Consider the following 115,343-nt stretch of genomic DNA (forward strand, 5'->3'; position numbering starts at 1 on the left):
GCAATGGAAAGGAAGAAGCCGTTTAAGTAAGCAGGGGCCAGCCAAAATAAGAGCAAAGCTCTATATGGCAGCAGTCAGTTGTTTACAACATAACCCAGATATTCGACATCAATTTAAGCGTTTAGTAGAGAAGGGTAAAAGTAAAGTGCAGGCCCTGTGCGCAGGTATGCGCAAGCTTGTTCAAATTTGTTTTGGTGTTGTAAAGCATCAAAGCGAATATCACCCTCAATCAGCCTAAAAGAGCTGTTGAAGGTGATTTGGAGAGATGGTATCTACGATTACTGCTCTCCCACCGTTCTAGCAAAACAACACAAGCCTCACTTCGTTTGATCTTGGCTCAAATGCAATGCTCTCGGTCCTCTTACCCTTCTAGCTGCTTCGTTCAGCCTTAAGCCTCCAGCTTTCCAGCCCTAAAAACCTAACTTTCCTGTTCTGTATAACCCCAAGTATAATGATGGCTGAGCTATTGGGAAAAACTCAGGATAAATCTCCCTGTGTATAACTAGCTGCTTTATGCACACCCTACCCCCCGCTTCCTACCATGTTGCTGATAGCTAATACCTATGGTTAATCACATTACGCAAGCCCTCTATAATCTAGCTTTAAATGAGTTATCCACAAAATTTATCCACACAATAACAATCACTATATTTATCTTCTTTTAAAATAAGTTAATTGATTATTGTGATTAACTTTCTGGAAAAATCTTCACGTTATACACACCCCTGCTACTTCTCATTTCTCTGGCTAGGTATATACTTGTGTCCCTTTTGCACGAACAGTCATAAATAGAGGTGAAATAGTGGATTATCCAACCCGCTTTGATGTCATTGTGATCGGTGGAGGTCACGCGGGAACAGAGGCCGCTCTGGCTTCGGCACGGATGGGCTGCTCTACCCTGCTACTAACCCATAACATCGAAACTCTGGGACAGATGTCCTGTAACCCAGCCATTGGTGGTATCGGTAAAAGCCATTTGGTGAAGGAGATTGATGCCTTAGGTGGTGCTATGGCATTGGCTACTGACAAAGGTGGTATTCAGTTTCGTACCCTGAATAGCCGTAAAGGCCCGGCTGTTCGTGCCACCCGCGCACAGGCAGATCGTATTCTGTATAAGGCGGCGATTCGCACTATCCTGGAAAACCAGCCTAATCTGACCATCTTTCAGCAATCTGCTGATGATCTGATTATGGATGGCGATAAGGTGGCTGGAGCCGTCACGCAATCAGGGCTGCGTTTCCACTCTGAAACCGTGGTACTGACAGCAGGAACCTTCCTGGGCGGTATTATCCACATAGGCCTGGAGCAGCATTCCGGCGGTCGTGCCGGTGATCCACCATCGATTGCGTTGGCGAATCGTCTGCGTGAGATGCCGTTTCGTGTAGCACGTCTGAAAACCGGTACTCCACCTCGTATTGATGCCAAAACAGTAGACTTCTCAGTGATGACAGAACAGCCCGGTGATACACCGACGCCAGTGATGTCTTTCCTGGGTAAGCAATCCGATCATCCTGAGCAGATCAGCTGCTACATCACCCATACCAATGAGCGTACCCACGATATTATCCGTGCGGGGCTGGATCGCTCACCCATGTATACCGGGGTGATTGAAGGGGTTGGGCCAAGATACTGCCCATCCATCGAAGATAAGATTCACCGCTTTGCCGATAAAGACAGCCATCAGGTGTTTATCGAGCCGGAAGGCTTGACCACCCATGAGTTGTACCCGAACGGGATTTCCACCAGTCTGCCGTTTGATGTTCAGCTGGAGCTGGTGCGTTCTATGCGCGGTATGGAAAACGCTCATATCATGCGTCCGGGTTATGCCATCGAATACGATTTCTTTAATCCACAGGACCTGAAACACACTCTGGAAACCAAATTTGTCCACAACCTGTTTTTTGCCGGTCAGATCAACGGTACGACAGGTTATGAGGAGGCCGGTGCTCAAGGCCTGTTAGCGGGTCTGAATGCGGGTTTGCGTGCTCAGGGCAAAGAGGGCTGGTACCCCCGTCGCGATGAAGCCTATATCGGCGTTATGGTGGATGATCTGATTACGCTGGGAACCAATGAGCCGTACCGTATGTTTACCAGCCGGGCGGAGTATCGTCTGATTCTGCGTGAAGATAACGCCGATCTGCGTCTGACAGAAAAAGGCCGTGAGCTGGGGCTGGTGGATGATTTGCGTTGGGCTGCGTTCAGTGCCAAAAAAGAGGGCATTGAGCAGGAGACAGAGCGTCTGGCCAGCAGCTGGATTCAGCCAAAAACCGAACAAGCGGAAAAGATCCAGGAGAAGACCGGCCAGCCAATGGCACGGGAATACAATCTGTTGGATCTGCTGAAACGTCCCGAACTGGAATACGATGACGTCGCCAATCTGCGCGGCGAAGCGGTTGAAGATCCTCAAGTAGCCGAGCAGGTGCAGATTCAGGTGAAGTACGCCGGTTATATCGCCCGCCAGCAGGAAGAGATCGAAAAACTGCGTCGCCATGAAAATACGCCGTTACCGGCCGATATGGACTACAGCGGTATCGATGGTATGTCCAATGAGATTCGTCAGAAACTGAGTGAAGCCAAACCTCAGACGCTGGCTGCGGCCAGTCGTATTCCGGGGGTGACGCCAGCTGCGGTTTCATTGCTGCTGATTCATTTGAAAAAGCGTTCCATGCTGCAAAAAAGCACCCAGAGCGTAGACGGCACTCAACAGAACAACCAAGTACAGCAGGCAGAGGCATAAACGAGCATGACACTGGAGCAACAACTGGCACAAGGCATCAGCCAAATGGGGCTGGATATCAGTGCAGAACAGCAGAGCAAACTGATGGATTACCTCAATCTGCTGGCCAAGTGGAACAAGGCGTTTAACCTGACCGCTGTGCGTGATCCTGCAGAGATGGTGTCCCGTCATCTGTTGGACAGTTTAAGTATTCTGCCCTATGTCAAAGGCCCACGTTGTATCGATGTGGGTTCTGGCGGCGGCTTACCGGGTATCCCGCTGGCAATTATTCGTCCTGACCTGGATATTACCTTGTTGGACAGTAATGGTAAAAAAAGCCGTTTTCAGTTTCAGGCCGTCACCACGCTGCAACTGAACAATGTTCAGGTAGAAAATAAACGGGTGGAAGCCTTCCAGCCGGAGCAGGGCTACGATCAAATTATCAGTCGGGCTTTCAGCTCGATGGAAGATATGGTCAACTGGACCCTGCATTTTGCCGATGAGAATACACAATGGCTGGCGATGAAGGGGGTTTATCCTCATGATGAGCTGGCGGCATTACCCGATAATATTCTTTGTCAGACTGTACATACCCTGCATGTACCAGGCACCGAGGGGGAGCGGCACCTGGTAGAGCTGAAGCGGGTGTCTTAATCCGTAAGGAAGAAAGTGATGGCCAATATTTTTGCAGTGACCAATCAGAAAGGCGGTGTGGGTAAAACCACTACTTGCGTCAACTTGGCGGCGTCTTTGGTGGCGACCAAGCGTAAGGTGCTGCTGATTGATCTGGATCCCCAGGGAAATGCCACTATGGGCAGTGGCGTGGATAAATACAGCTGTGAAGTATCCGTATGCGACCTCTTGCTGGGCGAAGCCAGCTTTGATGAAGTGGTCCGGAAAACTGATCCGGCGGGCTATGATATTCTGCCCGCTAATGCGGAACTGACCTCTGCGGAGGTGCATCTGCTACAGCAGGGTAACGGTGGCCTGAGTCTGAAAACAGCCCTGTCAGAGAATCAGTCCAAATATGATTTTATTCTGATCGACTGTCCGCCATCGCTGAATATGCTGACGGTGAATGCGCTAACGGCTGCTCGGGGTGTGATTATTCCGGTGCAGTGTGAGTACTATGCGCTGGAGGGACTCTCTTCGCTGATTCAGACCATCGAGCAGATCAGTGAAAGTATCAACCCGGATCTGCAGGTAGAAGGCCTGTTACGTACCATGTTTGATCCTCGCAATAGCCTGACCCGTGATGTGTCAGCTCAGCTGACGGAACACTTTGGTGATAAGGTTTACAACACCGTGATTCCACGCAATGTACGTCTGGCAGAAGCCCCTAGTCATGGTTTACCTGTATTGGCTTACGATGAGAAGTCCAAAGGCAGTCTGGCTTATCTGGCCCTGGCCGGAGAGCTGACCCGCAAAAACAAGAAAAAGAAAGTAACCGCCTGATCGCTGTAATCCCTATGTCATTTTAAAACCCATGTTGAACCGGACAGAGAGATGTCTGGTCAAGATGCGTTGTCATGGATACCAGGAAAGGTCAAATAAGGGCATGTTCAATCGTGTCCTGATGCTTTAACGCTTTAGGTGTTCATCATTTAACGGAGTTTGAAGTAACAATGTCGGCAAAAAAACGTGGTTTAGGACGTGGGCTTGATGCCCTGCTTGGCTCAGGTATGGCAAAGGCTAGTGAGCCCCGTGATGTGCCTGTTACTCCTCCTGTTGCAGAAAAAAATACTCCTGCCCAGGAAACTTCAGAGATTAAAGATGGTCAGATGAGGCACCTGCCGGTAGAGTTTCTGCGTCGTGGCCGTTATCAGCCCCGGCGTGATATGAATCCGGACTCCCTGGAAGATCTGGCGAGCTCTATTCGTGCCCAGGGTATTATGCAGCCTATTGTGGTACGTCCGCTGGCAGGTAAAGACGAGTTTGAAATTATTGCCGGTGAGCGCCGTTGGCGTGCCGCTCAGTTAGCAGAGCTGGATCAGGTGCCTGTTATCGTGCGCTATGTCAGTGACGATGCTGCGGTCGCGATGGCGTTGATTGAGAATATCCAGCGCGAAAATCTAAATCCGGTTGAAGAAGCCTTTGCTTTGCAGCGTCTGCAACAGGAATTTGAGCTAACTCAGCAGCAGGTAGCTGATGCTGTGGGTAAGTCACGCTCAGCCGTCACAAACCTGTTACGACTGTTGGCGTTGCCTGATGATGTGAAAAAGATGCTGGAATATGGTGATCTGGAGATGGGACATGCCCGTGCGCTGCTAGGTCTGGACCAGGAACAGCAGAGTCATGCCGCTCGCCAAGTGGTGGCTAAGGGCATGTCGGTGCGTCAGACCGAAGCGCTGGTGCGCAAGATGCAGCAGCCGCCTGCAGAGAAAGCGAAGCCAATGCATAGTGCTGATGTAGAGCGACTGGAGCGCACACTGGGTGAACGCCTGGGAACAGGGGTTCAAATTCGTCACAATCAGAAGGGTAAAGGCAAGCTGGTGATCAGCTATGGCAGTCTGGATGAGTTGGACGGGATTCTTGGTCACATTAAATAAGTGGCCGCGAATAAGTTATCCACATGGGGAAGAAAACTCATCTATTGGTCTTATTAAACGGTTTTCTGTGGGTAATTATGTTGAATGGCATTGGCAATGCCCCTATAATCCTGTGCCGTCACAATCGGACAGTAGTGTGAATTTCAACTTGCGAAGCATCGGTTAAGCCGGTGTTTTTTAGGAGAGGCGATGGGCGCCAAAAGCGCACAGTTACGACGACCGAAGGTTCTACGTGTTGTCGCTTTACAGGTTGTCGTAACCCTCCTGGTAACACTAGGCAGTTTTCTAGCCAAGGGTTCTGTTGAAGCGTATTCCGCACTGTTAGGTGGTGTCGTCTGTTTTTTACCCAACCTGTATTTTGCCTGGGCAGCTTTCCGCTATCAGGGCGCGCAGGCGGCAAAACAGATCGTCCGCTCGTTTTATAAAGCGGAAGCAGTGAAGTTTGGTTTAACGGCCGTATTATTTGCTTTGGTTTTTGCCTTAGTACGTCCCTTAAACCCAATTTATTTCTTTTTAACTTACGCTGTGGTTCAAGTAGTGCATTGGCTATCTCCTTTGGTGATAAAACGCTGATTCGTTACGGACAACCACCGGAAAATATCGAGGAAGACAATGGCAGGCGCAAATCCGACACCTTCCGAGTACATACAACACCACCTGCAAAACCTGACATATGGTTTGCATCCTGAAAATGGCATGGGCTTTGCTCACGGTGCCAAGGAAGCAGCCGAGATGGGTTTCTGGGCGATTCATGTAGATACTCTGGGATGGTCACTCTTTTTAGGTTTAATCTTTATCACTCTGTTCCGTAAAGCCGCTAAAAATGCCACAACTGGCGTTCCGGGTGGTTTGCAGAACTTTGTTGAAATTCTGGTTGAGTTTGTTGATCAGAGTGTGAAGGACACCTTCCACGGTCGTAGCAGCCTGATTGCTCCGTTAGCACTGACCATCTTCGTCTGGGTATTCCTGATGAACCTGATGGATCTGGTGCCGGTAGACTTCCTGCCATCTCTGTTTATGGTACTGGGCGTTGATTACATGAAAGTGGTACCGACCACTGATGTGAACGCGACTCTGGGTATGTCCCTGTCTGTATTCGCTCTGATTATCTACTACAGCATCAAGGTTAAGGGTGTGAGTGGTTTCGTTGGCGAACTGACTCTGCAGCCTTTTGGTAAGAAGATGATTCCTTTCAACTTGCTGTTGGAAGGTGTTGGACTGATCGCTAAGCCAATCTCTCTGGCACTGCGACTGTTCGGTAACCTGTACGCAGGTGAGCTGATCTTCATTCTGATCGCTATTATGCCGTTCTGGATCCAATGGGCTCTGTCCGTACCTTGGGCAATCTTCCACATCCTGGTAATCGTACTGCAAGCATTCATCTTCATGATGCTGACGATCGTTTACCTGAGCATGGCTTGTGAAGATCACTAAGATTTTGTTTTATCGCTTTAACTTTAACCTTTAACTGAAATTTAATTTCTTAAACTTCAACTTGAGAAAAACTGGGAGAAAAAAATGGAACAAGTACTGGGTTTAACCGCCGTTGCTGTTGCTCTGCTGATCGGTCTGGGTGCACTGGGCACCGCGATTGGTTTTGGTCTGCTGGGTGGTAAATTCCTGGAAGGCGCTGCTCGTCAACCAGAGATGGTTCCTATGCTGCAGGTTAAAATGTTCATCGTTGCGGGTCTGCTGGATGCTGTAACTATGATCGGTGTTGGTATCGCACTGTTCTTCACTTTCGCGAATCCGTTCGTAGCTCAACTTGCTGGTTAATCATTAAGCTGGTTTTTTTAACCCTTAATCGATCAACACTGGAAAGCAAGGGGTGATGGCGTGAATCTGAACTTAACACTGGTAGGCCAAGCCATCTCGTTTGCGATTTTTGTCTGGTTCTGCATGAAGTACGTATGGCCTCCTGTAATGGAAGCCATGCATGCTCGCCAGAAAAAAATTGCAGATGGTTTGGATGCTGCAAGTCGTGCCGCACGTGACCTTGAACTGGCTCAAGAAAAAGCCGGTCAACAGTTACGTGAAGGTAAAGAACAAGCAGCCCTGATTATTGAGCAAGCGAATAAGCGAGCTAACCAAATCGTTGAAGAAGCAAAAGACAATGCACGCTCTGAAGGCGAACGTTTACTGGCTGCCGCTCAAGCTGAGATTGAGCAGGAAGTAAACCGCGCTAAAGAAGAGCTGCGCAAGCAAGTGTCTACACTGGCACTGAAAGGCGCTGAGCAAGTTCTGAACGCTTCTATTGACGAAAAAGCCCACGCTGAGCTTGTCGAGAAACTCGCAGCTGAGCTATAAGCGAGGTGACCGATGGCTGAATTAAGCACTGTTGCCCGGCCATATGCAAAAGCTGCCTTTGAGTATGCTTTGAGCCAGGGCAAATTGGCTGAATGGTCTAATATGCTGGCAGCCGCAGCAAATGCTGTATCTGACCCAGCTGTTCAGAATGTACTGAGCAACCCAGCCGTATCTCACGATCAGAAAGCAGGTGTCATCAATGATATCTGTCCTGACTTGGATGAGAATGGCAGAAACTTTGTACAAACTCTGAGCGAAGTAAGCCGTTTGTCTCTGTTCCCTCAAATTGCTGAGCAATTTGAAACGCTGAAGGCGGAACAGGAAAAAATGGTTGAGGTGGAAATTACTTCTGCCTATGAGCTGACAAATGAACAGCAGACCAAGTTGGCACAAGCTCTGCAAAAACGTTTGAATCGTGAAATTAAAATCCAGACTCAGGTCGACAAGAGCCTCATAGGCGGCGTTTTGATCCATGCTGGCGATACTGTTATTGACGGTTCAGTACGTGGAAAGCTTGCGAAATTGGCCGAGGCAATGAATTCCTGAGTTTGAGGGACATGGCATGCAGCAACTGAATCCATCTGAGATCAGCGAAATTATCAAGAAGCGCATCGAAAATACCGATGTGACTTCTGAAGCCCGTACACAGGGCACAATTGTAAGCGTATCCGACGGTATCGTAACCATTCATGGTCTGGCTGACGTAATGTACGGGGAGATGATTGAATTCCCTGGCGGCGTGTACGGCATGGCGATGAACCTGGAGCGTGACTCTGTTGGTGCTGTAGTGTTAGGTGATTACCTATCACTGCAGGAAGGCATGACTGCTAAATGTACTGGTCGTATTCTGGAAGCTCCAGTTGGTCCAGAACTGAAAGGTCGTGTTGTAGACGCACTGGGTAACCCAATCGATGGTAAAGGCCCGATCGACGCGAAAGAAACTGACGCGGTTGAGAAGGTAGCACCAGGCGTACTGTGGCGTAAGTCGGTAGATCAACCAGTTCAAACTGGTTATAAAGCGGTCGACGCCATGGTACCGGTAGGTCGTGGTCAGCGTGAGCTGATCATTGGCGACCGTCAGATTGGTAAGACTGCGATCGCGATTGACGCAATCATCAACCAGAAAGATTCAGGTATTACCTGTATCTATGTGGCGATTGGTCAGAAGCAGTCTACTATTGCTAACGTAGTACGTAAGCTGGAAGAGCACGGTGCTATGGATCACACCATCGTTGTAAACGCTGGTGCATCCGATCCTGCTTCCATGCAGTTCCTGGCGCCGTACGCCGGTTGCTCCATGGGTGAATACTTCCGTGACCGTGGTGAAGACGCTCTGATCATCTACGATGATCTGACTAAACAAGCATGGGCATATCGTCAGATTTCCCTGCTTCTGCGTCGTCCACCTGGTCGTGAAGCATACCCAGGTGACGTTTTCTACCTCCACTCCCGTCTGCTGGAACGTGCTTCTCGTGTAAGTGAAGAGTACGTTGAGAAGTTCACCAATGGTGAAGTGAAAGGCCAGACTGGTTCTCTGACGGCTCTGCCGATCATTGAAACTCAAGGTGGTGACGTATCTGCATTCGTACCGACCAACGTAATTTCCATTACCGATGGTCAGATCTTCGTAGAAACCAGCATGTTTAACGCGGGTATTCGTCCTGCAATGAACGCCGGTATCTCGGTATCTCGTGTAGGTGGTGCAGCACAGACTAAGCTGATTTCCAAACTGGGCGGTGGTATTCGTCTGGCACTGGCTCAGTATCGTGAACTGGCAGCATTCTCCCAGTTTGCATCTGACCTGGATGAAGCGACTCGTAAGCAGCTGGAGCACGGTCAGCGTGTAACTGAGCTGATGAAGCAGAAACAGTACTCTCCTCTGTCTATCGCAGAAATGGGTGTTGTACTGTACGCCGCTAACGAAGGTTTCCTGGACGATGTTCCAGTAAACAAAATTGGTGATTTTGAAGCCGGCCTGCTGTCTTTCATGAACAGTGAAAAAGCAGACTTTATGGCAGCGACTAACCAATCTGGCGCTTACAACGACGATATCAAAGCTGGCTTTAAAGCTGGTATTGAGCAATTCAAAGCAACTCAAACCTGGTAAGTTGTTTGCCCACAGTGTCTAGCTGTGGGCACCCATTACTGAGTTTAAGTTTGTTTTTTGAATAAGGCGAGATGCTATGGCAGTCGGAAAAGAGATTAAAAACCAGATCGCGAGCATCGGTAACACGCGTAAGATTACAAGCGCGATGGAGATGGTTGCCGCGAGTAAGATGCGCCGTGCACAAGATCGCATGGCCGCCAGCCAGCCTTATGCTAAGCAGATTCGTAAAGTTGTAGGTCATATTGCTAACGCAACACCTGAGTATCGCCACCAGTATATGGAAGAGCGAGATGTAAAACGTGTGGGTTACATCGTTGTTTCTTCTGATCGTGGTCTTTGTGGTGGTCTGAACGTGAATATGTTCAAGGCCATGCTGAAGAACATGAAGGAATGGCATGCTAAGGGCGTAGAACAACAGTTCTGTGCAGTTGGTAATAAAGCCGTAGCTTTCTTCCGCTCCAATGGTGGCAAAGTATTGGCCACTAAAACCGGACTGGGTGACGCTCCGGTTGCGAGCGATCTGATTGGTAGTGTCAAGGTAGTACTTGATGCCTATGATGCAGGTGAACTGGATCGTGTTTATCTGGTGTACAACCAGTTTGTAAACACGATGACCCAGAAGCCGGTTGTAGAGCAGTTACTGCCTTTGCAGGCTGAAGAAGAAACCGCCGCTGATCACTGGGACTACCTGTATGAACCGGATGCTAAAGAGCTTCTGGATAAGGTACTGGTACGTTACGTTGAGTCTCAAACGTATCAGGCAGTGGTCGAGAACAATGCTTGTGAGCAGTCCGCGCGTATGTTGGCGATGAAAAACGCCACCGATAACGCCGGTGACCTGATCAACAGCCTTCAGTTGGTATACAACAAGGCGCGTCAGGCAGCGATTACACAGGAAATTTCCGAAATCGTGGGCGGTGCTGCAGCGGTATAACGCTGAGCCACAAGCAAGCGGGTTTCAATTGCAGGTTTAAGAGGAACCAAAATGAGTAGCGGACGTATCGTTCAGATTATCGGCGCTGTAATCGACGTGGAATTCCCACGCGATTCCGTGCCAAAAGTTTACGACGCGCTGACGGTTAGCAACACCGAAATTACTCTGGAAGTTCAGCAGCAGCTGGGTGACGGTGTTGTACGTACCATTGCGATGGGCTCCACTGAGGGTCTGAAGCGCGGACTGGAAGCAGTTAATACTGACGCTCCGATTTCTGTACCAGTGGGTACTGAAACTCTGGGTCGTATTATGGACGTTCTGGGTCGCCCAATCGACGAAAAAGGTCCGATTGGCGAGAAAGAGCGTATGGCTATTCACCGTACTGCACCGACTTATGCCGATCAGTCCAACAGCACTGAGCTGCTGGAAACCGGTATTAAGGTAATCGACCTGGTATGCCCATTCGCTAAGGGTGGTAAAGTAGGTCTGTTCGGTGGTGCGGGTGTAGGTAAAACTGTAAACATGATGGAGCTGATCCGTAACATCGCGATCGAGCACTCCGGTTATTCCGTGTTTGCAGGCGTGGGTGAGCGTACTCGTGAGGGTAATGACTTCTACCACGAAATGACCGAATCTAACGTACTGGACAAAGTATCTCTGGTATATGGTCAGATGAATGAGCCACCGGGTAACCGTCTGCGTGTTGCTCTGACTGGTCTGACTATGGCTGAGAAGTTCCGTGACGAAGGTCGTGATGTACTGTTCTTCGTAGATAACATCTACCGTTATACACTGGCAGGTACTGAAGTATCAGCACTGCTGGGTCGTATGCCTTCTGCGGTAGGTTATCAGCCTACTCTGGCAGAAGAGATGGGTGTACTTCAGGAGCGTATTACGTCGACTAAGACAGGTTCTATTACGTCCATTCAGGCGGTATACGTACCGGCGGATGACTTGACTGACCCGTCTCCAGCGACAACCTTCTCTCACTTGGATGCGACCGTTGTACTGTCTCGTGACATCGCTGCACTGGGTATTTACCCTGCGGTAGATCCACTGGATTCCACCTCTCGTCAGCTGGATCCTCTGGTAATTGGTCAAGAGCATTACGATGTAGCCCGTGGTGTACAGGGTACGCTTCAGCGCTATAAAGAGCTGAAAGATATCATCGCGATTCTGGGTATGGACGAGCTGTCTGATGAAGACAAGCAAACTGTATCCCGTGCGCGTAAGATTCAGCGCTTCCTGTCTCAGCCATTCTTCGTAGCTGAAATCTTTACCGGTGCACCAGGTAAGTATGTTTCTCTGAAAGACACTATTCGTGGCTTCCAGGGCATTCTGAACGGTGAATACGATGACCTGCCAGAACAGGCGTTCTACATGGTCGGCGGTATCGAAGAAGCTGTAGAAAAAGCTAAGAAGCAATTAGCTTTTTCCCGAAGTAGAGAGGCAAGACCATGGCTATAACCGTCCACTGCGATATCGTAAGTGCCGAGAAGTCTATCTTCTCCGGGCGTGTGGAGCTGGTTGTTGCCGCCGGTATCTTGGGTGATCTGGGTGTAGCCCCAGGTCACGCACCGTTACTGACGGAGCTGCAACCTGGCCCTGTTCGCGTGAAGAAGCAGAATAGTGAAGAAGAAGTCTTCTACGTATCTGGCGGTTTTATCGAGGTTCAACCGAACCTGGTAACTGTCCTTGCAGATTCTGCTGTTCGTGCGAATGAGATTGATGAAGCTGAAGCTGAAAAAGCGAAGGCTGATGCAGAGCGTGCTCTGATCAATCAATCTTCTGAGTTTGAATACTCAAAAGCTGCGGCTGAACTTGCTCAAGCTGCTGCGCGTCTGCGTACAGTACAGCAACTGCGTCGTAAGCTGGGTGCTTAATCAGCACCGCTCGAAAAAAGGCGGCCTTTGGGCCGCCTTTTTTTTTGTCTGAAATTTGCGCTATTTTTGCCCTTTCCGATAAGGCTTTATTGCTACGCTGACAAGGCATTATCGGTAAGGATTTATTAGTATGACACTCTGCATCTGATCAATTGGGTAAAGAAAGTATGATCACTGATATCGTCATTCTGGCTGCGGGCCAGGGCACGCGTATGCGTTCAGCAAAACCTAAGGTACTGCACACCATTGCTGGTAAGCCTATGGTGGAACATGTGATTAATCAGGCGCAGAGCATTCCTGATAGCCGTATCCACCTGGTGGTGGGGCATGGTGCTGAGCAGGTTAAAGCTGCGTTAAGTGATTACTCTGTAAATTTTGTGACTCAATCAGAGCAGTTGGGCACCGGTCATGCGGTAGCCCAGGCCCTACCCTCTTTGACCGAAGGCAGTCGGGTACTGATACTTTACGGTGATGTACCACTGACACCGGCCGATGTAATGACCGCGATGCTCAGTCAGGTCACCGCTAATAGCATGAGTCTGTTAACGGTTGAACTGGCCAATCCTCAGGGTTATGGTCGCATTGTGCGTCAGTCAGGTGCCATTACTGCGATTGTTGAGCATAAGGACGCATCGGATGATCAACGCCAGATCCGTGAAATCAATACTGGCATTATGGCGGTCAGCCAATCGCATCTGGCGAAATGGTTACCGACCCTTTCCAGTGATAATGCCCAGAGTGAATATTATCTGACAGATATTATTGCCATGGCCGCGAGTGAACAGGTTGCTGTGGTGGGTAGCCAACCTGCTTTTGAGCAGTTAGTACAAGGGGTTAATAACCGTCAACAGCAGGCGGAACTGGAGCGTTGGTATCAGCGTCAGTTAGCCGAGCAGCTGATGGCTGAAGGTGCGACGCTGGCTGATCCGGCGCGTATTGATATTCGTGGCGAGCTGAGCACAGGTAGTGATTGTTTTATCGATATTAATACCCTGTTCGAAGGCAAAGTTGAGCTGGGAAACAATGTTACCGTGGGTGCGAACTGCATCCTGAAAAATTGCACTGTTGCTGATGGCTCTGTGATTGAACCTAATAGCATAATTGACCAATCCACGGTGGCAGAAAACTGTACCGTTGGCCCTTATGCCCGACTTCGCCCCGGCACTGAATTAGCCATTGGCGCTAAGATTGGTAACTTTGTGGAGACTAAGAAAAGCCTCATTGGTGAAGGGGCGAAAGTCAACCACCTGACCTATATTGGTGATGCTGAAATTGGTGCCAAAGTGAATGTGGGAGCCGGCACAATTACTTGTAACTATGATGGTGTGAATAAATTTAAAACAGTGGTAGGCTCGGGGGCTTTTATTGGTTCCAACACCTCTCTGGTGGCCCCTGTCTCTGTGGGTGAGAATGCAGTGATTGGAGCCGGTTCGACCATTACTAAGGACGTTGAAGATAATGCATTATCCGTCGCCCGTGGTCGTCAGCTGACAAAATCAAACTGGAAGAAATAATTACAGGAGCATCCCTCGATGTGTGGCATTGTTGGTGCAATTGCAGCCAGGCCGGTAACTGCTATTTTGCTGGAAGGTCTGAGGCGACTTGAATACCGCGGTTATGACTCAGCAGGTTTAGCGGTATTTGATGGTGAAGAGATTCAGCGTTTGCGCCGAACCGGTAAGGTTCAAATGCTGGTGGATGCCGAGCTGCAAGCACCTCTGTCTGGGAGCTTGGGCATTGCCCATACCCGTTGGGCAACTCATGGTAAGCCGACCGAAAACAATGCTCATCCTCATATGTCCGGTGAGCAACTGGCTATTGTGCATAACGGTATTATTGAGAACTTCGAGCCGTTAAAAGAGGAATTGGTTGCTGAGGGGTATCATTTCAGTTCAGAAACGGATACCGAGGTGATTGCCCACCTGATTGATCGTGCCATTCACTCCGGTGCTGATTTGCAGCAGGCATTTTTAAGCACGGTATCTCAGCTGGAGGGCGCTTTTGCCCTGGGCGTTATGCACAAGGCTTTCCCTGATCAGATATTGGCTTCCCGAAAAGGTAGCCCTCTGGTGGTGGGTGTCGGCTTGGGTGAAAACTTTATCGCCTCCGACCAAATGGCTCTGCTACAGGTGACAGATCGCTTTATCTATCTGGAAGAGGGCGATTTTGTTCAGCTGGAAAAAGACAAGATTACTATCTGGGATAAAAATCAACAGCTTGTTGAGCGCCCGATTAAGGTGTTCGAGCATAATTTGTCGGTGGCGGATAAAGGTGAATTCCGTCACTTTATGATGAAAGAGATCTACGAGCAGCCGGAAGTTGTAAAGGCCACATTACAAGGCCGTATTACCGAAGATCGTCTATTGGAGCAGGCCTTTGGCAATGGGGCTTCTGAACTTTTTGATCAGGTAAGACAAGTGCAAATCATTGCATGCGGTACCAGTTATCATGCTGGCCTGGTGGCAAAATATTGGCTGGAAGATATTGCGGGTATGCCTTGTGCCGTGGAAGTGGCCAGTGAGTTCCGTTATCGCAAGACTGTAATTGCAGACAATACCCTGTTCCTGACCATCTCTCAGTCTGGTGAAACTGCGGATACTCTGGCGGCACTGCGCGCGGTCAAAGATCAGGTCTTAGCCAGTTTGACGATCTGTAATGTGCCAGGCAGTTCGCTTGTACGGGAATCGGATCTGTCGCTGATGACTAACGCCGGTCCTGAAATTGGTGTGGCATCAACCAAAGCTTTTACCACTCAGTTGGTTGCCCTGCTGCTGCTGACCATTGCTTTGGGCCGCCGTAATGGCCTGAGTGAGCAACAGGAAGCAGAGATTATAGGACACCTGCATCAGCTTCCGGCTTTACTGTTGGCCAGTGTGCGCCTGGACAAAAATGTTGAGCTGTTGGCTCAGGATTTTGCCGAGAAAAATCACGCACTTTTCCTGGGTCGGGGCGCACTGTATCCAGTGGCGATGGAAGGTGCTCTGAAGCTGAAAGAGATCTCTTATATTCATGCCGAAGCTTACCCCGCTGGAGAACTCAAGCATGGTCCACTGGCTCTGGTTGATAAGGAGATGCCGGTAGTCACTGTTGCTCCTAACAATGCTTTGCTGGATAAGCTAAAAGCCAATCTGCAGGAAGTGAAGGCTCGTGGTGGGGAGTTGTTTGTCTTTGCGGGTATCGACCGAATCCAGTCAGAGGAAGGCTTAAAGGTTGAGCAAATGCCGGATGTGCCGGAGATTCTGGCTCCGATAGTGTATACGATACCTCTACAGCTGCTAAGCTACCATGCGGCTGTACTGAAAGGCACCGATGTAGATCAGCCAAGAAACCTGGCTAAGTCGGTGACCGTCGAATAAGGCCATCACCGGGCGTTGAATCTAGAATTTTTAACCTAGTACTTCAGCGCCCGAAGCCCTACGGTTGTATGATCAGAAAAAAATTAAAAGAAGATAGTCGTCAATGTCCGTCAACATCGTCCTCGTCGTCGAAGCGGTAATCATCGATCTCTTCAACTAACTTTTTCTTTTCAAAATGTTTTTCAATGCCGCGCCGGGCTTCCAGCTGTTTCAGCGCTTCATTTTTCTTACGTTGTTCGTGCTCTTCTACTTCCATCGACATGAAAATATCAAAGATCTGGTTTTTTACTTGGTCCAGACTCTGGTTGTTTCTCATATCAGCATCCTCCTCTATGGTTTGAGAGGTTAGGTCGAGATTAAGGTTGACAACCCATGCACTGTAATATAACGCTTATTAAAAAGTAGTGACAAGTCTGTTATGAATTTACGACAACAATAAAATATGACGGTTCGTAAAAGTTACAGGTAGAATAAGAAGAGTATTCGACTTTGGTAACCAGTGGTAAGCCGGTGAAAGATAACATTCTGGAAAAGATCAAAAATTCACAAACCCAGTTCCGTCGCTCTGAACAGAAAGTGGCGGATTATGTGTTGAGTTATGCCAATGAAGTGATTCATATGCGCATTGTTGACCTGGCCACTGAAGCCAATGTCAGTGAGCCGACGGTGGTGCGCTTCTGTCGTGCATTGGACTGCGATGGCTTCCAGGACTTTAAACTGCGACTGGCTCAGGTCTTAGCCAAAGAGACCCGTTTCGCCCAGTTCTCCATGAAGGAGGATGATTCGGTTGATGATTTTACCAACAGTATTTTTGATACTACGGCCAGTGCTTTGCTGTCGGTAAAAAACCGGATTGATGTGAAGATGGTGCAGAAGGCGATCAGTCTGCTGACGAGCTCCAAACGGGTGGAGTTTTTTGGTTTTGGCGCTTCAGGTGCCGTAGCCACTGATGCGCAACATAAATTCTTCCGTTTGCAGATGTCGACAGCGGCTTACTCGGACCCTCATATGCAGAATATGTCAGCGGTGACACTGACCGATACTGATGTGGTTGTTGCCATCTCTCAGACAGGCCGGACTAAAGCGCTGTTGCAAAGCATTCAACTGGTGCGTGAAGCCGGTGCCAATGTGATTGCACTATGCCCGAGTGGCTCTCCTCTGGCGGAGCTGGCCACGATCCCGCTGTATATTGATGTACCGGAAGATACTGAGATCTATACCCCGATGACTTCCCGTATTGCTCATCTGGTAGTGATTGATGTATTAGCGGTAGGTGTAGCTAAGATGCGTGATCCTAGGCTGGCAGAGCATTTAAAGGCGGTTAAGCGCAGTTTGCATTCATTGCGTATGCAGGAAGGTTAGATTTGTCAGGTTTGAAGCTAGAATGAAAGACAAATACAACAGGCTGCCTTATGGGTAGCCTGTTGTGTTTGAAAACTAAACATCACAACGTTGTCCAGCCTCCAGCCTCCAGCCTCCAGCCTCCAGCCTCCAGCCTCCAGCCTCCAGCCTCCAGCCTCCAGCCTCCAGCATCCAGCATCCAGCCTTAAGCGTTAAAATTCTCCACCAGCTCAAAGAAGGTCTGTGCCGGTACAGGTGGGCTGATATAGAACCCCTGAGCATAGTCGCAGTTCTGACTGGTCAGAAACTCCAGTTGTGCCCTTGTTTCCACCCCTTCGGCAACAATCTTCATATCCAGATTATGGCCCAGGGCGATAATCGCCTTGGTGAGAGTTGCTTGCTGCGGGTCTGAGCTATGGATATCTTTCAGGAAGCTACGATCGACTTTAAGAATATCCAGCGGGAAGCGCTGAAGATAGCTTAGGGAAGAGTAACCGGTACCAAAATCATCAATGGCCAGGGTCACGCCCAGTGCTTTGATCTTTTCCAGCGTTTTTATGGTGTGCTCAGGGTCTTCAATTAACGAACTTTCGGTCAACTCCAGTTCGATCAGCTCCGGTGGGATATTGGCATCCTGAATACTTTGCCGCACAAAGCCAACCAGATCACCATGCAGCAGCTGTTGGGCCGCGAGATTGACCGAAAGCTTTATATGCATGCCTTTATCCAACCATTCACGGATCTGCTGGCAGGATTTGATAAAGACTTGCTCGCCAATGGGGGAGATCAGGCCGGTCTCTTCAGCGATCGGAATAAAAGAACCCGGTGATATCAGACCTGACTCCGGGTGATTCCAGCGCACCAAAGCTTCGGCTTCTGTAATACGGTTTTCTTTCAGGCAGACTTTAGGCTGGTAATAGACACAGAGTTCATCTCTTTGCAGGGCTTTGCGCAGGTCATTTTCCATCTTCAGCCGCTCCAGAGAGCCGGTCTGTAACTCTTCGGTATAAAACTCGATCCCTGAGCCGCCCAGCTGTTTGACCTTATTACGGGCCAGATCCGCCTGATTGACCAGAATATTGAGCCCGCGGGTATGTTTTGGGAACAGGCTAATGCCAATGCTGCTGGAAACGATCAGCTCATGCTCATCGATCATATAAGGGGTATGGACCAGCTCTGAGACCTGCTGTGCCAGTTTTACCACCTCGTCCTGACTGTTATATTGATCCAGAATCAGGGCAAATTCATCGGCACCCAAACGGGCGATAGTATCCACCTGATGCACATGGGTCGTTAAGCGATTGGCGAGCTCTTGCAGCAACTGATCGCCGACATCATGACCCAATGTATTGTTAATTGCCTTAAAGCGGTCGATATCAAGCAGTAGCAGTGCCACCTTGGAACGATTCGGGCGGGCATGATTGATCGCCATATGCAGACGATCTTTAAACAGATTACGGTTGGCCACACCGGTCAGGTCATCATAATTTGCCAGATAACTGAGCTTCTCTTCCGCTTTTTTACGCTGGGTCAGGTCGGAGAACATGCCTACATAGTGGGATTTCTCACCCTGCTGGGAAGTGACCCGGTAAACCTTTAGCCATTCCGGGAAGACATCACCATTTTTCCGTTGTTCAACTAATTCGCCTTCCCAGGCTCCAAGCTGCAACAGCTGCTGTTTAATTCGTTCCGTAAGTGCGGTATCCATCTGCCAGAGCGGGCTGCTATCAAAAGCTTGTCCCTGCAACTCTTTACTGTTGTAGCCTGTGATTTGCTGGAAAGCCTGGTTGATGGTGGTGATCTGGAAGTGCTCATCCAGAATAAAGACGGCTTCGCTGGAGCTTTCAAATGCCTGCCAGGCTAATCTCAGCTTTTCATCGGTTTTAACCTGATCGGTAATGTCCCGTCGAGTACCGATCATCTTCAGGGCTTTACCCGTGCTGTCGCGTTCTATCACCCGGCCACTGTCTTCCAGCCAGCGCCATTCGCCGGACTTATGTTCAATACGGAACTGGGATTTAAATTGTTCGGTCGTGCCCTTTAGATTAGCAATCAGTGCCCGGCGCATGGAGGGGTAATCATCGGGATGTACCAGAGGCTTAAGGTGCCCCATAAAATGCGGGACCTCCCGGTCTGAATAGCCAAACAGTTGCTCAAAGTGGGAGTGAAAGATCTCATCGGTACTCAGATCCCACTCCCATAAGCCCAGTTGGCTGGCTTCTACGGCTTTACTGTAACGTTGGCGGCTTTTCTCCAGTTCGAGACTGGTTTGCCGTTGTTGCTCTATGGCGGATTGGAGCTTCTGATTACTTTGCGACAGCGCCAGGGTACGATCTTCGACTTGTTGCTCCAGCGTCAGCTGTGCCTGTTGCAGTTGATGTTCTGTTTGGCGGCGATACTGAATCTCCTGTTCCAGTTGCTGGTTTAACGCTTCGGTGCGGGCCTGCTCTTTCGCCATCGTTTCCAATAACTGTTGGTTATGTACTTTTGCGGATAAAGAATCTTTTAAAAACAGGTGATTACGCCATGATGCATACAGCAGAAAGGCCAGGAAAATAGTCAGTATATAGGGTGAAATTAAAGGATTTGGGCTGATAAACTCGGTAATAATCAAGGGCAAAAAAGCAGGTAGCACAAAGCCCAGATAGGTCATCAGAATGGCCGAGAAGATGGCACTGGCATAAAGGGCCAAACCCGTCATACAAATGGCTACGGCAGATTGATGAAATAAACTGTCTTCAGGAGTAAGAAAGGTGATCAATATGCCCCAACAGCTGCCCACGAGTACGCCGCCTAAGGTAAAGAGCTTTTTCCAGTGTTGCAGTGACTTAGGAGCATTATCACATTGGCGGTTAAACTTTTTATTCAGCTGAATGCCGCCAAAGGTGAGCAGGGCATAACACACCAACCAGGTGATCAGAATAGGGTGCGCTTGATAACTCCAGAGTAAAGTACAGCAGACCAGAGCGCAGCCCATGCCGAGTTGATAATAGGTATTGGAGTCCCGGTACAGCAGAGACGCTTGCTCTTTCAGCAAGGATGGATTTGCTGCAGATACAGACGAACTCGCCTGCTCCTGAGAAGATCTGGCTTGAGTCATATCGGTTTGGGGTCTTGGTGTTGTTGTTATTTTGAGTACTTCCCTGATGGGCATAACCATAACAGATCCCTCTGATAGGAAGAACTGCTGCATAAAGGTTTTCGGTAACATATTGTGATAGAGTTTGGCTTTATTTCAGCGGCTATCAATACTGGAAAGCAATGGACGTTACACATCTGATCGATGCATTAAATGATGCACAACGGGAAGCGGTGACCGCTCCCAGTCAACCCATGTTAGTACTGGCAGGTGCCGGTAGTGGTAAAACCCGGGTACTGGTTCACCGTATCGGTTGGTTGATCCAGGTGGAACAGATGTCGCCCCATAGCATTATGGCGGTTACCTTTACCAACAAAGCGGCCGCTGAGATGCGCATCCGTTTGGAGGCGCTGTTAGGGCTGAACATGCGTCATTTCTGGGTGGGCACCTTTCACGGTATCGCCCATCGCTTACTGCGCACCCATTGGCAGGATGCCAAGCTGCCGGAGAATTTCCAGATCCTGGACTCCGATGATCAGTTGCGTCTGATCAAGCGTCTGATGAAAGATCATGGTATCGATGATGAGCGCTGGGCACCCCGTCAGGTTCAGGGTTATATCAATGGTCAGAAAGATGATGGCCGCCGTGCGGGTTATTTTATCGATACCGGTGACCATTACTCCCGCACCATGAATCAGGTCTACAGCCTGTATGAAGAGCATTGCCAACGTACCGGTTTGGTGGACTTCGGTGAGCTGCTGCTACGGGCTCATGAGCTGTTAAGGGACAATCCTTTATTACTGAAACATTATCAGGAGCGCTTCCGCCATGTGCTGGTGGATGAATTTCAGGATACCAATACCATTCAATATGCCTGGTTGCGCCTGCTGACCGGTGGCGGTCAGAATATTCTGACCGTGGTGGGTGATGATGATCAGTCGATCTACGGCTGGCGTGGTGCCAAGGTGGAGAATATCCATCAGTTCAGTAAAGATTTTAATGACAGTAAGGTGGTACGTCTGGAGCAGAACTATCGCTCCACGGGTACTATTTTGGAAGCAGCCAATAGTCTGATCGCCAATAACCATGATCGTCTGGGCAAAGAGCTATGGACCGAGGGTAATAAGGGCGATGCCATCTCCCTGTATGCCGGTTTTAATGAGCAGGATGAAGCCCGTTTTATTGTCGATACCATTGATAAATGGCAGCAAGCTGGCGGCACCCGCTCCGAAGCAGCGATCCTGTATCGTTCCAATGCTCAGTCCCGTGTCCTGGAAGAAGCCCTGATTCGTGCCGGTATGCCGTATCGTATCTATGGCGGTCAGCGTTTCTATGAGCGTCTGGAGATTAAAAATGCCTTGGCCTATCTGCGCTTATTACTGAATCGTAACGACGATGCGGCGGTTGAGCGGGTGATCAACACCCCAACCCGGGGCATTGGTGCCAAAACCCTGGATACTCTGCGTGAGCTGGCCCGTAATGAGGGCTGTTCTTTATGGGAAGCGGCGGGTCACTGTATCAGCAATAAACTGCTGCCGGGCCGGGCCATCTCTGCTCTGGCGGGTTTTATGGCCTTGTTAGATGAGCTGGAAGATGAGTGCCAGGAGTTGCCCCTGCACGAACTGGTGGATCATATTATCGCCCGTTCAGGTCTGGTGGAGTTCCACCGCCAGGAGAAAGGTGAAAAAGGCCAGGCACGAGTCGAGAACCTGGAAGAGCTGGTGACTGCCGCCCGTGGTTTTGATCCTGAAGACGACCCTATTGGTGATGATGAAGGCACGGATACCATCACGCTGCTGCAGGCGTTTCTGGCAGAAGCCGCACTGGATGCCGGTGAGCAGCAGGCGGATGAGCATGAAGAAGCGGTACAGTTGATGACGCTGCACTCGGCCAAGGGTCTGGAATTTCCTCTGGTGTTCCTGGCCGGTGTTGAAGAAGGCCTGTTCCCACATAAGATGTCCATGGAAGACCCGGATCGTCTGCAGGAAGAGCGCCGTCTGTGTTACGTCGGTATCACCCGGGCGATGAAGAAACTCTATATCACCTATGCAGAGATGCGCCGCCTTCACGGTCGTGAGACCTATAATAGTCCGTCCCGTTTTGTACGTGAGATTCCAGACCCTCTGATTGAAGAGGTACGGATGCGTGGTCAGGTATCACGCCCGATGAGCAGCAACCGGGATAAACCATCACGCTGGAGCCAGCAGCAAGACCCAATGGATGCCGGTGATGGCCAGGTACTGATGGTGGGTCAAAGAGTCAGTCATGCTGTTTTTGGTGAAGGGGTTGTACTAAATTACGAAGGTCAGGGCCCCAAGGCCCGTATTCAGGTCAATTTCGATAGCGAAGGTGAAAAGTGGCTGATGGCGGGCTTTGCTAAGTTGGAAGCCCTATAGTTTTTTCTTTACTGAGCTGTACCTTTGTCGCTAGGTTTAAAACTTAATTGGCTGTAACTTTTTTCCGAAAAAACAGTCAGTAAAGGGTTAATATAGGATGGATGATACATCCTGTGGTCGTCGGGTTGAGGTAGTGTATCTACTCTGGAAATTCTGGTAATGTCTTGATGGATAGATTATCAAAGCGACTTGCAATCTAATTAAGCTAAAACAATAAATAATAGGAGCTACCAAGCATGAAGCGTCGCGAGTTTGTTACCGCACTGGGTGTGGGCGCAGCGGGTGCTGTTCTGGCAGGTTGTAATACCGGTTCTGAATCAGGCAGCGAGCAGAAAAAAGCGGTTGAGAAAAAAGAAGTTATCAAATGGAAAATGGTAACAACCTGGCCTAAGAACTTCCCAGGTCTGGGTACCGCAGCCAATGCTCTGGCAGAGAAGATCACCAAAATGAGTGGTGGTCGTTTAGAAGTTAAAGTATTCGGTGCCGGTGAGCTGGTGCCAGCGTTTGGTGTATTTGATGCTGTATCCAGTGGTACAGCACAAATGGGTCACAGCGCATCCTACTACTGGAAGGGTAAAGCGGCAGCGGCTCAGTTCTTTGCTGCAGTACCTTTTGGTCTGAATGCACAGGAGATTTCCAGCTGGATCCACTACGGTGGCGGTATGGAACTGTGGAAAGAGGTCTATGAGCCATTCGGTCTGATCCCTGCAGCCGTGGGTAACACGGGTGTTCAGATGGCCGGTTGGTTTAATAAAGAGATCAACTCCGTGCAGGACCTGAAAGGTCTGAAGATGCGTATTCCGGGTCTGGGTGGCGAAGTGATCAACCGCGCTGGTGGTACTGCGGTCAGTCTGCCAGGTTCAGAGCTGTTTACCTCCCTGCAGACCGGTGCCATTGATGCAACGGAATGGGTGGGTCCATACAACGATAAGGCGTTTGGCCTGTATAAAGCGGCCAAGTACTACTACTACCCAGGTTGGCACGAGCCAGGTACCGTGCTGGAAGGCATGATCAACAAGAAAGCCTTCGAAGCTCTGCCAGCTGATCTGCAGGAAATTGTACTGCAGGCGGGTCGTGCGGCGAATCAGGAGATGATGGACGAGCTGACCTACCGTAACTCTCTGGCTCTGAAAGAGCTGGTGAATGATCACGGTACTGAGCTGCGTGAGCTGCCTTCGGATGTCTTTAAAGAGCTGCGTACCCTCTCTGATGAAGTGGTATTTGAGGAAGCGAAGAAAGATGATCTGAGTCGTCGTATCTACGACTCCTTTATGAACTTCCGTAATCTGTCTGAAGAGTATCAGAAGATTTCTGAATACGGTTATCTGCACGGTCGTAACCAGACCAGCAGTTAACCTTGTTTATCTGTCAGGTTGCTGGCTGATGTCGGTAACCTGATCGATAACATTTAAGGTTTATTGTTTTAATCGCACAAAAAAGCCGACGTATCAAGCGTCGGCTTTTTTGTTTCTGGGTTAAGAAAACAGCGTGTTAGCGACATAATTAGTCCCGTCGCTAATTATTTTTGCGAGCTTTTTTATGTCTCCACTATTTCAATTCAAACCCCAGTTATATGAACCCTGCTTTACGCGTCAGGAACGGCACGAATTCGGCCATTTTCATCGATGGCGACCATAACAAATAGGGCTTCAGAGACCTTGTACATCTCCTGCTCATCGTTTTCAAACGGTGGCAAAATCCAGGCTTCTACCCGGATATTCATAGAGCTGTGGCCTACTTCTTCCACCTGAGTATGGATATGTACCGTCGAGCCGATACGGATGGGGCAAAGAAAATCCATTTCGCTGATGGCGACTGTGGCAGTGCGGCCTTTCGCCAATTTACCGGCACAGATCTCTGCTGCCAGATCCATTTGAGACACCAGCCAACCTCCGGCGATATCGCCGTAAATATTGGTATCCTGAGGTGTTGCAGCGATTTTTAACGTGAGGTCACCATTCGGAGATGGGATATCCTCTAATGAATTGCTATCCACGTTGCTCATAGATTTTTTCTTATTAAGTTGGTCTTGTTAAAGTTTGAAACTTGCCTTGCTGCTTATTGTAGGGATATTGGCATCGGATAGGCAGTAAAAAAAGTTTCGTCACACAGCAAAATCGTCACGTTCATATAACTGTAATAAAGCATGCCTATAGTACGTCTCATCACATGACACAAACGGCTTATCGCCAAACTAACAGATGGCCTAAAGGCCACACTCGTTAAGTTTCAGGAGACGACATGAAAATGAAGAAGATGATTGCCGCGATCTCTGTTGTCGCTGCAAGCGCTGTTACCGCCACTGTTGCTAATGCAGCAGCTGAACTGGATCCAAACCTGCCAACTTACCAAAAGGCAAGTGGTGTATCCGGTAACCTGTCTTCCGTAGGTTCCGATACTCTGGCTAACCTAATGACTCTGTGGGCAGAAGAGTATAAGCGTGCTTATCCTAACGTGAATATCCAGATTCAGGCGGCAGGTTCTTCTACTGCGCCTCCTGCTCTGACCGAAGGTACTGCTAACCTGGGTCCGATGAGCCGCAAGATGAAGGACAAAGAGCTGGAAGCTTTTGAAAACAAGCACGGCTATAAGCCTGTTGCTGTTCCTGTAGCGATTGACGCTCTGGCAGTATTTGTACACAAAGATAACCCAATCAAAGGCATGAGCATCCAGGATGTTGATGCTGTGTTCTCTTCCACCCGTAAGTGTGGCGGTGCGCAGGATGCAACTAAGTGGGGTGACCTGGGTCTGACGGGTTCTTGGGAAAACCGTACTATTCAGCTGTTCGGTCGTAACTCAGTATCCGGTACTTACGGTTACTACAAGAAGAAAGCCCTGTGTAAAGGTGACTTCAAGAACAGTGTAAACGAGCAACCAGGTTCTGCATCGGTAGTACAGTCTGTCAGTACTTCTATCAATGCGATCGGTTACTCTGGTATCGGTTACAAAACTTCCAGTGTACGTGCTGTTGCTCTGTCTAAGAAGCCAGGTCAGCCATTCATTGACGCATCTCCTGAGAATGCAGTGACTGGTAAATACCCATTGTCCCGTTTCCTGTACGTATACGTAAACAAGAAGCCTAACCAGCCCCTGCAGCCTCTGGAGCGTGAATTCGTGAAGATGGTGATGTCTAAGACGGGTCAGGAAGTTGTCGTGAAGGATGGTTACATCCCTCTGCCAGCGAGCGTTGTTGCTAAAACTCTGAAAGCTCTGGACATCCAATAATCCGGGCCGGATACGCGAACAGGGATGTTCGGCATGATTTGCTAAAAAGGGTGAGTGGTCAAACCGCTTACCCTTTTTTTCTGCCTCCCTCGTACGCCTGTCTGGTGTCATACAACTGTCATAAAAGTGCAGTACTTTTTTCGCTATGAAAGAGAATAGCCAAGTCCCCGTAATCGATTTTGATACTCCACAGCTGCGTATGCACCGGAAGATCAGATCGTATAAAGATAAAGTTGCCGAAGTCGGTGTGGGTGTCGGCGGAATCAGTGTGATTATCGCGATTCTGTTGATCTTCCTGTACCTGTTGTATGAGGTATTTCCTCTACTGAAGTCGGCGAGTGTTGAACCTGTTGCTGAATACACGGTACCGGCGACCTCAGTTCTGCCTGGCGCAGCCAAGACTCTCCATCTGGCGATGGAAGAGCAGGGCGAAGTTGCTATGCGTCTGACCAGCGTTGGTGAAGCGGTATTCTTTAACGTTGCCGATGGTGAGGTGGTAAAGCGTGTTCAGCTGCCGGTACCACAAGGTGCTGAGCTGACTTCTGTGGCCAATGAAGGTCCTGCGTCTCATTTCTTCGCTCTGGGTTACTCAGACGGTACGGCGCTGGTGATTAAAGAGCGTTACCGTATCACCTATCCAAATGATAAGCGTCTGATCACGCCATTAATCGAATATCCTTTTGGTCAGGAGCCGCTGACTATCGATGATAACGGCAGTGCGTTAACCAATATCACTTTGCACAACGGCGAAGAGAACCTGATGATCTCGGCCATCTCTGCCGACAAAAAGGTTCATCTGAGTAAGTTTGCTAAAGAAGAGTCCATGTTCGGTGATGAGATCTCGCTGGAGCGTACCGCTCACCAACTGCCAGTTGATGGCAGTCGGGTGAAGAAGGTTCTGGTGTCCTCTGATCAACGCTGGGTTTATCTGGCGGGTAACCAGGGCCAGATCGATGTGATCGATATGAGCACCGGTGAACCGGCACTGAACGCACGCTTGAAAGTGACCGAGCAGAACAGCGCGGTGGCTGAAGTGAAAATGCAGCTGGGTGGTCTCTCGCTGTTAATCGCGGATGCAACGGGTCATTTGTCCCAGTGGTTCCTAGTACGAGATGCACAGAATGAGTGGGCGCTGACCAAGATCCGTTCTTTTGAGCATGATGCTACGCCAGTGGCGTTAATGATCCCTGAGCATCGCCGCAAAGGCTTCCTGACCGTTGACGAAAAAGGCCAGCTGAGTATTTATAGCACCACGGCTGAAACCGTTCTGCTGAATGAGCAGATTATGGATCAGAAAGCGATCGCCGGAGCTATCGATCCTCGTGCCAAGACGTTGATGATTGAGCGCGCTGATGGAACGATTCAGACCTTTAAGGTGGAAAATGAACACCCTGAAGTGTCCTGGAGCTCGCTGTGGGGCAAAGTCTGGTACGAAAGTTATCAGGAGCCGGAATACACTTGGCAGTCCTCGGCATCGTCCAATGACTTTGAGCCTAAGTTCAGTTTGATGCCTCTGGCGTTCGGTACTCTGAAGGCCGCGTTCTATGCCATGATTATCGCAACACCACTGGCCATTGCCGGTGCGGTTTACACCGCTTACTTCATGGCTCCGGCGATGCGCCGTAAGGTGAAGCCGGTGATCGAGCTGATGGAAGCACTGCCTACGGTTATTCTGGGTTTCCTGGCGGGTCTGTTCCTGGCACCTTATGTGGAAGCCAATCTGCCGGGTATCTTTGCTCTGCTGATTCTGATGCCACTGGGTATCGTTGGTTTTGCTTTTGCTTGGGCGCAGATGCCAAGCAAAGTACGCCATGCTGTACCTGACGGTTGGGATGCGGCGCTGTTGATCCCCGTAGTGCTGATTGTCGGTTGGTTTGCACTGAGTCTGAGTCAGCCGCTGGAAACGGTACTGTTTGATGGTGATATGCGTACCTGGCTGAGCACGGACCTGGGTATTCCTTTCGATCAGCGTAATGCGTTGGTTGTCGGTCTGGCGATGGGCTTTGCGGTTATTCCAACTATTTTCTCCATCACGGAAGATGCCATCTTTGCGGTACCTAAGCACCTGAGCTATGGCTCTTTGGCGCTGGGTGCGACGCCATGGCAAACCCTGACCCGTGTAGTACTACCAACGGCCAGTCCTGGTATCTTCTCTGCGGTAATGATCGGTATGGGTCGTGCGGTGGGTGAAACCATGATCGTACTGATGGCCACCGGTAATACGCCGATTATGGACGCCAATATCTTTGAGGGTATGCGTACTCTGGCGGCGAATATTGCGGTAGAGGTACCTGAGTCTGAAGTAGGTAGTTCACACTATCGAATCCTGTTCCTGGCGGCCTTTGTGCTCTTTATGTTCACCTTTGTGGTGAATACTGCCGCGGAAATGATTCGTCAGCGTCTGCGTAAGAAATATGGTGCGCTATAACAAGCCGGGAGTTAAAGGAAAGAGTTATGCGTGAATCATTTGGTAGTTGGACCCGCAGTGGTGCCCCTTGGGTATGGCTGAATGCGGGTGCCGTAGCAATTAGTGTAGTGATGGTAATCGGCTTGTTAATGCTGATTGCCTTCCGTGGCCTGGGTCACTTCTGGCCCGCCTCCATCATTGAAGCCGATGTGCGATCCCCGGATGGCAGTCGCTATCACATGGTGGGTGAGAAAGTTGAAGCGATCACGGTGCCCGCTGAACAGATCCGTGCCGCGGGTATCGAGGTGCCGGCAGGTCAGGAAACAGTGGATCGTTACCTGATTAAAATCGGTAACCGTGATGTTTACGGTGCTGACTTCCGTTGGGTGATTGCCGATCACATTGAAGGTATCTCCTACCCGGAAGCACTGATGGCGGTTGAACGTCGTGAGCGGGGTAACTATTACGGTTATCTGCTGGCGATTAAAGAAAACGGTCAAACCGTGGCACAGCAGGGCGTGGGTGAAAACACCATCTGGCCTGAGCTGGAGCAACGTATTGAGCGTGCGCTGAATATTCATGAAGAGATCTACCAGATCGAAAAACATGAAATCGGCCGTATCAACTATGCGATTGAACGTCTGCGTCTGAAGCAGCGCAGCCTGGAACTGAAAGGTAAAGATACCGCGCAGAATCTGTCCGAGATCGATGCCGAGCGTGCCCAGCTGAATGCTGAGTACAAGGCTCTGCAGGCGAAACTGGCGGATCTGTACGTTGAGTCTAACCGTGACAGCTTTGTCGCTCAGGCGATGAATGGTACCAAAACTGAAGTGTCTCTGAGCAAGGTTGTCCGTGCTTATCAGCCAAACATGATGAGTATGGGTGACAAGATCGGTTTCTACGGTTCTAAACTGTGGGAGTTTATGTCAGATGAGCCACGTGAAGCGAATACTGAAGGGGGTATTTTCCCGGCGATCTTCGGTACCGTGATGATGGTTATCCTGATGTCGATCCTGGTTACTCCATTTGGTGTTGTCGCTGCGGTTTATCTGCGTGAATACGCCAAGCAGGGTTTTGTCACCCGTATGATTCGTATCGCGGTGAACAACCTGGCCGGTGTACCGTCTATCGTATACGGCGTCTTTGGTCTGGGCTTCTTTGTTTACTTCCTGGGTGGTCATATTGATGACCTGTTCTTCCCGGAAGCACTGCCTGCACCAACCTTTGGTACGCCTGGTCTGATGTGGGCCTCTCTGACACTGGCTCTGCTGACCGTACCGGTTGTGATTGTAGCAACCGAAGAGGGTCTGGCCCGTATCCCACGTTCCGTACGTGAAGGCTCTCTGGCGCTGGGTGCGACCAAAGCAGAAACCCTGTGGCGTGTGGTACTGCCGATGGCGAGCCCTGCGATGATGACCGGTGTGATTCTGGCGGTAGCCCGTGCGGCGGGTGAGGTTGCGCCTCTGATGCTGGTGGGTGTGGTAAAACTGGCACCAAGTCTGCCGTTGGACGGTAACTACCCGTTCCTGCACCTGGATCAGAAGTTTATGCACCTGGGTTTCCATATCTACGATGTGGGTTTCCAGAGTCCTAATGTTGAAGCGGCCCGTCCGTTGGTTTACGCCACAGCCCTGCTGCTGGTTGTTGTAATTGCCCTCTTGAACCTGAGTGCCATTGCGATTCGTAACCACCTGCGTGAGAAGTATAAGTCTCTGGAAATGTAAGTCTTTGAAAAGACCGGAGCATTCGGCCCGAATGCCTCAATCGTAAAATGGATTGAACGGTGTTTGGGTCGATACGCAGAGTGTAATAAAGCGTAGATAAACTGAATTAAACGAATTTAAGAGAGTATTCCCATGGAAGCTCAAGCAGAAATGAATAATACTGATGCGCAAACTCAAGACGCTAAAACCCATAGCATCGATATAAGCGCAATGAATCGAAATAATGAAGAACTGTCTCTGGACAAAGAGACCACCTGCATGGACGTTAAAAACATGGACCTGTTCTACGGTGAGAAACAGGCTCTGTTTGACGTTAATATGACCATTCCAAAGCAACGTGTGACCGCGTTTATCGGTCCATCCGGTTGTGGTAAGTCTACCTTGTTGCGGAGCTTTAACCGCATGAATGACTTGGTTGATGGTTGCCAGATTAAAGGCGAAATCAACCTGGAAGGTCAGAATATTTATGACAAGAACGTTGATGTAGCTGAGCTGCGTCGTCGTGTGGGCATGGTATTCCAGAAACCCAACCCTTTCCCTAAGTCGATCTATGAAAACGTGGCTTATGGCCTGCGTATTCAGGGCATCAACAACAAGCGCGTATTGGATGAAGCGGTAGAGTGGTCGCTGAAGTCTGCCGCTCTGTGGGATGAGGTAAAAGACCGTCTGCATGAGAGCGCACTGGGTATGTCCGGTGGTCAGCAGCAGCGTCTGGTGATTGCCCGTACCATCGCGGTTAAGCCTGAAGTACTGCTGCTGGACGAACCCGCTTCGGCACTGGACCCTATCTCTACGCTGAAGATTGAAGAGCTGATCTACGAACTGAAAGATCGTTTTACCATCGTGATTGTAACCCACAACATGCAACAGGCGGCCCGTGTATCCGATTACACCGCTTTTATGTATATGGGTAATCTGATCGAGTTTGGTAATACCGATACTCTGTTTACCAATCCGAAGGAGAAGAAAACCGAAGACTATATCACTGGTCGCTACGGTTAATTTGTCCGGTTTACTGAGTTAGGTTTTCTAAATTCGAGAGAGAATACACATGGAAATGACGACAGATATACACAGCCATCATATCTCCCAGCAGTTCAATAATGAGCTGGAAGATCTGAAAACTCACCTACTGGCTATGGGTGGCCTGGTAGAGAAACAGGTTCAGGATGCCATCTATGCCCTGACCGAAGGTGATACGGCGATTGCCGAAGAAGTACGCCTGAATGACCGTTCTATCAACGATATGCAGATCCGCATTGATGAAGAGTGTACGCGCATTCTGGCCCGTCGCCAGCCTGCGGCCAGTGACCTGCGTCTGGTGATGGCGGTCACTCGTGCCACGTCTGATCTGGAGCGTATCGGTGATGAAGCGTCCAAGATTGCCCGTCATGCGATCAAGCTGGCGGAAGAGGGTGAGCCACCGCGCGGCTATATCGAAACCCGCCATATTGGCAATCACGTGCGCAATATGATCAAAGACTCCCTGACCTCTTTTGCCCGTTTCGATACGGATCTTGCACTGCAAGTGGCACAGGAAGATAAGTCGGTGGATCTTGAATACCGTTCCGCGATGCGTGCTCTGGTCACCTTTATGATGGAAGATCCACGCTCCATCAGCCGTGTACTGAACGTTATCTGGGTTCTGCGGTCTCTGGAACGTATCGGAGATCACGCCAATAACATCGCTGAGTACGTGATCTATCTGGTGAAAGGCATGGATGTGCGCCACTCAACTCCAGAAAATATTGAAGAGCGCCTGAATGACATGGAGTGATAGACTCTGTTAGCATAACCGGTGTCAAAAGAGGGGGCGTCTGAAAAGATGCCCCTTTTTTATTGCTGTTTTTTAATGGAGCTTTGGCGGTGAAGTGCCGTAAAATAATTGCCCGATGATTGTATGGGCGGTCATTAAACAGGAAGAGGTTGTACATGAAAGATGCAGTTGCAGGCCCTGGTGCTATGCTGGCGGGGTTACGTTTGATCTTTACCCCCGGACTGAAACGCTTTGTCCTGGTGCCCTTGCTGAGTAATATAGTGCTTTTATTCAGTTTTATCTGGTTTGGCTTTAAACTGTTCGATAGTTGGTTGGGTGGTTTTATTCAGAGTCTGCCGGAATGGCTCAGTTTTATTGAGTGGCTGATCTGGCCTTTAGCTATCATAGGCACCTTAGGTTTTATCGTTTATGGTTTTAATGCCACGACGTCACTGATTGCAGCCCCGTTTAATGGTTTGTTAGCGGAAAAGGTGGAGCAGCATCTGAGACCGGGCATCAGCTTTCCCGATGAAAGTATGTCTGAGATGGTCAAACGTTCATTGATGCGTGAATTGCAAAAGCAATGGTTCTTTTTAAAACGTGTCTTGCTATTGTTGATTATCAGTTTCATTCCGGGGTTAAATCTGATTAGCCCAATACTCTGGTTGCTGTTTTCGGTATGGATGTTATCGGTTCAGTATCTGGATTATCCCATGGATAACCATAAGATTGGCTTTCATGCGATGCAGAGGGAGTTAAAACAACGCTGGTGGCACACCTTTAGCTTTGGTTTTGCCGCTTATGGATGCATGTTTATCCCTCTGATTAACTTGTTATTAATGCCTGCTGCAGTTGCAGGTGCGACCTGGTTGTGGGTGCAGCAATATTCCCATGACTGGAACGATGTAGACAGTAAAAATATTTCAGGTCCTGTATGAGATCGGCACGTTTATTAGTTGTAGATGACGCAAAATTTACCCGCGATCTGATGGTGAAAGCGGTAAAGTCGGAGTACCGCCAGCTTGAAGTGGATGTGGCTCAGGATGGCCGTAAAGCTCAGGCACTGTTAAATCGTTCACGCTATGATCTGGTGCTGTGTGACTGGGAGATGCCGGAGATGTCTGGCATTGAGCTATTGACCTGGCTAAGGGAACAGGAAGACTGCAGGAACCGTGACGTGGCCTTTATTATGGTCACCAGCCTGGGTGATAAAGAATATGTCATTGAAGCTGCTGAACATGGTGTGACCGATTATGTCACTAAACCCTTTAATAACGATCAACTGCTGAATAAAGTAACTAAGCAGTTTATTAAACAGGGGATTGTGAGCCGCGAAGAATTCAATGAGGTGATGAAAAAGCGGGATCGTATGCTCGGCGGTGGCGGGGCGGCTAATGTACTGACCCGTAAGCAGGGGATGAGCTCTGCAGCCGTACCTACGGCGAATAATGGTCCGCGTAAGATTCGTGGTAAAGCGATGTTACTGCATGGAGAACATAAGTTCCCGGTTATGCTGAGGGATTTGAATGCGCAGGAAGCAGTTCTGACCCTGAAAAGTGATCAGCCATTACCAGGCTTATTTGAAAGTGTGAGTGTGGGCCTGATTGGCGGTCATGGTGATAATCAGTTGCGTATGACAGCTAAGGGTAAGGTCTATATGTTGCAGGCTCAGGAAAAGCGTATTGATGCCGAGGTGGTATATCTGGGCGTGCGTTTACTGGAGCAGGATGAGAAGAGCCAGCAGCTGTTATCCAGGATTATTGGTTTACTTCGCAGTTAGTGCCAATCTGTTTTGTCGGCTGAAAATACTCTGGCAGATATGATCAGTATAAAAAAGCTCACGTGTCAGCGTGAGCTTTCCTGTTTTGTAGTAAGAGAAATGAGGCTGAAAGTGAGCGATAGCTGATCAGTACTTCTCTTTTGTGCTGTTCTCATTGGCCAGGTCCGCCAGCGCAGGGCTGGTGTGCTTGGTGTTTTGAGTCTCTTGTTGCTGCCAGACCAGACGGGCAATTGGAAACTGACACATAAAGCGGGAGCCTTGATTCAGTTCACTCTTGATCTCCAGTTTAGCGTTATGGCGGATCAATACGTGTTTTACAATAGCCAGACCCAGACCTGTTCCTCCGGTTTCTGCAGAGCGTCCCTTGTCTACCCGATAGAAACGCTCGGTTAAGCGGGGCAGGTGGCGAGGGTCGATACCTGGACCACTATCTTCCACACACAGTGTCGCACCGTGACTGTTTTCAAACCAGCGGATATGGATTGTTGAACCTTCAGATGTGTACTTCACGGCGTTAAAGACCAGATTGGAAATGGCACTTCTCAGTTCATTTTCTGAGCCGATAATCTGAATATCTGTTTGCAGATCCAGATGAATATGGTGGCCTTTATCACCGCTGAGTAACAGGGCGTCCTGGCGAATACACTGAGTCATCTGTGCAATATCAATATGCTGCTGCTGGCCTTCTATATCTGTCGTTTCCAAACGGGATAACAGCAGCAAGTCATTGATAATGTTCTGCATGCGGCGGGACTGCTGCTGCATCTGCTGGGTGGCACGACTCCAGCGGGGCGGTAACTGGTCACTGAAATCAACAAAGGTTTCCAGATAGCCGTTAATCACCGTCAGAGGCGTACGCAGCTCATGGGAAACATTGGCGACAAAGTCTTTACGCATCTGTTCCAGGCGATACAGACGGGTCACGTTTCGGGCCAGAATCAGGCGTTCATTACGGCCAAAGATGGTGATCTGATACTCCAGCATCAGGTTGTCATCCATGGGGGAGTTCAGCACCAGAGGCTCATGATAATCCTGGGCATCATAGTAAGCGATAAAACGGGGATCACGCAGCAGGTTGGTCAGTCCCTGGCCTTTATCTGCCGGAGAACGGAAGCCCAGCATGGTTTCAGCGGCGTTATTCCACCATTCCAGGTTGCCATGGGAATCGACCATCACAACCGCATCTCTTAGAGCACTACTGGAACGCTGTACTTTATCAATGACTTCCATCAGACGGCGCTGACTGGCTTGTTGACGCTTCTGATGATGGTAGATCTTATCAAACAGATAGCCCCAGATGCCCCAACTTTCCGGTGGAGGCTCATTGGGGTTCGTTTCCAACCAATGATCCAGCTGGCGCAGAAAGCGGTAAGTCAGCCACAGATAAACGGCGAAAGCGGTCACAAGTGCCCAAGCTGCTGAACCGGATAACCATCCAATAATAACAGCCAGAGCCAAAATATAGAGAAATCGGGAGATCTCTTTATTCCATATCGTCACGGTTAAACCTTAGTGGAGAAGCGGTAACCTGTTCCACGAACAGTTTGTACCAGGTGTTCGTGTTTTTCACCAAGGGCTTTACGTAAACGACGGATATGCACGTCTACCGTGCGCTCCTCCACGTAAACATTACCGCCCCAGACCTGGTCCAGTAATTGGTTACGGGTGTAGGCACGTTCCTGGTGCGTCATAAAGAATTGCAGCAAACGGAATTCGGTTGGGCCAATCTCCAGGGGTTCACCGTGAGAAGTCACCCGGTGACTGGCAGGGTCCAGTTGCAGACCATCCACTTCAACAGGGTCTTCAATGCCCTTAGGCGTGGTACGACGCAGGACCGCTTTTAAGCGTGCGACCAGCTCACGGGGGGAGAACGGCTTGGTGATATAATCATCTGCACCGGCTTCCAGACCCTGTACCTTGTTATCTTCTTCGCCTTTGGCCGTTAGCATAATCACCGGCGTTTCAGCGGTCAGAGGGTCACGTTTTAAGCGGCGGGCCAGTTCAACACCGCTGGTGCCTGGCATCATCCAGTCCAGTAGAATCAAGTCCGGGCGTTGGTCAATGACCAGTGCATGGGCCTGCTGGGCATTTTCTGCTTCCAGGCAGGTGTAGTCGGCCATTTCGAGAGCCACAGCAATCATTTCCCGGATTGGAGCCTCATCATCTACAATCAGGACGGTTTTTCCTGTCATTGCGTTATCCCGTCATATCGGTTGTGTCATAAATAATGCATACATTACAGCGAGTAAATATGACAATAAGATGACACAGGGCTTAGGATATCTTGACTTCGCATTAGCCAGACGTGATTAAACCATTCTCTACAGTATAGTGCGCAATGATTCCGATAAGAATAATCAGCCCGGCCCAGTGGTTATTCAGGAAAGCTTTAAAGCAGGCTTCCCGCTCTCTCTGCCAGGTTAAACGGGCCTGATAGATGAATAATCCAACGGCAATAGCCAGCCCGATAAAGAAGAGCAGGCCCAAGGATTTTTTGCCCGCCACGATGATCAGAGCCACTACGGCCAGTGCCTGCAATAATAAAATAATATGCCGATCCAGCTCGCCAAACAGAATGGCAGTGGATTTGACACCGATCTTCAGGTCATCGTTACGATCGACCATGGCGTATTGAGTATCATAAGCCACCGTCCACAGCAGATTGGCACAGAATAGCAGCCAGGCTTCCACAGGCACGGTGTTTGTTTGGGCGGCATAGGCCATAGGAATGGCCCAGGAGAAAGCGGCACCCAGTACCACCTGTGGTAAGTGAGTGTAACGCTTCATAAAGGGGTACATGGCTGCCAGAATCACGCCGCCCACCGAGAGCATAATCGTCAGTGTGTTGGTCATTAACACCAGGCCAAAAGCGACCAGGCAGAGAAACAGAAACAGGTAGATCGCTTCTTTGGCTGAGACATCACCTGTAGCTAACGGTCGGGATTTGGTGCGTTCAACATGACCATCAATTTTGCGATCGGCAAAGTCATTAATCACGCAACCTGCAGCCCGCATGACATAGACACCCAAGACAAAAATCACCAGCACAGGCCAGTCCGGTATACCCTCTGCGGCAACCCAAAGTGCCCACAATGTTGGCCACAGTAACAAATAGGTGCCTATAGGTCGGTCCACCCGCATCAGTTTCAGGTAATGAGGAATCTGTTTTCCGAGTGCAAAGGTGTTCTGGCTCATGGGCATTACTTGGCTAGTGGTTTCAACTGCTGGGATTGGCAAAAATTATCTAAAAACAGCTCAGTTACCAGCAAGGGAGATTGGTGGATTTCAAAAATCGAACGGCGTCCCCAGACAAAGTCGGTAAAAAAACCGTTACCGGGGTCAGCATGACAGATCTCAATAGGGGCGCGTCGAATATGGGGATATTTAAACAGAACACTGCCTAAAGAGCGATTACCCAGTTTGAGTAGATGTCGGTTACCGGCATTCAGAGTGGTGAATGGGACCACTGTACGGGCAAAGATCCAGGGCTGATCACCGCCGTAAAGCAGTACCTGGCGCACAAGAGCATATTGCTGGCTGTGCATTTTCAGCAGAGAGGCTTCATTCAGGGCCGGTTTCACCACCTGTTGGCTCAGTTGCTCTACCCGAAAGCGATTATGACTGGCCTGCTGTAAACGACGTGTCAGGGATGAAGGATTCATCAGCCAATCGTGCCATTGGGTGTCGGGTTGCTGGGTTCCCGGGCTGTTAGGTGAAAACCAGCGTAGCCGGTCCCATGACGTTCGTTGTACCGCTTGCCTGGAAACCAAAGTGTGGCGATTCAAATCCTACCTCTGAAATACTTGAAAAATAAGGCTTAAGATTCTAACACAGAGCTGAAAAAACCTTTGCATCCGTAGGTGCGGGCTGCTTAAATAACCTGCGATTACACGGATCCAAATAAAGAAATAATAAAGAGGAAAGCGCATGCGTAAGCCAGACCTGGCAGCAGCTATCGCGGCAAAAGCGGAGTTGTCCAAAGATAAAGCGAATGATGTACTGAATGCTGTCCTTGATGAGATTACAGGTGCAGTAGCAAAAGGTGATTCTGTTTCTCTGATCGGTTTTGGTACCTTCTCTGTGCGTGAGAGAAGCGCGCGTATGGGTAAAAACCCACAAACCGGCGAGCCGATGGAGATTCCTGCGAGCAAAACGGTTGGTTTTAAAGTGGGTAAAAAACTGAAAGATGCCGTGGATAACTGATCTTGCGGTTTCAATTCTTCAGGGCTAAGGCCTTGATGGATATAAAAAAAGCCGGCTGATCCGGCTTTTTTTATATCTTCACTTTTTATATCTTCACTTTGCGATGCTGTTTTTTTATCCCTGTACCTGTTTTATGTTCTCTGTCGCATTGGCCAGGCTTAACCCTTGCTTGCCTTCTCCAGCATAATCGCCAGGCTACCCAGTTCTTCATTAAAGTCAGAGATATTTTCTACCGCTTCCTGAATTGTTGCGCGATCCAGCCCCAGGCGCTCCAGCAGAGGCTCAGGCAGTTTTCCAACCCTGAGTTCGCCATCCGATTGTACCAACTGGTTGACCATAAACAGCAGGTTGGCGTAGTTGTGATGGAGACCTTCATAAGACGCATTGTGCAGGTGCCTTACCGCACTGCATACTTCTTCCGGTATACCCCAGGAGTGGAACAGGAAGCTGGCGATCTGCTCACGGGTGATGCCAAACAGAAAACGCTCGATATACAGTGCAGGTACATGCGGGTTGGCTTCCTGGTAGCGGCAATAGAGTGAGAAGTAAGGTGGAAATACTTCTGCAATCACCAGATAACCGAAGTTATGCACCAGACCGGACAGATAACACAAACCGGCAAAGGGGCGTTTATCTGCTGGAATCTTCTTAACCAGCTTTTCCATCAGCAGAGCTTTAAGTACCGCTTCGCGCCAGTAGGTGTTATAACCAAACACGCCATCGCTGGGCATTTTCAGGTTTTTACCCAAAGACAGTCCCAATGACAGATTCATGGTCAGGTCAAAACCTAATACCCGGATTACAGCATCTTCGATGGAGCGAATCTGCCCAGGCAGACCGTAGTAAGGGGAGTTAGCCCAGCTAATCACCTGGGAGGCCAGGCTGGGATCAGATTCCACAATATGTGCCAACTCATCGGAATCCGGGTGCTCCTTATTACGCAATTCAATAATGCTATGAGCGCTTAAGGGCAGCGGTGGAATCTCGATATTCTCAGACAGGCGGGTACGAATACGCCTGGAGGTAATGGTTTCAATCGCAGAGCGAATCTCCAACTCATCCTGATCCACTGCCGTCATATTAGGACGGATAGAAACCAGAGGAATACTGAATTGAGCACGGGATACACTGTCCTGTTCGATCAGTTCACTGAACTCCTCTTTACTGAACTCCAGTAGCCACTGAGGGTCGCCGGATTCGGTATAAAGGAAGTCGTTATCAAAGCAGCGTTCATCGACGACCAGATCATAATCCAGAATATCCGGCAAGGCAGGCACCGAACGAATCTTTTTACGTTTTAACAGTGCCTGTTTCGCATCAGGAGAGATAGCACGTTGACCTTCATACTGTTTCATATCCAGCAGACAGTGGGCCGGAAAAGCAAACACACGACGCACTCCATCATTATCTTCCAGGATAGTGGAGCGAACCAGCTGCTTGGCAGTAGCACGGTTGCGGGGCACCAGGCGACTTTTCAGGGGGGGCAGGGAAAGCTTCTGGCTTGACGGCCTGTTGGATGCAATCCGCTAATATGGTGATGATTCCCTGGGTCGACATGGTGATCTCCGAACAAAAAACTACAGCAAAGTATACCTGACTCAGTGTGATTGTTTGACAGCTGGCCGGTTTTTGGAAGATGTATTTTTTAGATTTTTCCTGAAAATGTAAATTTTTTTTGCTATTCAGCTGCTTATCAATGTTTTTTACGAAAAATACTAGCGCAATCTGACTACACCTGAGCGTACTGTTCCGCGCCACTTAACCAGCGTTGTACGATGGGCTCGATATGATCCGGGTGCTGTTGCAGTAGCTGTTTAGCGGCCTGATTAACAGTATCCAGCAGGTACTGATCCCTCGCCAGATCGGCAATCTTCATCTGAGCCAGACCGGTTTGACGTGTTCCCAGCACTTCACCGGGACCGCGCAGCTCCAGATCCTTTTCGGCGATCTTAAAACCGTCCTGAGTGTCGCGCATGACCGCTATTCTGGCTTTACCATTATAGGACAGAGGTGTGTGATACATCAGCACGCAATAGCTTTGCTGGCTACCCCGGCCCACGCGCCCACGCAGCTGGTGCAATTGCGACAGGCCCAGACGCTCCGGGTTTTCGATCACCATCAGGGTGGCGTTGGGTACATCGACACCCACTTCAATGACTGTGGTGGCGACTAACAGTTGCAGCTCATTGGCTTTAAAGCGCGCCATGATCTCGGCTTTTTCCTGAGGTTTCATGCGACCATGGACAAGACCGATATTCAGTCCTTGTAACTGTTCCTGCAGTTCGGCAAAGGTGGTTTCTGCCGCCTGACACTGCAGGGCTTCGGAATCCTCGATCAGGGTACACACCCAGTAGGCCTGTTTACCTTCGCGACAGGCGGCGGCGATACGGGCAACCACCTGCTCACGGCGACTGTCCGCCAGGGCGATGGTTTCAATGGGTGTACGACCGGGCGGCAGTTCATCAATAATTGAGGTATCCAGGTCCGCATAGGCACTCATGGCCAGGGTTCTGGGTATTGGAGTCGCGGTCATGATCAACTGATGGGGATAGGTATCCCCCTGACGGCCTTTTTCCCGTAGGCTCAGGCGCTGATGCACACCAAAGCGGTGTTGTTCATCAACAATAATCAGTCCGAGTTTCTGGAATTGCACCTGTTCCTGGAACAGCGCGTGGGTTCCCACCACCAGAGGAGCGCCTTCGGCAATCTTATCCAGCTGCTGCTGACGGGCTTTGCCCTTCACCTTACCGGCCAGCCAGGCAACCTCCAGCCCCATCGGTTCTAACCACTGTCGGAAGTTATTGAAGTGCTGCTCGGCCAGAATTTCTGTCGGTGCCATGACGGCGACCTGATAACCTGAACCGATCGCTTTCAGGGCGGTCATGGCGGCAACCAGGGTTTTACCGGCACCCACATCGCCCTGAACCAGACGCAGCATAGGGCTGTTTGTGGTCATATCCTGATGGATCTCGTGCACCACCCTGTTTTGTGCTCCGGTGAGCGGGAAAGGCAGTTGAGCAAGCGGTTGTTCACACAGATGCTGGCCGTTATCCATCACGGGTGCCTGATGATGTTTATGCTGCTGGCGCAGTTTTAACAGGCTGAGTTGTTGTGCCAGTAGTTCTTCGATAATCAAGCGGTGCTGACTGGGGTGTTTATATTCCAGCAGCTGTTCTACCTCGGCTTCAGGTGGCGGCTCGTGTAGCAGTTCAAGGGACTGTTTTAACGAGGGCAGATTAGGAAACAGGCTTTGAGGCAGCCAGTCCACAACCTCGGTTCTTTTCAGCTCAGCCAGTGCCAGATTGATTAACTGACGCAGACGGTTCTGTGTCAGGCCCTCTGTGAGCGGGTAGATAGGTGTTAGATGATCATCCAGTTCCGGTGGTTGCTCGGCACTGACCAGTTTGTATTCCGGGTGATACAGCTCCAGACCACTGGCTCCGGGGCGTGCCTCGCCATAGCAGCGCACCAGAGTGCCTTTTTTAAACTGCTTTTGCTGAGCGGCATTAAAGTGAAAAAAGCGTAGTGTGATGCTGCCGGTGCCATCTTGCAGGCGCACAATCAGTGCCCGGCGCTTGCCTTTTACCACGTCGGATAAGGCCACCTGACCGACAAGCACTACTTCATCGCCGCGACGGGCCGCGCCCATAGGGGTGACCCGGGTACGGTCCTGGTAACGTAAAGGCAGATGAAAGAGCAGATCTTCAATGGTAAAGATACGTAATTTGGCCAGTTTTTCGGCCAGTGCTGCGCCGACGCCTTTCAGTTCTGTCACCGGTTTTTGTAAACGATCCGAGGTCAGTGCTGGCATAAAGTATCCGTAGCTTTTGCGTGTCCGTTGTGGTTAATTGATATTCAACATATTGAGGGTGTCAGTCCAATCAACGTGCTGATTCAATTGTGCATTTTTCGATCTGAATAAGTATACAGTGATTTTAGATAATAGAGATTACCGGGGAGAGAGGAAAGATGGAGGCTCAGGAGATTTTAATTGTCGGCTGTGGTGATATCGGCAGCCGAACCGCTCAGGGATTGTTGGCAAAAGGGCATACGGTTTACGGTGCCCGGCGTAATGTGGGTGAGCTCCCTGACGGTATTAAGCCTGTGGTGTTGGATGTGGCTGATGCAGAATCCTGGCAATCATTGACGCTGAAACCGGACTTTATTGTTTACTCTGTCGCTGCCGGTGGTTTTGATGAGGCCGCGTATCAGGCTGCGTACGCCGAAGGCGTGGCCAATATGCTCACCTGGCTGAAAAATACCAAACAGGCACCCAAGCACATTCTGTTTGTGTCCAGCACCAGTGTCTATGGTCAGGGTGAAGGGGAAGAGGTTGACGAAAGTACAGAACCAAAACCCTCGGGTTTTGCCGGTCGTGTCATGCTACAGGCCGAGCAACGCCTGCAAAAAAGCAAGCTGCCAACGACGGCTGTGCGTTTCTCCGGTATCTATGGTCCGGGCCGGGATATGTTGATCCGTCAGGTACGTCAGGGACGTATGGCACCGGAAATTCCGGTGATGTACTCCAATCGTATCCACAGTGACGATTGCGCCGGTGTATTAAATCACCTGATTCAGTATGCTCTGGAGGGGCATATTTTGGACGAGGTGTATCTGGCCACGGATCAGGCATCTGAGCCCATTTATGAAGTGATGAGCTGGATGGCGGATATTCTGCAGGTGGAAGCAACCGAAACGGTTGAGGCCCCTACCCGCCGTCGTGCTTCCAGTAAGCGTTGCGTCAATAAGCGTCTGCTGGATACCGGTTACACCTTTATCTACCCCAGTTATAAAGAGGGTTATATCGAGGCGCTGAAACGGGTGAAACAAGAGATTGCAGAAGAGAGAGCCCGCGCTAAAATCTATGATTAGCCGCAATATCCCCAGCATTTCATGGGGCCTTAATTGAGCACTAAGGGGCAGATGACTAATTTATTGTTGTCTGCCCTTCCCCTTGTGCCCCCCTTCTTTAGGCTATAATCATCCCTCGCTAATCAAGCGACTTGTTGCTGCAGATATTCAGTCCTTTGTTGTGAATAGATAGGTATGGAAGACCTGTTCAAGCAGAAGAGCCGGGTTAGGTTTACTGTTTTATTCTTCTGAAAACTCTTTCCTGTGTATTGATCTGACTTGAGATTGACCTTGTTGATCCACGGCACAAGTGTCCGTTTAACAGACGGCCCCCACCCGATCCGATAAACGAAAAATTATACAACAGGAATACAAGATGCTGTTTCCTAATCAAAAACTTCAGGCAAAAATCAAGGCTCTGAAAGAAGAGCTGGCCGTATTCAGAGAGGTTCAGCAGGATCTTCAGGAAGAGATGCTGTGCTTTTCCCTTGATAAGAGCGGTCAGTTTCTGAGCGCCAATGAGCGCTTTCTGCAATCATCCGGTTATCGTGATCATGAGCTGGTCGGGCGTCGTTTACGGGATTTTGTCGATACTCAGTCTCTGAATAAAGCCCATTGTCAGAAGATGTTTGATGCGATAAAGGCCGGTCGTCACTGGCATGGTGCGCTGCAATTGGTGACCAAGGCCGGTAAAGAGGCCTGGTATCGTATTATTATTCAGCGCATGAAGTCTGTTGAGCAGGAGCATGAGACACTGATGGTCTATTGCGCCGAGTTGACGCGTACGATCACTCAGTCCCGTGAGCAGCAGGATATGATGGCTGCGTTAAATCGCTCCTCTGCTGTCATCGAGTTTAGTCTGGAAGGGGTCATCCTCAATGCCAACGATAACTTCCAGAAAGGCACGGGTTATAGCCTGAGTCAGATTGTTGGGCAGCATCACCGTATGTTCTGTGATCCGCAGGAAGTGCAATCCCAGCAATATCGTGACTTCTGGCAACGTCTGGCGTCTGGTGAATTCGTATCAGGTCGCTTTAAGCGTTTTGATCGCTCAGGAGATGCGATCTGGCTGGAAGCAAGCTATAACCCCATTCATGATGACACGGGTAAGCTATACAAGGTCGTGAAGTTTGCCACCGTGATCACCGAGCAGATGAACCGGGAAGAGGCGATTTCAAACACTTCAGATATCGCGTATGAGATTTCCCAAAAAACCGATGCTGAGGCGACCACTGGGATGCAGGTGCTGGGTTCTACCATTCAGACCATGAATGAACTGTCAGAGCAGATGCAGGCCGCCAGTAAGGGGGTCTTTGCGTTGGATACGCAATCGATGAAGGTTTCTGATCTGGTCGAAAGTATTCGTGGTATTGCTGATCAGACCAATCTGCTGGCATTAAACGCGGCCATTGAAGCGGCCTGGGCCGGTGAGCAGGGGCGGGGATTTGCAGTGGTTGCTGATGAAGTTCGTCTGTTGGCTTCCAGAACCAGTTCGGCTACCGAGCAGATTATCAATGTGGTAGCGGAAAACAAACAGCTGACGGAGAAGGCGGTGCAACTGATCGAGCAGAGTCTGCTAAAGGTCAATAAGGCACTGGAGCTGTCCAATGAAGCAGGCCAGGTGGTGAATGAGATTCAGGATGGTGCACGGCAGGTGGTGGATGCGATCGGTCAGTTTAAACACAGCCTGTAGCCTGCAATAACCGTTATAGGTCTGGCGTAGCCTACCCCAGAAGCCTTTGTGTTGATGTGATGCAAGGGCAATAAAAAAGGCACCTTTAATCGGTGCCTTTTTTGATCCGTTGGACCAGGTGTGAAATGAGAGAGCAGTCTTAAGACAGCACCACCACACCTTCGATCTCAACCAGAGAGCCTTTCGGCAGTTCGCTGATACCCACCGCAGCGCGGGCCGGGTATGGCTGCTGGAAGTAACGGCTCATCACTTCGTTGATGATTGGAAAGTTGGACAGATCTGTCAGGTAGATGTTCAGCTTCACAATATCAGACAGCTCAGCACCTGACGCTTCTACCACTGCAGAGATATTTTTAAACACCTGATCTGCCTGGGCTTCAAAGCCTCCTTCAACCAGTTCCATGGTTTCTGGAATCAGAGGGATCTGGCCAGACAGGTAAACGGTGTTACCGGCTTTAACGGCTTGTGAGTAAGTACCAATTGCAGCGGGTGCTTTATCCGTATGAATAACAGCTTTATTGCTCATGTTGCTCTCCTACCTATTATTGGGGCCATTACAGTGCGCTAAGACGATTATTTTTGCTTTGACGTTAGCGTCGGGCCCGAACAATACGGTTTACATTATTAAGGGTTTTAATCCGGCGCATCACTTTCGCAAGATGCACACGGTTAGTGATGCCCAGCTCGATATTGACCAGGCTGATACGGGCATCTTTCTCTTCTGTCGTGATCTTTTCAATACTGCCGTCGGCCTCGGTAATCAACGCGGCCAGTGACGCAATAAAGCCTTTTTCATGCTCTGCCTCGACACGCAGTACAACGGTGAAATCTCCGGTGACGCTATCTGTCCAGTCCATCGGGATACAGCGGTTACTGTCATCACGGATATTGGCGATATTGCGGCAGTTTTCCATATGGATAACGATACCGCGACCGCTGCTGATATGGCCGACAACCGGATCACCAGGAATGGGGTGACAACAGCGGGCGTAAGAGGTGACCATGCCTTCGGTGCCACTGATCGCCAGTTTGCTGGTGGACGCGCTTTGTTCTGCATGTGCTGCGCTTTCCTCATGGCCGATTAAGGCACGGGCAACACCAAATGCCATGCGGTTACCCAGGCCGATATCTTCCAGCAGATCGTGTTCGCTTTCGTACTGGAACTCTTTCAACAGCTCCCGTATCTGATGCTTATCAATACTGTCAAACTGCTTGTTGAAGGCATCCAGGGCTTTATTCAGCAGGCGTTTACCCAAGGAGACGGACTCTTCACGCTGCTGATTTTTCAAATAGTGGCGGATGGCACTACGGGCTTTTGCCGTGGCAACAAAGCTCATCCAGGCCAGATTGGGCCGGGCGCTGGGCGAGGTAATAATTTCAACGGACTGACCGCTTTCCAGGTGGGCGCTCAGCGGTGACAGGCGGCGGTTGATACGCGCAGCAACACAGGAGTTGCCCACATCGGTATGTACGGCATAAGCAAAGTCGACGGCAGTCGCGCCTGATGGCAGCTCCATGATGTCGCCTTTTGGTGTGAAGACATAGACCTCATCCGGGAACAGGTCCATCTTCACATGTTCGATAAACTCCAGGGAGTTACCGGCTCTTTGCTGCATCTCCAGCAGGCCCTTCACCCACTGACGGGCGCGGGCATGGCTGGCGCCGGTCATTCCCTGAGCGGCTTCTTTCTGTTCGGATTTGTAGACCCAGTGGGCAGCAATACCATTATTGGCCATCGCTTCCATCTCACGGGTACGGATCTGTACCTCGATAGGAATACCGTTCATACCGATCAAAGAGGTATGCAGAGACTGGTAGCCGTTGGCTTTGGGAATCGCAATATAGTCTTTGAAGCGACCGGGAACCGGCTTATACAGGTTATGAATGGCACCTAAGATGCGGTAACAGGTATCGACCTTATCGGTGATAATACGGAAACCGTACACGTCCATAATTTCAGAGAAGGATTTACGGCGCTCCTTCATCTTGCGGTACAGGCTGAGCAGGTGTTTTTCCCGTCCAATTACCTTACCGTGCAGTTCGTCTGTATCGAGACAGTCCTGCAGTGCGGTCTGAATTTCACGAATCACCTGGCGACGGTTGCCTTTAACACTTTGTACAGCACGTTTCAGGCGCTCGTGGCGCATGGGGTGCATGCCTTCAAAACCCAGCTCTTCCAGCTCAGTGCGTATGGTATTCAGACCTAAACGACTGGCAATCGGGGAGTAGATATCCAGGGTTTCACGGGCGATGCGGCGCTTTTTATCCGGGCGCAGGGCACCCAGGGTGCGCATATTGTGCAGGCGGTCGGCCAGCTTCACCAGAATCACACGGATATCCTTCGCCATGGCCAGGGCCATTTTCTGGAAGTTTTCCGCCTGGGCGAGGGCTTTGTCTTCGAAATGAATCTGTGTCAGTTTGGATACACCGTCGACCAGGTCGGCCACGGTTTCACCAAACTGTTTGGCCAGGGCTTCCTTGCTGACCGGAGTATCTTCAATCACATCATGCAACATGGCTGCCATTAAGCTCTCGGCATCCATGTGCATATTCGCCAAAATAGTGGCGACCGCCAGTGGGTGAGTCACATAGTGCTCACCACTGCGGCGGCGTTGGCCGTCGTGGGCCTGCTCGGCGAAATAGTACGCCCGGCGTACCTGCTGAATCTCTTCAGGTTTCAGATAGCCACGCAGGCGATCGACCAGATCTTCAATCGTCGACACGCTTTACTTACTCCTTTCAGCATGGTGAGTGGAATCAGACCATGAGTTAAACAGTGTCGACATAGGCGAATTACTCCTCTTCGTATCCGCCTTGGTTTTCACGACCGATCGCATTCGAGTCTTTCAGCAGTCTACCTGTGATATGGCCTTCAGCGATTTCACGCAGTGCCATAACCGTTGGCTTATCGTTTTCCCAAGCCAGCAGAGGGTCCTTACCACCCGTGCTCAGTTGATGTGCACGCTTACTGGCGACCATCACCAGTTCAAAGCGGTTTTCTACGTTTTCCAGACAATCTTCTACAGTAACGCGAGCCATTTAGTATCCCCAGATAAATTACAAACCAGCAGAGAATCGTGCAGTTTACTGAATTCAGTGATTCTCTGACAAGAGATCAGCCAGAAGTTTTCCATGTCTGGCCTGCTGATTGGCCAGCTTTTGACGCTGTGCGATGATCACCGAGCGCAACTCTATCAGAGCCTGATCAAATTTATCGTTGATAATGACATAATCATACTCATCAAAATGTGACATTTCGCTGACTGCTTCTGCCATACGACCGGCAATAATCTCGGCAGAATCCTGACCGCGATTATCCAGACGTTGCTGCAGGGCTGCACGAGATGGCGGCAGAATAAAGATACCCACGGCTTCCGGCATCAGGTCACGCACCTGACGGGCACCCTGCCAATCAATTTCCAGAATAATATCAATACCTTGTGATAGCTGCTCTTCCAGCCATAGACGAGACGTGCCGTAGAAGTTGCCAAATACCTCGGCGTGCTCCAGAAACGCATCCTGCGCAATCAGCGCTTTAAAATCATCAACAGAGACAAAGTTGTAGTTCACACCGTCTTCTTCACCGGGGCGGGCCGCGCGGGTGGTATGAGATACAGACACCTTGATGGCATCGGTTTTTTCCAGCAGTGCCGACACCAGACTGGATTTACCGGCACCGGACGGTGCAGAAAGAATATATAACGTACCCTGAGACATGGTTCAGATCCTGATCCTGAAATAAGCGGTTAATTGGCTCCAATTTTATCGACAATTATAGCCTGAGGCGAATTTTGCCCAGGATTTAGCGTATAAAAGCACCGATGAACGCTGTGATAGCGCACTTAATCGCAGAATTGGGTAGAGTAAGCGCTTTAAATCGCCCGCATGCACAGGAGTGTCTCATGCTTCAGTCTCAACCTCCCGCTTTATTAGCCGCCTTCTGGATGTTGGGAGCGCTGGTTTCCTTCGCCACCATGGCCGTGGCCGGGCGAGAGCTATCGGCGGAATACACCACCTTTCAGATCCTGTTTTTCCGCAGTGTCATCGGTGTCTTGATTATTGGTGCTCTGGTCAGTCGCAGCGGTTTTGCCCAGCTGAAAACCCAGCGCCTGAAATCCCATCTGGTACGTAACCTGGCCCACTTTGGCGGTCAATATGGTTGGTTTTACGGTTTGGCTTTTATCTCTCTGGCGGAAGTGATCGCCATCGAATTTACCACCCCGGTTTGGACCGCCTTGTTTGCCTTCTTTCTGTTAGGAGAACGATTGACTAAGGCCCGCATTACCGCGCTGGTGCTGGGCATCTTTGGCTTACTGCTGATTCTACGTCCCGGTGCTGGCGTATTAGAACCGGCGGCCTTAGCGGTACTGGCGGGAGCTGTAGGTTACGCCCTGACCTATATCCAAACCAAATCCCTGACCAGCACAGAAACACCCCTGTGTATTTTGTTCTATATGACCCTGATGCAGATGCCGTTAGGTATGGTGCCTGCATTAATGGATTGGAAAAGCCCCAGCCTGGAGATGATGCCGATGATCATTCTGGTGGGTACCACCGCGCTCAGCGCTCATTACTGTATGACCCGCGCCTTTAAACTGGCGGATGCCACCGTGGTCGTTCCTATGGATTTCCTGCGTTTACCGCTGATTATGGTGGTGGGTTATCTGTTCTATCAAGAAAGTGTGGATTGGTTTGTTCTGGCCGGAGCCCTACTCATGTTGAGCGGTAATCTGGTCAATATCCGCGCCGAGCAGAACAAGCTAAAAGCCATACAGAAAGGTGAATAGTTGGGCTCATTATTTGATCATTACAACTCAATAACCCCTATCGTGTTGTAATAACCGTTCCAGATATGTTGTAGCGACTGTAATGGTCGGTAATATTTTATTTGCTCTTACGGCGCTATATTTGAACCATAGCCAACTGAGAGAGCAAGATTATGAGTATTGCATACAGCCAATTTCTGGAAGATCAGAATCTAGTCAGCCGTCGTGAAGCGGTTCCCTTCCTTTCCTACAAAGGCCAGAAGCATCTGATCGAACAAGTGGCCTTTACTGGCAGAGATTACAAGGTGTATGAGCTGGAAACAGCGATTGAACTCAATGGTCAGCAAGAGCAGTACCTTGCGGTTACCGAGAACTTTGAACTGTTCAGCATTGATGTTTATGCCAATGAAAAAGATTTTCTGACAACCAGCCATGGCCAAGCTTGGGTGGTACTGGGTTAAACCAAAACTCTTATTCTGTTCCAGCGCAGTTCAGTTGGCTGCTGTGTTAGGATATTTCGACGAGCATATTAACAAAACACATCGTGTTTATTATCAAGATGATATGATAGCCACCGACTGTTGCTATCATAGATCCTGATTATGTCCCTTGATTATCAAACCCTGGAATATCTGCGTCAGCATAATCCCGCCTGGCGTTTATTAACCAGCCCTCACGCCCCCTTAATGATCAGCTTTTTCCAGAAGGTGTTTATTGCCAAAAACGCCAGGATCTTGCCGCAGTCCGATCTGGTAGAAACCCTGGAAGATGAGCTGTTTCACCTCAGGGATCTGCTTGGTGATGATAAACTCCCCAAAAGTGCCTTAGAGTACCTCAACGACTGGTCGGCCACAGAGAAAGGTTGGCTGCGCAAGTTCTATCGTCAAGGTACGGATGAGCCGCAATTTGACCTCACGCCTGCGACCGAAAAAGCCATTGCCTGGTTGGAAACCCTGAGTCAAAAAAGCTTTGTCGGTACGGAATCCCGCTTATTGATGCTGTTTGATCTGTTACGCCAGCTGAGTGAGGGTAGCGATGAAGATCCAGAAGTGCGCTTGCAGGAACTGAAAAAGCGCCGTGATGCCATTGATGCCGAGATTGCTCAGGTGTCGATGGGCAATGTGACTCTGCTGGATGATACGGCGATTAAGGATCGTTTTATGCAGTTTAATCAACAGGCGCGGGAACTGCTGTTTGATTTTCGTGAGGTGGAGCAAAACTTTCGTCAGCTGGACCGCAGGGTGCGTGAGCGTATTGCCACCTGGGAGGGCAATAAAGGTCAGCTATTAGTGGAAATTATGGGCGAGCGGGATGCTATTGCGGATTCTGATCAGGGGGCGAGTTTTCGTGCGTTTTGGGACTTTCTGATGTCGCCACAACGGCAGGAGGAGTTTGGTGAGCATCTGGCCAAGGTTTTGGAGTTGCCTGCTATTGATGAACTCAGGCCCGATAAGCGTATCCGCAGAATCCATTACGATTGGCTGGAAGCGGGGGAGTATACCCAGCGCACCGTCGCACAGCTGTCGCAACAGTTACGCCGCTTTCTCGATGATCAGGCCTGGCTGGAGAACCGGCGTATCATGGATATTCTGCACGGTATCGAAGGCAAAACCCTGAAACTGCGGGAGTCTCTGTTCAGCAGTGCCGGACAGGATTTTATGTCGCTGGATGATACCTCGGCCAGTATTGAGTTGCCGATGGAAAGGCCACTGTATCAACCGCCTGTTAAGCCTGTGATCGACAATATTAAGCTGGATGACGGTGATGAAAGCCTGGACTCCAGAGCGCTGTTTGCACAGACCATTGTGGATAAAGCCGCTATCGCACAACATATCCGCCAATCCCTGCAGCAGGAATCCCAGGTTTCTTTGCAGGCCCTGTGCTTGTCCCGGCCACTCAGTCAGGGGCTGGCGGAGCTATTGGCCTATTTAGAACTGGGCGAAGAGGGGCAATCCAGTGAGCGTTTTACTATCCTGATCGATGAAGAGATCGAAGATAGCATCACCTGGCAGCTGGACGGCGAACAGCGTCAGGTGCGCATGCCCAGAGTGCTTTATCTGCGCGGACGCTGATTGGCTGATAACCATTTGATAGCAAACCTTTTTAGTGCTAAACCGGTTCGACGAGCCCTGGGCTTGTTCAATCACCGACAGCCTGGAAACACTGAGTAGCACAATACGTTTTGTCTGGTATATGACACAGCATTTATGGATACCGATAGTCCTATGAATACCGATTCTTCAGCTATATCCCCCTCTTCACAGCCGGTGGCTGATACTCAAGCGGAGTTGAGTGCGCTCTTGGTTCCCCTGTTAAAAGGCATTATCTATCAGGATGCAGCCCCGCAACGTTGGGCTGATCTGCTGAAACTGCAAAACCGGGTACGGGATTATGTTGCGGTACTGGGGTTGGAGCTGGTACTGGATGAGGCGGAAGGGTATGCCTTTTTGCACAGCCGCAGGGAAGAGGCGGATGACACAGAGATGGACGCCAGTGCCAGTCAGGAGGTTCCGAGGCTGATTACCCGGCGTCAGCTCTCTTTCCCTGTCAGCCTGTTACTGGCTCTGTTAAGGAAAAAACTGGCGGAGCTTGACGCCAGCGGTGGTGAAACCCGTTTAATGCTCAGCCGGGATGAGATTGTGGATCTGATGCGCTTATTTATGCCCGACAGCAGCAACGAAGCCAAGTTGGTCGATCAAGTGGATCGCCATATCAATAAAGTGGTGGAGCTGGGCTTTTTGCGCAAACTGAAAACCAGCACCGGCAAACAAATGGATTATGAAGTGCGCCGCATTATTAAAGCCTTTGTCGATGCCCAGTGGTTATCTGAACTGGACCAGAAGTTAGAGCAGTATCGTCAGCAATTACAGGAGAAAAAATAGTGTTTAGTAATCCTAAGATTGAGGCATTAGCTCAGTTAGGCGATGAGTTTATCGTTGCATTTAATATACAGCCCTGGCCTGATTATCTGGAACGCTTCCAGTTTGATCAATCTGACCTACCAGCCTTAACTAGCGTCTTTCTGCAGAGGCTGCAGGAAGATAGTGTGACATATGATTTTGATGACGACGATCCGACGATTTGGTTGCCTAACCATATCTGGCGGGTACTGGGCCAGTTAAAATCCCCAAAAGCCATTGCCCCCTTGATTCAGAGCCTGCCTCTGCTTACTGAGAACGATGATGCCTATGACGAAATACAGGAAGTATTCTGCTTGATAGGCACGGAAGCGATTGCGCCATTAGCCGACTACTTACAAAGCCCCGTTGATTTAGAGGATGAATCTTGTCATGTTTTGGCGGCGCAGGCCTTAAGGGCTCTTGCAGAAAAATATCCTGATACCAGGAATCGTATTCTACTGATTTTTAAACAATATATGGGGTCACCCTGCAATGAAGCCTATATGCTGAATGGCAATATTATTGCCTTCTTATTAGACCTGAAAGCAGTTGAATTAATTGATGATATTCGACAATTTTATCAACGGGGATGTGTTGACTGGAATATCTGCGGTGATTTGGAAGGTGTTGAAATAGACTTGGGACTTAGATCCAAGCGCTCAACACCTAAGCCACGTTATAACCAGTTTATAGCTGGTTTTGAAGATTCTGATCAGGATGATGCGACGTTAGATAAGTTGGATATGCTGATGCAATCCATCGCAGAACCACCTGAACCAGAGGTGCCTTTTGTCAGGGAGCTGACTAAGGTTGGACGTAATGATCCCTGTCCTTGTGGTAGCGGTAAAAAATACAAGAAGTGTTGCGGTAAGTAACCCATAAAGTAATTAAGAGAGTATATCTGGTGTCAGCACAACAGGATCTGGTCGAAAATAACGCCTTTGATTTTACCAATGGCAACAGCCTGAGCGGTTTTCGTTTGAAGCGTCTGGAAGTGCTGAACTGGGGCACCTTCAGTGATCAGGTCTGGTCGTTAAATCTGGATGGCCAAAACGGTCTGTTAACCGGTGATATCGGCTCGGGTAAGTCTACACTGGTGGATGCGGTCACGACTCTGCTGGTGCCTGCCAATAAAGTGGCTTATAACAAGGCGGCAGGTGCTGAGCAGAAAGAACGCTCACTGCGCTCCTATGTGTTGGGGTATTACAAATCTGAACGTAACGATACCAGTGGTAAATCCAAGCCGGTGGCGTTGCGTGATCAAAACAGCTATTCGGTGATTCTGGGCGTCTTCTATAACGAAGGTTACGATCAAACCGTTACCCTGGCCCAGGTGTTCTGGATGAAAGATCTACAGGGGCAGCCGGATCGCTTTTTTGTTGGCGCAGAAAAAACGCTCAGCATTAAAGAGGATTTTGCTCAGTTTGGCAGTGATATCGGTAATCTGCGTAAACGACTGAGAAAGTCCGGTTGTGAGGTGATGGAGCATTTCCCCCAATACGGTGCTTGGTTTCGCCGCCGTTTTGGCATTGAAAATGATCAGGCGATGGATCTGTTCCACCAGACCGTATCCATGAAGTCCGTGGGCAATCTGACGGAGTTTGTCCGGGGACATATGCTGGAGCCTTTCCAGGTTCAACCCCGTATACAGGCGTTGATTGCTCATTTTGATGATCTGAACCGCGCCCATGAATCGGTCTTAAAGGCCCGCCAACAGATCGAATACCTGACGCCGTTAATTGCAGATTGTGATCAGCATCAGTTGAATCATCAGCAGGTAGTGGAGTTGCGCCAGTGTCGGGAGGCGCTGGCCAGTTATTTCTCCGAACAGAAACTGGCGCTGCTGGATGAACGTCTGGGCAGGCTGCAACAGGAACTTATCCGTCAGCAGAACCGTGTGCAACGGTTGAGTGAAGAGAGTGAGCAGCAAAGCTTCCAGCAACAGGAGCTAAAACAGCAGATCGCTGATAATGGCGGTGACCGCATCGAACGCCTGCGCCATGAGATCCAACAGTTGCAGGTCGAGCGTGAACGGCGCTTCGATAAAGCGGAACGTTATCAGAAGCTGTTAACGCCTCTGGATATGGTGGCGGTGGATAACCCTGATGATTTTCTTCAGCAGCAACAAGCGGTGCAACAGCTACAACAAGCGCTGGAAGATCAACAGGCGGAGCAGAGTGATCGACTCAGGGAAAGTGAGTTTGATTTCCTGCGCCGTAAAGAGGAGCACCAGGCGTTAGAGCAAACCCTGTCAGAGCTGAAATCCCGGCAGAGTAATATTGAGCAGCCCCAGATCAGAATCCGCCAGCAACTGTGTCAGGCCCTGGAGTTAGACGAAACTGAGCTGCCGTTTATCGGAGAGCTGCTACAGGTGCGCGAAGAGGATAAAGCCTGGGAAGGGGCGATTCAGCGGCTGATGCGTAACTTTGGTCTGTCGTTGCTGGTACCGGATCAGTATTACGCTCAGGTGGCTCAATGGGTGGATCAAACCCAGCTGAAAGGGCGTTTGGTCTATTACCGGGTACGGGAGCTGCGTCAGCAGGAGATGTCTAACTTACACCCGGATTCTCTGGTGCATAAGCTGGCCATTAAGCCCGACTCGGAGTTCTATGCCTGGCTGGAGCAAGAGCTGGCCCGCCGTTTTGATATCGCCTGCTGTGCCGATCAGGAGCAGTTCCGCCGGGAAAAACGCGCCATGACCCGGCAAGGGCAGCTGAAATCCCCCGGTGGGCGTCACGAAAAAGATGACCGCTTTGCTCTTAATGATCGCAGCCGCTTTGTTTTAGGCTGGAGCAACAAAGACAAAATCGATGCTCTCGCCAGTCAGGTGCGTCAGCTGGAAAGTGCCATGGCAGAACTGGCTCTGGCTATTAGCGCCCTGAAAAAGCAGCAGACAACCCTAAACCAAACCCTGAATGCCATCAGCAGGTTGGAAGAGTATCGCGACTTTCAGGAGCTGAACTGGCAACCTCTGGCTCAGGAAGTGAGTAAGCTGCAAGATGAGTTACAGCAGCTGGAATCCGCTTCCGATCTGCTGCAAACCTTAACCGATCGACTGAAACAGTTAGCCCAGGAGCAGAAGGAAACTGCGGACAAGCTGGACAGTGCTAAATCCGAGCAGGCTAAAACGGAACAGAAGATAGAAGACAGCCAATGGCTGGTGCAGGATATCCAAAGTCAGCTAACCGATGACACGTTACAACTGAGTCAGCCACTGTATCCCCGTTTGGCGGAATTGCAGCAACAGGCGCTGCCGGAACTGAAAGTCAGTGTCGAAAGCTGTGATAAGCGCCAGCAGGAGATGCGGCGTTGGTTGCAGGAGCGGATTGACGAAAAAGATCGGAAAAGCAGCCGCCTGCAGGAGCGTATCGTGCGCAATATGACCGACTATAACAACCGCTATCCTCTGGATACCCAGGAAGTGGATGCAGCGGTTGAAGCGGCGGACGATTACCGTCAGATGCTGGATGCTCTGCAAGCGGATGATCTGCCACGCTTTGAGGCCCGTTTTAAAGCGTTGCTGAATGAAAATACCATCCGTGAGGTGGCTAACTTCCAGTCGCAACTGCACCGGGAACGGGAAACCATCAAGGAACGTATCGCTCAGATTAACGAGTCCCTGATTCAGATCGATTACAACCCCGGCCGGTATATCAAGCTGGAGGCGCAACCGAGCCAGGATGCGGATATTCGTGACTTCCAGACTGAGCTAAAAAGTTGTTTAAGTGGGGTCTACGATAGCGATCAGGACGAACAGTACTCAGAAGCTAAATTCCTGCAGGTCAAACAGATTATTGAGCGTTTCCGGGGCCGGGAAGGTTTAACCGAACAGGACAAACGCTGGACCAATAAAGTCACCGACGTGCGCAGTTGGTTTACCTTTGCCGCCTCGGAACGTTGGAGTGAGGATCATAGCGAACATGAACATTACTCCGACTCCGGCGGTAAGTCCGGTGGTCAAAAAGAGAAGCTCGCCTACACCATTCTGGCGGCGAGTCTGGCGTATCAGTTTGGTCTGGAATGGGGTGAGGTGCGTTCGCGCTCGTTCCGTTTTGTGGTGATTGATGAAGCCTTTGGCCGTGGTTCTGATGAATCCGCCCGTTATGGCTTAAAACTGTTTGAACAGCTTAATCTGCAGCTATTGATCGTTACACCGTTGCAGAAGATCCATATTATCGAACCCCATGTGTCCAGCGTGGGCTTTGTCCATAACGAAGCGGGGCGCGCGTCTCGGGTACGCAACTTAACCATAGAAGCCTATCAGCAGGAAAAAGCTGATTTTGCTGACTCAAATATCTAGACACGTATCATTAAGATAAGTCATGGGCAAGAAAACATCACAGGCCTCCCGCTGGGGCGATAAACAAAGCCTACTGATTCAGGTACAGAAGCTTTGGGATAAAGGGTGTTTATTACAGGAAACACTCGCAAGCAGTGAACTGTTTCCCAAACGGCTCATCTTCAAAACCCCAAGCAGTCAGGCATTGGTGGAGGAGTTTGATCTGGTGCGGGATTGGCTGGCTCAGATCAAACAACTGACCGGCTTTCGGGTGGAATATAAAACTATTCAACACCGGGTGATGGGGCAGCATAACCTGCCCTGCGAGGTGTGGCTGGATGATCTCGACACGGCGATTAAGCTGTTAGGCGAGCAGAAAAACCAAGCACGCTTTATCCGTCAGTATCGACAGACTCAAGCACAGTTGCCTGAGCTGGAGCCCTGGCTCTATCAGCATGCTATTAAAGCACTCTCTTACGCTGATGTGTGGCCTCAGCTACTGGATTTTATCCTATGGCGACAGCAGCACCCGGATTCGGCGATCTACCTGCGTCAGGTCAGCTTACCCGGCATCGACACCAAGCTTATCGAACAGCATAAAGGCATACTGACCACACTGTTGGACCTGGTGTTGCCCGAAACTCAGGTGAATACAGCGCTCTCCTCCAGTAAGCGTTTTGCCGAACGTTACGGCTTTCAGAGCAAACCTGAGATGATCCGTTTTCGACTGTTGGATCAGCACAGCTCGATCCTTCCGGGTATTAACGGCGATATCACTTTAACCGCTGCTGACTTTAATGCCCTGCAACATCAGCCCGGCTTTTTCCAACAACTGCAGCATATCTTTATCACGGAAAATGAGATCAATTTTCTGACTTTCCCCGCCTATCCTAACGCCTTAGTGATTTTTGGTGCAGGTTATGGCTTTAGTGCCTTTGATCAGGTGAACTGGTTAGCTCAGATGCAGATTTTTTACTGGGGGGATATCGATGTTGATGGTTTTGCTATTTTAAATCAGCTGCGTCACAAACTGCCCCAGGTGCACAGTCTGATGATGGATGAAGGCACGCTGCTAGCTCATCAGACTTTTTGGGGAACGGATGAAAAGGCTCGACATAAAAGCCAGCCCCAACTATTGGATCGTCTGACAGACCGTGAACAGAGTCTGTATCAGGCTTTATTGGATCAACGCTACCAGGAAGCACTCCGCTTGGAGCAGGAACGCATTCAGTTTGATTATGTTAATCATGTCTTACAACGGCTTGCCGTACCCGAGAGTCCCCTATGAGTGAATATCAGTATTATCGTTTTGTTAGCCTGGATAACCCTCTGTCATCTGCCCAGCAGAATAAGCTAAGGGAGATATCCAGCCGGGCCAGTATCAGCGCAAACGCTTTTCAGGTTTATTACAACTACAGTGACTTAAAAGCCGACCCTGATAAGTTAATGAAGGATTATTTTGATATCGGCTTCTATTACGCCAATTGGGGTGACGTTACTATCTGGCTGAAGTTACCGCCATCCACTCTGCCCAAAGAGTTTCTGGTTATTGATGATGGTTATGAGGCCGTTGTTTGGAATAGCAAAAAATACCAACTGCTGCGTCTGAGTCTGGAAGGTGATGATAATTACCGTGATGACGAGGATGCAGAGGCTTTCTTTATCTATCTGCATACCCTTAGAGAAGAGTTGATCAATGGTGACTACAGATTACTCTATCTGTGCTGGCTGAATCAGCTTGATCAAGAGAGCCAGCCATCCGAGTTACCTCGAATCCGTTTCGATTTTAATCAATTAACTGCAGGGCAGCAGGCTTTTGCCGATCTGTTTTCACTATCAGAGGTGTCAGTTAACGCGTTAATCAAGCTGCTCAATGAAACAGGCTCCCATCAGCCTTCTGGCTCTGGGGCATTATCGGCTCAGCAACAACTTGAGCAGTTATCCACAGAAGATAAAGATCGCCTGTTATACGCTTTGTTTGAACAGGGGCAGTTATCCAGGCATCAGGCTTTGGCTGTGCTCAATCAGACTCAGGCTCAAAAGGAGTGGCGCTACTGGTTAAGTGCCGATGATCTTGCCCCTTATTGTCAGCAGATCAAGGATGAAATGCGACAACAATATTTGGCCGCAGAAGCGAAGCGTAAGGAAGAGGAACGCATTCGCCGGGAGTGGCATCTCACGGCTGTTTATGAGGCACGGGATAGGTATTGGCAAGCTATAGTGGCTGGGGCAGAAAAGCGTAATGCCAGCGGTTATAGTGAGGCTGAAAGAATATTGCAGGATCTTTATGACGCTTATCAGCTGAAAGGTGTTTTGGCTGACTTTGTACCGCCCTTCCAGGATTTCATATCGGCATATAGTAGACGTAGTGCCTTGATGAAGCGATTGGAGCCCCTGAAACAATCCGTGGCAAAAGCTTTGTCTATAGATGAGTGATGGTTTTAAGTGTTGAAAGGAGCACTGATTGTGGATGAAAAATTAATTCAGTGCCTGAATCAGGTATCCGCAGAGCAGCTGGCCGATATCATCAAGACGATTTACGGCATGGACGATAACGTCGACCATAAAATTGAAGCTGCATTATTTCCGGCAGGTTCAGGATATATTGTTGAACAGTTGGAGGCGCGTATTGCGTCAATAGAACAAGACGACGATTTCATTAGCTACCGCGACGTTTCTACTTACAGTATGCAACTGGATTATCTCGTTGACGATATTGCCAGTCTGGTAGATACAAACCCTGAAAAGGCTTTTCATTTGATCAACCGCTTTATCAATACTCATGAGGATACGTTCAATAGATCAGATGATTCTGGTGAGATGGGTGACAGCTATTCAAGAGCGGTTGATATCTGGCTATTGGCAGCCCAAGCTTGGCAAAGTAACGGAAGTTGCTCATTGGTTTGGGCTGAGGAATTAAAACAGCGTCATTACAGTGATGATTATGGGGTATGGTATGGCCGGATTGCGGATAGCAAAGCTCTGTTGGGTGATGTTGTACTGAGAACTTTGGCGAAAGAGTTTGAAGATGATTACTGTCAGCTGTCTAAACAAGAATCTAAGAGCAACCAGTATAGAGCCAGCTGCGCCAGGTACGGAATAGAGCAGGTTGCCAGGGCATTAGGGGATATTGAGTTATACGAGCATGCATTTCTCATTGAACCGTCAGCACTTAATGATGCCCAGAAAGAAAAAATAGTGAGGTTCTGTTTACAACAACAAGATGGGCAAGCGGCGTTGAAATGGCTGACAGGCTCTTGGGATGATGGGTTACGGAGCTACACCAGAAAGGAATTGTTAGAAGAAGCCTACCAGCTGACAGGGCAGACCGAAGAGTTAATCCGGATACGTTCGGAAGCGTATCGGCAAGATCCCTGCTACAGAAATCTGCAGGCCTTACTTGAAGTATTGCCTGAGCAGGATAGAACACCTGTTTTGCAGGGGGCTGCCGAACAGGCCTTAAAAATAAAGTATTTCAGCTCAAGAATAGACACTCTGATAGATCTTGGAGAGATAGAGCAAGCTGTAGAACAGCTACTTCAGTATGGTTTTCAAGAAGGGGTAATCGCCTACGGCAATTTACTGCGCTGGACTGAAGTGTTTGCTAATGCTGAATATTACTTGGCCGAAGTTGCTTGTTACCGTTTGCTTTTGTTGGATATTTTGAATGAAGGTCGGAGTAAGGCTTATGGGTATGCTGCAGATTACTATCAAAACTTAGCGCGCTTGGATACAAGGGTTGATGATTACCAGCCTCTGGCCAGTTGGCAGGAATTCCAGGCTGAGCTCAAAAACAGGCATGGGCGTAAATACTCTTTTTGGAATCGTCTCTAAAAAATACTGAGTCGAAGCCCCCCTTGCCTCGATGGTTAGGGAAAATATGAACGCTGTCGTATGGGTAAGTTATGAAGTCTCAGAAAGAAGTGTTAGATGCGATTCAGCAAGCAGTGGATATGAATCCTAATCTGACACTGGATGAAATCCAAGCGCTGGCACAGCAGAAAATCCAGCAGCATAACCACAGCCCTAATGCTGATTTATGCGGTCTTTCTCCGGCTCAAATGGCCAATTGGCTGTATGACCCTTTTGATGAATTGGCTGGTGTTAAGATCTGTACGCCGGATGACTTATCGGCAAGTCCTGTGATGCGTTATCTAACGTTGATTTTAGATGAGGCGATGCAACAGGGCGGTTCGTTTAAAGCGACCACTAAAGGCAACTTACCCACAAGCTTGGTAAAACAAGCCTGTAATCTATTGCCTGAGTTTGCTGTCTCTCAATATGAGACACATATCAGTATCAGTGAGTTTGCTGGTAGTAATGAAGATAAATGTAATGCATTACATTACACGCGGGTTTTGGCAGAAATGTCGGGTATTATCTACCGCAGAAGCGGGCGTTACCATGTGAAGAAAACGGCACAGAAACAGTACCAACATGATGGTATTAATGCTTTTTTCCTGCCTATGCTGAAAACCGTCATTACAGAATACAATTGGGGATATCTGGATGGTTGGGAGGAGGATATCGATTTACGGACTTTCTGGGTCTTTATGCTTTGGCGACTGCAGCATCATCACTCGATTGATCAATTGATTGAAGAGATGGCGACTGCATTTCCTAAGCTGTTGCATCAGTTTAAACCCAGAGAATACAGCTCACCTATTCAGTCTCTCAGTTCCTTGATTGAGGTTCGTTTTCTGAGCCGCTTTTTGCAGTATTGGGGTTTCATTACACTGGCCCCAGGACGATTTCGGGCTGCTGACGAGCCAGAGAGAAAGGCAGATATCCAGCCACTGCTGGCCCAAACCTTCCGGTTTGAAATCTAGTGGATACAGGATATGCCCGTATTTTGTCTTAGCCCGGTCTATAGTGTAGTAAAGAGGCACTGTGAAATAGTCTGCTGTCAAACGATATGCTTGTAGAATCCGTATGTAGGCAGAAGTAAGGCCTGAAATACACCTTAGGATTCTGGCCTTGCCGGAATAATCACATTATCATTGTGGCCGGTGGGGTTTCCTGTGGGTTGTGAATCTTGCCGGATCCTCTGGCGGGTATTATGCTGCCAGCCTTCCGTTATCATCACACCAGAAATAATCATATCCCGGATATAGAATCACCGAGTTTAGCCCAGATTCTGAACATGAATCTCAAAATGAAATCATTGTCAGCCAAAGTGCAATGATCGCAAGTAATCCAGAATTTCAGAGAGATTAACAGGCGCTATTGAGGGCGAACTGGAATTGCTTAACAGTCTTGAAAAATACCAGCTAGAAGGGTGCTGAAAGTGGACGATATTGTAAAGCAGATCGCAAAGGCTAATCTCTCACCGGATCTGCTCAAAAAAGTGGGTATGTCCGGTTTACTGGAAGCGTTTGCTCAGGAAGATAACCCCGAGTCGCTGCAATCTGACAAGCCAACGACCTCTGGCTGGTGGGGGGCAGATGAGCTTGACGGTCCTCTGGAGACTGCACAGCTACAGTCTCTTTTCACTAAGAAGCTTGACCAGTTAATGGTCATTGCAATCGCTCAATCACAGCTATTAAGCCAACAGCAGCATTCATTACAGCAGCAGCGAACGATTATCCGCAAACAAGTCAGTCAGCTTGAACAGGCCAATGCCTCTGTGGGCCAGCAGCAAAAGGCACTGCATAGCCAGCAGGAAGGGCTACAGCAACTGACTGATCAGCATCAGGCATTAAAAACCTTCACTCAGGACAGTGCTAAGAAGCTGATTGAGACTATCGGCGAGGTGAAGTCGACACGCCAAGCGATGCAGGATGTGATTTTAGAGCATAATCAGGTGACCGCCGATTTACAGGCCTTTCAGGAAGAGGGGCTGGATCTGCTGGAAGATTCTTTGAGTCAACGAATTGATCTCATTGAAGAATCTATGAAATCCTCAATAGAGGATCAGGATCAGATTATTTCTGATCTCCAGTCATATCAGGAAAGTGAGCTGCGGGACTTTCGGGATGCGCTGGACCTGATTAAAAGTGAACTCAGTGATGAGTTGAATGAGACGAAGGATTTTACTGAATCCTGGGTCGAAAAACATTCACAGGATATTCAAGCGCTTGAAGACAAGTTGGAAGCGCTCCAAGGGGATATTCAGCAGGAGATCTCACAGCAGAGTGAGAGGCTGCAAAGCATTAATCAGACCTTGGCAGATGAGCTGGAAAGCCGTGCAGAACAGTTCAAAGCGGATTATGCAGAGCATGAAAAAAGTGCGCTGGAACGGGAAGAGGCTTTAAGCGATAAGATTAATACGCTTCAGCAAGAGAGTCAGGCGTCCACTGAAACCCACAAGCAGAATCTGCAACAGTTAAGCGAGCAACTGGAATCCAAAGCAAGTCAGTTGCGGGATCAGAGTACCAATCAAGGCAAACAGCTCTCAAAACTCGAGCAGGGCTTAAAAAGCTCGGTCTCCAAAATAGGCGATAAACTCAACGCTCATGCCGATTTTTCAAAGCAGCTGAAAGCGGCCCATAGTAAGGAGATCAAATCGCTGCATGGGCTGTCTGTTCAGCATGATCAGCGCTTGTCTGATCTGGAAGAAACCTTCGAGCGTCGCATGAAGCTGATGACCTTACTGGCCTATGGCGGTATGGGCGTTGCGGCAATAGCGATAGCGGGCTTGGTCTGGGTGCTATTAGGTGTGTGATTCACACCTAATAGGCTTTTTGAGGTAGCTGCCTAGACCCTAACAAACTCAATAAGTTATCGAAAAAAAACGGCTCAAAAATGTCTGTTTGCCCATCAAATTTCTCACTACGTGCCTATGTCTTTTACTAAACCTTAGTGGTTGGCAATAGAAAAAACAGTGCCGTTTGTATACTGCTGTTAGGGTCTAGAAATAGCCGTTTTGAGAGGCTTTATCGGACACGATTTCTGCCAGCATAGCTTGGCCATTTTTTCGCTTGTTCTATGGAATAGTTATGAGCCAGCAGAAAATTCGCCTAAGCCAAGATGGGCACCATGGTGTTCATTTTCATAGAAATAAGCTCAATATGGATGCTATGGTATCCAATGTTGATAAGACTGAGTATCGAATATCAGGCATCAAGGTCTACAAATTGTTACCTGTGAAGTCACTTTGTGTAGACCTATAACTGCTGAATTTCGCCGTTCGGTAAAACGCATAGACGAGTACTCAACTCGCATTGCACACTTTTATGCGCATAAAAGTGTTGCGGCGCTCTATGCGAGTATAAAGCAGTCCCTCAATAGCTCTCTTTCTTCTTTGCTAATGCCCGCTTGTTGGGCAAGGCTTTCCCATTGTGAGACGGCTTTTAACAATCTTTGTTGGATGGCATTGGCTTTACTTTCAGTAACGTGAAAATACTCTGCAACGTCAAATGCTAAGTCAATCGAAAGCGCGTTGCTTACGTCATCAATATTAAGGTGTAGACCAGTGGCGTATAACATAGGATTGATATCGTAGGCAGGAGATAGCCGCCAACCAGTCGATTCCAGAATGAATCCATGATTTCTAAGATGATCATCACAATTAGATACCATGATATTAAACAGTATTCTGGTCCAAAGTTGTTCAAGATCTGCCTGAGTATTCGAGCCGTGTTGGATCAGAAACTCAGCCAGCTCTAAGTAACTTGCCCCTTCATCCTGGCCATCAAAGTACTCTAGTTGAGTCATCGCAGAGCTGAAGTGTAGCCGCTTCCCTGTTTCGGTACGGTCGAACCTTTTTGTTAAAAAAATATGATGTCTGCCAATGGCTTCAACTTTTGATTCAGCCATTTCGATGCCAGACTCTATGGCCATTTGATAAACAATGAACTCCCATAAGCTGATATCGTAATCATCGTGACGACTAGGAAACTTAGCTAACCACAAACTATCATCGTGATTTCTTATTGACGCCTTTGGCCCGGCCCCGCCTAGTGATGAACCCGGTGAGATCAACATATTGAGCCATTTCAGATAATCTGGATTATCTAAATCCGGAGTTTCTTCGATTTTGTTGGCGGCATGTTGTAGCTCGGGCAAGCTGGTTATTGCGGGTGCTGCCAGCTCATGGCTGTCGTCTAAAAATGGCTCCGTTGGCGATGTACAAAAGCGCAGTGCCCCCATGCGAAATGAATCGTGAACACCTAATAAGTAATCCGTCTCGTATAGGTTTTTTGCTCGCCGCCTTTCTTGTCTAGCAACCACCGCTTCTCTGCGTTGCATTAATAATCGCCCCCAACGGTCAGGGCATGAGTCGAGAAATGTTTTGAAATTCTTATCGCCCTGCGCATATTGCTCGCCAACGAATAGTTTTAAAGAAGGGTCAATCTGGCGAACATATTCTGACGTTAGCCATGTCTTGTCATAACTAAAACTAAAATGCTCTTTGCCTCTCATTTCTGATGATCGTAATGTGCCAACTAATATAGGGTCGGTTGACTCAGTCCAATCAGCATAAACTTAGATTTCCATAATGCGACACTCTTATTTTTTTTTCAGCAATTGGATATCTTGCAGCTTTCTTCCCAGCTCGTCATCAAAGGCGACTTTGGCTAGGTCTTCCAAGAGACCTAAACAAGCTAATACGTTGACATAGTGACCAAGCGAGACGGAAGGGTCGCCCTTTAGGATTTTTCGTAACGTTGGCTTAGACAGCCCCGTTCTTTCGTGCAGCATTTCCTGGGTAATGCCGCGTCGCTTCATTGCCAGAGTTAAATTCTCGCCTAAGATGCTTAACACCTTTTTGTGCTTTGGAAAAACGACGGCGGTGCGCTTTGCTGTTGATTTGATGGTATTCATAGTGAAACTATATTTTCTTAAATCTTAATATAGTGAAATTATAGTTTTACTTTTTACTTTGAGTAAAGTGATCATTTGATATGGTCAAGTAGATCAAAGTGAAACTATATTTTCAATTTTCAGTATATAGAGAAGTTATAGTTTCACTTTTTTTCTTTGCCTCACACTCCGTGTGTTGTAACAAACCACTTATCCCTTGGGCTTTTGGGGCAGTTTGGGCAAAGCCTTAATTCATGCCGCTTAGCCGCACACTGGCCCTGGCCACAGGGTATTTATCACCTGGGGCATTATGTAAATTCTGGGGCAGCTAGCTACTTGTACCCTCAGAAAGCTGCGCGATCTCGGCATTTATCTGCCTACGGTGTCCGTTTAGTACTGGCAAACTCCTAACTGAACTTAACAGAACAGTGAGGAAGCAAACGATGAACCCAACTACACAATCACCCACAAACACGGTACACCCAGCTCGTCAGCAACGGATTTTGCGCTTGCCCGAGGTAAAAGCCAAAACTGGCTTTGGCCGAAGTACCATTTATGCCTTGATGGCCAACGGAGAATTTCCCCGTTCCATTCGCATTGGTGCACGTGCTGTGGGCTGGTTAGAAAGCGATATCGACCAGTGGATTGAAACCCGCCGTATCGGTGTTGCAAACCACGCACCCGATAGAAGGCTTTATTCAACAAGGAAGTAGCGACAGTTGACGTGCCACGGCCAACGGTTTAGAAGGCACTGCGTTAGCCCATAACGATGCCTTACTGGCGCTCGATGAAATGGGCGAAGTTGACCCCAATGAGGCGGGCGATGTCGCTTATATGCTTGCCAATGGCCAAGTTAAAACCCGTGCAGGCAAATACGGTGAAATGCGCTTACCCGCTCGTTGGCGCTTGGTGTTTTTATCCACTGGCGAAGTCACGCTCGAAAGCCATCTGGCCAGTATCGGCAAGCGTGTAAAAGCAGGGCAGCAAGTGCGCCGAGTCGCCGAAAAATTTGCCTTACTGGCCAGTGCAGGGTTGTTAGCCATTCAAGCCAAAGTACTCGATTGGTCAACCCAAAGAGTCGAAGCAGCTTGTTTAAGCCAGCTTAACCAATGGATACTTGCCCGCGGTGGTGCGTTTAGTTTTGCCTACGATAAAGCGTTTCTAACCTCTGCCTATCGTTTGCAAATAGATCCAATGCTGACGCTTCACTCAGGTGATCTCTATAACGACGAAGCCGATAAAAACTTTCGCGCATTTCTTGATTCATCGCCTGATAGATGGGGGCGTATTTTAATGCAGCGGCGTGCGGCCATTGAAGCACGCAAGGGCATTCGGGCAACAAGTCGATTAAACGAGTTGGATTACCTGCTGGGCGTACATGACTCTTACCGGATGGGGGGGATTCGATTTAAGCGAGCAGACTCGGATGCTTTTTTGGATGACAACTCTGAGTTTGCTGCACCTCCAATGGCTTCTTTGCGAGAGCTAGAGCACGCAGCAATGCAGATTGAAAAAGACGATAACATCGACAGTGACGAGTACTATCGCTGGTTGAAAATGCTGATTTCTCCAGGCTCATCATTAGGTGGCGCAAGGCCTAAGGCTTGTGTGACAGATGAACAAGGCCACTTGTGGATTGCCAGGTTTCCCAACTTAAATGATACCCATGACGTTGGGGCGTGGGAGATGGTCTGTTATGAATTGGCTCTGGCGGCAGGTGTTAACATGTTTCCAAGTGAGATTAGGCAGTTTTCCTCTCGGCATCATACCTTTTTAACAAAACGCTTTGATCGCCACGGCGAAAAGCGGCTTCATTTCTCATCGGCCATGACACAGCTTCGCTATTTTGTAAACGAAAAGTATGATGGTGAACAAAAATCCATTTGATATGAGTTGGTTTTCATCCCTTTGGCAGGTACTATTAAATTTATACAGGCATAAACATGTGGGATTCGCTAGATTTATAAATTTATTAAACATGGGATTGTAATACTATTTGTTCTGAAAAATGGGTGAATAGCTCACTTTTATATGAATGAAGGTCTAAGAGACTGGCTTCTCTAATAGCTATCCTGAAACAGTACAAAAGGGAGTTTATGCAACAGTCAGGTATATATGAGCAACTGATTACTCAGCTGGTGGAAAAGCGTCTGGACCGCGAGCATTTCTATGTTGGCGAGCGCGAATTGACTGCAAATGAAGCAGGCATTTGGCTTTCCCGGTTCTTGAGTCGTATTTTAGAGTTTGCAGTGAACTCTATTTCATCTGGTGATGATCAACTGCAAGAACAAATCCACTTTGCGAATCAGCTATTGCTGTGGCTCAAAGAGCGGCTTCAAGACGATGACTTTATCGAAGAAAACCTCCTTGATAGCCAAGGCAAAATTCTGACAGCTTTGTATGAGCTGGAAAACCCTGTTGCGGCAAATTTAAAACAATATGTGGAAGACATTTTTCCTCTTACCGGACTTACGCAAAGCGAACTGTTTTGTGGCAGCAATGCGGGTTTATCCCTTGAATCCGAATTGAAGCGAGAGATCTTGTCTGCGGATAAGATCTATTGGTTGGTGTCCTTTATCAAGTGGGCGGGGATTCGAATCTTCCGCAAAGAGCTTGAAGAATTCACCGCCAGCGGTCGAGAGCTAAAGATCATTACAACGTCCTACATGGGCGCGACCGATGCCAAAGCGGTGGAATATTTGGCGAGTTTACCCAATACCGAAGTAAAACTGAGCTACAACACCGAGCGCGAACGTCTTCATGCTAAAAGCTATTTGTTTCTTCGTAATACCGGCTATCACACGGGTTACATTGGCTCTTCTAACTTATCCCACTCCGCCCTGACCAATGGCTTGGAATGGAATCTAAAAATAACGTCACAAGAAATCCCCCATATCATCTACAAATCGTTGAGCACATTTGAGACCTATTGGGCTTCCAATGAATTCGAATTATTTAATGGTGATACAAACAGTACAGAAAAGCTCAACCGAGCCTTGCGACAACAGCGTGGTGGCGATGAACAAAGTACTGCTCACTTTTTTGATATCACGCCGTTTGCGCATCAAAGTGAGATTTTGGAGCGGCTGGCCGTAGAGCGAGATATTCATCAGCGCTTTCGCAATCTCGTCGTCGCTGCTACTGGGACAGGTAAAACGCTGATTTCCGCGTTTGATTTTGCGCGCTTTGTGAAACAGAAGCCGAATGCGAGTTTCTTATTTGTGGCGCATCGAGAAGAAATTTTAAAGCAGGCTCGTGCGGCATACCGTGGTGTATTACGCGATGGTGCCTTTGGTGAGCTTTGGGTTGGCGGCCATAAACCAGCGCATTATCGTCAGTTATTTGTTTCGATCCAGGCGCTCAATAACCAATTGGATCAGCTCAAGCTTACGTCAGACTTTTACGATTACATCGTGATTGATGAAGTGCATCATATTAAAGCGAATAGCTATCGTGCTGTGTTGGATTATTTTCAGCCGAGTTTATTGTTGGGCTTAACAGCGACACCGGAGCGTCATGATGGCGGTGATATTTTGGCCGACTTTGGTGGTGTCATTGCTGCTGAGCTACGTTTACCAGAAGCTATTAATCATCGCCATTTATCACCGTTTCAGTATTTTGGTGTTGATGATGATACGGATTTACGGTCGATTTCATGGAACCGTGGCCGTTACGATATTGCACAGCTCACCAATCTCTATACTCACAACCAAGCTCGTTTTGACAAAATACTGCTGAGTTTGCAGGAGATCGTTACCGATATCAGCCAAATGAAGGCATTGGCATTCTGTGTTAGCCGTGAGCATGCAAAGTATATGGCGAGCCAACTTCTGCTTAAAGGTATTAAAGCGGATGTGCTGACCAGTGATAACAGCGATGAGCGTCAACAGAAGCAGCAGGCGATTCGTAGCGGACAAATCAATGTGCTGTGTGTGGTCGATATCTTTAATGAAGGCGTTGATATTCCGGAAGTCGATACCTTGCTGTTTTTACGGCCCACGGAAAGCCTCACGATCTTCTTGCAGCAGCTGGGGCGAGGTCTGCGCTTAGCCGATGGCAAAGAGTGCTGTACGGTGTTGGATTTTGTCGGTAACTCACGTCCAGAGTACGATTTTGCTAATAAATTTAGAGCGTTAGTTGGCAGAAGTCCGAAAGCGATCAGTGATGAAATCAAACAAGGCTTTCCGCATGCGCCGCTAGGCTGTCGAATAGAGCTGACGAAACGCACCCAAGAGATGGTCTTGAGTAACATTCGTCTAGCAACACTTACTAAAAGCCGTCTGGCGGACATGATTCGCCAATTCCCACAGCATTCCACGCAACCTCTGACACTAGCGAATTTTATTGCTCAGCATCCGCACATTGATTTGAATGAGCTGTATAAACGTGGCAGCTGGGCTGAGCTGATAGCGAAATCCAAAGATGAAATTAACGAGGGCTCGCGAATCGGTGAAGCCTTTAAAATAGTGCGTAAAGCAATTCATAACCGCATTCTGACCTGTGACGATCATGGCTATTTAAACTTTCTTGCATTGCTTTGTCAGTCTGACTTCAGCGGCGTCAGTGCTGACGATCGTCGTACGGTGATGTGCCATTATGACTTCTGGCAAAAGCCGGGTTCTGATATAGGCTTTGCATCTTTAGCACAAAGCATCAAACAGCTCAGTCACCTTGGTGTGGCGGAGGAACTTGCCGACGTGATTCACTGGCAGCTGGCACGTATAAAGCATGAATTGGTAGATATGAACGAGCTGCCAGATGTGCCTCTTAAAATACATGCACGCTACGCCAGAGAACAGATCTTAGCGGCATTTGGTGCGACGACGTTTGAACGTCAACCGCCTGCCCGAGAAGGTGTGTTCGTCATTAAAGACGACAACATTGAGCTGTTGTTTGTCACGCTCGATAAAAATGAAAAGCTGTTTTCACCGACTACCATGTACCACGACTACGCCATTAATGAGTCGTTATTCCATTGGCAATCGCAAAATAGTGCACGGCCGGATCGTGGGCGCGGTTTGGAATACATCCAGCATCAAAAAATTGGCAAACGCCTATTCTTGTTTGTGCGTGAGCAAAGCAAAGACGAATACGGCCGCACTATGGGTTTTGTGAATTATGGTGAAGTGGAATATGTGGCACATACGGGTTCACAGCCTATGAGCATTACTTGGCAGTTAAAAGAGCCAATGCCGCATTTTATGTGGCAACAGGCGGCCAAGTTAGCTGTGGGCTAGTCGAGATGACAGTGGCATTGGATGGGCAACGTGGTCGTGATAATGGCTACTTTGAAAAATTTCAGCAAGGTACAGCGCAGTGCTATCACCTGCCGCAAAGCACGTTTTTGCAGAAATTTAAGTAGCATATTGCCGAGGAAATTCGCTATTTAGCGTTGGCATCTACCTCAGGCGTCCAAAGTTCAACCAAGCAAATTGACAAACTTTGGCCAGTTAAACGAGTCACAGTGTTATCACGCTACGCCATTGCCGAAGATCAAGCGGGTAAGAAATCAGGTTCTGCTGACTTGTATTATTTATTTGAGCTCGGCAAACTGCTATCGCTGCAAACGCCAGTGACCAACGTGCTACATCGCCCAATGAAAAACTCGATGAAACTCACAACTGACGTGGTCAAGCAAATACTACCAGTCCAGTTCACGGCGATCTTCAGTGGGTAATTGGAGAGGTGGCAGGACATTCATCGTACTATCCTGATTGCAAAGGATACTCTTCAGGATAGTACAGATATTTCAATGACTATGTTCTAACCATACGGACCACTAGCCCTTAAGCTTTTTTAACCGCATCAACAAACTCTTCAAAATCCCCCAAACGATGCTCTACCACATGCTTTACTATTTCTAAGTTAAGTGTCTGGTAGTCGTGGACTGCGACATTACGAAGGCCAACCATTTTTTGTAGGTTTAATGCGAGTGGGGCGGAGATCAGACCTGCCTTTTTTAGAAGCTCAAAGCTATCGCGGCTACTTTGCGGAATGCCTGTCTGATGTTGTTTGTTAAGGATATTGGCAGCGTCAATGCTGGCTTCACAGGCACGCTGTAGGTTTAGAATGATCGAATCTTGGCTGGTGTAGTCTGTGTCGAAGTTTTCTTTTGCTAAAGCGTAAACGTCTCGAATGCGCTTTAAGCAGCGATCAATAGTCGCTAGCTTGTTGAGAATCGAGTCGTTCATTTCAAATATTCCCGCAAAATATCCGCACGCTCTTCGTTCAAGCGCTGGTACATAGACATGATCTGCATCTCAAATTTCGTCTGTTCGTTTTCACTGCCAAAAAGCAGGCTGCCATGCATAATGACTTGGTTTTGTAAGACTGTTGATGCGGTGAGCAGATCCACGAGATCGACATCTTGATTAAGTTCGATAGCGAGGGTTTGTTCCAAGTCGAAGCGTGCTACGGGATCTAATTTCTTCTCCAATAGCACGGCGATGTCGATATCACTAGAGGGGGTCGAGCTGCCATCTGCCTGTGAACCGAACAAGTAAATCAGCCTAACGTCTGGAGCTAAGTTTTTGACGGTTTGGACTAGCTTGTTTTTATCGAGCATGGCACTACCTTCATATGGTCTTTGACTCAGGCCGTAGAGCGCCCGGCCAGAGATTAGTTGCTACGAATTATACACTGATAACTACCTGATTATGCATTTGTGACCTGGAGCTTATCTTATTTATATCATAAGGTTATAAGTTAATTTCCGTACTTGTCTCTTATTTACCCACCATTTTACCCGCCTTTTGCAATTCATCTACGCTGAAAAGCCACTGGATTGATCCGGGGTATTGCTACCTGAATTACATTTGACTAAAACGTACAAGATCAAAGAGAGTATGATGCAAGCATTGCTAATCGAAAGTGGATCATGTTCCAAAGATGTTTGTAGGTAATTAAGTGGCATATAACTACCAAGCGACCCTCAACCCAGAGAAGGCTCTGATTTGGCGTATTGTTCACAGGGACAATATCCCCTGGGTTCTGGATAATGGTTTGCACTGTGGTAATAGTACGATCCAATGCCCTAATTGGGTGCCGATAGGAAACCCAGAGCTAACTCATAAAAGAGCTACGCATGCCGTGCCTGTTGGTGCTCAAGGCTACTTAAACGATTATGTTCCGTTTTACTTCACGCCTTTTTCACCCATGCTGAAAAATATCCACAGTGGTTGGGGAGGTGTACGCCAGCGGCCAAATGAAGATATCGTTATTTTGGTGTCTAATCTGTATCAGATACAGGCAATGGGCCTGCCTTATGTATTTACTGATAGCCATGCTTATTACGCTTGGAGTAATTTTTATACTGATCTTGAGGATCTGGATAAGATTGATTGGTCGATACTTCAAGCTAGAGATTTCCAGCGTGCGCCTAACGACCCTGCAAAATTTGAGCGCTATCAGGCTGAGGCTTTGGTTTATCAGTCCTGCCCTGTAGAGGCTCTGATAGGCATGGTTTGTTACACTGAAGATGTAAAAGTCATGTTGGATAACTGGCTACATGAACGAAAAATTAATATACCTGTTTATGCTCGAACAGGGTGGTACTTCTGATGATTAAATATACACAAGGCAATTTGTTAGAAGCAGAAGTTGATGCTCTGGTGAATACCGTCAATACAGTGGGAGTGATGGGGAAAGGGATTGCTCTGATGTTTAAGGAGCGGTTTCCTATAAATATGCAGGAGTATGCTAAAGCCTGTAAGGAGCAAAGAGTACAAACGGGTAGAGTGTTTGTCACAGAGACTGGAGACATGATGGGGCCTCGTTGGATTGTTAACTTTCCAACCAAGCAACATTGGCGGGCTAGATCAAAAATGGAGTGGATTGATGAAGGCCTAGTAGATTTGCGTCATTTTATTTTGGCTAACAAGGTTCGTTCCATTGCCATTCCCCCGCTGGGTGCTGGCAACGGTGGACTGAACTGGAAGGATGTAAAGCCCAGAATAGAGGACGTTTTGGGTGATATTGTTGATGTTGAAATAATTATTTATGAACCGACTACGCAATATCAAAATGTGAGCAAAAAAACAGGTGTAAAAAAGCTCACACCTGCACGAGCATTAGTTGCTGAGCTGGTACGACGTTACTGGATTCTAGGTATGGAGTGTAGCCTGCTGGAGATTCAGAAACTGGCCTGGTTCTTACAGCGAACGGTAGAGAGGAAAGGGCTTAATAATGAGCTCAAGTTGAGATTTGAAGCTAACTATTACGGGCCTTATGCAAATAACCTTGACCATCTTTTGAATGCTCTGGACGGTAGTTACCTGAAATCAGATAAGCGCATTCCAGACTGCGATCCGTTGGATGTTATCTGGTTTAACGATAGTGAAAAGGATCGGATAACAACCTACTTATATTCAGAAGGCAAAGAGTATCTCTCCGCACTGGAAGAAGCCAGTGAGCTAATATCAGGTTTCGAATCACCTTTTGGCTTAGAGTTGCTATCCTCTGTGGATTGGTTGTTGGTTCAGGAAGGTTGCGAGCCTAATCTTATATCTATCAAAGAGGGGTTGCAGCGCTGGCCTGCAGAGGACAAATGGGCACAGCGAAAATTATCTTTATTTAATGATAAACACTTACAGTTTGCGATAGATAAATTGGCCGGTTTTGCATATTAATTGAATATATAGGCTCCTGATAAAAGTCGGTCCTATTTTGTTGGATACATTACACAGGCATCATAGATAACAGTGTAGTTGGAGCTCATCAGTAACCCAGCCCTAACTCCTGATCAAGAGCGCTTAATTCCTCAAGGGCACTAAGCCGGTTCTTTTCAAGTGTTTCCTGATACTGGCGTAGATCTGCAAATCGTACCTTGCGACGATTACCGGAACGGTGGAATGAGATCTCTCCATCATCCAGCAATTTAATCAGGGTAGGCCTTGAGACATTTAGCAAGTCGGCAGCTTCCTGTGTGGTCAGTTCTGCATGAATTGGCACCAGCTTAACGGCGTTGCCCTCACCCAGTTCCGTTAGTACATCTACTAACATGCGCAAAGCGCTAACCGGCAGATTTACCGAGTGGGTTTCACCACTTTTATCCTGCATAGAAAGCGTCTGTACCTCTGCCTTAGTTTCTAATATTGCTGCCAGCTCCTGGCTGCAAAGTTTCGCCAGAGCTGCTTCTTCTGCAGAAGGCAGTTGTTCATGTGTTTGCATTGTTTTGCATCTCTCAAATGGTCCTATTCGAATTATTCGCAAAGCTGTATTGTGAAGCAAGCTTTTCGAAATATTCGAAAGCTGTAACATATACTTTTAGCATAAGATCGGTACTTGGGGGCTGGAAATACCATCAAATTAGATAACTTAATGTTTGAAAAGGAATATATTGTCTGACTCTACTCCAGTGATAAACTCATTATTAAATTGAAAATACTGGCCTCAACGAAAAAAGACTCCCCCTGAGCCGCAGGATGCGATTGAGAAATAAAGAATGACACTGATTAAATTAAAAGACCTGGAAGCGCATCTTTGGCATGCAGCCCATATCATCACGGGCCCAATTGATGCGTCTGACTATAAAACATATATCTTTCCCATCCTGTTTTATAAACGTATTTGTGATGTTTACGATGAAGAGCTCAAAGAGGCTTTAGAGCAGGTCGGTGATGAAGAGATTGCTAGGCAGGATATGTTCCACCGTATACAGATTCCTGAGGGTTGTCATTGGGATAAAGTACGCAACAAGCCTAGTGATATTGGTCAGGCCCTGAAAAATGCATTTCGTGGTATTGAGCTTGCTAACCCTAAACTGCATGGCATTTTCGGGGATGCGGGCTGGACCAACAAAGAGCGCCTGCCAGACGAGTTACTCATCACATTGCTTGATCATTTCCATCAGGTAAATCTTGGGGTCGCCAGCGTCCGTGATGATGATATGGGGCGAGCTTATGAATACCTGATTAAACGCTTTGCAGATAAAGCAAATAAAAAAGCAGGTGAGTTCTATACCCCCCGTACCATTGTACGTTTGATGGTCAATATCCTTGATCCTAAAGCAGGCGAGAGTGTCTATGATCCTGCCTGTGGAACTGGTGGTATGCTGTTAGAGACCATCCATCATGTTAAAGAACAGGGTGGTGACCCTCGCTTATTAAAAATCAAAGGTCAGGAAAAAAACCTAACGACAGAAGCGATTGCTAGAATGAACCTATTCCTGCACGGTCAGGAAGACTTCAGCATTCTTCGTGGTGATACGCTGCGTGAGCCTAAATTCTTGCTACAGGATCAGCTGGAAACATTTGATTGTGTTATTGCTAACCCGCCTTTTAGTTTAAAAGAGTGGGGATATGATCAATGGTCTGACGATCCCTATGGTCGCAAGCATTATGGTCTGGCTCCTAAAACGAACGGTGACTTTGCCTGGGTGCAGCATATGTTTGCTTCACTGAATAAGTCAGGCCGAATGGCCGTGGTATTACCTCATGGCGTGTTATTTCGTGGTGGAGCAGAGGGAAAAATTCGGACTAAATTGCTGAAAGAAAATCGTATCGAAGCGATTATCGGCGTCGCTTCAAACCTGTTTTATGGCACAGGTATTCCTGCTTGCATACTGGTATTACGCAAGACCAGACCCGAATCTCATCAAGAACACGTACTTATCGTTAATGCTGAAGAGATTTATACCAAAGGCCGAGCGCAGAATACGCTGAGTAATGATCAATCTGATGACATCTATCATATTTATCAGACCCAGCAAGAAAAGGGTCCTGAAGCAGAAGAAATTGAAGGTATTGCCCGTTGGGTCTCATTGGATGAAATCGAAGAGAATGATTTTAATCTGAATATTGCCCGTTATGTGCAGAAACCATTGGAAGAAGAGACCATCACGGTTGAAGAAGCATTACAGGATTTTCAGCAAAAGCTTGCAGCTTTAGAAAAAGCAGAAGAGGAACTGGAAGCCTTGCTTATAAAGGAAGGTTTTGAAGTATGAAACTAACCCTCGCTTACACTATTGAGCTGGAATATATGGATTACTGCACTTCATGAACAAAATAGATTTAGAAAGTCTTCTCTGGGGCGCAGCAGAATTTCTGCGTGGTCAGATTGATGCTTCAGACTACAAACAATATATCTTTCCGCTGCTGTTTTATAAGCGCCTATCCGATGTTTACCTGGAAGAATATAACGAAGCATTGGGTATTCATGATGGGGATGCTGAATATGCTGTGATGCCGATGTATCACAGGTTTAAAATTCCTGAAGAAGCCCGTTGGGAAAAGATACGTAATACCAGTAAAGAGATTGGCGAGGCGATTCAGAAAGCACTACGCTTGATTGAGTCCAATAATCCACGTTTGCATGGTGTATTTGGTGATGCTCAATGGACCAATAAAGAGCGCCTGCCAGATCACTTATTGGCAGATCTGATTGAACACTTCAGTAAAATTCCATTGGGGATTCAATCGGTTGCCCAGGATGATCTGGGTGAAGCCTATGAATATCTGATTAAAAAGTTTGCTGATGATTCCGGTCATACCGCTGCAGAGTTCTATACCAACCGTACCGTTGTACATTTAATGACCCGAATAATGGGCTTGAAACCGAGTGAGACGGCCTACGATCCTACGTGTGGCACAGGCGGAATGTTACTCAATGCGGTAATGGATCTGCGTGCTCGCGGCGAAGAATGGCGTAGCGTGCATCTTTATGGGCAGGAAGTGAATTTACTGACCTCCGCTATCGCCCGTATGAATATGTTTCTGCACGATATCGAAGAGTTTGATGTACTGCGTGGGGATACATTGGGAGAGCCGAAGTTTATCGAAGGTGATCAGCTTAAACAGTTTGATGTGATTTTTGCTAACCCGCCATACTCCATTAAAAAATGGAATCGGGATAAATTCTCAGCAGACCCTTTTGGCCGTAACCTCTACGGTGTACCGCCTCAGGGCTGTGCGGATTATGCTTTCTACACGCATATTATTCAGAGCCTGAAACCGGATACCGGCCGGGCGGCTATGTTATGGCCCCATGGCGTACTTTTTCGCGACTCAGAGCAATCGATCCGTAAGCAAGTTATTGAGTCGGATATTATCGAAGCGGTGATAGGCTTAGGGCCAAACCTGTTCTATAACTCACCGATGGAATCCTGCGTTGTTGTACTGAACTGCAATAAACCCGCAGAGCGAAAAAATAAGATTCTGTTTATTAACGGCGTCGAACATGTCACCCGTGAACGCGCTCATAGTCGCCTGTCAGATAATGATCTGGATGTGCTGACACAAGCCTATTTTGAGCCAGAAAAGCAGAGTGATATCACCGCATTAGTGGATATCGGCACCATTGCTGAAAACCAGCATAATCTATCGATTCCTCTGTATGTACAGGCTAAAAGTACCGATGAAACCCATGATATTGGCCATGCGATTGAAGCTTGGAAAGTCAGCCGGGTACAGCTAAAAAAACAAACCAAAAAACTGTTTAAAAGCCTTGCCGATCTTGGTTATGAAGTGCCCAAAGCAAAGAAAAATAAAGTGTTTACTGATGAGATGGCTGAAGAAGCCAGAAAAGTGTTACACAAAAAGCTCAATAAAAACGGAGCCGCAGATTAATGACTGACAAGCAAACTGTAAAATTTGGTGATATCTGCCGCGAAGTTAAATTAACGACTAAAGACCCTATTGCCGATGGTTATGAGCGTTATATCGGTCTTGAGCATTTGGACTCCGGTTCACTGAAAATTAAGCGCTGGGGTTTAATTGCAGAAGATAAACCCAGTTTTACCCGTGTCTTTAAAAAAGGACAAATATTATTTGGTAAACGCCGGCCTTACTTGAAAAAGGCCGCGATTGCGGAGTTCGATGGGATTTGTTCTGGCGATATTATCGTGCTTGAACCTAGAGATAGCTTAGTAGTCCCTAAAATTTTACCGTTCATAATTCAGTCTGATGGATTTTGGGAACATGCAGTTAATACTTCCTCGGGGTCACTATCTCCAAGAACAAAGTATAAAGAGCTAGCTAAGCTAGACTTGTGTCTACCTGGCGAGAAGAAACTGAATGTTTTTTCAGATTTATTTATTAAGTGTCAGGAATTATTGGATACTAATGATTCAATGGTTATTTCTCACTCTAGATTAAGGGCTGCCATGACCAATGATTTATTATTTACAAAAAATGGAGGGCCAGGATTTTGGGGGAATATTCCTAAAGGGTTTAGTGAAGTTGGGTTATCTGATATAACATTTGAATCAGCTTTTGGACCTCGCTATCCCTCAGATCTTTATTCTTCGACAGGCAATATAGGAACAATAAGAACTACTGATTTTACAAATGATGGTGAGATAAACTATGAAACAATTCCATTTGCAAACCTTAAAGAAAGTACCTTTAGTAAGCACTTTCTTAAGCCAGGTGATATTTTAATTACTCGATCTGGAACATGTGGGTTGGTTGCTGTTTATGATAAAGATGATTGCGATATAATACCTGGTGCTTTTATTATTAGGTTCAGGCTGAAACCAGGTTTTAATCCTTATTATATAAAATTGTTTCTTATGCTTCCTAGAGTGCAGCATTATATATCTCAAATAGCATCCGGAGGGGTTCAAAAAAATCTGACTAGTAAGAATTTATTAAAGATAAAGATATTATACCCTGATGATGACAGGGTTGTTGATAGATTGTTAGAGAGTGAAAGTGTTTTTTTAGATTTAAAAAGACATTTGAATGATAAAGTAACAGTTGTAAATAAAATAAATAATAGCCTTGTTTCTAAGATGGTTTAATTAATGTTCAACGAAAAAAGTGTCACAGAAGATGGAATTATTGACCGTTTAAAGAGCTTAGACGGGGTAAAGTGGACTTACTGTCACGGTGATAGCCTGCCTAAAAAGTCGCAGGATATTTTCGTTGATGAGTGGCTTAAAGAGGCGCTTTGTTCATTAAACCCTGACCTTAAGAATCAACCGGATTATGCCGATGAGGTGATCTATAAGCTGCGTGGTTTGGTGCTGGAAGCAAAGCATACAGGGTTGGTTAAGGCCAATGAAAATTTTCATGAATGGTTAATGGCTGAAAAGACGTTGCCATTTGGTGAAAACGGCGACCATATCACGATCAATCTGATCGACTTCGATAATATTGAAAACAATCACTTTGTGATATCGCGTCAGGTGCATTACCAGGCGGCAACGGAAGCTTATTTTGATATTGTGCTTTATATCAACGGTATGCCTCTGGTGGTGGGTGAGGTCAAAACGGCGACGCGGCCGAGCGTGACCTGGCAGGATGGTGCTGCGGACTTTATGGGTGGTACTAAGCATTATTGGCAGAATGTGCAGCCGTTTTTTGTACCGAATCTGCTGTGTTTTGCCAGTGAAGGTAAAACCTTTGCTTATGGTGCTGTTAATGCCCGAGTAAAAGATTGGGGGCCGTGGCACCGTACCGAGCAGCGAGGGGATATATTGCCCGGTCTGAATGCTGTGCTGGATAGTGCGGAGGGTTTATTAAATCCTCAGACGCTATTGCAGTTACTGGAATCTTTTGCGCTCTTCTCTTCGCTTAAAACCGGGAAGGATACTCCACCTAAGCGCATTAAGATTTTACCTCGTTATCCTCAGTTTGAAGCCGCGAAGCAAGTTGTTGAGCGTGTTAAACAAGGCTATCCGAAAAAAGGTCTGATCTGGCATTTTCAGGGGTCTGGTAAATCCTTGTTGATGCTGTATGCCGCTAAAATGCTGCGCTCTGATAATGGGCTAAATAACCCTACTGTTCTGATTGTGGTTGATCGTCGGGACCTGGATAGCCAGATCAATGAAACCTTTGGTGGTGCCGATGTTAAAAATCTTGTTCAGGTGAAAAGCTGTAAAAAGCTGGGCGAGTATATAGAGCAGGATAAGCGAGGCATTCTGATCACAACCATCTTTAAGTTTCAGGATATTAAGGTGGATGAAAGCCAGGCCGATGGCCTGAATGCCCGAGAAAATATCGTTGTATTGGTGGATGAAGCACACCGAACTCAAGAAGGTGATCTGGGTGAAAAAATGCGTTGGGCACTGCCGAATGCCCATTTTTATGGTTTAACCGGTACGCCGATTTCAGGCATTGATCGCAACACCTTTAAGTTATTTGGTGCTGATGAAGACCCCGGTCGTTATATGAATCGCTACAGCTATAAACAGTCGATTCGTGATGGCGCAACAAACCCGGTGAAGTTTGAGCCGCGTCTCGCGGAACTCAGAGTGGATCAGGATGCCATTAATGAAGAGTTTGAGCGTATAGCTCAGGAAAATAACTTATCTGAAGACGAAAAAGCGACTCTGTCAAAACGGGCTGGCAAACTGGCCGTTATGCTGAAAGCCCCTAAGCGCATGAAGGCGGTCAGTAAGGATATTGCGAAGCACTTCAAGCAACATGTACTGCCGAAAAAGATGAAAGGCATGGTGGTGGTCTATGACCGTGAAGCCTGCGTCACCATGTATCACCTATTGGGTAAGCGATTGGGGTTTGATGCCGTTGAAGTGGTGATGAATGTGGACCCTGCCCCGAGGATTGATAAAGAAGGTAAGAAAAACAAAGATTGGCTCAAGTGGCATGATGAGCTGGAGCTGGCGATTAAAGCGGAAGACTTTGAACGCTGGCAAACCCTTGATGCTGATGATCAGTTGCAGAAAGATCTGATCGAGCGCTATAAAGATCCGAAACAGCCGCTACAGCTGATTATCGTGACCTCCAAGCTGTTAACGGGTTTTGATGCGCCAATCTGCTACTGCATGTACCTGGACAAGCCTTTGCGGGATCATACGCTGTTGCAAGCGATGTGTAGGACCAACCGCCTGTATGAAACGAATGAAGTGCATAAAGGCATGGGGCTGATTATCGATTATTTGGGGGTATTCGAGAATCTACGTACTGCCCTGGCTTATAACCCGGAAGAGATTGATGGTGTTGTTGAAGGCATTGAAGCCTTTAAAGAACTGTTACCGGCACAGCCAGATAAATGTTTGACCTTTTTTCCTGATGTTGATCGCTCTGTTGAGGGTTTTGAAGGCATTATGGCGGCACAGGACTGCTTGCCCTCGAATGAAAAGCGCGACGAGTTTGCCGCCTGTTTTGGTGTTTTGGCAAAACTCTGGTCGGCCATTAGCCCTGATCCTTTTTTAACGCCTTATCGCCAGGATTATCAGTGGCTGGCTCAGGTGTATGAATCGGTTCGGCCTGTTGGGCAAACCGGGGCATTGGTCTGGGCTGCATTAGGGCCCGAAACTGTCAAAATGATTCACGAACATACGGATATTAAACGTATCCGTAGAGATATTGATGAGCTGGTGATGGATGAGCATGCTCTGTTTACTCTGACTCCTCAGGAGCAGGAACAAAGAGCAAAACGCTTGGAGATTGATCTGATGGGGCGTTTGCGCGGGCATGACGAGCCTAAGTTTGTTGAATTGGGTGAGCGTTTGGAAAAACTGCGCAGGGATTATGAGGCTGGTGTTATTAAGGCGTTGGATTGGTTAAAAGGCCTGTTAGATACCGCGCGAGATGCTGTTCAGGCAGAGCGTGATACGGGTGAACAAGTGGTAACGGAAGAAGATAATAAGCAGGCCCTAACAAAGCTCTTCCTGGAAACACGACCTGATTCAACCCCAAAAGTGATTGGTGATGTTGTAGAAGCTATCGATGATATCGTAATAGCAACCCGGTTTGATGGTTGGCAAGCTTCTGAAAGCGGTCCTCGTTTAGTTCAGCGAGCTTTGATGGTCACTCTGGCAAAGTTTGGGCTAGGAAAAGATAAAGAGTTATTTGATAAAGCATACGCCTATATTGAAAAACACTATTAAGAAAGACTGACTGGTATGAAAATCAACACGCTGCGCTTGCAACACTTTCGCCGTTTTAGCGACTTTACACTTCAATTTCACCCTCAGCTATCGGTATTAGTGGCGCGTAATGGCGCGGGTAAAACGAGTATTCTCGATGGTGTTGCTGTTGCGTTAGGGGCTTTTCTGACGCGTTTACCTGACGTGTCTGGTTTAAGCCCTAAAGCGGCTGACTTTCAGGTCTTCCCGGATGGTCGGAAGCCGCCATTTATGCGTATTCATTGCGAGTCAGCCCATGGTGTAAGCTGGGATCGCACTGAAAAACGGGATCAATCTGAAAAAACCAAAAAACTGATTCCTGATGGAATCGGCATTAAAGCATTGAATCAATATGTTGATCAGTTCATTGATGGCCTGAATGAGCAACAGGCTTTTGAGCTTCCTGTTTTTATCTATTACGGTACTGGACGAGGCGTATTTTCGATTCCTCAGCGCAAACGGAGTTTTCAGAAGGCATTCAGCCGGTTTGATGCGTTTAATGGCTCTCTTGAAAGCCGGACCAACTTTAAAAGCTTTGTTGAGTACTTTTATTATCTGGAATCGAAAGAGAACCGCTTACAGAAAGAGAAGCGCTCTTTTGATGTAGAAATACCTGAGCTTAAAGCCATTCGCAAAGCGATTAATACGATGTTGCCGGAGTTCAGTCATCCGGTAGCCGCTCAACCGGCAGGAATAGAGGTGGACTGGCTGCATGATGGGGTGAAAAAGACACTCAGAATGGAGCAACTGAGTGATGGTTACCGTACAACGCTGGCTATGGTGATGGATATTGCGGCCAGAATGGCGGAAGCTAACCCGGATATGTCAGATCCTTTGCAGACCGAAGGTGTGGTCCTGATTGATGAAGTAGACCTTCATTTACATCCGGGCTGGCAGCAAACCATTCTGCTGGATCTGATGCGCACTTTCCCGAATGTTCAGTTTATTGTCTCGACCCATAGTCCTCAGGTGATCTCTTCCGTTAAACCGGAATGCTTACGTGTGATTGACTGGCAGGATGAGCGGCCAGAGCTGGTCCCGATATCTTTTTCTGAAGGGGCAGAAGCTCAGCAGATGTTACTGGACGTGCTGGGCCTTAAGAGTCCTCGCGTGGAGGCGTTAGAGATTGTACAGAAGCTACATCGGTATCAGGCATTGGTGTCTGGAGATCAATGGGATGGTGATGAAGCGCTGAGATTAAGGGATGAGCTACAACGCTGGGGGGGGGAGTTTGAACCAGAACTGGCTCGTCTGAATATGGATATTCGAATGAAAGAGTGGGAGCGTAACCAATCATGAAAAAGGTTCTAAAGGGACAGGAACCGTCACTATTAGAAAATTATCGCATTTCTGCTCCTGGTAATACCTGGGAGGCATTCAGCAAAAAAACAGGACGGAAAACGCAGGTACAACAGCAGTTAAAAGCTGATCAGAACGGCTTATGCGCGTATTGCGAAATTGACCTTCTTGATGCGGATGAAGATGAAAACGGCGTAGCAGACTTTCGGGTTGAGCATTTTCATCCTAAATCCGCTACTGTTGCGGGAAGCCATAACTGGCATCTGGACTGGCATAATCTATTGGGCTGCTGTCACGGTGGTAGTAGAAATGATGTTATAGATAGCAGTGCACGTTATACCAGCCCGGATCATTCCTGTGATGTGCCAAAAGCTGATCAGAATCTGACGGGCGTTATCCTGAACCCACTGACAGATGTGCCTGCGTTTCCTGGGGTTTTTAAGTGTGACAGAGCAACCGGTATACTTTCAGTTAATACGAATAACTGTAATAAAGCGGGGATTAGCCCGGTTCAGGCTCAGCAGACGATCAATGAGTTACGGCTGAATGCCGATCGATTAAAGCGCTTCCGTAAAACAGTGCTGGATCGTCTGAATTATCAGTTACAAGAGCAGGTAAAGAGAGGTATCGCCGTGCCACAGGCGATGGATCAATTAGCGCAGGCTTATCTATGCAAAAATAATCAACAGCAATGGCCCGCTTTTTTCACCAGTATTCGTGATTATCTGGGCCCTGCTGCAGAGAGGCAGCTTCAGGCTATTGGCTATCAGGGATAGCTGAAAGAGCCAGAGACTGACTGATAACTGAATCCGTATCAGCCAGTGAACCGATAAATCACGTTCGGGTTATTCGATGTTCTGAATCTGCTCGCGCATCTGTTCGATCAGTACCTTCAATTCCACCGCACACTGAGTGGTTTCCGTCACGATAGATTTAGACGCCAGAGTATTCGCTTCCCGGTTCAGTTCCTGCATCAGGAAGTCCAGACGGCGTCCAATGGGGTCTTTTTTCTTTAGGATACGGCGTACTTCGGTCACGTGGGTATCTAAACGATCCAGCTCTTCGGCGACATCGGTTTTGTTGGCCAGAATCACCATCTCCTGCTCGATACGGGCGGGGTCCAGTTCTTCTTTAATGGTTTCCAGTTTTTCCAGTATCTGTTGGCGCTGACGTTCCAGAATACCCGGTAGGGCTGCACGTACCTGTTTGACGATCTCGTCGATGCCATCCAGGCGCTGTACAATCAGGTTGGCCAGCTCTTCACCTTCACGGGCACGGGCTTTGATCAGGTCTTTCAGGCCCTGTTTGTACAGTTCCAGCGCGGCTTTTTTGATCTCGTCCTGATCCACTTCTTCGTTTTGCAGTACACCGGGCCACTGCATCAGTTCCAGAGGGTTGATCTTGGCTGGGTTCTGCAGATGACTGCTGATGCTTTCGGCGGCACCGGCCAGCTGTTTGATCAGGGTCTCATTGATAGAGAATTGGTCGCTGACCTGAGCCGGTTGGAAGCGTAGTACGGACTCTACCTTACCGCGATTGAGTTGTTTACGTTGCAGTTCACGGATAGCCGGTTCCAGCTCACGCAGGGTTTCAGGCAGGCGGAAGTGTGGCTCCAGAAAACGCTGATTCACGGAACGTATCTCCCAACTCAGGCTTCCCCAAGGGTACTGGGCTTCTTGCCGGGTAAAAGCGGTCATGCTGTGAGTCATTTGGAGCTCCTGAGTGAGAATATTACGTGCTGATTTATAGTGGGCTAGTTTAGCGAAATCGTGCTTTAAAGTCTGCCTGCCCGGTCAGGACGTGTATAATTGCGTTATTCCAGTCTTTTTGCGGTCATTGTGTGCTGAGTGTCGCTTTGGTACTGCTGTGCGCTGACCGTCTTACTGTTTTCGATGAAACCATTTCCAGTAAAGGTGTTGTATGACAACTCGTCCAAGTGGACGTGCATCAGACCAGATGCGCGATGTGAAGATTACCCGTAACTATACCTGCCATGCGGAAGGCTCCGTGCTGGTTGAATTTGGCAATACCAAGGTGATCTGTACGGCCTCGGTGGATGCTTCTGTGCCCCGTTTCCTGCGTGGTAAAAACCAAGGTTGGGTGACGGCTGAGTACGGTATGTTGCCGCGTTCGACCGGCAGTCGTATGAACCGTGAAGCGGCCCGTGGTAAGCAATCCGGCCGTACTCAGGAGATTCAGCGTCTGATCGGTCGCGCCCTGCGTGCAGCGGTGGATATGGAGGCGCTGGGTGAGCATACCATTCAGATCGATTGTGATGTGATTCAGGCGGATGGTGGTACCCGTACCGCATCCATTACCGGTGCTTGTGTGGCGTTGGTGGACGCATTGCGTTGGATGCAGCGTGAGAAAATGATCAAGTCTGATCCGCTGAAGCAGATGATTGCGTCGATCTCTGTCGGTGTTTATGAAGGTATGCCGGTACTGGATCTGGATTACCCGGAAGATTCCAGTGCGGAAACCGATATGAATGTGGTGATGACCGATCAGGGTGGTTTTATTGAGGTACAGGGCACGGCAGAAGGTGCGCCTTACTCTCAGGAAGAGCTGCTGGCGATGCTGGAGCTGGCGAAGAAAGGCTGTGGTGAGCTGTTTGAGCTGCAACAGCAGGCACTGGCTGAGTAATGACGCGATCTGTTTCTGCTTAATGCTCTCGTATTAATGCTCTCGTATTAATGCTCTCTATTGATGGAGCGGCAGATGCAAAAAAGGCCTACAAGTGTAGGCCTTTTTCGTGTCTGTCCGGTCAAGTTTTAAGTTCGGGACTTAATGCGACTCTTAAACTCAGCTCCAGGCTGAGCGAAAGCATCTACCGGGCAGTCATCGTAAACGAGAACCAGGATGCTTACAGCTCGAGATCGTACTCGACAACCAGAGGTACGTGCTCTGAGAAGGTCGCTTGGGTATCAAACCAGGCGTTAACGATGTTACGGCGCATATTTGGCCCCGTCACCTGATAATCGATACGCCAGCCATCCTGACGGTTACGGGGCTGATCCAGCTCCGGGTACCAGGAGAACTGGTTTTCTTCACGGTTGACTTCACGGAAGGTATCCAGAAAGCCCATTGGCCCAAACACCTGATCCAGCCAGGCACGTTCAACTGGACGGAAACCCGGTGTGTCCTGATTATTGGACCAGTCTGCCAGATCAATCGTCTTATGAGCGGTATACCAGCTGCCGCAGATAATGTGCTCACGGCGTTTACGGCGCAGTTTCTTCAGATACTCGTTGAACTGCTCCATAAAGGCGTATTTTTCCTGAGGCGAACTGTTATCCGGCATCAGGAAAGAGGCGATACTGACCTTGTCAAAGTCGGCTTGAATGTATCGGCCCTGAAAGTCTGCCTGCTCAAAACCCAGACCGGTCATAATGGCCTTAGGCAGCTTGCGGCAGTAGACACCGACGCCGCTGTAATCGTCCTGGTCGGCGTCAAAAAAGTAACCTTCATAACCCTGTGGGTAAAGGATACTGTCATCCAATTCGTAGGATTTGGCTTGCAGATTCTGTACACAGATCACATCTGCGTCCTGCTGCTGCAGCCACTCCAGAAAGCCGCGTTCTACGGCGCGGCGAATGCCGTTTAAATTAATGTTGATGATCTTCATACATGGTTCCTGCTACGACTAGCGTGTATGATACCCGAGCTTTAGACGTTTTGGTAAGGAGACAGATAAAAAGTCGGGCTTTATGCGACTTTTTTATCATTTTGTCTGCCCATTAACGCTCTAAAGTGGTGATCTTTACCGCAGACAATCGATCGGAGTACTTAAATGAAAGACTATCAGCGCGAATTTATCGAATTTGCCATTGAACAGAATGTTTTACGTTTTGGTGAATTTACCCTGAAGTCCGGCCGTATCAGCCCTTATTTCTTTAATGCCGGTCTGTTCCGTACCGGTCGTGCGCTGGCCAAACTGGGCCGTTTTTATGCCGAGGCGATTGTTGCAGCGAAAGTAGATTATGACGTGATCTTTGGCCCTGCCTACAAGGGGATTCCTCTGGCGGCGGTCACGGCGGTTGCGCTGGCGGATCAGCATGACCTGGATGTGCCTTACGTATTTAACCGCAAGGAAGCCAAGGACCATGGTGAAGGTGGTGTACTGGTGGGTGCAGAGCTGAAGGGTAAAGCCCTGATTGTTGATGATGTGATCACTGCAGGTACCGCGATTCGTGAAGTGATGCAGATTATTGATGCGAACAAGGCTGAAGCCGGTGGTGTAGTCATCGCGCTGGATCGTCAGGAGAAAGGCAAAGGTGAACTGTCTGCCATTCAGGAAGTGGAGCGTGACTTTAATATTCCTGTGGTGAGTATTATTACACTGGAGCAGGTCTTACAGTATCTGGATGAGAAAGGCGGTCTGGAACAGCATGCCGATGCAATCCGTGCCTACCGTGAGCAGTACGGTATTTAATGGCTGGGTTGGCTGTAAGGCGGTTAACTGGAATTTGTGGATAGATGGCGCAAGAGAGCGCTAAGCAAAAGATTAGGATATTAGAGGATATAAACCCAATGAAACGTATTGCTTTGGCTGCTGCGGTAGCCAGCCTGGCGGCAACTGCACACGCTGCAACAATCGATGTAAACCTGAGTAATGATACGATCCGTGCAGAGTATGATGCGCCTCTGCCACAGCAGCGTCTGAATCTGTCGGTGGGTGGTATGTATCATGAAGAAAATGACAATGATGCAACGCTGGTTCACGCGGGTCTGCACACTCAGGAGCATACGGCTCAATACAGCATTGGCATGGGAGCCAAGGCGTACTGGCTGAACTCTGATAATGTTGACGGTATTGCAGTGGGTCTGGGAGGACAGGGCAGTTATACCTTCCCTCAGCTACCGCTGGTGCGCTTTGGTGGTCATCTGTATATTGCACCAAAAGTATCTTCGTTCAGTGATCTGGATGGCCTGATGGACCTGAGCGTGCGTGCGTACTATCAAGCACTGCGCGATGTAGATGTTTATGTTGGCTGGCGTAAGCTGAGTGTTGACGTAAAAGACGGCGGTGACAGCAGTCTTGATAAGGGTGTCAATATTGGTTTTGTTATGAACTTCTAACACCATGAACAAAATCATGAGCTGGCAGCAATTGCTGTCAGCAACCCGTCTTAAAGGACGCTCCCGTCACGCTTTGGACGATGTCGGGCGCTCACCCTTCCATAAAGACCATGATCGTGTGGTTTTTTCCGGCTCTTTTCGCCGTATGGGCCGTAAAACCCAGGTCCATCCCTTTGCTGAAAATGATCATATCCACAGTCGGTTGACCCATAGTCTGGAAGTGGGTTGTGTTGGTCGTAGCCTGGGTATGATGGTGGCTGAGCTGCTGCAGGATGATCTGCCTCTGAGTATTTCGGCTGCTGATCTGGGGGTGATCGTACAGAGTGCCTGCTTAGCCCATGATATTGGTAACCCCCCCTTTGGTCATGCCGGAGAATACGCCATTCGGGATTGGTTTCTGCAGGCGCAGAAACAGGGGCGTTTAACAGGACTGACAGAAGCGCAGAAAGCAGATTTGGTCACCTTTGAGGGTAACGCTCAGGGCTTTCGTATGGTGACTCAGGTGGAGTACAACCAGTTTGCCGGTGGTATGCGTTTGACTTATGCCACCTTGGGCACTTTCCTGAAATATCCCTGGACAGCGGGTCATGCGGATCGAAGTGGTAAGTTCAGCTGTTATCAGACCGAGCTTCCTTTGTTACAGGAAGCGGCTCATGGTTTAGGCCTGATCCAGTTGGAAGATCAACGCTGGTGTCGTCATCCGCTGGTGTATCTGGTGGAGGCTGCCGATGATCTCTGTTATGCGCTGTTAGACCTGGAAGATGGTCTGGAGATGGAGATCCTGCGCTATCACGAGGTTGAGCAGATCTTGTTACAGATTGTTGGTGGTGAGCCCATCGGTTATTCCGCCTTGTCTGGTGCCTCGAATCGACGGCGTATTGCAGCTCTGCGTGGTGCAGCGATGGAGCGTGTCGTTGCAGCAGTATCTGAGCAGTTTGTTCTGCATCAGGAAGAGTTGCTAAGCGGCAGTTTTGATCATGATCTGATCGATGCCTGTGAGCCGGATATTGCCCAGGGTGTGGCAGAGGCGAAACGTTTGGCCGAAGAGAGAATCTTTAATCATCCGCGTAAAGCGAAGTTAGAGATCGGAGCTTACACCACCTTAGGTGTGTTACTGGAATCCTTCTGTGGTGCGGTTGAAGAGCTGGATCAGCTCAGTCATGGCCAATCACTGGAGCAGCTGAGCTTTAAACATAAGCGGGTGTTGTCATTGATTGGTGAGAATATCCCAGGCCCTGAATGGAACCGCTATGAAGCCTACCGCCGGGTGTTGGATTTTATTGGCGGTATGACCGATAACTATGCGGTGGATCTGGCCCAGGAGATGGGTGGGCGGTTAAACGGTTAATCACCTTTTATAAAGCGTATTGGGTTAGACGCCGGGCGGTATGATTGAAATCCTCTGTATGCTAGCCAAGCTATTGTGAACATAGAGTCAGTTTGAACGCTGTTATTTGTGAGTGGCCTGAAGGCATACTGTGACTTCTTTTGATAAATAAGTCATAAATCAGCCTGAGAAGGGCGATAAAACAATAACAACAACGGAGATGGCTCTATGAACGCTTCCCTACCTGAGACCGTGATGACGGTCGAGCAGATCAATGAATTTCTGGATCGGGAGTTTCCCCAACATATTGGCCTGGTCACTAAGCTGGGTAAGAACACGGCACTGATGCGTCTGGATGTGGATGATGATCATCTGCGGCCCGGCGGTACGGTATCTGGCCCTACTATGATGGCGCTGGCAGATGTTTGTCTCTATGTCGCCATTCTGGCCCAAATTGGTCCAGTGGCTTTGGCTGTGACTACGAGTCTTAATATCAACTTTCTACGGAAACCTGAACCTGATAAGGCGATTCTTGCAGAGGCGAAGCTTTTAAAATTGGGCAAGCGTCTGGCGGTGGGGGAGATTACGATCTATTCCGAAGGCGAAGAAGAACCTGTGGCTCATGTCACGGCGACCTATTCGATTCCTCCCCGCTAAATAGGGGAAATGCTCCTGTTATCTGTCAGGTTTAGATTATTAGAAATGATCATACTGATCTGTTTTTGATCAAAAATCTATCAAGTTAGTAGAAGCTTACCGGCAGGATTGGTTGGGAGTTACTGTTGGTAAGCTGTCACTCTGCATGCTGAAGGAGAAGAGGAGGATGTTAGTGTCTGCTTTTCTCTTCTATTATTCGCTCTAAGTTAACGAAAGGTGGAGTGGTTGCTGTTGAGTTTATAGCTGATGCCCAGTAAGGCTAATAAAATCCAGCCCAATGCGGTGATCATACCACCCGCTGGGGTGATCATACCTGTGTTCAGTGCCAGCAGATGCTTACCATAAATCCCACCGCTAAAAGCTATCGTACCCAACAGAAAACATAGGCTGGGTAGCAGGGATAGGTAAGAGCGTTTAGCGCTGGCCAGTATTAAGCCAATAGCCATCACTATGCTGTTGATCTGCTGATAATAGACGGCGGTTTTCAGGCTGGAGAGTTGATCTGGCGTGAGCTGTTGCCCCAGACCATGGCTTAAACCCGCATCCATAAAGACACTGCTGGCCCCCAGTAATCCGACACAGCCCCAGAGTACAGTTTTTAACACGCAAATCTCCCCAATATCACCGCGCAAAATGATCTGAATCAGGTACAATATCCGGCTATTTCCAGGCATTATGCAACCTTTGATGCCCTCCATCATACACTGTTGGGAGCCGAATACGTCATGCAGATTCAATTGAATGGCGAAACCAAGACTGTTGAGGCTGGCAGTAGCCTGCTGCAATTGATTGAGCAGCTGGAGCTGACTGGCAAGCGTATCGCAGTGGAGATCAACGAGGATATTATTCCCCGTAGTGAACACGCAGACACCAGATTACAAGAAGGTGATCGAATCGAGATTGTACACGCGATTGGTGGTGGTTAATTCTCTACTAGGGCAGCGTTGATACACGATTACAGTCACTCTTATCGCAATTATTTAGGGTACTTGAGAGATGAAACAAGATGTTCTGACCATTGCTGGCAAAGACTATCACTCCCGTCTGCTGGTGGGCACAGGTAAATATAAAGATCTGGAAGAAACCGGTCTGGCGATTGAAGCCAGCGGTGCAGAAATTGTTACTGTAGCAGTACGTCGTACTAATATCGGTCAGAATGCCGACGAGCCAAACCTGCTGGATGTGATCTCACCGGACAAGTACACCATTTTGCCAAATACAGCCGGGTGTTACACTGCGGATGATGCGGTACGCACCTGTCGTCTGGCCCGTGAACTGCTGGATGGCCATAATCTGGTCAAGCTGGAAGTGCTGGGTGACCAGAAGACTCTGTACCCGGATATGGAAGAAACCCTGAAAGCCATGGATACCCTGGTAAGAGATGGTTTCGATGTGATGGTGTACTGTAACGATGACCCAATTGCAGCTAAGAAGCTGGAAGATATGGGTGCCTGTGCCATTATGCCACTGGGTTCTCTGATCGGCTCTGGTCTGGGTATTTTGAATCCGCACAATATCCGCATCATTATGGAAAGCGCCAATATCCCTGTACTGGTTGATGCCGGTGTGGGTACGGCGTCTGATGCCGCGATTGCGATGGAAATGGGCTGTGAAGCGGTACTGATGAACACGGCAATTGCTGCAGCCAAAGATCCTATTCTGATGGCGTCGGCGATGAAAAAAGCCATTGAAGCCGGTCGCGAAGCCTATCTGGCCGGTCGTATGCCACGTAAAAAGTATGCCAGCGCCTCTTCTCCGCTGGACGGTCTGATTGATTAATTTTTATACAGGTTAAACACGATAATGTCTGATTCCACCGATGCTCAGAACCTGAATCAGGATGCTGTAGAAGCAACTGAGACAGAAAACAGCCTTCCTGAGCAGGAGCAGAATGTGCCGGAAGAGCACAAACGCCGTATCCGTAGTTTTGTTCTGCGCACCGGACGTATGACTGCCGGTCAGCAGCGCGGTATGGATGAGTTCTGGCCAAAATGGGGCCTGACCCTTGATCAGGGCATGATTAACCCGGTTGAGGTGTTTGAGCGTGAAGCGCCGCTGGTACTGGAGATTGGTTTTGGTATGGGTGATTCTCTGCTGGAGCAGGCGAAAACCATGTCAGATCATAACTTTATCGGTATTGAGGTGCATACACCGGGTGTTGGTAGGCTGATGGCTGAAGCCGGTGATGCCGGTTTAACCAATCTGCGTGCCTATGAAGATGATGCCATTGAGATCCTGAAACAGTGTATCCCGGATGGCTCTCTGGATCTGCTGCAGCTGTTCTTCCCGGACCCCTGGCATAAAAAACGTCACCACAAGCGTCGTATCGTACAGGCTGAGTTTGCTCAGCTGGTGCGTCAGAAGCTGAAAGTGGGTGGGCGCTTCCATATGGCCACGGATTGGGAAAACTATGCCGAGCATATGGTTGAGGTAATGAAACAGGCAGACGGTTATGAAAACACCGCCACCGACGGTGATTACGTGCCACGTCCTGATTCTCGTCCGGTGACCAAGTTTGAGAAACGCGGTGAGCGTCTGGGCCACGGCGTATGGGATATTATCTATCGTCGTACCCACTAGATGATTGAGGCGGGCTTGGTTTAGTTTGCCGGATGTTGTATGAAGCCCTTGTCCATTCAATGGATAAGGGCTTCTTTTTGGGTTGGAGATAATCACTGCTGGATCAGGATTGATGGGTTTGATCCAGAGCCTTAATGCGACCCGGTGCAAAGGCGTAATACATGACCGGAATCACCAGCAGGGTTAACAGGGTTGAAACCGTTAAGCCAAAGATCAGAGCAATTGCCAGGCCGTTAAAGATAGGGTCGTCCAGAATAAACAGGGCGCCTATCATCGCCGCCAGTGCCGTCAGAATAATGGGCTTGGCCCGTACAGCACCGGACTGAATCACCGCCTGTTCAAAGGAGATACCTGCTCTGAGTTGCTGGTTGATAAAGTCCACCAGCAGAATGGAGTTACGCACAATAATCCCAGCCAGTGCGATCATGCCGATCATAGATGTCGCAGTAAACTGAGCGCCCAATAAGGCATGGCCCGGCATTACACCGATCATGGTCAGTGGAATTGGGGTCATAATGATCAGTGGAGCCCGGTAAGAGCGGAATTGCGCCACAACCAGCATATAGATCAGGATCATGCCCACACCGTAGGCGATGCCCATATCACGGAAGGTTTCGTAGGTGACCTGCCATTCACCGTCCCATTTCACTGAGGGAACCAGTGGCCATTGCGGTTGCTGAATAAAGTATTGCTCCAAAGGCAGATGCTCAAACAGCGGTTGCTGACCCAGCTGTCCAATCAGATCAAACATACCGTACAGAGGGCTATCTAAGTCTCCGGCCATATCGGCAGTAACAAAGGTCACCGGCAGCAGGTCTTTATGGTAAATAGTTTTATGCCATTCACTGGATTCCAATGTCACCAGCTCTGCCAAAGCGACCTGTTGACCGTTACGGTTGGCAATCTTCAGCGTCAATAGTTGCTGAAGATTGCTCTTGTCTGCTTCAGTCAGTTCCAGGCGAATCGGCAGGGCATACTTAACGTTGGCATTATGCAGATAGCTGACATCTTCCCCCCCCAGTGCTGTGCTGAGTGCAGACACTACGCTTTGCTGAGACACGCCCAGTTGCGCGGCTTTTTGACGATCAACTTTGAGCAGATAGCGCTGACTGGGGTGCTCCAGCATATCGTCAACATCGACGATACCCTCGGTCTGTTCCAAACGCTGACGTAGCGCTGTGGCGGTTTTAGCCATTAACCGTTCGTCAGCGGCATAGATCTCTGCTACCAGAGGGGCTATTACGGGTGGCCCTGGTGGAACCTCGACGACTTTAATATTGGCCTGATAGCGTTCGCCAATAGCCTGAAGCGGTTGGCGAATGGCCAGAGCGATCTCATGGCTTTTACGCTCCCGCTGACTCTTATCAACAAAGTTGACCTGAATATCACCGGCATGAGGTTCTTCACGCAGATAATACTGACGTACCAGACCGTTAAAATTGATCGGAGCTGCGGTACCCGCATAGGTCTGATAATGGGTAACTTCCGGCACCGTTTGCAGATATTCGCCCAGTTCCAGCAGGACTCGTTGGGTTTGTTCAACCGGTGTGCCTTCCGGCATATCCACTACAATTTGCACTTCGGATTTGTTATCAAACGGCAGCATTTTTAAGACTACCGCCAGGGTGGCTGGCAGTGCCGCAGCTGCCAGTGTTAGACCAATCACCACCAAACCCAGTAAGGCGCGCATTGGGCGACCTTTTTTACCTCTTAGGAAAGGATGCATCAATGCCTGGAAAAAACGCTGCATTGCGGGGCTGCCTGCTTCGTGATGCTCTGCTCCGGCATGACCGCTGTCATCATGGCCTGTGCCACTATGAGCTTGATGCTTCAGCAGCTTAAACGCCAGCCAAGGGGTAACAACAAAGGCAATGACCAACGAGATCAGCATGCCCATACTGGCATTGATGGGAATAGGGCTCATATACGGGCCCATTAGGCCGGTGACAAAGGCCATTGGCATCAGGGCGGCGATTACGGTAAAGGTAGCCAGAATGGTGGGGCCGCCCACTTCTTCAACGGCCAGTGGAATTGCTTCTTTCATGGGCTTGCCACCCATGGCAAGGTGCCGGTGGATATTCTCCACGACTACAATGGCATCATCGACCAGAATACCAATGGAGAAGATCAGGGCAAACAGGGAGACCCGGTTAAGGGTAAAGCCGTAAGCCCAGGAGGCAAACAGGGTGATCATCAGGGTGATAACAATCGCCAGGCCGACAATAATCGCCTGCCGCCAGCCCAGAGTTGCCAGCACCAGCAGCACTACTGAGCCGGTCGCAAACACCAGCTTTGAGATCAGGGTGTTGGATTTATTATTCGCGGTTTGACCGTAATCACGAGTGACTGTGACCTCAACGCCTTCTGGGATGGCGATATTTTTCAACTGTTCCAGACGCTGAGTGATATTACGCGTAATATCAATGGCGTTCTGGCCGGGCTGTTTGGCAATAGCCATGGTGACGGCAGGGTAGATTTCACCCTGTCCAGCTTGCCATTGTTCTCCACTCTGTCCATCTTTCGCAAAGGCGGGGCCTACGCCCATAAAGACACTTTGCTCCGGCGTATCAGCACCCAGACGTACATCGGCCACATCCTGCAGATAAACCGGGGCCCCTTGATTCAGACCCACTACCAGCTGGCGGACTTCCTGGATAGAGGTGAGGAACTCACCGGTTTGAATAGGAATCACCTGATTATGCTGAACGATACGGCTTTCGCTGCTGGCGATATTACTGGCTTGCAGTGCATGTCGCAGGTCATCCAGGCTGATGTTAAAGCCGGATAGACGAGCCGGGTCCAATTGCACGTGCACAACATTATCCGGTCCGCCCAGAGTATAGATATCCCGAGTGCCCTTGATGCGCTTCAGTTCCACTTCCAGATTGTGGGCGACTTTTTTCAGCTCATGGCTGCCCAGCTCAGGATTATCGGACCAGAGTGTCAGGCTCATAATGGGCACATCATCAATACCCATCGGCTTAACCAGTGGCGGTGCCACGCCCAGGTTTTGCGGCAACCAGTCCTGATGGGAGTCCACCTGGTTATACAGGCGGACAATGGCCTCCTGGCGGGTAATACCGACCTCAAACTGAACGGTCAGCACAGACATACCAGGACGGGAGACGGACATCACATGTTCAACGCCCTCTATTTCAGACATCACCTGTTCTGCGGGGGTTGAAACCAGCTGCTCGACCTCTTTTGGGGTGGCACCGGGAAAGGCGATAAAAATATTGGCGAAGGTAGCGTCAATCTGTGGCTCTTCTTCCTTGGGGGTAATCAGGATGGCCAGCAGACCCAGTAACATACCGACAATAGCCAGCAAGGGCGTAATCTCGGTGTTCTGAAATGCCCGTGCGGTTAACCCGGATATTCCCAGTTTTTGATCACGCATCACTTGGACTCCTTGCGGCATTAATCTGTTTCAAAGCCTGATTCGGGTCCAGTGCGATACGATCACCGGCTTGTAATCCAGATAAAATTTCGATCTTACCGGCGGCAGATGCACCTGTGCGTACCTGGCGAAGTTTTGGCTCACCCTGCTCATTCAGCAGATAAACGGCCCTCAGTTCGCTGCGGATAATCAGGGCTTGTTGTGGAATCATCAGGCTTTGCTCGCTGGCAACCGGAACGGAGACCTTTACCATCATGCCGGGATAGAGACCGGCCTGGCTTTTAGGCAGTTCGATGCGTACCTTAAAATTATGAGTTTGGGCGTCGGCGTAAGGGAATACGGTCAGATTCTTGGCTGGAATCACCTGGTTATCTGGCAAGAGGATTTCGGCCAGCTGATGTTGACGGACACCAGCGGCAAAGCGCTGGGGGAGATCCACATTAACCCTCAGATATTCCAGATCGATACCGCTCATCAGTAGTGAGCCTGGTGCCACGACTTCACCCAGCTCAATATGACGTTCAGTAACGACGCCCCCATAGGGGGCGATCACCTTGGTATAAGAGACCTGTTTCTCGGCTTCTTTTAAAGCAGCCATGGCTTGTCCGTAACTGGCTTTGGAGGCATCCAGATGGTTTTTGCTTTGATCATACTGAGATTGTGATGCCAGCTGTTTCTTGTAAATGCCCTGAATGCGTATAAAGCTCTGCTCTGCATCTTTGAGTGTCGCCTGAGCGGCCCGCGCGGCTGCCTGGACCTGTTCAAGTCTGGCTTGCTGTTCGCTATCGCTGATCTGCAGCAGAATAGCGCCTGGCTCGACTCTATCGTCAACGTCGTAATACACTGCACTGACAGTCCCTGCGGTCTGGGCCGCCACGGTGCTGCTGCGAATCGCTTCTACCGTGCCATCCAGAGTGATCGACTGGCTAACCGTTTCGGACTGCAGCGTGATGCTCTCTAGTGCCTGAGCGTTCGGGCTCAGCAGATAAATCAGGCTGATCGATAGCCAGGTTATCGGTTTACGCATAAACATAGCGGGCTCTCCACATCGCCTCTTAGGGCGTTTAAGTCGTGTAAATTTGAAATGCATTTATATTAGGTTATTCTAATTATAAAGACAAACGAATCTGGCTAAAAAGTAAACAGTCGGCTGATGTCGGTATAGGCTTCTGGGGCTTAAAATGTGGGCTAATACCATTCCCGATAAGTTTCTTAATATCAGAGTAGGTTGGATAAGCGAAGCGCCATCCGGCACTGGCTCTGATTATTGTCAGAAGGCGCCTTGCGGCTTTTCCGACCTGCAACAGCTTATCTGTTTTGGTATAAGGTTGGTGCTGGCTTTGAAAGAACCGTTTGATGAGAGGTCCAGGGGCAAAAACCAATAAAGGCTGCATAGAGCAGCCTTTATTGGTTGTGATCCTGAAATCCATTCGATATTCGAATTAGCGGGTTTCCATCATCTTCTTCACCTTATTCATGGCATTCTTTTCCAACTGGCGGATGCGCTCAGCGGAAACACCATAAATATCGGCTAATTCATGCAGTGTGGCTTTGCTATCGGTCAGCCAGCGCTTTTGCAGAATATCCCGGCTGCGATCATCCAGTTCGGCCATAGCGGACTGTAAGCGGGATGATGAATCGGCGGCCCAGTCAGAGTCTTCCAATTCGGTCGCTGGATTATATCTGTGATCTTCCAGATAGTAAGCCGGTGCTTGATAAGCCTGCTCATCATCGTCATCGCTGTAGCCGTCAAAAGCGGCATCGTGAGCACTTAAGCGGCTTTCCATCTGACGTACCGTTTGCGGTTTAACGTCCAGATCCTGTGCAATCGCTTCCACTTCTTCATTGTTTAACCAGCCCAAGCCTTTTTTAGCACTGCGCAGGTTGAAAAACAGTTTTCTCTGGGCCTTGGTGGTAGCCACTTTCACAATACGCCAGTTACGCAGCACGTATTCATGAATCTCCGCTTTGATCCAATGCACGGCAAAAGATACCAGGCGTACACCCACGTTCGGGTCAAAACGCTTAACGGCTTTCATCAAGCCAACGTTGCCTTCCTGAATCAGATCGGCTTGCGGTAAGCCATAACCGGAGTAGCTCTTGGCAATATGTACCACAAAGCGTAAGTGAGACAGTACCAACTCCCTGGCGGCATCTAAATCAGACTTCTCATGCAGGCGATGTGCAAGATCCTGCTCGCGCTCTACGGACAGTACCGGGAAGCTGTTAGCAACTTGAATGTAGGCATTCAAATCCTGACCGGGGGACAGGGAATCAATCGTTTGCAGGCTAGTATTCATATAACCTCTGAAAATCTGCTTATTCTGATCTTATCTGAGCGTGTTATACGCAATAAGTTCACATCAAGAGCAATTAATATAGATATTCCTGACTAATTTGCAAGGGGTTTGACTATAGCGTCATTGCCCACTGTATACAAATTGGGTAACAGGCTATCCTAGCGTGGTTCGATGTCACCCAGATGACGGCTTACCGCTAACCAGGCTCCCAGCCAGCCTAACAGAGTCGAGGTTAAGATAAGGAGAAGAGAATCACCTGCACCTAAACCAATCAGCTCAAAACTACTGGCATCGTAAGCACTGGCTAAGGCATTGACTGGATCTTCCAGCCATAACAGGCTGATATTAATGATCCACCAGGCCAGTAAGCCGCCACCTAAGCCGTACCAGATCCCCGTATAAAGGAAAGGGCGTCGGATAAAGGCATCGCTGCCGCCCACCAGTTTGACGATTACAATCTCATCGCGGCGACTCTCAATAGCCAGACGGATGGTATTTCCCACCACCAGCAATACGGCGATGCCCAATAGGATGGCCAGGGCACTTACGGCTCGTTGGCTAAGCTCCATGATATGGTAAAGGCGTTTGACCCAGTCCATATCCAGCTGTGCCTCTTCCACTTCTGGCATCTTATCTAATTCGGTAAACAAGGCTTCCTGCTGGTTTAGCAGGGTTAGGGTATTGGCAGGGCGTACCACGAGTACACTGGGTAAGGGATTATCATCGAGATAATCCAGCGCTTCACCAAAACCAGAGAACTGCTTAAATTCCTTCATCGCCTGATCTTTGGAAATATAAGCGACGCTGGCGATATCCGTGCGGGTTTCCAGATTCAGGCGCAAGGCCTGAGCCTGGGACTCGCTGACTTCCATCTTTAAAAACAGCGACACCTGTGCAGAGCCATCCCGGTTACTGGTCACCACCTGGGCGTTGCTTAAAAACAGATACAGCCCCGTAGGCAGTGCCAGTGCAATCGCCAGAACAGCCCAGGTCATCAGGCTGGAAAAAGGCGTGCGAATGACCCGCCACAGGCTATCAATGGCCATCATACGGTGATGGCGTAGCCAGCTGCGGGTTTTATTTCGGGTATTAATCTCCGATTGACTGGCCCCTTTGGCTACTGGCTGTTCCGGCTTTTTTTTGACCTGAGGCTGTGGACGGGCTGAAACACTGGCTCCGCGCGGGGTCACGCCACGATTATGGGGCTTGCCTACTTCGCTCATCGGTTTCCGCCCCCATTAATCAGGCTGCCCTCGCGCAGGGTCAGTACGCGTTTACCCATACGGGCGATCAGGTCAAGGTCGTGACTGGCGATCAATACGGTGACTTCACGCTCATTAAACTGTTCAAACAGATGCATAATCTCTGAGGACAGTTTGGGGTCCAGGTTACCGGTAGGCTCGTCCGCCAGAATAATGGGAGGCTTTTTCACTACAGCGCGGGCGATGCCGACACGTTGCTGCTCACCACCGGACAGCATAATCGGGTTTAGCTTCTCTTTTTTTAGCAGGCCTACTTTATCCAGCGCTGCCCGTACCCGGTTACCGATCATTTTGGGGTCAGCACCCTCAATCAGCAGAGGCAAAGCGACATTATCAAATACGCTGCGATCAAACAGCAGCTGGTGATTCTGGAATACCACACCGATATTGCGGCGCAGGGCAGGAATCTTGCTCTTTGACATCTTGGTCAGGTTTTCACCGTTCACGACCACCTGGCCGTTGGTGGCTTTTTCCATACGCATAATCAACTTCAGCAGAGTGCTTTTGCCAGCCCCGGAGTGACCGGTAAGAAAACACATTTCACCCTTGTTGATGGTAAGGTCCAGATGTTTCAGTGCTTCATAACCATTTTCATAGCGTTTGCTGACGTTTGTAAAATGGATCATGGCTTCCTGCGATACATTCATAAAAAAATCGGCTTATGACTCAGATTGATCAAACAGAGCGTTGGTAAACTGGTCGGCATCAAATGGACGCAGGTCATCCACCTGCTCACCGACACCGATAAAGCGGATCGGAATTTCCATCTGTTTAGCCAGCGCAAATACGATACCACCCTTCGCGGTGCCGTCCAGTTTGGTTAGGGTAATACCGGTCAGACCCACGGCTTCATTAAACAGAGAAGCTTGAGACAGTGCATTCTGACCTGTACCCGCATCCACCACCAGCATCACCTCATGGGGCGCCTCGACGTCGAGCTTTTTCATCACACGGGTGACTTTTTTCAGCTCTTCCATCAGGTTGCTCTTGTTCTGTAAGCGACCTGCGGTATCGGCGATCAGAATATCCGCATTACGGGCTTTTGCTGCCTGAATGGCATCAAAGATTACGGAGGCACTGTCAGCGCCGGTATGCTGCGCAATCACGGGCACCTGATTACGTTCACCCCACACCTGTAACTGTTCTACTGCTGCGGCACGGAAGGTATCACCGGCGGCCAGCATGACGCTCTTGCCTTCGCTTTGGAATTTCTTCGCCAGCTTACCAATGGTCGTTGTTTTACCCACGCCGTTAACGCCCACCATCAGAATGACGTATGGCGAGGCTTGGTTCGGAATCTCCAGCGGTTTATTCGCGGGTTCCAGCATGGCGCGCAGCTCTTCTTTCAGGGCCTCGTACAGGGCCTGAGCATCTGCCAGCTGCTTGCGTTGTACGCGTTCGGTCAGGCGTTCGATAATGTCAGAGGTGGCTTCAACACCGATATCCGCTACCAGCAGTTGGGTTTCGATCTCTTCCAGCAGGTCATCATCAATCTGCTTTTTACCCAGAAACAGGCTGGCCAGACCTTCGGTCAGATTCGCACGGGTACGACCCAGACCGGCTTTAATACGGGAGAAGAAACCTTTCTTCTTCGGCTTTTCCTGTACTTCCGGCTGAGGTGCTGCCACCGGAACGGGGGCAGGCGTCGGCTCAGGTTGAGTAGCCTGTGTGGACTCTGCTTTCGGCTCGTCAATAACCGTTGGCTCAGGCGTTACTTGAGTTTCAACGACGGGGTCCCGGACTTCAGGCGCTGTCAATTCAGCTGCTTGAGTTTCAACCGTTGTATTATCAACCGTTTCAGCCATAGGCGTTATTTGTGTGTCAGTGTCTTGGCTGACAGGTGCAGGGCTCTGTTCAGAGCGCTCAACGGCGGTTTCTTCCGCCTGCTCGATAGCCTGGGTCTCAGTGACCTGAGCTTCAGGCTGTTCTGCTTTTTTCTTTTTACGTTTGAATAAGCCAAACATGAGATAGATTCTGTGTCTTTGATGTTAGAAATAGGCGCCTATCCTACCACTTGTCGCCCACGGGGGGTACAATCCTCAGCGCATTGGCCCTCTAAGGGCCAGATTTCCCTGATATAACGCAGTGATCTGCGCTTCAATGTAAGATTTGTAGCATATGGCCAGAGTGAAACGACAGAAAAATAATCCAGCTAAGGCTGCTTCTGCCTCCGGTGGTCGTAACCAGCTTCGTATTATTGCCGGTGAATGGCGTGGGCGTAAACTGCCTTTCCCTGATGGCCAGGGTCTGAGACCGACGGGGGATCGTCTGCGTGAAACCCTATTTAACTGGTTGTCTTTTTCCATTTATGGCTCACGGGTGTTGGATCTGTTTGCCGGTAGTGGTGCTTTGGGCTTAGAAGCGCTGTCCCGTGGAGCTAAACACGCTACGTTTTTGGATACTCACCTCGGTGTGATTCGTCAGATGCAGGAAAATCTGGCTACGTTGCGCTGTGATCAGGCTGAAGTGTTACAGGCGGATGCGCTGCAGTGGTTGCAACATAATCCTGGTAAGGAGTTCGATCTGGTGTTTCTGGATCCACCGTTTGGTCAGGAGATGTTGATCACGGCATGTCAGCAGTTAGAAACAGAAGGTTGGCTGGCAGAGTCTGCTTATATCTATCTTGAAGCGGAAAAGGGGCTGCAACTGACACAGCTACCGGCAAACTGGCAGCTGTGTAAGGAGAAACAGACAGGACAGGTGTCCTGTTGTTTATATCAGCGTCAGGCCGGTTGAAGCTGACTTAGAGTCTGGCGTGTTAGTGTGCGTGTCTCTTCGGATAGATAAGGCATCTCCAGGCTGATCAGTTGTTTCAGCACTTCAAACAGGTGCTCCTGGCGAATATCTTCTTCGGCAATACCCCGGGCGGTGCGCAGATAACTACCCCAGCCGGTCAGTACCAGCCAGATATTCAATGCGAGGGGGGGAATTTCCTCTTCAGAAATTTGCATAATATTTGCGTCACGTAGACGGCGGATAATATTGCTGGCCTGAGCGATGCCCGTTTCGGCAATATTCTGATATCTCTGATGCAATTCCTCATCATTGGCCAACATGCCCACCAGGTCACGATGTAGGAAGCGATAATCCCAGAATACCTGGAGCAGCTTTTCTAGTAGCTGTGCCTGGTCTTGAAGGGTAACGGGCCGGTCTTGCGGTAGTTCAAACAGGACCGCCAAGGCTTGTTCATACTGGTCGAATATCCGAGCAATAATGTCGGATTTATTTCGATAGTGGTAATATAGATTGCCGGGAGAGATTTTGAGGTGGGCGGCAATATGGTTGGTGGTGATTTTGCGCTCGCCATGGGTGTTAAACAGCTCCAGAGCGGCGTGCACAATCCGGTCTTTGGTTTTTACAGTCATAGTCTCGGGTTTCGCACTCAATCGAATTTTCAGAAGACAGCTTTTTTGTTTGTTGTTTTTGTTGTAGTTACTAAAAGCATCACGAATATAGCATTATAATCTGGCCAAATCTGTTACACATTGCAGCTTATTGCCAATACCTTAAAGTAATTACTTTAGATGATAATTATATAGATTGCCTAGTCTAAAATACGCGTGGGAGAAGATTAGGCCAATCGCTATAAGGATATAGCGCATAGAAGTTTGTGCAGTGGGTGCAATTTGTTTACCATTCAGCGTCTTTAAATTCCGCGCATAATCAGGACAATGCGATGACAACGGTTGTTTATCCCGGAACCTTTGATCCGATCACTAATGGGCACACCGATCTGGTGGAGCGTGCCAGCCGGATTTTTGACAAAGTGGTATTGGCCATTGCTGCCAGTCCGCGTAAAAAGCCGCTATTGACTCTGGAGCAACGGGTCGAGCTTGCAGAAGCTGTTGTTGCCCCTTATGGCAATGTAGTGGTGTGTGGTTTTGATAGCCTGCTGACTGACTTTTTGGCAGAGCAGCAGGCTCGTGTGATTATTCGGGGCTTAAGAGCAGTTTCAGACTTTGAGTATGAGCTGCAACTGGCTAACCTGAACCGTGCGATGTCTCCCGACGTAGAAAGCATTTTTCTGACACCAGAAGAGCGGAACTCTTATATCTCATCTACGCTGGTGAGAGAGATTTCCTGCCTGAACGGGGATGTGAGCAAATTTGTTCACCCAATCGTTGCTCAGGCGTTAAAAGAACATTTTAAAAACGATTAGCTTGAATTGATTAGTTTGTAACAGAGGTAGCGTTATGGCTTTGATGATTACCGATGAATGCATCAACTGTGATGTATGTGAACCTGAATGTCCGAACGGTGCAATCAGTCAGGGTGATGAGATCTATGAAATTGATCCAAACCTGTGTACTGAGTGTGTAGGTCACTATGACGAACCTCAGTGTGTGTTGGTATGTCCGGTAGAGTGTATTCCTAAAGATCCGGAACATGCAGAAACCGAAGATGAGCTGATGGAAAAGTACAAGATTATCCAGGAATCTCTGGGTTAATTGTTGCGTCTTCAGTGAAATGCAGCGTTCAGCGATGGGCGCTGCATTTTTTTTGCTTGCTTGATCTGCTTTAACCGCTTTAAAGCTATTGTTGTCTGTTAATTGCAATCATTGCCTGATCGCTTTAAACCTTTCTGCATTTCCTTGTTCAACTTTCCGCTGGCAGCGAATTCCAATGAGCTTAAATCAGAAAATATTTGCCCTGTCCTGGCCAATTATTTTATCCAATATCAGTGTGCCGTTATTGGGGTTGGTGGATACTGCGGTGTTGGGCCATCTGTCTTCTGCGGATTATCTGGCGGCCGTGGCATTAGGGGCCAGCCTGTTCAGTTTTTTGTTCTGGGGTTTTGGTTTTCTGCGAATGGGCACGACCGGTGTGGTGGCTCAGGCCGCGGGGCAGCAGAACTGGGCTCAGGTAGTTCGGCTTCTGCAGCAAGGTATTGTCCTGGCGTTGGCTGTTGCGTCGTTACTGTTGATGGCGCAACCCTGGTTGATTGAATTAGGCTTGGCCCTGTTAACCGATAATCAGGGTTTACAGCAGCTTGCGGGACAGTATGCCCGCGTTAGAATCTGGGCGGCTCCTGCGGTTTTGATCAACTATGTTTTGTTGGGCTGGTTTCTGGCGCAGCAGAACAGTCGTTTCTCCTTTTATATGCTGGTGCTGGGTAACAGCGTCAATATCGTGCTGGATCTGTGGTTTGTATTGGGATTGGGTTGGGATGTAAAAGGTGTCGCACTGGCTTCGCTACTGGCTGACTATTTGGTATTGCTGGTCGGGGGGTATCTGGCCTGGTGCCATATCTTGTGCTTGCAGATTGATTACCCGGATAAGTTACGAGGACAGCTACGTGTTTCTCTGGGGCGTTTCAGTGACTATCAAACCCTGCTTAAGGTCAATCATCAGCTGCTGGTCAGAACCTGGGTGCTGTTGTTTGGTATGGCTTTTTTCACGGCTCAGGGTGCGCGTTTGGGTGCCGATGTATTGGCAGCTAATGCGATTTTGCTACAGATGGTGATGTTTGTTTCTTATGCGCTGGATGGTTTGGCTCATAGCGCGGAAGCACTGGTCGGGCAAAGTACGGGAGCTAAACGTATTGATGAATTAAAAGCGATTGTCAGTCGGAGTTTGCTCTTGAGTCTGCTGGCTGCTGGGTTCTTCAGTGTCTGTTATGGTTTGTTTGGTGTTTCGCTGGCTTCATTAATGACTGATCTGCCTGAGGTATTGTTGTTGGTGGATCAATACCTGCTCTGGGTTGTACTGATTCCTATATTCGCTGCAGCCAGTTATCTGTTTGATGGTGTTTATATCGGGCTTACCCGAGCGGATGTCATGCGTAACACCACCGTGTTAGCCACAGGGTTATATCTGCTTGTCTGGTACCTCAGTCAAGGGCTTGGCAATCAAGGGCTATGGTTTGCCTTTACCCTATTCGCATTGCTGCGTTCATTGGGGTTGTACTGGCATTATCGTTGGCGCTTAAAGTTTGCCGAATAAATACAGCTGCAAACTGTAATTATAGAATGATTAAGCGATGAGTCTATCTACGCAGTAAGGATGCTTCTGTCGTATTTGTCCATTGTGTCAGACATATTTGTCTTATCTGGGGGCAGGATGGTGCGTCAGAAAGTAAATATCTTTTTAAAACATGTGGTTATGTAAGAGTATTGGGGTTGGCATCAGCTTTGCTCTATCTATAACAGAAACCGAATACTGACCGAAACAGGACATCCATATTTCAGGCAGTGAACATTTCGGTAGTGATATGTGATAGAGAAAGGAGCAATACGATGAGCCATGCTGAAGACTTTGAACAAATTGGTGCAGTATCAACTATCTTAATGGCTGCCGCAGCGCTGGTTATTGGCATTTTCCCGCTGTTAACCCAGATTTTTGTCCTGCTATAACGGAAGCGAATCCCGGCCTGCGGATTCCGGGGCTTCCTATCTGTGACTTTAGTCACAATTTACTGTAGAAATAAGCGCACTTGTGGCGCTTTTTCTGTTATTTGTTTGCCGTTTTTCCCTCTCTCCTGTATTACACTCAGCAGATTAAAGTGTTTCCCCTACACCCAAAGGGGAGCTTATTTTTTTATAAAAAAACAACTAATATGTATCTTTGTCCTTTATTGTGCAGGAGTGCAAGTAATGCCCTCTGAGTCATCCGGTGCAGGTATAGGCATCCGGGCCAAACTGGTTGCCTTGTTTCTGGTTATTAAAGTGGTACCCCTGATTCTGCTGGCTTTACTGGCCTGGCAAGGGGTGCTGTATCTGGGGGAAGAGCTGGGTAAAGAAACGGACTTGCTCAATAAAGAAGTGCGGGCGACGGTCGCCGATATGGGGGAAATCTTCAGTCGGGAGGCGGAGCAGGCACTGAATGACAGGGCGCGTGAAGAGCTGGAGCGCCTGACCACTGATACGGCCCGATCGGTCGCTAACTTTCTGTATGACCGTGACCAGGATCTGTTACTGGCGGCCAGCTTGCCAGTGGATGAGCAGAGCTATCGTACTTTTATTCAACAGCGTAGCCGCACTCTCGTATCAGAAGGTCAGTGGCAACTGGCCAGTGATGGCTCTGCTTGGCAGCGCTTAGATACAGAGCAAAACAACCACCAGAAAGTAACCGCATCCAATCCTGAAAACCGGGAAAAATTTAATTATCGTGCCCCAGAGGATGTGCTGCCCAGCGAACGTAAGCCTCTTTTTCACGAGATCACCTTTGTCGGTTTGGATGGTCAGGAAAAGCTGAAAGTACAGACCAGCGATCTGTTACCTCCTGAGCTGAGAGATGTTTCTAAACCTGAGAATACCTGGAGTAAGGCCGAGCACTATTTTGCGGAGCTGCAGAAGCTTAAGCCTGGGGAGATTTATGTCTCTGATGTGATCGGGCCCTATGTGCCTTCCCGTATTATCGGCCCTGTCACTCCGGCCAGTGCACAAAAGCGTAATCTGCCATTTGAACCAGAGAGAGAAGCTTTTGCCGGGAAAGAGAATCCGGTGGGCAAACGCTTTAGAGGCATTGTCCGCTGGGCAACGCCCATTGCCCGTGATGGTAAGGTTATAGGGTATGTGACTCTGGCACTGAACCATGATCATATTATGGCTTTTACCAATAATCTCCTGCCTAATGAACAGCGTTATACCGCTATAGCCGATGCGAGCAACGGCAACTACGCCTTTATGTGGGACTATAAGGACCGCAACATTGTCCACCCGCGTCATCACTCTATCGTAGGCTTCGACCCGGAAACCGGTGAGCGTGAAACACCTTGGTTAGAAGCCAGTCTGCATGACCGTTGGCAGGAAAGTGGTCTGCCACTGCGTATGTTCCTGGAAGATATTCGTGACTTTGATGGCCAAAGCCGCAGTAAGCGCCCTTCTAAGACTTTGATTCAGCAGGGGCTGTTGGGCCTTGAGTGCCGTTACCTGAATTTCGCGCCTCAATGTAAGGGGTGGTATGACCTGACACAGTATGGTGGTTCGGGCTCCTTTCTGATTCTCTGGAGCGGGGTTTGGAAGCTCACTACAGCGGCGACTATTCCCTATTACACCGGGCCTTATGGGGATTCACCCCGTGGATTTGGCTTTGTTACCATCGGTGCCAATATTGATGATTTCCAGCAACCGGCGAAGCAAACCGCTGCCGAGATGGATGTTAAGGTTGCTGAGTTGAGTGATACGCTGAAGCAGCGCCAGCACGACCTGCTCGATATTATTGCTGATATTATGCAGGATATTGCCATCAATCTGAGCGTTTCTACGCTGGTGATGGTTGCGGTTGTTTTTGTGATCGCTATCTGGATGGCTTCTTCTATCACTGGATTGGTGAAATACTTTGCCACAGGGCTGAAACAGATTGAATCCGGTGATTACAGTTTCCGCTTCGAGCAGCAGCGAAAAGATGAGATCGGTCAGTTGAGTGAAGCGTTAAACCGTATGGCTGACAGCGTTGAAGCCTCTTTTGAGCTGTCAGATCAGGCGCGCAGGGAAGCCGAGAAAGCGAGTCAGATGAAGAATGACTTCCTGGCCCGTATGTCTCATGAGCTGCGTACACCTCTGAACGGTATTCTGGGCTTTTCCGAAGTCCTTCAGATGGAACAGAAAGACGCAGAAACTCTGGAATATGCCAATATTATCAACAGCAGCGGTCGTCATTTACTGCATCTGGTGGATGATATTCTTGATCTGGCCAAGATCGATGCGGGTCAGTTGGTGTTGACTTATCGTTGCATCACGTTGGATGGCTGGTTGGATAATCTGATCAGTAGTCATCAGCGTAGTGCGGAGAAGAAATCCCTGCTGTTAGTGCTTGAAAATCAGTTGCCTGCGGACTTTGAGCTGGCTGTGGATGATACACGTCTGCGCCAGATTCTGAATAATTTGGTGGATAATGCGATTAAATTCACCCCTAAAGGCTCAATCCGTCTGCTGGTGAGCGAGCAGGATCAACAGGTGTGCTTTGATCTGTTTGATAGCGGTGAAGGGATACCTGAATCGGCACAGCCCTACATTTTTGAGGCTTTCCGTCAGGGATCAGAATTTGTGTCGCGCTATCACGGCGGAACCGGTCTGGGTTTGGCTATTGTCAAGGAGCTGGCTGAGCTGATGGGAGGGCAGGTAACGCTGGTGGCATCCAGTGAACAGGGCTCTCACTTCCGTTTGTTATTACCACAGGTTGCTATTGAACAGGGTGAGCAGGCACAAGTACGGGCTTGAGGCTGTGAGCCTTCTGCTCAGAAGAGGCTATGTGGACCACTAAAGTGTGAGGTGTTGATCGTTTAGGTGAAGTATCAGTGCCGGAGTCATCGCTTTTATTGTCCGAGTGATAGCGATTGCAGCTAGATCACAGGCTGTCTGAATTATAGTGTTTAGCCCTTGTGAACAGGGCTAAGCATTATTTAATGCGGCCAGTAAGCTGTCGACAGAGATGGGTTTAATGATAATGTCGTCGAAGCCTTCGGACATGATCTGAGACTTTTCCTGTTCCATGGCATGGGCGGTGTAGGCAATAATCTTCAGATGTTTGAGCTCTTCCTGCGCGCGCAGGCGATGGCAGACCTGAATACCGTCCATCTCCGGCATATTAATATCCAGCAGAACATGACTGAATTCTGCCAGGTCTTGCCGGGCCAGGGTTTCTATACCGCCAGGCTCTTCAGCCGTTTGCCACCCGAACTTTGCCAGAATGACAGTGGCAATCTTCCGGTTGGAAGGAATATCATCCACAACCAATACTCGTTTCATAACGCTGCCTTTTTATTCTTTGAACGATAAATTAACAAAAAAAGTGGCGTAATGCTTGGTAAATCCTTTACCAACATGGGAATTCGTCTTCAGATGTCTTGTTGCCTGAGGATACCAGAGCATCTTTGCAGCATCATGCTGGCTTATGTTGCTAACGGATGTTCAGGCTGGCTCAGCAGTTGAGCGGCTCTTTAATGGTGCTGTTGCTGATAATGATGAATCATAAACTGCACAAACTGCTGAATTACTGCCTGCTCACTTACAGCTTTTGACCAGATCACGGATTGGCACAGGCTCGGTGGTTGCAGGTGAGACAGTGACAGCGTGGTTAAGCGGCTATCCGGCGGTGTTTCACCCTGAAAAACAAAGGCGATGCCCATGCCTGCAGCCACGGCTTCGCGCTGGCTTTCCTGTGAGTTAAAGCTGAGTAAGGGCTCCAGGGTAATACCTTGCTGCCAAAGCCACTTATTGACCAAACTCTGGGTTTTAGAGCCGTCAGCCCGGAAGATAAACCGCTCATTTAACAGGTCCTGGAGAGTGTTTAGCGGTCTCTGCAGGAGTCTATGGTCTATCGGAAGAACCAGCTCCAGGCTTTGTGGCATCAGATCCAAACGGCGAAACTCAGGGAACTCCTGTTCCGTATGCAGGATGCCGATATCAAACTCCCGTTCCAGTAGTTTGTGCTGTAAGTCCTCAGAACCTGCCACGATCACATCCAGCTCAGTATCCGGGTATTGATGATGGAAAGCGCCAATCACGGGCATCATTACCTGTGCCGAGCCGATACCTACGCGTAGTACCTGGCGCTGTCTCCCTTGAACCTGGTTAAGCAGGGCTTCCGCTTTGTGCTCAATCTGCCCTAAGCCGCGGACCTGATCATAGAGTGCCTGACCGTCTGAAGTAAGGGTCATACCATGACGCCCCCGGTTAAACAGGGTGATCTGATAGTGTTGTTCCAGCCGCTGGAGTTGTTTGCTCAGGCTGGGTTGAGATACCTGAAGCTGATTCGCCGCCTTGCTTAGAGATTGGCTTTTAGCCACCCAATAGAAAGCCCTGAGTTGATTCATTGAGAGCGGCATAGATCTTTCCTGACGTATTTTTCCTGGGAGATGTTCTTGGTGTTTGCTAAGCGTTGTTTTATCGGTCGCGCTGATACGTCTCTGCTTCTGTTGGAGTATGAGGTCATCAGACTAATATTATTCCATTAAGCTAAGCTAAATTCACTTAAGATTCACTAAAAGTTAAGTGTTGAGCTGTCATCCTAGTGTCATCTGATGGTTTCGATCTGGCACTTCACTTGAGCTTGTGCAGAACGGCTAGCCATCAAATTAATGAGCAATCCAATCGATGAATTACCCGGCTAACGATCCATACGCATCTGGCTGGGATGACAAGAGGCGGCAACATGGCTGAGCAGCTACTGAAAAAAGAAGGCGATATTAATCTGGGCGAACGCCGTCAGCGCTGGCAGGCGGAGTATCTGAATGATAACAGCAGGCAGATACTGAATGATGATAGCCGTTATTTTCTGCATCAGGCGATGTCGACGCCTTGTTTAAACGTATTGGAGAAAGCAGAAGGTATCTGGCTGCAGGATAATCAGGGCTGCCGTTATATGGATTTCCATGGCAACAACGTGCATCAGGTGGGTTTTAATCACCCCCATATTAACACCGCTCTGAAGCAGCAGCTGGATGAGCTACCCTTTTGTACCCGCCGTTATACCAATCAGGTGGCTGTAAACTGTGCGAAAAAGCTGGCTGAGCTGATGCCGGGGGATCTGAACCGTGTGCTGTTTGCGCCAGGCGGCACCTCAGTTGTGGGTATGGCGCTGAAGCTGGCGCGTATCGTAACGGGACGTCATAAGGTGGTATCGCTCTGGGATTCTTTCCATGGTGCGTCCATGGATGCGATTGCGGTCGCCGGTACCCACTCTTTTCAGCAGGGGTTAGGGCCACTGTTGCCAGGTGTAGAACGGATTCCACCCGCTACCCGCTATCGTGGCATCTGGACTAAGGAAAAACCCGGTAATCAAGGGCAGCTGGAGAGCACTAAAGAATACGATGACCTGGCCTATGCGGACTATCTGGAGTATGTGCTGGAGCGTGACCCTGAGATCGGGGCTTTTATCGCTGAAACGGTGCGTAATACCGATGCCCAGTTTCCATCTAAGGCGTATTGGCAACGGGTGCGTGAGATCTGTGATCGTCATAATGTGCTGTTGATTCTGGATGAGATCCCCATTGCGTTGGGTCGTCTCGGTAAAATGTTCGCTTTTGAGCACTACGGTATTGAGCCGGATATTCTCTGTTTGGGCAAAGGCCTGGGCGGAGGGATCGTGCCGTTTGCGGCGATGGTGACACGGGATCAGTTTAATATCGCCGAAGAGGTCTCTCTGGGACACTATACCCATGAAAAAAGCCCACTGGGTGCGGCAGCAGCACTGGCCACCATTGAGGTGCTTGAGCAGGAAGCGCTGCTGGAAAAAGTGCAGCGGGATGAAGCCTATATGCGTCAGGCACTGATTAAGCTGGAGCAGAAATATGAACTGATTGGTGATGTGCGGGGCATGGGGCTGCTGTGGGGAATAGAGCTGGTAGAAGATCGAATCAGTAAAAAGCGGGCCAGCGAGGCGGCGGAAGCTGTTATGTATCAGTGTCTGAGTCGTGGTCTGTCCTATAAGGTTTCTCAAGGCAATGTGCTGCAGTTGTCGCCACCTTTGATTATTAGTCGTGAAGAGCTGGATCAGGCGTTGGCGATTCTGGATCAGTCGTTGTTAGCGGTATCTGAGGCGTTTGGTTTTACTGTACATCAAGCGTGTACTGCCGGGAATGGCCTGAATCTTAGCGGTACTTTTTCGATGGTGCGCAAAACCGGTGACGACGGTCAGGTTATACCTTCTTCAACCGTGCCTATGTCCGGGCTGGTTTCACTAAACCCAGATCTCATTAAGGTGCATCACGTCCCCATGATAACGGCTAATCAGGAAACCTTTGTTGAAGCGGGTTTTGGTGACATTGTGGCGGACTTTGATCAGGCCGAAGTGGATATTGTGACCTGGCCAAAACCGGGTTGGCGCGAGGTGGTTGAAGGCACGGGTAACGAAGGAGGTATCACCGAAGGCGAGTTTATCTTTACCTGGGAAGGGGATATGGCCGTGGCCCGTAACCATGCGGTCGATGGTCACTATGTTAGCGGTTGGTTTGCTGATCCTGCTAAAGCCAGCTTTGATGCCCGCTATCAAGATAAGGATCAAGCCTATGGTGGCCGACGCCAGATCTATGTCCGAGAGGCCAATTATCATCCCGATGGATCTCAGATCTTCTATCCACAGGAGCGTACGCCTTTTATCGCACTATTGGCGTTACCGGGTGATGATGTCAAACCGGAAGATTTTATTGCTTTTTATTGTGATGGCAGTTTTGGTATCAAAATTCATCCGGGTATCTGGCATCAGCCACTGTTTCCTCTGGCAGAACGGGCGGTGTTTAATGATAAACAAGGTAGGGTACATGCCTGCATTGCTGTGGACTTTGTCAGTGAGTTCGATACTTACCTGTCTATTGCTTTACCTCAGTAGATAGCTGTTACAGAGAAGGCTGTCGTTACGGCTTCAATATGTAATTAAAGTGATGCGTATTGAAGCCAAGGTCAGAGAAAATAAGCGTTTAGCGTTCCAGGGAAAAATTACGGGTGAATTTTTCGCTAAGCAATGTTAGATTTACGTAACATTCTGTTAATAAGACATAAGAGGGCGCATCTGTAATGCCGCCATTGCCCGCCCGAGTATTCGGACAGCTTTGCCAGCGTTTCCGGCTGTTATCCGGTCAGCATCCTTTGATGTTTCCTCTTATGGCGCTGTATCTGTGTTCCATGGTGACTGCCAGTCTGATACTGGTCGCTTGGTTGAGTTATCAGGTGCAGCAGGATGGTGAGCGGGCTCTGGGGCGGTTAGGTCAGTTTATTGCTTATACCAATCAAACGCTGGCCCAGGTTACGCAGCAACAGCCAGACTGCTCCCCCGATACGGTGACAGGGTTACGGCGGCAGGTCTTTTTAATGGAGCGCATTAAAGAGATAGGGTTGTTTGATCAGAACTTTGCGATCTATTGTGTCAGTAACCAGGGTGAGGTTGAATTCCGGCTTTTTAAACACACCCGTCAGCGCCTGATTGACTCTTTGAGCGGCACCACTCTGTCGTTGACTAAGTCTAAGATCAGCCAGGCCCAGTCCTTATTTATCTATTACCGCAATGAAGCCGGTATGGGAGCCGATGCGTTACTCAGGCCACAGACTTTTATAGATCTGGTGAATCAGGAGTTGCGCTTTCGTGATCTCTCTTTGGATATTCAGGTTATCGGGCGCAGTCTGAACCCTGATAAAGTCGCTGAGCCGGTCGCAGTTGTTGACTCTTTCCTGTTTAAATTACCGGGTTATCCTCTAACACTACGCTTGTGTATTACCGATGAATTACTTGTCCAATATTTGCTTAAACATGCTTGGTTGGGGCTGTTGTTGGGCAGCATGTTGGGGTTGGCTTATTTTGCTGCCCGATTGCGTCGGCTAAGCCGGAACTCACTGCCGAATGCGCTGCAAAGAGCGATAAAGAAAAAAGAGCTGGAGGTGTATTACCAGCCCATCGTTAATCAGAATACGGGCGAGGTTGTAGGGCTGGAAGCTTTGCTGCGCTGGCAACACCCGGAAGAAGGGTTTATCTCTCCTGGGGTCTTTATTCCTTTGGCTGAGCAGCTGGACCTGATTGTGCCGCTGACAGATTTTGTATTGGATGATGTTTGCCATTGGCTCTCCCATCAGCCGGAGCTTTTTTCCGGGCGTTACATCTCGATCAATATCAGCCGTGTACATCTATTGCAGCAGGATTTGGCCAGCCAAATCAAGCAGCGATGCAAAGTTACCCCTCATTTGCCTTCTCATCTGTTGTTGGAGATTACAGAGGATAATGTTTTTTCTGAACATGAGTTGAAGCAGGTCCTGTATCAGTTTAAAGCATTGAAGGCGTTGGGCATCCGTTTAGCGGTTGATGATTTTGGCACGGGCTATTCAGGGCTCGACTTTATCCGGCGTTACCCCTTTGACGTGCTGAAGATCGATCAGGTATTTATAAAGAGCCTGGGAGGAGAGTCGGCCGCCAAACCGTTGTTGGAGGCGATTATCAACCTGGCCCAGGAGCTGAATATGCAGGTGATTGCGGAAGGTATTGAATATTCGTTTCAAGCCCGCAGTTTACAGATTCTGGGTGTCGAGCTGCTGCAAGGCTTTATGTATGCTCATCCAATGCCGAAGCATAGGGTGACACCATTGCTGTTGCAAGAAGCGCCCTTTGCGGCCGAGGGGGTGTCTAATCGGCTACTGCCGTCGTTGCTACTGACGCAGTCAGGAAACGGTTAAGTCAGAAATTCTGATAGAGCAAACAAACTAAATCTCTGGTTTTATTGTATAACTCTTATTTATAATACCTCTTTTATGTTGCAGGCTGGTGTGCAATGGATCTTTTTCTCTGCAACACAACCGTCAGCTTAAAGCAGTATATTGCTAGCAATACTACTGCCGTTGTACTCGTACTCCTTGTTGCGCAATGATCTATACTCAAACAGTTCTTTGGTAATTATGTAACAATGTGTAATCCTTTCAGTTTTGAGTCATCAATCTCGATTATTCCTGCCATAGATTATGAGTGAACCGTTATGATTCCTTATGGGACAGGTTTTCTCTATAAAACCGGCTATTAAAGAGATAGCGTGATGGATATACGTCCCGGATGGACGATGGAGAGTGTTTGATGAGCATATGCTCAGTATTAAGTCAGTTAAGACAAGCCTATCTGGTGGTTGATCTGAATGATTGGCAGCCCGTACTGCTGAATCAGGAGGCTTGCCTGTTACTGTGTGAAAACCTGGACTCTCTGAATCACAGTAAGCTATGGCA

At 48.8% G+C, this 115,343-nt stretch carries 95 protein-coding genes and 3 pseudogenes (1 of these 98 running past the window's edge); 68 read left to right on the plus strand and 30 right to left on the minus strand.

Going from position 1 to position 115,343, the window contains the following annotated elements:
- The 16 genes from H579_RS0103275 to glmS all read left to right on the plus strand — a co-directional run.
- Window positions 1-238, plus strand: a 238-nt coding sequence (locus H579_RS0103275; RefSeq protein ID WP_028299493.1) for a transposase, incomplete at its 5' end; no start/stop codon positions are given.
- Between the two features lie 564 nt (window positions 239-802).
- On the plus strand, window positions 803-2,737 hold the full coding sequence (gene mnmG, locus H579_RS24040; protein WP_051227270.1) for a tRNA uridine-5-carboxymethylaminomethyl(34) synthesis enzyme MnmG: 1,935 nt from the start codon (window positions 803-805) through the stop codon (window positions 2,735-2,737).
- A gap of 6 nt (window positions 2,738-2,743) precedes the next feature.
- Window positions 2,744-3,370, plus strand: a complete 627-nt coding sequence (gene rsmG / locus H579_RS0103285) for a 16S rRNA (guanine(527)-N(7))-methyltransferase RsmG (RefSeq protein WP_028299494.1) — start codon at window positions 2,744-2,746, stop codon at window positions 3,368-3,370.
- An 18-nt stretch (window positions 3,371-3,388) separates the two neighbouring features.
- A complete protein-coding gene (locus H579_RS0103290) occupies window positions 3,389-4,171 on the plus strand; it encodes a ParA family protein (RefSeq protein WP_028299495.1) in 783 nt (260 codons plus the stop codon).
- 170 nt (window positions 4,172-4,341) lie between these two features.
- A complete protein-coding gene (locus H579_RS0103295; RefSeq protein ID WP_028299496.1) occupies window positions 4,342-5,265 on the plus strand; it encodes a ParB/RepB/Spo0J family partition protein in 924 nt (307 codons plus the stop codon).
- Between the two features lie 189 nt (window positions 5,266-5,454).
- A complete protein-coding gene (locus H579_RS0103300; RefSeq protein ID WP_028299497.1) occupies window positions 5,455-5,838 on the plus strand; it encodes a F0F1 ATP synthase subunit I in 384 nt (127 codons plus the stop codon).
- A gap of 39 nt (window positions 5,839-5,877) precedes the next feature.
- Window positions 5,878-6,699: a F0F1 ATP synthase subunit A gene (gene atpB, locus H579_RS0103305; RefSeq protein WP_028299498.1), complete on the plus strand. Its 822-nt coding sequence runs from the start codon at window positions 5,878-5,880 to the stop codon at window positions 6,697-6,699.
- An 84-nt stretch (window positions 6,700-6,783) separates the two neighbouring features.
- On the plus strand, window positions 6,784-7,041 hold the full coding sequence (gene atpE, locus H579_RS0103310) for a F0F1 ATP synthase subunit C (RefSeq protein WP_028299499.1): 258 nt from the start codon (window positions 6,784-6,786) through the stop codon (window positions 7,039-7,041).
- A 60-nt stretch (window positions 7,042-7,101) separates the two neighbouring features.
- The gene (locus H579_RS0103315) at window positions 7,102-7,572 is read left to right on the plus strand and encodes a F0F1 ATP synthase subunit B (RefSeq protein ID WP_028299500.1); all 471 of its coding nucleotides are present in this window, start codon (window positions 7,102-7,104) and stop codon (window positions 7,570-7,572) included.
- 12 nt (window positions 7,573-7,584) lie between these two features.
- Window positions 7,585-8,118 (plus strand): F0F1 ATP synthase subunit delta, encoded by a 534-nt coding sequence (locus tag H579_RS0103320; RefSeq protein WP_028299501.1) that lies wholly within the window; start codon window positions 7,585-7,587, stop codon window positions 8,116-8,118.
- A gap of 16 nt (window positions 8,119-8,134) precedes the next feature.
- Entirely contained in the window at window positions 8,135-9,679 is a 1,545-nt protein-coding gene (atpA, locus tag H579_RS0103325) for a F0F1 ATP synthase subunit alpha (RefSeq protein WP_028299502.1), read from the plus strand.
- 76 nt (window positions 9,680-9,755) lie between these two features.
- Window positions 9,756-10,613, plus strand: a complete 858-nt coding sequence (gene atpG, locus H579_RS0103330) for a F0F1 ATP synthase subunit gamma (RefSeq protein WP_028299503.1) — start codon at window positions 9,756-9,758, stop codon at window positions 10,611-10,613.
- 51 nt (window positions 10,614-10,664) lie between these two features.
- Window positions 10,665-12,080: a F0F1 ATP synthase subunit beta gene (gene atpD / locus H579_RS24045; RefSeq protein ID WP_051227271.1), complete on the plus strand. Its 1,416-nt coding sequence runs from the start codon at window positions 10,665-10,667 to the stop codon at window positions 12,078-12,080.
- Window positions 12,071-12,496 (plus strand): F0F1 ATP synthase subunit epsilon, encoded by a 426-nt coding sequence (locus H579_RS0103340; protein WP_028299504.1) that lies wholly within the window; start codon window positions 12,071-12,073, stop codon window positions 12,494-12,496. Before atpD ends, H579_RS0103340 begins: the two co-directional genes overlap by 10 nt.
- A gap of 167 nt (window positions 12,497-12,663) precedes the next feature.
- Window positions 12,664-14,010, plus strand: coding sequence for a bifunctional UDP-N-acetylglucosamine diphosphorylase/glucosamine-1-phosphate N-acetyltransferase GlmU (gene glmU, locus H579_RS0103345; RefSeq protein ID WP_028299505.1), 1,347 nt, complete (start codon window positions 12,664-12,666; stop codon window positions 14,008-14,010).
- Window positions 14,011-14,028: 18 nt separating this feature from the next.
- A complete protein-coding gene (glmS, locus tag H579_RS0103350) occupies window positions 14,029-15,852 on the plus strand; it encodes a glutamine--fructose-6-phosphate transaminase (isomerizing) (protein WP_028299506.1) in 1,824 nt (607 codons plus the stop codon).
- 100 nt (window positions 15,853-15,952) lie between these two features.
- On the opposite strand, the gene H579_RS0103355 is transcribed toward glmS, so the two are convergent.
- Window positions 15,953-16,168, minus strand: a complete 216-nt coding sequence (locus tag H579_RS0103355; RefSeq protein ID WP_028299507.1) for a PA3496 family putative envelope integrity protein — start codon at window positions 16,166-16,168, stop codon at window positions 15,953-15,955.
- Between the two features lie 194 nt (window positions 16,169-16,362).
- On the opposite strand from H579_RS0103355, the gene hexR reads away from it, so the two are divergent.
- Window positions 16,363-17,214 (plus strand): transcriptional regulator HexR, encoded by an 852-nt coding sequence (gene hexR / locus H579_RS0103360; protein ID WP_036565254.1) that lies wholly within the window; start codon window positions 16,363-16,365, stop codon window positions 17,212-17,214.
- Between the two features lie 184 nt (window positions 17,215-17,398).
- Here the strand turns inward: hexR and H579_RS0103370 are convergent, their stop codons facing one another.
- The gene (locus H579_RS0103370; RefSeq protein WP_028299509.1) at window positions 17,399-20,293 is read right to left on the minus strand and encodes an EAL domain-containing protein; all 2,895 of its coding nucleotides are present in this window, start codon (window positions 20,291-20,293) and stop codon (window positions 17,399-17,401) included.
- 161 nt (window positions 20,294-20,454) lie between these two features.
- Between H579_RS0103370 and uvrD the strand changes: the two genes are divergently transcribed.
- Both uvrD and H579_RS0103380 read left to right on the plus strand, forming a co-directional pair.
- Window positions 20,455-22,668, plus strand: coding sequence for a DNA helicase II (uvrD, locus tag H579_RS0103375; protein WP_028299510.1), 2,214 nt, complete (start codon window positions 20,455-20,457; stop codon window positions 22,666-22,668).
- A 236-nt stretch (window positions 22,669-22,904) separates the two neighbouring features.
- Window positions 22,905-24,023, plus strand: a complete 1,119-nt coding sequence (locus tag H579_RS0103380) for a TRAP transporter substrate-binding protein (protein WP_028299511.1) — start codon at window positions 22,905-22,907, stop codon at window positions 24,021-24,023.
- 230 nt (window positions 24,024-24,253) lie between these two features.
- Here H579_RS0103380 and H579_RS0103385 read toward each other — a convergent pair whose 3' ends face one another.
- On the minus strand, window positions 24,254-24,673 hold the full coding sequence (locus tag H579_RS0103385; protein ID WP_028299512.1) for an acyl-CoA thioesterase: 420 nt from the start codon (window positions 24,671-24,673) through the stop codon (window positions 24,254-24,256).
- Between the two features lie 236 nt (window positions 24,674-24,909).
- On the opposite strand from H579_RS0103385, the gene H579_RS0103390 reads away from it, so the two are divergent.
- From H579_RS0103390 to H579_RS27570, 7 genes are all read left to right on the plus strand, one after another.
- Complete coding sequence (locus tag H579_RS0103390) at window positions 24,910-25,893, plus strand: PstS family phosphate ABC transporter substrate-binding protein (RefSeq protein WP_028299513.1); 984 nt, start codon at window positions 24,910-24,912, stop codon at window positions 25,891-25,893.
- A 145-nt stretch (window positions 25,894-26,038) separates the two neighbouring features.
- Window positions 26,039-28,321 (plus strand): ABC transporter permease subunit, encoded by a 2,283-nt coding sequence (locus tag H579_RS0103395; RefSeq protein ID WP_028299514.1) that lies wholly within the window; start codon window positions 26,039-26,041, stop codon window positions 28,319-28,321.
- 26 nt (window positions 28,322-28,347) lie between these two features.
- Entirely contained in the window at window positions 28,348-30,024 is a 1,677-nt protein-coding gene (pstA, locus tag H579_RS0103400; protein ID WP_028299515.1) for a phosphate ABC transporter permease PstA, read from the plus strand.
- A 132-nt stretch (window positions 30,025-30,156) separates the two neighbouring features.
- Window positions 30,157-31,026, plus strand: a complete 870-nt coding sequence (gene pstB, locus H579_RS0103405; RefSeq protein WP_281167002.1) for a phosphate ABC transporter ATP-binding protein PstB — start codon at window positions 30,157-30,159, stop codon at window positions 31,024-31,026.
- Between the two features lie 49 nt (window positions 31,027-31,075).
- Window positions 31,076-31,801, plus strand: coding sequence for a phosphate signaling complex protein PhoU (phoU, locus tag H579_RS0103410; RefSeq protein WP_028299517.1), 726 nt, complete (start codon window positions 31,076-31,078; stop codon window positions 31,799-31,801).
- Window positions 31,802-31,956: 155 nt separating this feature from the next.
- Window positions 31,957-32,718: a sulfate transporter CysZ gene (gene cysZ, locus H579_RS24050; protein WP_036565233.1), complete on the plus strand. Its 762-nt coding sequence runs from the start codon at window positions 31,957-31,959 to the stop codon at window positions 32,716-32,718.
- Window positions 32,715-33,560: a response regulator gene (locus tag H579_RS27570; protein ID WP_051227272.1), complete on the plus strand. Its 846-nt coding sequence runs from the start codon at window positions 32,715-32,717 to the stop codon at window positions 33,558-33,560. Before cysZ ends, H579_RS27570 begins: the two co-directional genes overlap by 4 nt.
- A gap of 126 nt (window positions 33,561-33,686) precedes the next feature.
- On the opposite strand, the gene phoR is transcribed toward H579_RS27570, so the two are convergent.
- The 4 genes from phoR to H579_RS24065 all read right to left on the minus strand — a co-directional run bounded on the left by phoR (window position 33,687) and on the right by H579_RS24065 (window position 37,345).
- Entirely contained in the window at window positions 33,687-35,060 is a 1,374-nt protein-coding gene (gene phoR, locus H579_RS24060; RefSeq protein ID WP_084623884.1) for a phosphate regulon sensor histidine kinase PhoR, read from the minus strand.
- A 2-nt stretch (window positions 35,061-35,062) separates the two neighbouring features.
- Window positions 35,063-35,752 carry a phosphate regulon transcriptional regulator PhoB gene (gene phoB, locus H579_RS0103430; protein WP_028299518.1) on the minus strand — a complete coding sequence of 230 codons (690 nt, stop codon included), beginning with the start codon at window positions 35,750-35,752 and terminating at the stop codon, window positions 35,063-35,065.
- A 103-nt stretch (window positions 35,753-35,855) separates the two neighbouring features.
- Window positions 35,856-36,761: a 4-hydroxybenzoate octaprenyltransferase gene (gene ubiA / locus H579_RS0103435; protein ID WP_051227273.1), complete on the minus strand. Its 906-nt coding sequence runs from the start codon at window positions 36,759-36,761 to the stop codon at window positions 35,856-35,858.
- Window positions 36,761-37,345 carry a chorismate--pyruvate lyase family protein gene (locus tag H579_RS24065; RefSeq protein ID WP_157834547.1) on the minus strand — a complete coding sequence of 195 codons (585 nt, stop codon included), beginning with the start codon at window positions 37,343-37,345 and terminating at the stop codon, window positions 36,761-36,763. The genes ubiA and H579_RS24065 overlap by 1 nt, the downstream gene beginning before the upstream one ends.
- Before the next feature lie 142 nt (window positions 37,346-37,487).
- Between H579_RS24065 and H579_RS0103445 the strand changes: the two genes are divergently transcribed.
- Window positions 37,488-37,763 (plus strand): HU family DNA-binding protein, encoded by a 276-nt coding sequence (locus tag H579_RS0103445; RefSeq protein ID WP_028299520.1) that lies wholly within the window; start codon window positions 37,488-37,490, stop codon window positions 37,761-37,763.
- Between the two features lie 158 nt (window positions 37,764-37,921).
- On the opposite strand, the gene H579_RS24070 is transcribed toward H579_RS0103445, so the two are convergent.
- Together H579_RS24070 and recG are read right to left on the minus strand one after the other, a co-directional pair.
- A complete protein-coding gene (locus H579_RS24070) occupies window positions 37,922-39,226 on the minus strand; it encodes an HDOD domain-containing protein (RefSeq protein WP_051227275.1) in 1,305 nt (434 codons plus the stop codon).
- A gap of 266 nt (window positions 39,227-39,492) precedes the next feature.
- Window positions 39,493-41,574: an ATP-dependent DNA helicase RecG gene (gene recG / locus H579_RS0103455; protein WP_028299521.1), complete on the minus strand. Its 2,082-nt coding sequence runs from the start codon at window positions 41,572-41,574 to the stop codon at window positions 39,493-39,495.
- Between the two features lie 158 nt (window positions 41,575-41,732).
- Between recG and H579_RS0103460 the strand changes: the two genes are divergently transcribed.
- Together H579_RS0103460 and H579_RS0103465 are read left to right on the plus strand one after the other, a co-directional pair.
- Window positions 41,733-42,635, plus strand: coding sequence for an NAD-dependent epimerase/dehydratase family protein (locus H579_RS0103460; protein WP_028299522.1), 903 nt, complete (start codon window positions 41,733-41,735; stop codon window positions 42,633-42,635).
- A 355-nt stretch (window positions 42,636-42,990) separates the two neighbouring features.
- Window positions 42,991-44,307 carry a methyl-accepting chemotaxis protein gene (locus tag H579_RS0103465; protein WP_028299523.1) on the plus strand — a complete coding sequence of 439 codons (1,317 nt, stop codon included), beginning with the start codon at window positions 42,991-42,993 and terminating at the stop codon, window positions 44,305-44,307.
- 139 nt (window positions 44,308-44,446) lie between these two features.
- Here H579_RS0103465 and H579_RS0103470 read toward each other — a convergent pair whose 3' ends face one another.
- The 4 genes from H579_RS0103470 to gmk all read right to left on the minus strand — a co-directional run bounded on the left by H579_RS0103470 (window position 44,447) and on the right by gmk (window position 48,024).
- Window positions 44,447-44,833 carry a RidA family protein gene (locus H579_RS0103470; protein ID WP_028299524.1) on the minus strand — a complete coding sequence of 129 codons (387 nt, stop codon included), beginning with the start codon at window positions 44,831-44,833 and terminating at the stop codon, window positions 44,447-44,449.
- A gap of 64 nt (window positions 44,834-44,897) precedes the next feature.
- Window positions 44,898-47,030: a bifunctional GTP diphosphokinase/guanosine-3',5'-bis pyrophosphate 3'-pyrophosphohydrolase gene (spoT, locus tag H579_RS0103475; RefSeq protein ID WP_028299525.1), complete on the minus strand. Its 2,133-nt coding sequence runs from the start codon at window positions 47,028-47,030 to the stop codon at window positions 44,898-44,900.
- 70 nt (window positions 47,031-47,100) lie between these two features.
- On the minus strand, window positions 47,101-47,346 hold the full coding sequence (gene rpoZ, locus H579_RS0103480) for a DNA-directed RNA polymerase subunit omega (protein ID WP_028299526.1): 246 nt from the start codon (window positions 47,344-47,346) through the stop codon (window positions 47,101-47,103).
- A gap of 54 nt (window positions 47,347-47,400) precedes the next feature.
- On the minus strand, window positions 47,401-48,024 hold the full coding sequence (gene gmk / locus H579_RS0103485; RefSeq protein WP_028299527.1) for a guanylate kinase: 624 nt from the start codon (window positions 48,022-48,024) through the stop codon (window positions 47,401-47,403).
- 185 nt (window positions 48,025-48,209) lie between these two features.
- Between gmk and H579_RS0103490 the strand changes: the two genes are divergently transcribed.
- The 11 genes and pseudogenes from H579_RS0103490 (at window position 48,210) to H579_RS0103545 (ending at window position 62,916) form a co-directional block, all read left to right on the plus strand.
- Entirely contained in the window at window positions 48,210-49,094 is an 885-nt protein-coding gene (locus H579_RS0103490) for a DMT family transporter (RefSeq protein ID WP_028299528.1), read from the plus strand.
- A 152-nt stretch (window positions 49,095-49,246) separates the two neighbouring features.
- A complete protein-coding gene (locus H579_RS0103495; RefSeq protein ID WP_028299529.1) occupies window positions 49,247-49,534 on the plus strand; it encodes a hypothetical protein in 288 nt (95 codons plus the stop codon).
- Window positions 49,535-49,675: 141 nt separating this feature from the next.
- On the plus strand, window positions 49,676-51,145 hold the full coding sequence (locus H579_RS0103500; RefSeq protein ID WP_028299530.1) for a DUF3375 domain-containing protein: 1,470 nt from the start codon (window positions 49,676-49,678) through the stop codon (window positions 51,143-51,145).
- A gap of 135 nt (window positions 51,146-51,280) precedes the next feature.
- Window positions 51,281-51,955: a DUF4194 domain-containing protein gene (locus H579_RS0103505; RefSeq protein WP_245583201.1), complete on the plus strand. Its 675-nt coding sequence runs from the start codon at window positions 51,281-51,283 to the stop codon at window positions 51,953-51,955.
- 803 nt (window positions 51,956-52,758) lie between these two features.
- A pseudogene (locus H579_RS30035) lies at window positions 52,759-52,848 on the plus strand (SEC-C metal-binding domain-containing protein); the annotation flags it as partial.
- Between the two features lie 29 nt (window positions 52,849-52,877).
- Window positions 52,878-56,273 (plus strand): ATP-binding protein, encoded by a 3,396-nt coding sequence (locus H579_RS0103515; RefSeq protein WP_245583202.1) that lies wholly within the window; start codon window positions 52,878-52,880, stop codon window positions 56,271-56,273.
- Between the two features lie 22 nt (window positions 56,274-56,295).
- Window positions 56,296-57,540: a Wadjet anti-phage system protein JetD domain-containing protein gene (locus tag H579_RS0103520; protein WP_051227276.1), complete on the plus strand. Its 1,245-nt coding sequence runs from the start codon at window positions 56,296-56,298 to the stop codon at window positions 57,538-57,540.
- Entirely contained in the window at window positions 57,537-58,688 is a 1,152-nt protein-coding gene (locus H579_RS0103525) for a hypothetical protein (RefSeq protein WP_028299534.1), read from the plus strand. The genes H579_RS0103520 and H579_RS0103525 overlap by 4 nt, the downstream gene beginning before the upstream one ends.
- Window positions 58,689-58,718: 30 nt before the next feature.
- Complete coding sequence (locus H579_RS0103530; RefSeq protein WP_028299535.1) at window positions 58,719-60,086, plus strand: DUF6880 family protein; 1,368 nt, start codon at window positions 58,719-58,721, stop codon at window positions 60,084-60,086.
- 71 nt (window positions 60,087-60,157) lie between these two features.
- Window positions 60,158-61,081 (plus strand): hypothetical protein, encoded by a 924-nt coding sequence (locus tag H579_RS24080; RefSeq protein WP_211224659.1) that lies wholly within the window; start codon window positions 60,158-60,160, stop codon window positions 61,079-61,081.
- A 458-nt stretch (window positions 61,082-61,539) separates the two neighbouring features.
- Window positions 61,540-62,916, plus strand: a complete 1,377-nt coding sequence (locus H579_RS0103545; RefSeq protein ID WP_157834548.1) for a coiled-coil domain-containing protein — start codon at window positions 61,540-61,542, stop codon at window positions 62,914-62,916.
- A 536-nt stretch (window positions 62,917-63,452) separates the two neighbouring features.
- On the opposite strand, the gene H579_RS24085 is transcribed toward H579_RS0103545, so the two are convergent.
- Both H579_RS24085 and H579_RS0103560 read right to left on the minus strand, forming a co-directional pair.
- The gene (locus tag H579_RS24085; RefSeq protein ID WP_245583203.1) at window positions 63,453-64,616 is read right to left on the minus strand and encodes a type II toxin-antitoxin system HipA family toxin; all 1,164 of its coding nucleotides are present in this window, start codon (window positions 64,614-64,616) and stop codon (window positions 63,453-63,455) included.
- 87 nt (window positions 64,617-64,703) lie between these two features.
- A complete protein-coding gene (locus tag H579_RS0103560) occupies window positions 64,704-65,018 on the minus strand; it encodes a helix-turn-helix domain-containing protein (RefSeq protein ID WP_028299537.1) in 315 nt (104 codons plus the stop codon).
- A gap of 422 nt (window positions 65,019-65,440) precedes the next feature.
- On the opposite strand from H579_RS0103560, the gene H579_RS24090 reads away from it, so the two are divergent.
- The 4 genes and pseudogenes from H579_RS24090 (at window position 65,441) to H579_RS0103575 (ending at window position 70,234) form a co-directional block, all read left to right on the plus strand.
- Window positions 65,441-65,710, plus strand: coding sequence for an AlpA family transcriptional regulator (locus H579_RS24090; RefSeq protein ID WP_051227277.1), 270 nt, complete (start codon window positions 65,441-65,443; stop codon window positions 65,708-65,710).
- Window positions 65,711-65,720: 10 nt separating this feature from the next.
- Window positions 65,721-66,128 (plus strand): annotated as a pseudogene (locus tag H579_RS29975) (DUF927 domain-containing protein); the annotation flags it as partial.
- A gap of 456 nt (window positions 66,129-66,584) precedes the next feature.
- Window positions 66,585-66,884: pseudogene (locus tag H579_RS29825) on the plus strand (HipA domain-containing protein); the annotation flags it as partial.
- 209 nt (window positions 66,885-67,093) lie between these two features.
- The gene (locus H579_RS0103575; RefSeq protein WP_028299538.1) at window positions 67,094-70,234 is read left to right on the plus strand and encodes a DEAD/DEAH box helicase; all 3,141 of its coding nucleotides are present in this window, start codon (window positions 67,094-67,096) and stop codon (window positions 70,232-70,234) included.
- Between the two features lie 549 nt (window positions 70,235-70,783).
- Here H579_RS0103575 and hepT read toward each other — a convergent pair.
- Together hepT and mntA are read right to left on the minus strand one after the other, a co-directional pair.
- Window positions 70,784-71,188: a type VII toxin-antitoxin system HepT family RNase toxin gene (gene hepT, locus H579_RS0103590; protein WP_028299540.1), complete on the minus strand. Its 405-nt coding sequence runs from the start codon at window positions 71,186-71,188 to the stop codon at window positions 70,784-70,786.
- Window positions 71,185-71,562 (minus strand): type VII toxin-antitoxin system MntA family adenylyltransferase antitoxin, encoded by a 378-nt coding sequence (gene mntA / locus H579_RS0103595; RefSeq protein WP_028299541.1) that lies wholly within the window; start codon window positions 71,560-71,562, stop codon window positions 71,185-71,187. Before mntA ends, hepT begins: the two co-directional genes overlap by 4 nt.
- Before the next feature lie 341 nt (window positions 71,563-71,903).
- On the opposite strand from mntA, the gene darT reads away from it, so the two are divergent.
- Both darT and darG read left to right on the plus strand, forming a co-directional pair.
- On the plus strand, window positions 71,904-72,557 hold the full coding sequence (gene darT, locus H579_RS0103600; RefSeq protein ID WP_028299542.1) for a type II toxin-antitoxin system toxin DNA ADP-ribosyl transferase DarT: 654 nt from the start codon (window positions 71,904-71,906) through the stop codon (window positions 72,555-72,557).
- The gene (darG, locus tag H579_RS0103605) at window positions 72,557-73,624 is read left to right on the plus strand and encodes a type II toxin-antitoxin system antitoxin DNA ADP-ribosyl glycohydrolase DarG (RefSeq protein ID WP_028299543.1); all 1,068 of its coding nucleotides are present in this window, start codon (window positions 72,557-72,559) and stop codon (window positions 73,622-73,624) included. Before darT ends, darG begins: the two co-directional genes overlap by 1 nt.
- Window positions 73,625-73,712: 88 nt before the next feature.
- On the opposite strand, the gene H579_RS0103610 is transcribed toward darG, so the two are convergent.
- A complete protein-coding gene (locus tag H579_RS0103610) occupies window positions 73,713-74,165 on the minus strand; it encodes a helix-turn-helix domain-containing protein (protein ID WP_028299544.1) in 453 nt (150 codons plus the stop codon).
- Window positions 74,166-74,439: 274 nt separating this feature from the next.
- Between H579_RS0103610 and H579_RS0103615 the strand changes: the two genes are divergently transcribed.
- From H579_RS0103615 to H579_RS0103640, 6 genes are read left to right on the plus strand one after another with little or no spacing between them, the layout of a single operon-like run.
- Complete coding sequence (locus H579_RS0103615; RefSeq protein WP_028299545.1) at window positions 74,440-75,939, plus strand: type I restriction-modification system subunit M; 1,500 nt, start codon at window positions 74,440-74,442, stop codon at window positions 75,937-75,939.
- Between the two features lie 52 nt (window positions 75,940-75,991).
- Window positions 75,992-77,560: a type I restriction-modification system subunit M gene (locus H579_RS24100; protein WP_211224660.1), complete on the plus strand. Its 1,569-nt coding sequence runs from the start codon at window positions 75,992-75,994 to the stop codon at window positions 77,558-77,560.
- Window positions 77,560-78,735, plus strand: coding sequence for a restriction endonuclease subunit S (locus H579_RS28420; protein ID WP_084623888.1), 1,176 nt, complete (start codon window positions 77,560-77,562; stop codon window positions 78,733-78,735). The genes H579_RS24100 and H579_RS28420 overlap by 1 nt, the downstream gene beginning before the upstream one ends.
- 3 nt (window positions 78,736-78,738) lie before the next feature.
- Window positions 78,739-81,789 carry a type I restriction endonuclease subunit R gene (locus tag H579_RS0103630; RefSeq protein WP_028299546.1) on the plus strand — a complete coding sequence of 1,017 codons (3,051 nt, stop codon included), beginning with the start codon at window positions 78,739-78,741 and terminating at the stop codon, window positions 81,787-81,789.
- 15 nt (window positions 81,790-81,804) lie between these two features.
- Window positions 81,805-83,106 (plus strand): AAA family ATPase, encoded by a 1,302-nt coding sequence (locus H579_RS0103635; protein ID WP_028299547.1) that lies wholly within the window; start codon window positions 81,805-81,807, stop codon window positions 83,104-83,106.
- Window positions 83,103-83,882, plus strand: a complete 780-nt coding sequence (locus H579_RS0103640; RefSeq protein WP_028299548.1) for a retron system putative HNH endonuclease — start codon at window positions 83,103-83,105, stop codon at window positions 83,880-83,882. The genes H579_RS0103635 and H579_RS0103640 overlap by 4 nt, the downstream gene beginning before the upstream one ends.
- Window positions 83,883-83,951: 69 nt before the next feature.
- Here the strand turns inward: H579_RS0103640 and H579_RS0103645 are convergent, their stop codons facing one another.
- Window positions 83,952-84,815, minus strand: a complete 864-nt coding sequence (locus H579_RS0103645; protein ID WP_028299549.1) for a YicC/YloC family endoribonuclease — start codon at window positions 84,813-84,815, stop codon at window positions 83,952-83,954.
- 211 nt (window positions 84,816-85,026) lie between these two features.
- Between H579_RS0103645 and rph the strand changes: the two genes are divergently transcribed.
- Window positions 85,027-85,749, plus strand: coding sequence for a ribonuclease PH (gene rph / locus H579_RS0103650; RefSeq protein ID WP_028299550.1), 723 nt, complete (start codon window positions 85,027-85,029; stop codon window positions 85,747-85,749).
- Window positions 85,750-85,969: 220 nt separating this feature from the next.
- On the opposite strand, the gene H579_RS0103655 is transcribed toward rph, so the two are convergent.
- Window positions 85,970-86,731 (minus strand): exodeoxyribonuclease III, encoded by a 762-nt coding sequence (locus H579_RS0103655; protein WP_028299551.1) that lies wholly within the window; start codon window positions 86,729-86,731, stop codon window positions 85,970-85,972.
- A 165-nt stretch (window positions 86,732-86,896) separates the two neighbouring features.
- Here H579_RS0103655 and pyrE point away from each other — a divergent pair, with 165 nt between their 5' ends.
- From pyrE to H579_RS0103675, 4 genes are all read left to right on the plus strand, one after another.
- Window positions 86,897-87,538, plus strand: coding sequence for an orotate phosphoribosyltransferase (pyrE, locus tag H579_RS0103660; protein WP_028299552.1), 642 nt, complete (start codon window positions 86,897-86,899; stop codon window positions 87,536-87,538).
- Between the two features lie 98 nt (window positions 87,539-87,636).
- Entirely contained in the window at window positions 87,637-88,185 is a 549-nt protein-coding gene (locus H579_RS0103665) for a YfaZ family outer membrane protein (RefSeq protein ID WP_028299553.1), read from the plus strand.
- Between the two features lie 16 nt (window positions 88,186-88,201).
- The gene (locus tag H579_RS0103670) at window positions 88,202-89,533 is read left to right on the plus strand and encodes a deoxyguanosinetriphosphate triphosphohydrolase (RefSeq protein ID WP_425411333.1); all 1,332 of its coding nucleotides are present in this window, start codon (window positions 88,202-88,204) and stop codon (window positions 89,531-89,533) included.
- Between the two features lie 207 nt (window positions 89,534-89,740).
- Window positions 89,741-90,169 carry a PaaI family thioesterase gene (locus H579_RS0103675; RefSeq protein WP_036565239.1) on the plus strand — a complete coding sequence of 143 codons (429 nt, stop codon included), beginning with the start codon at window positions 89,741-89,743 and terminating at the stop codon, window positions 90,167-90,169.
- Between the two features lie 206 nt (window positions 90,170-90,375).
- Here H579_RS0103675 and H579_RS0103680 read toward each other — a convergent pair whose 3' ends face one another.
- A complete protein-coding gene (locus tag H579_RS0103680; RefSeq protein ID WP_157834549.1) occupies window positions 90,376-90,774 on the minus strand; it encodes a DUF423 domain-containing protein in 399 nt (132 codons plus the stop codon).
- Window positions 90,775-90,894: 120 nt separating this feature from the next.
- On the opposite strand from H579_RS0103680, the gene thiS reads away from it, so the two are divergent.
- The 3 genes from thiS to trmB all read left to right on the plus strand — a co-directional run bounded on the left by thiS (window position 90,895) and on the right by trmB (window position 92,749).
- Window positions 90,895-91,095 (plus strand): sulfur carrier protein ThiS, encoded by a 201-nt coding sequence (gene thiS / locus H579_RS0103685; protein WP_028299557.1) that lies wholly within the window; start codon window positions 90,895-90,897, stop codon window positions 91,093-91,095.
- Between the two features lie 70 nt (window positions 91,096-91,165).
- The gene (locus H579_RS0103690) at window positions 91,166-91,948 is read left to right on the plus strand and encodes a thiazole synthase (protein ID WP_028299558.1); all 783 of its coding nucleotides are present in this window, start codon (window positions 91,166-91,168) and stop codon (window positions 91,946-91,948) included.
- Window positions 91,949-91,972: 24 nt separating this feature from the next.
- Window positions 91,973-92,749 carry a tRNA (guanosine(46)-N7)-methyltransferase TrmB gene (gene trmB, locus H579_RS0103695; protein ID WP_051227278.1) on the plus strand — a complete coding sequence of 259 codons (777 nt, stop codon included), beginning with the start codon at window positions 91,973-91,975 and terminating at the stop codon, window positions 92,747-92,749.
- Window positions 92,750-92,852: 103 nt separating this feature from the next.
- Here trmB and H579_RS0103700 read toward each other — a convergent pair whose 3' ends face one another.
- From H579_RS0103700 to ftsY, 6 genes are all read right to left on the minus strand, one after another.
- A complete protein-coding gene (locus H579_RS0103700; RefSeq protein WP_028299560.1) occupies window positions 92,853-96,146 on the minus strand; it encodes an efflux RND transporter permease subunit in 3,294 nt (1,097 codons plus the stop codon).
- On the minus strand, window positions 96,139-97,179 hold the full coding sequence (locus H579_RS0103705) for an efflux RND transporter periplasmic adaptor subunit (protein ID WP_051227279.1): 1,041 nt from the start codon (window positions 97,177-97,179) through the stop codon (window positions 96,139-96,141). Before H579_RS0103705 ends, H579_RS0103700 begins: the two co-directional genes overlap by 8 nt.
- Window positions 97,180-97,588: 409 nt before the next feature.
- On the minus strand, window positions 97,589-98,446 hold the full coding sequence (gene rpoH, locus H579_RS0103715) for an RNA polymerase sigma factor RpoH (RefSeq protein WP_028299563.1): 858 nt from the start codon (window positions 98,444-98,446) through the stop codon (window positions 97,589-97,591).
- Between the two features lie 158 nt (window positions 98,447-98,604).
- A complete protein-coding gene (gene ftsX / locus H579_RS0103720) occupies window positions 98,605-99,669 on the minus strand; it encodes a permease-like cell division protein FtsX (protein ID WP_028299564.1) in 1,065 nt (354 codons plus the stop codon).
- Window positions 99,666-100,334 (minus strand): cell division ATP-binding protein FtsE, encoded by a 669-nt coding sequence (gene ftsE / locus H579_RS0103725; protein WP_028299565.1) that lies wholly within the window; start codon window positions 100,332-100,334, stop codon window positions 99,666-99,668. The genes ftsX and ftsE overlap by 4 nt, the downstream gene beginning before the upstream one ends.
- Window positions 100,335-100,367: 33 nt before the next feature.
- Window positions 100,368-101,672 carry a signal recognition particle-docking protein FtsY gene (ftsY, locus tag H579_RS0103730; RefSeq protein WP_028299566.1) on the minus strand — a complete coding sequence of 435 codons (1,305 nt, stop codon included), beginning with the start codon at window positions 101,670-101,672 and terminating at the stop codon, window positions 100,368-100,370.
- A gap of 154 nt (window positions 101,673-101,826) precedes the next feature.
- Here ftsY and rsmD point away from each other — a divergent pair, with 154 nt between their 5' ends.
- Complete coding sequence (gene rsmD / locus H579_RS0103735) at window positions 101,827-102,444, plus strand: 16S rRNA (guanine(966)-N(2))-methyltransferase RsmD (protein WP_028299567.1); 618 nt, start codon at window positions 101,827-101,829, stop codon at window positions 102,442-102,444.
- Here rsmD and H579_RS0103740 read toward each other — a convergent pair.
- Window positions 102,432-103,073: a TetR/AcrR family transcriptional regulator gene (locus H579_RS0103740; RefSeq protein ID WP_036565241.1), complete on the minus strand. Its 642-nt coding sequence runs from the start codon at window positions 103,071-103,073 to the stop codon at window positions 102,432-102,434. The two genes, rsmD and H579_RS0103740, sit on opposite strands and share 13 nt — an antisense overlap.
- A gap of 311 nt (window positions 103,074-103,384) precedes the next feature.
- Between H579_RS0103740 and coaD the strand changes: the two genes are divergently transcribed.
- The 4 genes from coaD to H579_RS0103765 all read left to right on the plus strand — a co-directional run bounded on the left by coaD (window position 103,385) and on the right by H579_RS0103765 (window position 108,869).
- Window positions 103,385-103,867: a pantetheine-phosphate adenylyltransferase gene (coaD, locus tag H579_RS0103745; protein ID WP_028299569.1), complete on the plus strand. Its 483-nt coding sequence runs from the start codon at window positions 103,385-103,387 to the stop codon at window positions 103,865-103,867.
- Between the two features lie 34 nt (window positions 103,868-103,901).
- A complete protein-coding gene (locus H579_RS0103750; protein WP_028299570.1) occupies window positions 103,902-104,156 on the plus strand; it encodes a YfhL family 4Fe-4S dicluster ferredoxin in 255 nt (84 codons plus the stop codon).
- A gap of 175 nt (window positions 104,157-104,331) precedes the next feature.
- Window positions 104,332-105,651 carry an MATE family efflux transporter gene (locus H579_RS0103755; protein ID WP_028299571.1) on the plus strand — a complete coding sequence of 440 codons (1,320 nt, stop codon included), beginning with the start codon at window positions 104,332-104,334 and terminating at the stop codon, window positions 105,649-105,651.
- A gap of 650 nt (window positions 105,652-106,301) precedes the next feature.
- Entirely contained in the window at window positions 106,302-108,869 is a 2,568-nt protein-coding gene (locus tag H579_RS0103765) for a sensor histidine kinase (RefSeq protein WP_028299572.1), read from the plus strand.
- 171 nt (window positions 108,870-109,040) lie between these two features.
- Here H579_RS0103765 and H579_RS0103770 read toward each other — a convergent pair whose 3' ends face one another.
- Window positions 109,041-109,397, minus strand: coding sequence for a response regulator (locus tag H579_RS0103770; RefSeq protein ID WP_028299573.1), 357 nt, complete (start codon window positions 109,395-109,397; stop codon window positions 109,041-109,043).
- Window positions 109,398-109,588: 191 nt separating this feature from the next.
- On the minus strand, window positions 109,589-110,476 hold the full coding sequence (locus H579_RS0103775; RefSeq protein ID WP_084623896.1) for a LysR family transcriptional regulator: 888 nt from the start codon (window positions 110,474-110,476) through the stop codon (window positions 109,589-109,591).
- 326 nt (window positions 110,477-110,802) lie between these two features.
- On the opposite strand from H579_RS0103775, the gene H579_RS29385 reads away from it, so the two are divergent.
- From H579_RS29385 to H579_RS0103790, 3 genes are all read left to right on the plus strand, one after another.
- Window positions 110,803-112,977: an aspartate aminotransferase family protein gene (locus H579_RS29385; protein WP_211224662.1), complete on the plus strand. Its 2,175-nt coding sequence runs from the start codon at window positions 110,803-110,805 to the stop codon at window positions 112,975-112,977.
- Window positions 112,978-113,162: 185 nt separating this feature from the next.
- Entirely contained in the window at window positions 113,163-114,806 is a 1,644-nt protein-coding gene (locus H579_RS0103785) for an EAL domain-containing protein (RefSeq protein ID WP_084623900.1), read from the plus strand.
- A 391-nt stretch (window positions 114,807-115,197) separates the two neighbouring features.
- A protein-coding gene (locus H579_RS0103790) for a sensor domain-containing diguanylate cyclase (RefSeq protein WP_028299576.1) crosses the window boundary here: on the plus strand, window positions 115,198-115,343 show its 5' portion. The gene runs 1,474 nt beyond the window's last position; only the first 146 of its 1,620 coding nucleotides appear in the window; the start codon lies at window positions 115,198-115,200; the stop codon falls past the right edge of the window.

It is taken from the genome of Oceanospirillum beijerinckii DSM 7166, from assembly GCF_000422425.1.
GTDB lineage: Bacteria > Pseudomonadota > Gammaproteobacteria > Pseudomonadales > Halomonadaceae > Oceanospirillum > Oceanospirillum beijerinckii.

Excerpts from the sequence above, each read along its gene's own strand:
- atpD (WP_051227271.1), top strand. The coding sequence starts at position 10,665 with ATGAGTAGCGGACGTATCGTTCAGATTATCGGCGCTGTAATCGACGTG.
- phoB (WP_028299518.1), bottom strand. The coding sequence starts at position 35,752 with ATGACAGGAAAAACCGTCCTGATTGTAGATGATGAGGCTCCAATCCGG.
- phoU (WP_028299517.1), top strand. The coding sequence starts at position 31,076 with ATGGAAATGACGACAGATATACACAGCCATCATATCTCCCAGCAGTTC.
- H579_RS0103665 (WP_028299553.1), top strand. The coding sequence starts at position 87,637 with ATGAAACGTATTGCTTTGGCTGCTGCGGTAGCCAGCCTGGCGGCAACT.
- H579_RS0103690 (WP_028299558.1), top strand. The coding sequence starts at position 91,166 with ATGAAACAAGATGTTCTGACCATTGCTGGCAAAGACTATCACTCCCGT.
- H579_RS28420 (WP_084623888.1), top strand. The coding sequence starts at position 77,560 with ATGACTGACAAGCAAACTGTAAAATTTGGTGATATCTGCCGCGAAGTT.
- H579_RS0103465 (WP_028299523.1), top strand. The coding sequence starts at position 42,991 with ATGCTGTTTCCTAATCAAAAACTTCAGGCAAAAATCAAGGCTCTGAAA.
- hepT (WP_028299540.1), bottom strand. The coding sequence starts at position 71,188 with ATGAACGACTCGATTCTCAACAAGCTAGCGACTATTGATCGCTGCTTA.
- H579_RS0103290 (WP_028299495.1), top strand. The coding sequence starts at position 3,389 with ATGGCCAATATTTTTGCAGTGACCAATCAGAAAGGCGGTGTGGGTAAA.
- H579_RS0103500 (WP_028299530.1), top strand. The coding sequence starts at position 49,676 with ATGTCCCTTGATTATCAAACCCTGGAATATCTGCGTCAGCATAATCCC.
- rsmG (WP_028299494.1), top strand. The coding sequence starts at position 2,744 with ATGACACTGGAGCAACAACTGGCACAAGGCATCAGCCAAATGGGGCTG.
- pstB (WP_281167002.1), top strand. The coding sequence starts at position 30,157 with ATGGAAGCTCAAGCAGAAATGAATAATACTGATGCGCAAACTCAAGAC.
- H579_RS0103445 (WP_028299520.1), top strand. The coding sequence starts at position 37,488 with ATGCGTAAGCCAGACCTGGCAGCAGCTATCGCGGCAAAAGCGGAGTTG.
- atpB (WP_028299498.1), top strand. The coding sequence starts at position 5,878 with ATGGCAGGCGCAAATCCGACACCTTCCGAGTACATACAACACCACCTG.
- pyrE (WP_028299552.1), top strand. The coding sequence starts at position 86,897 with ATGAAAGACTATCAGCGCGAATTTATCGAATTTGCCATTGAACAGAAT.
- rpoZ (WP_028299526.1), bottom strand. The coding sequence starts at position 47,346 with ATGGCTCGCGTTACTGTAGAAGATTGTCTGGAAAACGTAGAAAACCGC.
- H579_RS24100 (WP_211224660.1), top strand. The coding sequence starts at position 75,992 with ATGAACAAAATAGATTTAGAAAGTCTTCTCTGGGGCGCAGCAGAATTT.
- H579_RS27570 (WP_051227272.1), top strand. The coding sequence starts at position 32,715 with ATGAGATCGGCACGTTTATTAGTTGTAGATGACGCAAAATTTACCCGC.
- H579_RS0103775 (WP_084623896.1), bottom strand. The coding sequence starts at position 110,476 with ATGCCGCTCTCAATGAATCAACTCAGGGCTTTCTATTGGGTGGCTAAA.
- ftsX (WP_028299564.1), bottom strand. The coding sequence starts at position 99,669 with ATGAGCGAAGTAGGCAAGCCCCATAATCGTGGCGTGACCCCGCGCGGA.
- glmS (WP_028299506.1), top strand. The coding sequence starts at position 14,029 with ATGTGTGGCATTGTTGGTGCAATTGCAGCCAGGCCGGTAACTGCTATT.
- H579_RS0103655 (WP_028299551.1), bottom strand. The coding sequence starts at position 86,731 with ATGAAGATCATCAACATTAATTTAAACGGCATTCGCCGCGCCGTAGAA.
- H579_RS0103645 (WP_028299549.1), bottom strand. The coding sequence starts at position 84,815 with ATGACTCACAGCATGACCGCTTTTACCCGGCAAGAAGCCCAGTACCCT.
- H579_RS0103770 (WP_028299573.1), bottom strand. The coding sequence starts at position 109,397 with ATGAAACGAGTATTGGTTGTGGATGATATTCCTTCCAACCGGAAGATT.
- mntA (WP_028299541.1), bottom strand. The coding sequence starts at position 71,562 with ATGCTCGATAAAAACAAGCTAGTCCAAACCGTCAAAAACTTAGCTCCA.
- recG (WP_028299521.1), bottom strand. The coding sequence starts at position 41,574 with ATGCCAGCACTGACCTCGGATCGTTTACAAAAACCGGTGACAGAACTG.
- H579_RS0103615 (WP_028299545.1), top strand. The coding sequence starts at position 74,440 with ATGACACTGATTAAATTAAAAGACCTGGAAGCGCATCTTTGGCATGCA.
- H579_RS24080 (WP_211224659.1), top strand. The coding sequence starts at position 60,158 with ATGAAGTCTCAGAAAGAAGTGTTAGATGCGATTCAGCAAGCAGTGGAT.
- darG (WP_028299543.1), top strand. The coding sequence starts at position 72,557 with ATGATTAAATATACACAAGGCAATTTGTTAGAAGCAGAAGTTGATGCT.
- H579_RS0103630 (WP_028299546.1), top strand. The coding sequence starts at position 78,739 with ATGTTCAACGAAAAAAGTGTCACAGAAGATGGAATTATTGACCGTTTA.
- pstA (WP_028299515.1), top strand. The coding sequence starts at position 28,348 with ATGCGTGAATCATTTGGTAGTTGGACCCGCAGTGGTGCCCCTTGGGTA.
- H579_RS0103675 (WP_036565239.1), top strand. The coding sequence starts at position 89,741 with ATGAACGCTTCCCTACCTGAGACCGTGATGACGGTCGAGCAGATCAAT.
- trmB (WP_051227278.1), top strand. The coding sequence starts at position 91,973 with ATGTCTGATTCCACCGATGCTCAGAACCTGAATCAGGATGCTGTAGAA.
- H579_RS0103740 (WP_036565241.1), bottom strand. The coding sequence starts at position 103,073 with ATGACTGTAAAAACCAAAGACCGGATTGTGCACGCCGCTCTGGAGCTG.
- H579_RS0103670 (WP_425411333.1), top strand. The coding sequence starts at position 88,202 with ATGAGCTGGCAGCAATTGCTGTCAGCAACCCGTCTTAAAGGACGCTCC.
- coaD (WP_028299569.1), top strand. The coding sequence starts at position 103,385 with ATGACAACGGTTGTTTATCCCGGAACCTTTGATCCGATCACTAATGGG.
- ubiA (WP_051227273.1), bottom strand. The coding sequence starts at position 36,761 with ATGCCCATGAGCCAGAACACCTTTGCACTCGGAAAACAGATTCCTCAT.
- H579_RS0103640 (WP_028299548.1), top strand. The coding sequence starts at position 83,103 with ATGAAAAAGGTTCTAAAGGGACAGGAACCGTCACTATTAGAAAATTAT.
- atpE (WP_028299499.1), top strand. The coding sequence starts at position 6,784 with ATGGAACAAGTACTGGGTTTAACCGCCGTTGCTGTTGCTCTGCTGATC.
- H579_RS0103520 (WP_051227276.1), top strand. The coding sequence starts at position 56,296 with ATGGGCAAGAAAACATCACAGGCCTCCCGCTGGGGCGATAAACAAAGC.
- H579_RS0103470 (WP_028299524.1), bottom strand. The coding sequence starts at position 44,833 with ATGAGCAATAAAGCTGTTATTCATACGGATAAAGCACCCGCTGCAATT.
- H579_RS0103755 (WP_028299571.1), top strand. The coding sequence starts at position 104,332 with ATGAGCTTAAATCAGAAAATATTTGCCCTGTCCTGGCCAATTATTTTA.
- H579_RS0103395 (WP_028299514.1), top strand. The coding sequence starts at position 26,039 with ATGAAAGAGAATAGCCAAGTCCCCGTAATCGATTTTGATACTCCACAG.
- H579_RS29385 (WP_211224662.1), top strand. The coding sequence starts at position 110,803 with ATGGCTGAGCAGCTACTGAAAAAAGAAGGCGATATTAATCTGGGCGAA.
- H579_RS0103610 (WP_028299544.1), bottom strand. The coding sequence starts at position 74,165 with ATGCAAACACATGAACAACTGCCTTCTGCAGAAGAAGCAGCTCTGGCG.
- H579_RS0103785 (WP_084623900.1), top strand. The coding sequence starts at position 113,163 with ATGCCGCCATTGCCCGCCCGAGTATTCGGACAGCTTTGCCAGCGTTTC.
- rpoH (WP_028299563.1), bottom strand. The coding sequence starts at position 98,446 with ATGAATACTAGCCTGCAAACGATTGATTCCCTGTCCCCCGGTCAGGAT.
- H579_RS0103495 (WP_028299529.1), top strand. The coding sequence starts at position 49,247 with ATGAGTATTGCATACAGCCAATTTCTGGAAGATCAGAATCTAGTCAGC.
- H579_RS0103385 (WP_028299512.1), bottom strand. The coding sequence starts at position 24,673 with ATGAGCAACGTGGATAGCAATTCATTAGAGGATATCCCATCTCCGAAT.
- H579_RS0103460 (WP_028299522.1), top strand. The coding sequence starts at position 41,733 with ATGGAGGCTCAGGAGATTTTAATTGTCGGCTGTGGTGATATCGGCAGC.
- thiS (WP_028299557.1), top strand. The coding sequence starts at position 90,895 with ATGCAGATTCAATTGAATGGCGAAACCAAGACTGTTGAGGCTGGCAGT.
- atpA (WP_028299502.1), top strand. The coding sequence starts at position 8,135 with ATGCAGCAACTGAATCCATCTGAGATCAGCGAAATTATCAAGAAGCGC.
- H579_RS24090 (WP_051227277.1), top strand. The coding sequence starts at position 65,441 with ATGAACCCAACTACACAATCACCCACAAACACGGTACACCCAGCTCGT.
- rph (WP_028299550.1), top strand. The coding sequence starts at position 85,027 with ATGACAACTCGTCCAAGTGGACGTGCATCAGACCAGATGCGCGATGTG.
- H579_RS0103340 (WP_028299504.1), top strand. The coding sequence starts at position 12,071 with ATGGCTATAACCGTCCACTGCGATATCGTAAGTGCCGAGAAGTCTATC.
- H579_RS0103490 (WP_028299528.1), top strand. The coding sequence starts at position 48,210 with ATGCTTCAGTCTCAACCTCCCGCTTTATTAGCCGCCTTCTGGATGTTG.
- H579_RS0103505 (WP_245583201.1), top strand. The coding sequence starts at position 51,281 with ATGGATACCGATAGTCCTATGAATACCGATTCTTCAGCTATATCCCCC.
- H579_RS0103295 (WP_028299496.1), top strand. The coding sequence starts at position 4,342 with ATGTCGGCAAAAAAACGTGGTTTAGGACGTGGGCTTGATGCCCTGCTT.
- H579_RS0103525 (WP_028299534.1), top strand. The coding sequence starts at position 57,537 with ATGAGTGAATATCAGTATTATCGTTTTGTTAGCCTGGATAACCCTCTG.
- cysZ (WP_036565233.1), top strand. The coding sequence starts at position 31,957 with ATGAAAGATGCAGTTGCAGGCCCTGGTGCTATGCTGGCGGGGTTACGT.
- H579_RS0103765 (WP_028299572.1), top strand. The coding sequence starts at position 106,302 with ATGCCCTCTGAGTCATCCGGTGCAGGTATAGGCATCCGGGCCAAACTG.
- H579_RS0103575 (WP_028299538.1), top strand. The coding sequence starts at position 67,094 with ATGCAACAGTCAGGTATATATGAGCAACTGATTACTCAGCTGGTGGAA.
- uvrD (WP_028299510.1), top strand. The coding sequence starts at position 20,455 with ATGGACGTTACACATCTGATCGATGCATTAAATGATGCACAACGGGAA.
- H579_RS0103750 (WP_028299570.1), top strand. The coding sequence starts at position 103,902 with ATGGCTTTGATGATTACCGATGAATGCATCAACTGTGATGTATGTGAA.
- H579_RS0103320 (WP_028299501.1), top strand. The coding sequence starts at position 7,585 with ATGGCTGAATTAAGCACTGTTGCCCGGCCATATGCAAAAGCTGCCTTT.
- H579_RS0103700 (WP_028299560.1), bottom strand. The coding sequence starts at position 96,146 with ATGCGTGATCAAAAACTGGGAATATCCGGGTTAACCGCACGGGCATTT.
- glmU (WP_028299505.1), top strand. The coding sequence starts at position 12,664 with ATGATCACTGATATCGTCATTCTGGCTGCGGGCCAGGGCACGCGTATG.
- H579_RS0103300 (WP_028299497.1), top strand. The coding sequence starts at position 5,455 with ATGGGCGCCAAAAGCGCACAGTTACGACGACCGAAGGTTCTACGTGTT.
- H579_RS0103560 (WP_028299537.1), bottom strand. The coding sequence starts at position 65,018 with ATGAATACCATCAAATCAACAGCAAAGCGCACCGCCGTCGTTTTTCCA.
- ftsE (WP_028299565.1), bottom strand. The coding sequence starts at position 100,334 with ATGATCCATTTTACAAACGTCAGCAAACGCTATGAAAATGGTTATGAA.
- H579_RS0103370 (WP_028299509.1), bottom strand. The coding sequence starts at position 20,293 with ATGACTCAAGCCAGATCTTCTCAGGAGCAGGCGAGTTCGTCTGTATCT.
- atpG (WP_028299503.1), top strand. The coding sequence starts at position 9,756 with ATGGCAGTCGGAAAAGAGATTAAAAACCAGATCGCGAGCATCGGTAAC.
- H579_RS0103635 (WP_028299547.1), top strand. The coding sequence starts at position 81,805 with ATGAAAATCAACACGCTGCGCTTGCAACACTTTCGCCGTTTTAGCGAC.
- H579_RS0103355 (WP_028299507.1), bottom strand. The coding sequence starts at position 16,168 with ATGAGAAACAACCAGAGTCTGGACCAAGTAAAAAACCAGATCTTTGAT.
- H579_RS0103390 (WP_028299513.1), top strand. The coding sequence starts at position 24,910 with ATGAAAATGAAGAAGATGATTGCCGCGATCTCTGTTGTCGCTGCAAGC.
- H579_RS24085 (WP_245583203.1), bottom strand. The coding sequence starts at position 64,616 with ATGAGAGGCAAAGAGCATTTTAGTTTTAGTTATGACAAGACATGGCTA.
- H579_RS0103705 (WP_051227279.1), bottom strand. The coding sequence starts at position 97,179 with ATGTTTATGCGTAAACCGATAACCTGGCTATCGATCAGCCTGATTTAT.
- ftsY (WP_028299566.1), bottom strand. The coding sequence starts at position 101,672 with ATGTTTGGCTTATTCAAACGTAAAAAGAAAAAAGCAGAACAGCCTGAA.
- gmk (WP_028299527.1), bottom strand. The coding sequence starts at position 48,024 with ATGTCTCAGGGTACGTTATATATTCTTTCTGCACCGTCCGGTGCCGGT.
- rsmD (WP_028299567.1), top strand. The coding sequence starts at position 101,827 with ATGGCCAGAGTGAAACGACAGAAAAATAATCCAGCTAAGGCTGCTTCT.
- H579_RS0103380 (WP_028299511.1), top strand. The coding sequence starts at position 22,905 with ATGAAGCGTCGCGAGTTTGTTACCGCACTGGGTGTGGGCGCAGCGGGT.